This is a genomic window from Paracoccus benzoatiresistens, from assembly GCF_026913015.1.
In the GTDB taxonomy this organism is placed as follows: Bacteria; Pseudomonadota; Alphaproteobacteria; order Rhodobacterales; family Rhodobacteraceae; genus Paracoccus; species Paracoccus benzoatiresistens.
Genome location: NZ_JAPTYD010000001.1, coordinates 277,369 through 381,810, shown reverse-complemented (window position 1 = coordinate 381,810; position 104,442 = coordinate 277,369). Strand labels below are relative to the sequence as shown.

General features: G+C 67.8%; 119 protein-coding genes and 3 tRNA genes (1 of these 122 only partly in view). 52 read left to right on the top strand and 70 right to left on the bottom strand.

The window, feature by feature from the left end:
- Positions 1-13: 13 nt before the first annotated feature.
- From OU682_RS01985 to OU682_RS01960, 6 genes are all read right to left on the bottom strand, one after another.
- Positions 14-298 (bottom strand): hypothetical protein, encoded by a 285-nt coding sequence (locus tag OU682_RS01985; RefSeq protein WP_268940373.1) that lies wholly within the window; start codon positions 296-298, stop codon positions 14-16.
- Complete coding sequence (locus OU682_RS01980; RefSeq protein ID WP_329609766.1) at positions 291-1,568, bottom strand: tyrosine-type recombinase/integrase; 1,278 nt, start codon at positions 1,566-1,568, stop codon at positions 291-293. Before OU682_RS01980 ends, OU682_RS01985 begins: the two co-directional genes overlap by 8 nt.
- Positions 1,569-1,761: 193 nt before the next feature.
- Positions 1,762-1,837: transfer RNA gene (locus OU682_RS01975), tRNA-Thr, on the bottom strand.
- Between the two features lie 88 nt (positions 1,838-1,925).
- A complete protein-coding gene (locus tag OU682_RS01970) occupies positions 1,926-3,647 on the bottom strand; it encodes a heme biosynthesis HemY N-terminal domain-containing protein (protein WP_268940372.1) in 1,722 nt (573 codons plus the stop codon).
- 9 nt (positions 3,648-3,656) lie between these two features.
- Positions 3,657-5,021: a COG4223 family protein gene (locus OU682_RS01965; protein WP_268940371.1), complete on the bottom strand. Its 1,365-nt coding sequence runs from the start codon at positions 5,019-5,021 to the stop codon at positions 3,657-3,659.
- Positions 5,022-5,177: 156 nt separating this feature from the next.
- Positions 5,178-5,840 carry a uroporphyrinogen-III synthase gene (locus OU682_RS01960; RefSeq protein WP_268940370.1) on the bottom strand — a complete coding sequence of 221 codons (663 nt, stop codon included), beginning with the start codon at positions 5,838-5,840 and terminating at the stop codon, positions 5,178-5,180.
- 66 nt (positions 5,841-5,906) lie between these two features.
- Between OU682_RS01960 and tsaD the strand changes: the two genes are divergently transcribed.
- The 9 genes from tsaD (at position 5,907) to truA (ending at position 12,978) form a co-directional block, all read left to right on the top strand.
- On the top strand, positions 5,907-6,977 hold the full coding sequence (gene tsaD / locus OU682_RS01955) for a tRNA (adenosine(37)-N6)-threonylcarbamoyltransferase complex transferase subunit TsaD (protein WP_268940369.1): 1,071 nt from the start codon (positions 5,907-5,909) through the stop codon (positions 6,975-6,977).
- Positions 6,974-7,915 (top strand): NAD(P)H-dependent glycerol-3-phosphate dehydrogenase, encoded by a 942-nt coding sequence (locus OU682_RS01950; protein WP_268940368.1) that lies wholly within the window; start codon positions 6,974-6,976, stop codon positions 7,913-7,915. The genes tsaD and OU682_RS01950 overlap by 4 nt, the downstream gene beginning before the upstream one ends.
- 1 nt (position 7,916) lies before the next feature.
- On the top strand, positions 7,917-8,189 hold the full coding sequence (locus OU682_RS01945; protein WP_268940367.1) for a YciI family protein: 273 nt from the start codon (positions 7,917-7,919) through the stop codon (positions 8,187-8,189).
- Positions 8,189-8,602 carry an EVE domain-containing protein gene (locus OU682_RS01940; protein ID WP_268940366.1) on the top strand — a complete coding sequence of 138 codons (414 nt, stop codon included), beginning with the start codon at positions 8,189-8,191 and terminating at the stop codon, positions 8,600-8,602. Before OU682_RS01945 ends, OU682_RS01940 begins: the two co-directional genes overlap by 1 nt.
- Before the next feature lie 61 nt (positions 8,603-8,663).
- The gene (locus tag OU682_RS01935) at positions 8,664-8,915 is read left to right on the top strand and encodes a DUF4170 domain-containing protein (protein ID WP_268940365.1); all 252 of its coding nucleotides are present in this window, start codon (positions 8,664-8,666) and stop codon (positions 8,913-8,915) included.
- 23 nt (positions 8,916-8,938) lie between these two features.
- A complete protein-coding gene (locus OU682_RS01930; RefSeq protein ID WP_268940364.1) occupies positions 8,939-10,096 on the top strand; it encodes a 3-deoxy-D-manno-octulosonic acid transferase in 1,158 nt (385 codons plus the stop codon).
- Positions 10,093-11,076, top strand: coding sequence for a tetraacyldisaccharide 4'-kinase (gene lpxK, locus OU682_RS01925; protein ID WP_268940363.1), 984 nt, complete (start codon positions 10,093-10,095; stop codon positions 11,074-11,076). Before OU682_RS01930 ends, lpxK begins: the two co-directional genes overlap by 4 nt.
- Before the next feature lie 158 nt (positions 11,077-11,234).
- The gene (locus OU682_RS01920) at positions 11,235-12,191 is read left to right on the top strand and encodes a 5-bromo-4-chloroindolyl phosphate hydrolysis family protein (protein WP_268940362.1); all 957 of its coding nucleotides are present in this window, start codon (positions 11,235-11,237) and stop codon (positions 12,189-12,191) included.
- A gap of 7 nt (positions 12,192-12,198) precedes the next feature.
- On the top strand, positions 12,199-12,978 hold the full coding sequence (gene truA, locus OU682_RS01915) for a tRNA pseudouridine(38-40) synthase TruA (RefSeq protein ID WP_268940361.1): 780 nt from the start codon (positions 12,199-12,201) through the stop codon (positions 12,976-12,978).
- Here the strand turns inward: truA and OU682_RS01910 are convergent.
- Positions 12,975-13,718 (bottom strand): sugar transferase, encoded by a 744-nt coding sequence (locus OU682_RS01910; RefSeq protein ID WP_268940360.1) that lies wholly within the window; start codon positions 13,716-13,718, stop codon positions 12,975-12,977. The genes truA and OU682_RS01910 overlap by 4 nt on opposite strands.
- 149 nt (positions 13,719-13,867) lie before the next feature.
- Here OU682_RS01910 and OU682_RS01905 point away from each other — a divergent pair, with 149 nt between their 5' ends.
- From OU682_RS01905 to OU682_RS01860, 10 genes are all read left to right on the top strand, one after another.
- Positions 13,868-14,323: a universal stress protein gene (locus OU682_RS01905; RefSeq protein WP_268940359.1), complete on the top strand. Its 456-nt coding sequence runs from the start codon at positions 13,868-13,870 to the stop codon at positions 14,321-14,323.
- A gap of 64 nt (positions 14,324-14,387) precedes the next feature.
- Positions 14,388-14,945 carry a NifU family protein gene (locus OU682_RS01900; RefSeq protein WP_268940358.1) on the top strand — a complete coding sequence of 186 codons (558 nt, stop codon included), beginning with the start codon at positions 14,388-14,390 and terminating at the stop codon, positions 14,943-14,945.
- Positions 14,938-15,528, top strand: a complete 591-nt coding sequence (tsaB, locus tag OU682_RS01895; RefSeq protein WP_268940357.1) for a tRNA (adenosine(37)-N6)-threonylcarbamoyltransferase complex dimerization subunit type 1 TsaB — start codon at positions 14,938-14,940, stop codon at positions 15,526-15,528. Before OU682_RS01900 ends, tsaB begins: the two co-directional genes overlap by 8 nt.
- Entirely contained in the window at positions 15,525-15,944 is a 420-nt protein-coding gene (rimI, locus tag OU682_RS01890) for a ribosomal protein S18-alanine N-acetyltransferase (protein ID WP_268940356.1), read from the top strand. The genes tsaB and rimI overlap by 4 nt, the downstream gene beginning before the upstream one ends.
- Before the next feature lie 80 nt (positions 15,945-16,024).
- Entirely contained in the window at positions 16,025-17,008 is a 984-nt protein-coding gene (locus tag OU682_RS01885; protein ID WP_268940355.1) for a BMP family lipoprotein, read from the top strand.
- On the top strand, positions 17,009-18,649 hold the full coding sequence (locus OU682_RS01880; RefSeq protein WP_268940354.1) for an ABC transporter ATP-binding protein: 1,641 nt from the start codon (positions 17,009-17,011) through the stop codon (positions 18,647-18,649).
- An 84-nt stretch (positions 18,650-18,733) separates the two neighbouring features.
- The gene (locus OU682_RS01875) at positions 18,734-19,213 is read left to right on the top strand and encodes a hypothetical protein (RefSeq protein ID WP_268940353.1); all 480 of its coding nucleotides are present in this window, start codon (positions 18,734-18,736) and stop codon (positions 19,211-19,213) included.
- Between the two features lie 3 nt (positions 19,214-19,216).
- Positions 19,217-20,311 (top strand): ABC transporter permease, encoded by a 1,095-nt coding sequence (locus OU682_RS01870; protein WP_268940352.1) that lies wholly within the window; start codon positions 19,217-19,219, stop codon positions 20,309-20,311.
- A complete protein-coding gene (locus OU682_RS01865) occupies positions 20,311-21,363 on the top strand; it encodes an ABC transporter permease (protein WP_268940351.1) in 1,053 nt (350 codons plus the stop codon). Before OU682_RS01870 ends, OU682_RS01865 begins: the two co-directional genes overlap by 1 nt.
- Positions 21,347-22,147 (top strand): purine-nucleoside phosphorylase, encoded by an 801-nt coding sequence (locus OU682_RS01860; protein WP_268940350.1) that lies wholly within the window; start codon positions 21,347-21,349, stop codon positions 22,145-22,147. The genes OU682_RS01865 and OU682_RS01860 overlap by 17 nt, the downstream gene beginning before the upstream one ends.
- 63 nt (positions 22,148-22,210) lie before the next feature.
- Here OU682_RS01860 and mnmH read toward each other — a convergent pair whose 3' ends face one another.
- On the bottom strand, positions 22,211-23,260 hold the full coding sequence (gene mnmH / locus OU682_RS01855; RefSeq protein WP_268940349.1) for a tRNA 2-selenouridine(34) synthase MnmH: 1,050 nt from the start codon (positions 23,258-23,260) through the stop codon (positions 22,211-22,213).
- Position 23,261: 1 nt separating this feature from the next.
- Complete coding sequence (locus OU682_RS01850) at positions 23,262-23,834, bottom strand: L,D-transpeptidase (protein ID WP_268940348.1); 573 nt, start codon at positions 23,832-23,834, stop codon at positions 23,262-23,264.
- A 400-nt stretch (positions 23,835-24,234) separates the two neighbouring features.
- On the opposite strand from OU682_RS01850, the gene OU682_RS01845 reads away from it, so the two are divergent.
- Together OU682_RS01845 and OU682_RS01840 are read left to right on the top strand one after the other, a co-directional pair.
- Positions 24,235-26,487 (top strand): heavy metal translocating P-type ATPase, encoded by a 2,253-nt coding sequence (locus OU682_RS01845; RefSeq protein WP_268940347.1) that lies wholly within the window; start codon positions 24,235-24,237, stop codon positions 26,485-26,487.
- Positions 26,484-27,110 (top strand): arylesterase, encoded by a 627-nt coding sequence (locus tag OU682_RS01840; protein WP_268940346.1) that lies wholly within the window; start codon positions 26,484-26,486, stop codon positions 27,108-27,110. Before OU682_RS01845 ends, OU682_RS01840 begins: the two co-directional genes overlap by 4 nt.
- Here the strand turns inward: OU682_RS01840 and OU682_RS01835 are convergent.
- The 4 genes from OU682_RS01835 to meaB all read right to left on the bottom strand — a co-directional run bounded on the left by OU682_RS01835 (position 27,107) and on the right by meaB (position 30,229).
- Positions 27,107-27,580 (bottom strand): copper chaperone PCu(A)C, encoded by a 474-nt coding sequence (locus OU682_RS01835; protein ID WP_268940345.1) that lies wholly within the window; start codon positions 27,578-27,580, stop codon positions 27,107-27,109. The two genes, OU682_RS01840 and OU682_RS01835, sit on opposite strands and share 4 nt — an antisense overlap.
- A 135-nt stretch (positions 27,581-27,715) precedes the next feature.
- Positions 27,716-28,006: a 50S ribosomal protein L28 gene (gene rpmB / locus OU682_RS01830; RefSeq protein WP_268940344.1), complete on the bottom strand. Its 291-nt coding sequence runs from the start codon at positions 28,004-28,006 to the stop codon at positions 27,716-27,718.
- Positions 28,007-28,142: 136 nt separating this feature from the next.
- Complete coding sequence (locus OU682_RS01825; RefSeq protein ID WP_268940343.1) at positions 28,143-29,207, bottom strand: bifunctional transcriptional activator/DNA repair enzyme AdaA; 1,065 nt, start codon at positions 29,205-29,207, stop codon at positions 28,143-28,145.
- Between the two features lie 50 nt (positions 29,208-29,257).
- Positions 29,258-30,229, bottom strand: a complete 972-nt coding sequence (meaB, locus tag OU682_RS01820) for a methylmalonyl Co-A mutase-associated GTPase MeaB (protein ID WP_268940391.1) — start codon at positions 30,227-30,229, stop codon at positions 29,258-29,260.
- A gap of 65 nt (positions 30,230-30,294) precedes the next feature.
- On the opposite strand from meaB, the gene OU682_RS01815 reads away from it, so the two are divergent.
- The 3 genes from OU682_RS01815 to OU682_RS01805 all read left to right on the top strand — a co-directional run bounded on the left by OU682_RS01815 (position 30,295) and on the right by OU682_RS01805 (position 32,846).
- A complete protein-coding gene (locus tag OU682_RS01815) occupies positions 30,295-30,651 on the top strand; it encodes a thioredoxin domain-containing protein (protein ID WP_268940342.1) in 357 nt (118 codons plus the stop codon).
- Positions 30,652-30,735: 84 nt separating this feature from the next.
- The gene (serS, locus tag OU682_RS01810) at positions 30,736-32,028 is read left to right on the top strand and encodes a serine--tRNA ligase (RefSeq protein WP_268940341.1); all 1,293 of its coding nucleotides are present in this window, start codon (positions 30,736-30,738) and stop codon (positions 32,026-32,028) included.
- Between the two features lie 71 nt (positions 32,029-32,099).
- Positions 32,100-32,846: a hypothetical protein gene (locus OU682_RS01805; protein WP_268940340.1), complete on the top strand. Its 747-nt coding sequence runs from the start codon at positions 32,100-32,102 to the stop codon at positions 32,844-32,846.
- Between the two features lie 144 nt (positions 32,847-32,990).
- On the opposite strand, the gene der is transcribed toward OU682_RS01805, so the two are convergent.
- The 9 genes from der to OU682_RS01760 all read right to left on the bottom strand — a co-directional run bounded on the left by der (position 32,991) and on the right by OU682_RS01760 (position 42,873).
- The gene (gene der, locus OU682_RS01800) at positions 32,991-34,475 is read right to left on the bottom strand and encodes a ribosome biogenesis GTPase Der (protein WP_268940339.1); all 1,485 of its coding nucleotides are present in this window, start codon (positions 34,473-34,475) and stop codon (positions 32,991-32,993) included.
- Complete coding sequence (locus OU682_RS01795) at positions 34,472-35,797, bottom strand: outer membrane protein assembly factor BamB family protein (protein WP_268940338.1); 1,326 nt, start codon at positions 35,795-35,797, stop codon at positions 34,472-34,474. Before OU682_RS01795 ends, der begins: the two co-directional genes overlap by 4 nt.
- Before the next feature lie 40 nt (positions 35,798-35,837).
- Complete coding sequence (locus OU682_RS01790) at positions 35,838-36,536, bottom strand: tetratricopeptide repeat protein (protein ID WP_268940337.1); 699 nt, start codon at positions 36,534-36,536, stop codon at positions 35,838-35,840.
- A 99-nt stretch (positions 36,537-36,635) separates the two neighbouring features.
- On the bottom strand, positions 36,636-37,235 hold the full coding sequence (locus tag OU682_RS01785; protein ID WP_268940336.1) for a superoxide dismutase: 600 nt from the start codon (positions 37,233-37,235) through the stop codon (positions 36,636-36,638).
- 96 nt (positions 37,236-37,331) lie between these two features.
- Positions 37,332-37,853 carry a sarcosine oxidase subunit gamma gene (locus OU682_RS01780; RefSeq protein WP_268940335.1) on the bottom strand — a complete coding sequence of 174 codons (522 nt, stop codon included), beginning with the start codon at positions 37,851-37,853 and terminating at the stop codon, positions 37,332-37,334.
- Positions 37,846-40,776, bottom strand: a complete 2,931-nt coding sequence (locus OU682_RS01775) for a sarcosine oxidase subunit alpha family protein (RefSeq protein WP_268940334.1) — start codon at positions 40,774-40,776, stop codon at positions 37,846-37,848. The genes OU682_RS01780 and OU682_RS01775 overlap by 8 nt, the downstream gene beginning before the upstream one ends.
- A complete protein-coding gene (locus OU682_RS01770; RefSeq protein ID WP_268940333.1) occupies positions 40,773-41,123 on the bottom strand; it encodes a sarcosine oxidase subunit delta in 351 nt (116 codons plus the stop codon). Before OU682_RS01770 ends, OU682_RS01775 begins: the two co-directional genes overlap by 4 nt.
- A gap of 159 nt (positions 41,124-41,282) precedes the next feature.
- Positions 41,283-41,519, bottom strand: coding sequence for a hypothetical protein (locus tag OU682_RS01765; protein WP_268940332.1), 237 nt, complete (start codon positions 41,517-41,519; stop codon positions 41,283-41,285).
- A 91-nt stretch (positions 41,520-41,610) separates the two neighbouring features.
- On the bottom strand, positions 41,611-42,873 hold the full coding sequence (locus tag OU682_RS01760) for a sarcosine oxidase subunit beta family protein (RefSeq protein ID WP_268940331.1): 1,263 nt from the start codon (positions 42,871-42,873) through the stop codon (positions 41,611-41,613).
- Between the two features lie 149 nt (positions 42,874-43,022).
- On the opposite strand from OU682_RS01760, the gene ccmI reads away from it, so the two are divergent.
- From ccmI to plsY, 6 genes are all read left to right on the top strand, one after another.
- Positions 43,023-44,234: a c-type cytochrome biogenesis protein CcmI gene (gene ccmI / locus OU682_RS01755; RefSeq protein ID WP_268940330.1), complete on the top strand. Its 1,212-nt coding sequence runs from the start codon at positions 43,023-43,025 to the stop codon at positions 44,232-44,234.
- Positions 44,231-44,701 (top strand): Holliday junction resolvase RuvX, encoded by a 471-nt coding sequence (gene ruvX, locus OU682_RS01750; RefSeq protein WP_268940329.1) that lies wholly within the window; start codon positions 44,231-44,233, stop codon positions 44,699-44,701. Before ccmI ends, ruvX begins: the two co-directional genes overlap by 4 nt.
- A complete protein-coding gene (locus OU682_RS01745) occupies positions 44,698-44,865 on the top strand; it encodes a DUF1289 domain-containing protein (RefSeq protein ID WP_268940328.1) in 168 nt (55 codons plus the stop codon). The genes ruvX and OU682_RS01745 overlap by 4 nt, the downstream gene beginning before the upstream one ends.
- A 68-nt stretch (positions 44,866-44,933) precedes the next feature.
- Entirely contained in the window at positions 44,934-45,896 is a 963-nt protein-coding gene (locus tag OU682_RS01740) for an aspartate carbamoyltransferase catalytic subunit (protein WP_268940327.1), read from the top strand.
- Entirely contained in the window at positions 45,893-47,167 is a 1,275-nt protein-coding gene (gene pyrC / locus OU682_RS01735) for a dihydroorotase (RefSeq protein WP_268940326.1), read from the top strand. The genes OU682_RS01740 and pyrC overlap by 4 nt, the downstream gene beginning before the upstream one ends.
- Positions 47,164-47,748 carry a glycerol-3-phosphate 1-O-acyltransferase PlsY gene (gene plsY / locus OU682_RS01730; protein ID WP_268940325.1) on the top strand — a complete coding sequence of 195 codons (585 nt, stop codon included), beginning with the start codon at positions 47,164-47,166 and terminating at the stop codon, positions 47,746-47,748. Before pyrC ends, plsY begins: the two co-directional genes overlap by 4 nt.
- Here the strand turns inward: plsY and OU682_RS01725 are convergent.
- The 12 genes from OU682_RS01725 to OU682_RS01670 all read right to left on the bottom strand — a co-directional run bounded on the left by OU682_RS01725 (position 47,745) and on the right by OU682_RS01670 (position 56,916).
- Positions 47,745-48,143, bottom strand: a complete 399-nt coding sequence (locus tag OU682_RS01725) for a hypothetical protein (protein WP_268940324.1) — start codon at positions 48,141-48,143, stop codon at positions 47,745-47,747. The two genes, plsY and OU682_RS01725, sit on opposite strands and share 4 nt — an antisense overlap.
- A 234-nt stretch (positions 48,144-48,377) precedes the next feature.
- Positions 48,378-48,695, bottom strand: coding sequence for a hypothetical protein (locus OU682_RS01720; protein ID WP_268940323.1), 318 nt, complete (start codon positions 48,693-48,695; stop codon positions 48,378-48,380).
- A gap of 46 nt (positions 48,696-48,741) precedes the next feature.
- Positions 48,742-50,112, bottom strand: a complete 1,371-nt coding sequence (locus tag OU682_RS01715; RefSeq protein ID WP_268940322.1) for a glutamate--cysteine ligase — start codon at positions 50,110-50,112, stop codon at positions 48,742-48,744.
- Between the two features lie 69 nt (positions 50,113-50,181).
- Entirely contained in the window at positions 50,182-50,688 is a 507-nt protein-coding gene (locus tag OU682_RS01710) for a hypothetical protein (RefSeq protein ID WP_268940321.1), read from the bottom strand.
- A complete protein-coding gene (locus OU682_RS01705; protein WP_268940320.1) occupies positions 50,675-51,157 on the bottom strand; it encodes a molybdenum cofactor biosynthesis protein MoaE in 483 nt (160 codons plus the stop codon). Before OU682_RS01705 ends, OU682_RS01710 begins: the two co-directional genes overlap by 14 nt.
- A 5-nt stretch (positions 51,158-51,162) precedes the next feature.
- Positions 51,163-51,414 carry a molybdopterin converting factor subunit 1 gene (moaD, locus tag OU682_RS01700; protein ID WP_268940319.1) on the bottom strand — a complete coding sequence of 84 codons (252 nt, stop codon included), beginning with the start codon at positions 51,412-51,414 and terminating at the stop codon, positions 51,163-51,165.
- A complete protein-coding gene (gene pgsA / locus OU682_RS01695) occupies positions 51,404-52,039 on the bottom strand; it encodes a CDP-diacylglycerol--glycerol-3-phosphate 3-phosphatidyltransferase (RefSeq protein WP_268940318.1) in 636 nt (211 codons plus the stop codon). Before pgsA ends, moaD begins: the two co-directional genes overlap by 11 nt.
- 69 nt (positions 52,040-52,108) lie before the next feature.
- Positions 52,109-52,483 (bottom strand): hypothetical protein, encoded by a 375-nt coding sequence (locus OU682_RS01690; protein WP_268940317.1) that lies wholly within the window; start codon positions 52,481-52,483, stop codon positions 52,109-52,111.
- 263 nt (positions 52,484-52,746) lie between these two features.
- Positions 52,747-54,609: an excinuclease ABC subunit UvrC gene (uvrC, locus tag OU682_RS01685; RefSeq protein WP_268940316.1), complete on the bottom strand. Its 1,863-nt coding sequence runs from the start codon at positions 54,607-54,609 to the stop codon at positions 52,747-52,749.
- Positions 54,610-54,907: 298 nt separating this feature from the next.
- A complete protein-coding gene (locus tag OU682_RS01680) occupies positions 54,908-55,039 on the bottom strand; it encodes a hypothetical protein (RefSeq protein ID WP_268940315.1) in 132 nt (43 codons plus the stop codon).
- A 2-nt stretch (positions 55,040-55,041) separates the two neighbouring features.
- On the bottom strand, positions 55,042-55,854 hold the full coding sequence (locus tag OU682_RS01675; RefSeq protein ID WP_268940314.1) for a S49 family peptidase: 813 nt from the start codon (positions 55,852-55,854) through the stop codon (positions 55,042-55,044).
- Positions 55,855-55,896: 42 nt separating this feature from the next.
- Entirely contained in the window at positions 55,897-56,916 is a 1,020-nt protein-coding gene (locus OU682_RS01670; RefSeq protein WP_268940313.1) for a LacI family DNA-binding transcriptional regulator, read from the bottom strand.
- A gap of 98 nt (positions 56,917-57,014) precedes the next feature.
- On the opposite strand from OU682_RS01670, the gene OU682_RS01665 reads away from it, so the two are divergent.
- Positions 57,015-57,091: transfer RNA gene (locus tag OU682_RS01665), tRNA-Arg, on the top strand.
- Positions 57,092-57,177: 86 nt separating this feature from the next.
- Here OU682_RS01665 and OU682_RS01660 read toward each other — a convergent pair.
- A tRNA-Tyr gene (locus OU682_RS01660) sits at positions 57,178-57,261 on the bottom strand.
- Between the two features lie 124 nt (positions 57,262-57,385).
- On the opposite strand from OU682_RS01660, the gene rlmB reads away from it, so the two are divergent.
- From rlmB to OU682_RS01645, 3 genes are all read left to right on the top strand, one after another.
- Positions 57,386-58,189 carry a 23S rRNA (guanosine(2251)-2'-O)-methyltransferase RlmB gene (rlmB, locus tag OU682_RS01655; RefSeq protein WP_268940312.1) on the top strand — a complete coding sequence of 268 codons (804 nt, stop codon included), beginning with the start codon at positions 57,386-57,388 and terminating at the stop codon, positions 58,187-58,189.
- Positions 58,190-58,280: 91 nt separating this feature from the next.
- Positions 58,281-58,685: a YHS domain-containing (seleno)protein gene (locus OU682_RS01650; protein ID WP_268940311.1), complete on the top strand. Its 405-nt coding sequence runs from the start codon at positions 58,281-58,283 to the stop codon at positions 58,683-58,685.
- A gap of 212 nt (positions 58,686-58,897) precedes the next feature.
- Positions 58,898-59,329 (top strand): CoA-binding protein, encoded by a 432-nt coding sequence (locus OU682_RS01645; protein WP_268940310.1) that lies wholly within the window; start codon positions 58,898-58,900, stop codon positions 59,327-59,329.
- Positions 59,330-59,377: 48 nt separating this feature from the next.
- Here OU682_RS01645 and OU682_RS01640 read toward each other — a convergent pair whose 3' ends face one another.
- The 6 genes from OU682_RS01640 to OU682_RS01615 all read right to left on the bottom strand — a co-directional run bounded on the left by OU682_RS01640 (position 59,378) and on the right by OU682_RS01615 (position 65,712).
- Positions 59,378-61,552 carry an OmpA family protein gene (locus tag OU682_RS01640; RefSeq protein ID WP_268940309.1) on the bottom strand — a complete coding sequence of 725 codons (2,175 nt, stop codon included), beginning with the start codon at positions 61,550-61,552 and terminating at the stop codon, positions 59,378-59,380.
- A gap of 166 nt (positions 61,553-61,718) precedes the next feature.
- Positions 61,719-62,561 (bottom strand): ferredoxin--NADP reductase, encoded by an 843-nt coding sequence (locus OU682_RS01635; protein WP_268940308.1) that lies wholly within the window; start codon positions 62,559-62,561, stop codon positions 61,719-61,721.
- Positions 62,562-62,606: 45 nt separating this feature from the next.
- Complete coding sequence (locus OU682_RS01630) at positions 62,607-62,993, bottom strand: DUF934 domain-containing protein (RefSeq protein ID WP_268940307.1); 387 nt, start codon at positions 62,991-62,993, stop codon at positions 62,607-62,609.
- A complete protein-coding gene (locus OU682_RS01625) occupies positions 62,990-63,721 on the bottom strand; it encodes a phosphoadenylyl-sulfate reductase (RefSeq protein WP_268940306.1) in 732 nt (243 codons plus the stop codon). Before OU682_RS01625 ends, OU682_RS01630 begins: the two co-directional genes overlap by 4 nt.
- Positions 63,714-65,372 (bottom strand): nitrite/sulfite reductase, encoded by a 1,659-nt coding sequence (locus tag OU682_RS01620; protein ID WP_268940305.1) that lies wholly within the window; start codon positions 65,370-65,372, stop codon positions 63,714-63,716. The genes OU682_RS01625 and OU682_RS01620 overlap by 8 nt, the downstream gene beginning before the upstream one ends.
- Positions 65,365-65,712 carry a DUF2849 domain-containing protein gene (locus OU682_RS01615; RefSeq protein WP_268940304.1) on the bottom strand — a complete coding sequence of 116 codons (348 nt, stop codon included), beginning with the start codon at positions 65,710-65,712 and terminating at the stop codon, positions 65,365-65,367. The genes OU682_RS01620 and OU682_RS01615 overlap by 8 nt, the downstream gene beginning before the upstream one ends.
- A gap of 100 nt (positions 65,713-65,812) precedes the next feature.
- Here OU682_RS01615 and OU682_RS01610 point away from each other — a divergent pair, with 100 nt between their 5' ends.
- The 3 genes from OU682_RS01610 to OU682_RS01600 are packed head-to-tail and all read left to right on the top strand — an operon-like array spanning position 65,813 to position 67,692.
- The gene (locus OU682_RS01610) at positions 65,813-66,328 is read left to right on the top strand and encodes an Lrp/AsnC family transcriptional regulator (protein WP_268940303.1); all 516 of its coding nucleotides are present in this window, start codon (positions 65,813-65,815) and stop codon (positions 66,326-66,328) included.
- A 24-nt stretch (positions 66,329-66,352) separates the two neighbouring features.
- A complete protein-coding gene (arsC, locus tag OU682_RS01605; protein WP_268940302.1) occupies positions 66,353-66,709 on the top strand; it encodes an arsenate reductase (glutaredoxin) in 357 nt (118 codons plus the stop codon).
- A complete protein-coding gene (locus tag OU682_RS01600; RefSeq protein WP_268940301.1) occupies positions 66,709-67,692 on the top strand; it encodes a GT-B fold glycosyltransferase domain-containing protein in 984 nt (327 codons plus the stop codon). The genes arsC and OU682_RS01600 overlap by 1 nt, the downstream gene beginning before the upstream one ends.
- On the opposite strand, the gene OU682_RS01595 is transcribed toward OU682_RS01600, so the two are convergent.
- The 3 genes from OU682_RS01595 to ileS all read right to left on the bottom strand — a co-directional run bounded on the left by OU682_RS01595 (position 67,689) and on the right by ileS (position 72,211).
- Positions 67,689-68,102 (bottom strand): OsmC family protein, encoded by a 414-nt coding sequence (locus tag OU682_RS01595; RefSeq protein ID WP_268940300.1) that lies wholly within the window; start codon positions 68,100-68,102, stop codon positions 67,689-67,691. The two genes, OU682_RS01600 and OU682_RS01595, sit on opposite strands and share 4 nt — an antisense overlap.
- A 54-nt stretch (positions 68,103-68,156) precedes the next feature.
- Positions 68,157-69,197 (bottom strand): L-glyceraldehyde 3-phosphate reductase, encoded by a 1,041-nt coding sequence (mgrA, locus tag OU682_RS01590; RefSeq protein WP_268940299.1) that lies wholly within the window; start codon positions 69,195-69,197, stop codon positions 68,157-68,159.
- A 107-nt stretch (positions 69,198-69,304) separates the two neighbouring features.
- Complete coding sequence (gene ileS / locus OU682_RS01585; protein ID WP_268940298.1) at positions 69,305-72,211, bottom strand: isoleucine--tRNA ligase; 2,907 nt, start codon at positions 72,209-72,211, stop codon at positions 69,305-69,307.
- Between the two features lie 132 nt (positions 72,212-72,343).
- Between ileS and OU682_RS01580 the strand changes: the two genes are divergently transcribed.
- Positions 72,344-73,168, top strand: a complete 825-nt coding sequence (locus tag OU682_RS01580) for a DUF6635 family protein (protein WP_268940297.1) — start codon at positions 72,344-72,346, stop codon at positions 73,166-73,168.
- Here OU682_RS01580 and queF read toward each other — a convergent pair.
- Entirely contained in the window at positions 73,165-73,626 is a 462-nt protein-coding gene (queF, locus tag OU682_RS01575; RefSeq protein ID WP_268940296.1) for a preQ(1) synthase, read from the bottom strand. The genes OU682_RS01580 and queF overlap by 4 nt on opposite strands.
- Before the next feature lie 120 nt (positions 73,627-73,746).
- Between queF and OU682_RS01570 the strand changes: the two genes are divergently transcribed.
- The gene (locus OU682_RS01570) at positions 73,747-74,124 is read left to right on the top strand and encodes a group III truncated hemoglobin (protein WP_371832187.1); all 378 of its coding nucleotides are present in this window, start codon (positions 73,747-73,749) and stop codon (positions 74,122-74,124) included.
- Between the two features lie 18 nt (positions 74,125-74,142).
- On the opposite strand, the gene OU682_RS01565 is transcribed toward OU682_RS01570, so the two are convergent.
- The 4 genes from OU682_RS01565 to ispH are packed head-to-tail and all read right to left on the bottom strand — an operon-like array spanning position 74,143 to position 76,863.
- Positions 74,143-74,790 (bottom strand): trimeric intracellular cation channel family protein, encoded by a 648-nt coding sequence (locus tag OU682_RS01565; protein ID WP_268940295.1) that lies wholly within the window; start codon positions 74,788-74,790, stop codon positions 74,143-74,145.
- Entirely contained in the window at positions 74,787-75,254 is a 468-nt protein-coding gene (rnhA, locus tag OU682_RS01560) for a ribonuclease HI (protein WP_268940294.1), read from the bottom strand. The genes OU682_RS01565 and rnhA overlap by 4 nt, the downstream gene beginning before the upstream one ends.
- Complete coding sequence (locus OU682_RS01555) at positions 75,247-75,846, bottom strand: glutathione S-transferase family protein (RefSeq protein WP_268940293.1); 600 nt, start codon at positions 75,844-75,846, stop codon at positions 75,247-75,249. Before OU682_RS01555 ends, rnhA begins: the two co-directional genes overlap by 8 nt.
- Before the next feature lie 60 nt (positions 75,847-75,906).
- Complete coding sequence (ispH, locus tag OU682_RS01550) at positions 75,907-76,863, bottom strand: 4-hydroxy-3-methylbut-2-enyl diphosphate reductase (RefSeq protein ID WP_268940390.1); 957 nt, start codon at positions 76,861-76,863, stop codon at positions 75,907-75,909.
- Between the two features lie 202 nt (positions 76,864-77,065).
- On the opposite strand from ispH, the gene secG reads away from it, so the two are divergent.
- Positions 77,066-77,539, top strand: a complete 474-nt coding sequence (gene secG, locus OU682_RS01545; protein WP_268940292.1) for a preprotein translocase subunit SecG — start codon at positions 77,066-77,068, stop codon at positions 77,537-77,539.
- A 153-nt stretch (positions 77,540-77,692) separates the two neighbouring features.
- Entirely contained in the window at positions 77,693-79,336 is a 1,644-nt protein-coding gene (pyrG, locus tag OU682_RS01540) for a CTP synthase (RefSeq protein ID WP_268940291.1), read from the top strand.
- 218 nt (positions 79,337-79,554) lie between these two features.
- Here pyrG and OU682_RS01535 read toward each other — a convergent pair whose 3' ends face one another.
- Positions 79,555-80,127 (bottom strand): LabA-like NYN domain-containing protein, encoded by a 573-nt coding sequence (locus OU682_RS01535; protein ID WP_268940290.1) that lies wholly within the window; start codon positions 80,125-80,127, stop codon positions 79,555-79,557.
- A 104-nt stretch (positions 80,128-80,231) separates the two neighbouring features.
- On the opposite strand from OU682_RS01535, the gene folK reads away from it, so the two are divergent.
- The 5 genes from folK to OU682_RS01510 all read left to right on the top strand — a co-directional run bounded on the left by folK (position 80,232) and on the right by OU682_RS01510 (position 85,511).
- Entirely contained in the window at positions 80,232-80,831 is a 600-nt protein-coding gene (gene folK / locus OU682_RS01530; RefSeq protein ID WP_268940289.1) for a 2-amino-4-hydroxy-6-hydroxymethyldihydropteridine diphosphokinase, read from the top strand.
- A gap of 71 nt (positions 80,832-80,902) precedes the next feature.
- Entirely contained in the window at positions 80,903-81,256 is a 354-nt protein-coding gene (gene rpoZ / locus OU682_RS01525) for a DNA-directed RNA polymerase subunit omega (RefSeq protein ID WP_268940288.1), read from the top strand.
- 31 nt (positions 81,257-81,287) lie between these two features.
- Positions 81,288-83,402: a RelA/SpoT family protein gene (locus OU682_RS01520; RefSeq protein ID WP_268940287.1), complete on the top strand. Its 2,115-nt coding sequence runs from the start codon at positions 81,288-81,290 to the stop codon at positions 83,400-83,402.
- A gap of 40 nt (positions 83,403-83,442) precedes the next feature.
- Complete coding sequence (locus OU682_RS01515; RefSeq protein WP_268940286.1) at positions 83,443-84,078, top strand: DUF2062 domain-containing protein; 636 nt, start codon at positions 83,443-83,445, stop codon at positions 84,076-84,078.
- Positions 84,079-84,170: 92 nt separating this feature from the next.
- The gene (locus OU682_RS01510) at positions 84,171-85,511 is read left to right on the top strand and encodes an esterase-like activity of phytase family protein (RefSeq protein ID WP_268940285.1); all 1,341 of its coding nucleotides are present in this window, start codon (positions 84,171-84,173) and stop codon (positions 85,509-85,511) included.
- Between the two features lie 35 nt (positions 85,512-85,546).
- Here the strand turns inward: OU682_RS01510 and OU682_RS01505 are convergent, their stop codons facing one another.
- Together OU682_RS01505 and otsB are read right to left on the bottom strand one after the other, a co-directional pair.
- Entirely contained in the window at positions 85,547-86,902 is a 1,356-nt protein-coding gene (locus tag OU682_RS01505) for an alpha,alpha-trehalose-phosphate synthase (UDP-forming) (RefSeq protein ID WP_268940284.1), read from the bottom strand.
- Positions 86,902-87,648, bottom strand: a complete 747-nt coding sequence (gene otsB / locus OU682_RS01500; RefSeq protein ID WP_268940283.1) for a trehalose-phosphatase — start codon at positions 87,646-87,648, stop codon at positions 86,902-86,904. The genes OU682_RS01505 and otsB overlap by 1 nt, the downstream gene beginning before the upstream one ends.
- 146 nt (positions 87,649-87,794) lie before the next feature.
- Between otsB and OU682_RS01495 the strand changes: the two genes are divergently transcribed.
- The 3 genes from OU682_RS01495 to msrA all read left to right on the top strand — a co-directional run bounded on the left by OU682_RS01495 (position 87,795) and on the right by msrA (position 89,771).
- Complete coding sequence (locus tag OU682_RS01495) at positions 87,795-88,760, top strand: NAD(P)H-dependent flavin oxidoreductase (protein ID WP_268940282.1); 966 nt, start codon at positions 87,795-87,797, stop codon at positions 88,758-88,760.
- A 61-nt stretch (positions 88,761-88,821) separates the two neighbouring features.
- The gene (gene msrB, locus OU682_RS01490; RefSeq protein ID WP_268940281.1) at positions 88,822-89,268 is read left to right on the top strand and encodes a peptide-methionine (R)-S-oxide reductase MsrB; all 447 of its coding nucleotides are present in this window, start codon (positions 88,822-88,824) and stop codon (positions 89,266-89,268) included.
- Entirely contained in the window at positions 89,265-89,771 is a 507-nt protein-coding gene (gene msrA, locus OU682_RS01485) for a peptide-methionine (S)-S-oxide reductase MsrA (protein ID WP_268940280.1), read from the top strand. The genes msrB and msrA overlap by 4 nt, the downstream gene beginning before the upstream one ends.
- Before the next feature lie 10 nt (positions 89,772-89,781).
- Here the strand turns inward: msrA and OU682_RS01480 are convergent, their stop codons facing one another.
- Entirely contained in the window at positions 89,782-90,312 is a 531-nt protein-coding gene (locus OU682_RS01480) for a YqgE/AlgH family protein (RefSeq protein ID WP_268940389.1), read from the bottom strand.
- A 201-nt stretch (positions 90,313-90,513) separates the two neighbouring features.
- Here OU682_RS01480 and OU682_RS01475 point away from each other — a divergent pair, with 201 nt between their 5' ends.
- Positions 90,514-91,287 (top strand): protein-disulfide reductase DsbD domain-containing protein, encoded by a 774-nt coding sequence (locus OU682_RS01475; protein WP_268940279.1) that lies wholly within the window; start codon positions 90,514-90,516, stop codon positions 91,285-91,287.
- Positions 91,288-91,324: 37 nt separating this feature from the next.
- Here OU682_RS01475 and OU682_RS01470 read toward each other — a convergent pair whose 3' ends face one another.
- From OU682_RS01470 to OU682_RS01460, 3 genes are all read right to left on the bottom strand, one after another.
- Entirely contained in the window at positions 91,325-92,077 is a 753-nt protein-coding gene (locus OU682_RS01470; RefSeq protein WP_268940388.1) for a uracil-DNA glycosylase, read from the bottom strand.
- A 78-nt stretch (positions 92,078-92,155) separates the two neighbouring features.
- A complete protein-coding gene (locus OU682_RS01465; protein ID WP_268940278.1) occupies positions 92,156-92,863 on the bottom strand; it encodes a response regulator in 708 nt (235 codons plus the stop codon).
- A gap of 9 nt (positions 92,864-92,872) precedes the next feature.
- A complete protein-coding gene (locus tag OU682_RS01460; RefSeq protein ID WP_268940277.1) occupies positions 92,873-93,385 on the bottom strand; it encodes a MarR family winged helix-turn-helix transcriptional regulator in 513 nt (170 codons plus the stop codon).
- Between the two features lie 157 nt (positions 93,386-93,542).
- Between OU682_RS01460 and OU682_RS01455 the strand changes: the two genes are divergently transcribed.
- Both OU682_RS01455 and OU682_RS01450 read left to right on the top strand, forming a co-directional pair.
- Positions 93,543-94,412 carry a branched-chain amino acid aminotransferase gene (locus tag OU682_RS01455; RefSeq protein WP_268940276.1) on the top strand — a complete coding sequence of 290 codons (870 nt, stop codon included), beginning with the start codon at positions 93,543-93,545 and terminating at the stop codon, positions 94,410-94,412.
- 62 nt (positions 94,413-94,474) lie between these two features.
- Positions 94,475-94,804 (top strand): hypothetical protein, encoded by a 330-nt coding sequence (locus OU682_RS01450; protein ID WP_268940275.1) that lies wholly within the window; start codon positions 94,475-94,477, stop codon positions 94,802-94,804.
- 43 nt (positions 94,805-94,847) lie between these two features.
- Here OU682_RS01450 and OU682_RS01445 read toward each other — a convergent pair whose 3' ends face one another.
- From OU682_RS01445 to yjfF, 14 genes are all read right to left on the bottom strand, one after another.
- Positions 94,848-95,036, bottom strand: a complete 189-nt coding sequence (locus OU682_RS01445; protein ID WP_268940274.1) for a hypothetical protein — start codon at positions 95,034-95,036, stop codon at positions 94,848-94,850.
- Positions 95,037-95,098: 62 nt separating this feature from the next.
- A complete protein-coding gene (locus tag OU682_RS01440) occupies positions 95,099-95,563 on the bottom strand; it encodes a PTS sugar transporter subunit IIA (protein ID WP_268940273.1) in 465 nt (154 codons plus the stop codon).
- 87 nt (positions 95,564-95,650) lie between these two features.
- Positions 95,651-96,226: a ribosome hibernation-promoting factor, HPF/YfiA family gene (hpf, locus tag OU682_RS01435; protein ID WP_268940272.1), complete on the bottom strand. Its 576-nt coding sequence runs from the start codon at positions 96,224-96,226 to the stop codon at positions 95,651-95,653.
- A 194-nt stretch (positions 96,227-96,420) separates the two neighbouring features.
- Positions 96,421-97,170, bottom strand: a complete 750-nt coding sequence (lptB, locus tag OU682_RS01430; protein WP_268940271.1) for an LPS export ABC transporter ATP-binding protein — start codon at positions 97,168-97,170, stop codon at positions 96,421-96,423.
- Complete coding sequence (gene lptA / locus OU682_RS01425; RefSeq protein ID WP_268940270.1) at positions 97,170-97,646, bottom strand: lipopolysaccharide transport periplasmic protein LptA; 477 nt, start codon at positions 97,644-97,646, stop codon at positions 97,170-97,172. Before lptA ends, lptB begins: the two co-directional genes overlap by 1 nt.
- Before the next feature lie 19 nt (positions 97,647-97,665).
- Positions 97,666-98,235 (bottom strand): hypothetical protein, encoded by a 570-nt coding sequence (locus OU682_RS01420; protein ID WP_268940269.1) that lies wholly within the window; start codon positions 98,233-98,235, stop codon positions 97,666-97,668.
- Between the two features lie 20 nt (positions 98,236-98,255).
- A complete protein-coding gene (locus tag OU682_RS01415; RefSeq protein WP_371832186.1) occupies positions 98,256-99,215 on the bottom strand; it encodes a KpsF/GutQ family sugar-phosphate isomerase in 960 nt (319 codons plus the stop codon).
- Between the two features lie 92 nt (positions 99,216-99,307).
- Positions 99,308-99,922 carry a ribonuclease D gene (locus OU682_RS01410; RefSeq protein ID WP_268940267.1) on the bottom strand — a complete coding sequence of 205 codons (615 nt, stop codon included), beginning with the start codon at positions 99,920-99,922 and terminating at the stop codon, positions 99,308-99,310.
- A 137-nt stretch (positions 99,923-100,059) separates the two neighbouring features.
- Positions 100,060-100,560: a hypothetical protein gene (locus tag OU682_RS01405; protein ID WP_268940266.1), complete on the bottom strand. Its 501-nt coding sequence runs from the start codon at positions 100,558-100,560 to the stop codon at positions 100,060-100,062.
- A 144-nt stretch (positions 100,561-100,704) separates the two neighbouring features.
- Positions 100,705-101,334, bottom strand: a complete 630-nt coding sequence (locus OU682_RS01400; RefSeq protein WP_268940265.1) for a 2-dehydro-3-deoxy-6-phosphogalactonate aldolase — start codon at positions 101,332-101,334, stop codon at positions 100,705-100,707.
- The gene (locus OU682_RS01395; RefSeq protein ID WP_268940264.1) at positions 101,331-102,209 is read right to left on the bottom strand and encodes a 2-dehydro-3-deoxygalactonokinase; all 879 of its coding nucleotides are present in this window, start codon (positions 102,207-102,209) and stop codon (positions 101,331-101,333) included. Before OU682_RS01395 ends, OU682_RS01400 begins: the two co-directional genes overlap by 4 nt.
- Positions 102,206-103,177, bottom strand: coding sequence for an aldose epimerase family protein (locus OU682_RS01390; RefSeq protein WP_268940263.1), 972 nt, complete (start codon positions 103,175-103,177; stop codon positions 102,206-102,208). The genes OU682_RS01395 and OU682_RS01390 overlap by 4 nt, the downstream gene beginning before the upstream one ends.
- Positions 103,174-104,016, bottom strand: a complete 843-nt coding sequence (locus OU682_RS01385; RefSeq protein ID WP_268940262.1) for an SMP-30/gluconolactonase/LRE family protein — start codon at positions 104,014-104,016, stop codon at positions 103,174-103,176. The genes OU682_RS01390 and OU682_RS01385 overlap by 4 nt, the downstream gene beginning before the upstream one ends.
- Positions 104,016-104,442: the end of a galactofuranose ABC transporter, permease protein YjfF gene (gene yjfF / locus OU682_RS01380; RefSeq protein ID WP_268940261.1), read on the bottom strand. 545 nt of this gene lie beyond the right edge of the window; the window shows 427 of its 972 coding nt (coding positions 546-972); its start codon lies beyond the right edge, outside the window — the gene reads right to left on this strand; it ends in the stop codon at positions 104,016-104,018. The genes OU682_RS01385 and yjfF overlap by 1 nt, the downstream gene beginning before the upstream one ends.

The following is a 104,442-nucleotide window of genomic DNA, read 5'->3' as shown; positions in this document are numbered from 1 at the left end:
GGGTGGACGACTTTTACGCCGCCCGCAGCAGCTCCATGCCGCCGCTTCCGTGGACTAGTTTCTCACCGCCGTTCTCAGGAACGTGCAAGGCTTCGGTCATCATCAGGGAAAGCATACGCAGCACTTCCCTGCCGGGCTGATGGCCCAGCGTCTCAAAATAGACGAAGGCCGATGTTTCCCCACCTTCAAGGCATTGCATGATGATCCAGTCGCGGGCCTGTTCTATCGTCGCCCCGGCATCCACATAAACCAGTGCTGCGGCGTCAAATAGATTGTCCGGCAGGTCTATGTCACCCATGCGCCACCGCCTGCATCGGTATGACCTCGGCACCTGCTGGCGCCTCAACTGACGCTTCGTCCTTGCCCGTAACCACGAACCGCGCCCAGCGATCCAGCCAGCTGCGCCGGATGTCCAGCAGGTCGGATCGCTGATAGGAAGCCTCGACCTTGCCCATGACCGAGTGCGCCAAGATCATCTCGGCAATGTCACGCGGACAGCCCCTTTCTGCTAACCAGACGCGCAAGGAGGATCGGAACCCATGTGGCCGGGCTTCCATTTCGCGGCGCTCCATCAGGCGCGCCATGGTGGCGTCCGAAATGACGCCCTTCTTCACGCTAGGGAATAGGAAGCCGTCGCGGGCGTGGCGCTTGGCTTCCTCAATTACTGCCAGCATCTCGGGGGTCAGCGGAACACGGAACGGCATGGCCTTCCCTCGCTGGGCCTTCATCAACTCGGCAGGGACGGTCAGCACGTCGCCCTCGATATGATCTGCCCGCATGAACCGGATCGGTGCAGAACGCAGCCCTGTCAGGATCAGGAGGCGCAATGCAAGGTGTGTGACCGAACCGTCGCCAACAGAGGCATAGAACGCTGGCACATCGCGCCAGGGCAGGGACGGAATGTTCTGGACCTCATGACCCTGTGCGCCCAGCAGCGCCTTTGCCTTATCGACGGCCTGAAGGTCCACAGGATAGCCCAGCGCCGCCGCGTGCTTCATGACGATGCCTAACCGCTGCAACGCCTTTTCCGCCGTGGCCGACTTCGCTTTCCAAATCACCCGAAGGACATCGCGAATCGCTATCTGGTCAATCTCTGCAACCGGCGTCTTGCCCAGCTTGGGCAGGACATGAATTTCCAGAGGGCTGAACCAGCGGCCTGCCTTTCCGTCGCCCTTCAGCCCGGCCTGACGCGCCTCATACGCATCCCGTGCCACATCTGCCAGCAGGTGCAGGTTTCTTGCTGCATCACGCCGCTGGCGTTCACGTTCCTGGATCGGATCGCGACCTTCTCGCAACACGGCCCGCCACTTCTGCGCCGCTGCGCGGGCCTCGGCTAGCGACACTTCAGCGATTGACCCCAATCCCATATGGCGAAGCCGCCCATGCACGGACATCCGCAGCATCCAACTGCCGGTATCCTTGTCGCGCTTGACGAGCCACAGCCCGCCGCCGTCACCATACTTCCCAGCAGGCGACTGCCTGACCTTTACCGCGTTCAGCTTTTCCCGTGCCATCGCAAAATCCGTTACACACTTTGACCCACACCCGGAAGATATATGGGGCGACAACGCGTGACAACGAAATATAGCACAAGCTATTAAGATTGCTGAATTTCTGAAATTCAGAACTGCTAAATGTCATTGCGGATAACGGCTGATAATCGGGGCGTGTTCAAGTCGGTGCGCGCCGCCCGCACCAGCTTTCCCGACCCCTGAAATGCAGAAGGCCAGCCCCGAAGGACTGGCCTTGTCTGATCAACCCTGGTGCCGGTGAAGGGACTCGAACCCCCGACCCCATCATTACGAATGACGTGCTCTACCAGCTGAGCTACACCGGCATCAGGTTGTGCCGCGCCGGATAGCAGCTTCCGCGCCGGGGGAAAAGGGGGCGCGGCATTTTTTTACGCCCCCTCTTGCACCCCTTGCTTACGGCCGGGTCTTCCCCTCGGTCCATTCCGCTTCCTCGGGCGAGGCCAGGTCGGGGCGGATCAGCACGGGCTCATCGACCGGTCGGGTCGGCGGGGTGGACACGATCACCAACTCGGGCTGGGCCTCTGTCCGGACTGGCGCAGGTTCGGGCGTGGTGATGGTGCTGGCGGGCTCGACCGTGACATAGTCCCTTTCGCGCGGCACCATGCCCGGGGCAACATCCGCAACCTCGACCCGGCGGGGCTTTGGCCGCTCGGCGGGTTTTTCAGGCGCCATGTCCTGCACCGTCGGCTGGGCTGCGGGTTCCGTCGCAGGCTCCACCACGGGCTCGTGCTTCGGGGCGCCGACCAGCAGGGGCAGCATCTCGGCGCCCTTGGTGGCTGTCGCGACCTGACGGACGCTTTCGGGTTCCCGCCAGGTCAGCGTGTCGAAGCCACCGCAGCTGTCGCAGACCGGAGCCCAGTCGGACATCACGTTGTGGCACTTGTCGCAGACCCATTGCGGACCGCGCGACGCCGTCAGCGCACGCGCCAGATAGCCGCGCACGACGCTGTCGTCCGCACCCTCGCCCCGTTCCACGGCGGCCATGATCGACAGGGTGCGCACGGTCGGATGCTTCTCGGCCAGATCGCCAAGCGCGCGGCGGGCGCCCGGGAAATCTTCCGCCGCCAGCAGCAGTTCGGCCTTGAGCAGGCGCGATTCCTCGTTGTCGGCATTCTTGGCGATCAGCCGGTTGAAGCGTGCCAGGCGGGCGCCGGGCGTCTCGTCCGGCACGATCTCGGCGTAGGCCGCGGCGATATCGGGATGCGGGCGCACCGACCAGGTCTTTTCCAGAACGCGCGACGCGTTGCGGTAGTCCTTCTGCGCGATATAGCTGCGCGCCGCCAGCACCGCCGCCGGTATCAGGTCGGGAGAGGCCTTGTTGGCGGAAATCGCCGCCTCTCGGGCGCTGATCGAATTGCCCTCGGCCAGAACCTCGCTGGCTTCCTGAAGCGCCAGCACGGCATCGCGGCGGATATGAACGTCCTTGGGCAGATCCCCCTGGCGGCGCTTGTCCTTCAGCAGCTGACGCGCGCCCTTCCAGTCATGCTCGCGCATTTCCAGATCCAGAAGCGTGTCCTGCAACTCGCGGTGCCGGGGCTTCAGGGCATAGGCCTTTTGCGCCAAGAGCAGCGCGGTCGCGGTGTCGCCCTCGTCCATCTTCTGGCGCATCAGGCCGCGAATGCCGACGAAGCGGGTCCGATCGTCGTCAAGCAACGTGCGATAGACCTGACCCGCGCGCGCCTTGTCGCCCGCGACTTCCGCCGCCTGGGCGGACAGCAGGTTGGTGACATGGGGCATGTTCAGGTATTTCTCGGCCTTGGCGGCCTTGTCCTGCGCCAGCTTCCCCTCGCCCGAGGCGACCGCCAGCATCCCCTCGCCAAGCGCGGCATAGCCCTTGCGTTCACGGGACCGCGCGAAATAGCGGTCGATGGCGGTTTCATCCCCCGCGATGAAGCGGACGAAGGCCAGGAACAGGCCCAAGGCCTTGAAGACTAGCCAGGCCAGGACCATCAGGATCAGCAGGGCCACGACCGCCTTGACCGGGGTCAGGACATATTCGGTGCCGCCATACTCGATGCGCAGCATCTGCCCGGTTTCGGACAGCTGAACCGCCCCAAGCGAAATGACCAGGACAACGGCAAAGAAGAACAGGATTTTCAACAGGGACAGAAGCATTCCCGGACCTCAGTTTGAAGGGGTCGACAGGTCGGACAAGGCCGCCCGCGCGTCGCGATAGGCCGTGGCTCCAGCCAGCCATTCGGCCATGGCAGGGGCGGCCTTGGCATCATCCGGAAGCGCCTCGATCTCGGTCACGGCATCGGCGATGCGGCCTGCCTCGACCGCCTCGTTGGCCCGCGACAGGATCGCGTCGGGATCATCACCCTCGCGCGCCTCGACCGACCGGGCGCCTGTCTGGGCACGCAGGAAGTTCGTCAGCAGGTTGCCGTTGCCCGCGGCGCTTTCCTCGCGGAACGAAGCGCGCAGCGCGGCGCGCGCGGCCTCGGGGAAGCTGGTCTGCAGGCTGTCCAGGCTCGGCACCTCGCGCGCCAGCGCCTCGGGCGCCTCCAGGCCCGCGCCTTCCAGGGTCTGGCGCGCCTCGTCCGGGGTCACGCCGCGGTCCAGCGCGGTCTGCAGGGAAGCGACGGCGGCCACCGCCTCGGCCCGGCGGGTGGTTTCGGCGGCGGCTTCCTGCAACTGCTGCGCTTCGGCCTGGGCCGCGTTGATCTGCGCCTGCGCGGCTTGGGCAGCGGTCTGGATCTGCTGTTCCAGCGTGCCGGCCTGGTCGGCCAGGGTCTGGACTCGGGCGGCCAGGTCGGGGTCGATCTGCGGGCGGGCTGTCAGTTCCTGGATCTGCGCGGTCTGCTCTTCGATCTGCTGGCGCAGCGCCGCCAGGTCCTCGGCCGAGGGGCCGGGGGGCGTGTCCTGGGCAGGGGTGGCCTGGGGCTGGGCCGCCAGTTCGGCGCGCAGCGCGTCGATCCGCTCGGCCGCCGCGGCCTCGGCGGCGCTGACGGCCTCGGCGCGGATGGCGGCCACGTCGACCTGGGGGGCTTCGGCGGGTGCCTCGGCAGGCTGCGCGGCGGGCTGTGCGACGGGCTCTACGGGCAGCCAGCCTGCGGGCAGGTGCGGCAGCGCCCAGATGGTCGCCGCCGATCCCAAGCCTGCGGCAACGACGCCCCCCAGGAAGACGGGCCAGAAGCCGGTTTTCCGCACGGTGACCTTCTGCGCGGGCGCGGCCGTCGAGGCGGGGACCGGCGTGTCGGACAAGGCCGCCTGCGCCGGGACATCCTTCGGCGTCTCCTTTGGCACATCCTTCAGCACGTCCTTGGGCAGATCCTTCGGCGCCTCCTTAGGCGCCTCCTTCGGCTTCGCCTCGGACTTGCCGCGGGCGGCCTTGCGCTCGGCTGCGGGATTCTGCCCGGTGCCGTCGCCCAGCAGGCTCGATTCGATGGGCTTGATCTCTCCGCCGGTCGGCATGGCGGCCGTGCCGTCGCCGGGGCCGGTCTCGGCCTGGGCGATCACGCCCGGCTCGGCGGCTTCCTTTTTCAGCATCAGGGGCGTCTTGCCCCCCGAGGTTGCGGATTTGCCTGGGCTAGAGGTCTTGTCTGGCTTTTTCACGTCTTGTCCCCGTCCTCGCGGCAGCAATCCCGTCCGCGCTTGGCCCGCAGCCTAATCAGCGAGGGGCCATTTCTCAACCCGCCCTGCGCATCATGGTTCCGCAAGGGAAAGGCTCCGGATGGCGTCAACCATGGCGGCCGCATCGGGCGAATCGGCGACGCGGCGGCCTGCCGCGGGTGCGTCCCATGCGGCCATCGCGGCGGTGCTGATCGCAACCGGCCACAGCGGCGCCCGCGCGGCGCGCGCGGCATCGGCCACCAGCCGGGCGCTGCGGGGGGAAAACAGCGGCAGGACGACCGGCGCCCCACCCGCCAACAGCGCTTGCGCGTCATCGCTCAGCGGCAGCGGCTGCTGGTCATAGACGACCACCCCCGCCACCGGCAGTTCCCGCGCCAAATGGCGGCCATGGGGATGGATCAGCGGAACGCCCGCGGCCGCGATCAGCGGCAGCAGCCCTTCGGCAAAGCCGTTCCCCTCGCGCACGTCGAAGCCCGCGGCCTGCGCCACGCGCGCCGTATGCCCACCCACGCAAAGCGCCAGCCGTCCCCGCCCCGGCCCTGCGGACGCCACCGCATGGGCCGAGGTGAAGACCAGCCCCGGCGCGTCCTGCAGGGGGCGGCTGTCGTGATCCACCGGCACGATCCGCAGGATGGGCGAAATGACAGCCGGCCAGTCGGGCAGCATCGCGGCAAACCGCTGCGAATCCGCCAGCGGGCGGGTCAGCAGCAGGGCGGGCGGCTTGGCGCTGGACATTGGCAACCCCCGTGGCCGATGCTAGGGGCTACAGGCGTAAGCGCCATTTCCCCGCCCGGCAAGAGCATGGACGACAACCAGATTTTCCTTGGTATCGAAAGCAGTTGCGACGACACCGCCGCCGCGCTGGTCACGGGCGGGCGGCGGATCCTGGCCTCTGTCGTCAGCAGCCAGACGGCGTTGCATGCCGATTTCGGCGGCGTCGTGCCGGAAATCGCCGCCCGCGCCCATGCCGAGCGGCTGGATCTGGTCGTGGAGCAGGCCTTGGCGCAGGCAGGGGTCCGGCTGTCCGATATCACGGCGGTGGCGGTCACGGCGGGGCCGGGGCTGATCGGCGGGGTGATGGCGGGCGTGATGTGCGCCAAGGGCATCGCCGCCGGCGCGGGCCTGCCGCTGATCGGCGTGAACCATCTGGCGGGCCATGCCCTGACCCCGCGCCTGACCGACGGGATCGGCTTTCCCTACCTGATGCTGCTGGTTTCGGGCGGGCATTGCCAATTCCTGCGCGTGGACGGGCCCGAGGATTTCACCCGTCTTGGCGGCACCATCGACGATGCGCCGGGCGAGGCCTTTGACAAGCTGGCCAAGCTGCTGGCCCTGCCCCAGCCGGGCGGGCCTTCCGTCGAGGCCGAGGCCGTAAATGGCGATCCCGACCGTTTCGCCCTGCCCCGCCCGCTGCTTGACCGGCCGGGCTGCGACATGTCCTTTTCCGGTCTCAAGACCGCCGCGCTGCGGCTGCGCGACCAACTGATCGCGGAACAGGGCGGCTTGCGTCAGCAGGATCGTGCCGATCTCTGCGCCGCCTTTCAGCAGGCGGTAGCCGAGGTTCTGGCCGAGAAATCCCGCCGCGCCCTGGCGGCGCACCCCGTCCCGGTGCTGGCCGTCGCGGGCGGCGTCGCCGCCAACCGCACCATCCGCGCGGCTCTGGAACGGGTCGCACAGGACGCGGGCACCCGTTTCCTGGCCCCGCCGCTGGCCTTGTGCACCGACAATGGCGCGATGATTGCCTGGGCGGGGGCCGAACGGTTCCGCCTTGGGCACCGCGACGGCATGGACCTGGCCGCGCGCCCCCGCTGGCCGCTGGACCGCAGCGCCGCCCCCATGCTGGGCGGCGGCAAGAAAGGGGCCAAGGCATGAGCATCGCGATCCTGGGCGCCGGCGCCTTTGGCACGGCGCTGGCCGTGGCGCTGTCCGCCAACGGTCCGGTGACGCTCTGGGCACGCGACACAAGCTGGGACCGCGACAATCCGCGCCTGCCGGGCGTCACCTTGCCCGATGCCATTCGCGTCACCGACGACCTGCGCGCCGCGACGCAGGCCGACACGCTGCTGCTGGCCCTGCCCGCGCAGGCCCTGGCCGGGTTTCTGGCCGATCACGCGGCCCTGCTGAACGGCAGGCACCTGGTCAGCACCGCCAAGGGCATCGACCTGCACAAGCTGACCGGCCCATCGTCGCTTCTGACTGATGCCTGCCCGAAAGCCACCGTGGCCGTGCTGACCGGCCCCTCCTTCGCCGCCGACATCGCGCGGGGCCTTCCGACCGCGCTGACGCTGGCCTGCGCGAACCGCGATGCGGGCAAGGCGTTGCAACACGATCTGTCCACGCCGGTCCTGCGGCTTTACCGCACCACCGACGTGACCGGCGCCGAACTGGGCGGCGCGCTGAAGAACGTCATCGCCATCGCCGCGGGCGTGGTGATCGGCGCAGGCCTTGGCGACAGCGCCCGCGCCGCGATCATCACGCGGGGATTCGCCGAGATGACCCGCCTTTCCGCCCGGCTCGGCGCGCGTCCCGAGACGCTGACCGGGCTGTCCGGTCTGGGCGATCTGACACTGACCTGCACATCGGTCCAGTCCCGCAACTTCCGCTATGGCCAGGCGCTTGGCAGCGCGCAGCCCTTCGACGCCGGCACCACCGTCGAGGGGGCGGCCACCGCCCGCGCCGTTTCCGCCCTGGCCGCAAGGCTGGGCGAGGACATGCCCATCGCCGCCATGGTCGCCGCCCTTGCCGAAAGGAGGGTTTCGGTCGAAAACGCGGCGGAAATGCTGATGACCCGCCCCCTGAAAGAGGAATGACATGCCCCTGTTTGCCCTGATCTGCCGCGACAAGCCCGATGCCCTGGAAACCCGCATGGCCAACCGCGAGGCCCATCTGGCCTATGCCCGCGACAGCGGCGCCGTGCTGTTCGGCGGCCCGATGCTGGCCGACGGCCAGATGCGCGGCTCGCTTCTGGTCCTGGAGGCCGACAGCATGGATGCGGCCAGGGCCTGGGCCGCCAGCGACCCCTATGGCCTGGCCGGGCTGTTCGATTCGGTCGAGATCACCGAATGGAAGAAGGTGATCGGCTGATGGCGTTCTGGCTGTTCAAGTCCGAACCGGATGTCTTCAGCTGGGACGACCTCGTCGCCCGGGGTGACGCGGGCGAGGAATGGAACGGGGTGCGCAACTATCAGGCGCGCAACAACATGCGGGCGATGAAGGTGGGAGAGCTTGGGCTGTTCTACCACTCCAACATCGGCAAGGAGGCCGTGGGCATCGTCGAGGTCGTGGCCGAGGCCCATCCCGACAGCACGGCCGACGACCCGAAATGGGAATGCGTGGACCTGAAGGCCGTGAAGCCCCTGCCCCGGCCGATCTCGCTGGACCAGGCCAAGGGGGAACCGGCGTTGAAGGACATGGTGCTGGTCAACAACTCTCGCCTGTCGGTGCAGCCGGTCAGCGATGGCGAATGGGCCGCGATCATGAAGCTGGCAGGGTTGTGACCGCTTCATATTGCTGCACTGCCGCGTTAGGTTTGGCGCGGACAACATCAAGGATACAGCCATGAGCCAGCGCCTGCACCTCGTCTTCGGGGGCGAACTGACTGACCCGCAGGGCACGCAGTTCCGCGACACCGACAATATCCACATCGTCGGCATCTTCCCGAACTACCAGTCCGCCTATGACGCCTGGAAGGCCGAGGCGCAGCGGACCGTGGACAGCGCCCATACCCGCTATTTCATTGCCCATCTCCATCGCCTGCGGGACGAGGAAGCCGCCGCCAGCGCGACCGAGGAGCTGGAGGTGAAAGGCTGATCGTCCGCAGCCAGGGGCAGGCCATGGGCAAGGGCGGTTTCGGCATCGGGCGACTTGGGCTGTGGTGGCAGCTTCGCAAGGCCGCGGGACAGGACGCCGCGCCCGACGTTCCCCAGGGCACCGGCCCCCTGCTTCTGGTCCATGTGTCCCCTGATGCGCGCGTGGCCTTTTCCCAGGTCCAGCGCCGCCTGATGCGCGCGCGGCCGGACCTGCGCATCCTGGAACTGGCCGACCTGACCCCTGCGGCTGCCGAGGCGCTGATGCAGGCCCGGCCTGCCGCGCTGCTGCTGCTGGGTTCCGACCTGCCGGCCGCGCTGGTCACCGCCTCGGGCCGCCGTGATGTGCCGGTCATCCTGGCTGAGGCGCGCTTCCAGCCCGAGGATTCGGGCTGGACCTTGGGCGCGCTTCGCCGCCGCGAATTGCTGCGCTCAATGCGGGCCATCCTGGTCACCGACCCTGCCAGCCATGCCACCGCGCTGCGGATGCGGGCCGATCGCCGGCGCGTCACCATGACCGGGCCGGTGGCCGAGATCCGCGATCCCCTCCCCTGCTCCGAGGCCGAGCGCAGCATCATGGCCCAGCTTCTGCGCGGCCGCCACGCCTGGCTTGCGGCCTCGGTCCCGCCGGACGAGGAGCAGGCGGTGCTGACCGCTCATCACGCGGCCCTGGCCCAGTCCCACCGGGCGCTGCTGTTCCTGGCCCCCCGCGATCCGGCCCGCATCGACCCCCTGGCCGCCGAGATCGAGGCCAGCGGCCTGGTGGTCGCCCGCCGCTCGCTGGACGAGGATCCGACCGACGATGTCCATGTCATGCTGACCGATGGCCCGACCGAGATGGGGCTGTGGTATCGCCTGGCCCCCGTCACCTATCTGGGCGGCACGCTGGGGGGCGACGACGCCGCCGCCCGCCACCCGTTCGAGCCCGCGGCCCTGGGCTCGGCCATCGTCCACGGCCCACGCACCGAACGCTTCCCCACGGAATGGCAGCAGCTCGGCGGCGCGGGCGCAGCGCGGCAGGTCGCCGATGCCGAGGAACTGGCCGCCGCCATCGCCGAACTGTCCCAGCCCGAACTGATCGCGACGCTGGCCAGCAATGCCTGGACCGTCAGCACCGGCGGCGCGGACGTGACCATGCGGATCTGCGCACCGGTCCTTGACGCCATCGAAAAGGCCGGCCCGTGAAACGCGCGCCCGCCTTCTGGTATCAGCGCCCGCCCGCCCTGGCCGCGCGTCTGCTGGCGCCGCTGGGGGCCGCCTATGCGCGCGCCACCGCCCGGCGGCTGGCGGGCGGGGCGCGCGCGCGGGCCGGCGTGCCGGTGGTCTGCGTCGGCAACCTCAACGCCGGCGGCACCGGCAAGACGCCCACCGTCATTCACCTGCAACAGATCCTGCTGGCGCGGGGGATCGCGGCGCATGTCGTGTCGCGCGGTTATGGGGGCAGCGCCGAGGGCCCCCTGCGGGTCGAGGAATCGCGTCACGACGCTGCCCTGACCGGGGACGAGCCGCTGCTGATGGCGGCCTTCGGGCCGGTCTGGGTCGCCAAGGATCGGCTGGCTGGCGCGCGCGCGGCCGTGGCAGGCGGGGCGCAGGCGATCATCCTGGATGACGGCTTCCAGGACCCGGCGCTTGCACATGACCTGTCTTTGGTCGTGGTCGATGCGGCCAAGGGCTTTGGCAACGGGTTCTGCATCCCCGCAGGACCCTTGCGCGAACCCGTGGAGACCGGCCTTGCCCGCGCGGACCTGCTGCTGTCCATCGGCCCGCCTGATGCCCAGGCCCGCTTCGCCGCCCCCGAAGGCCCGCCACATCTGCGCGGCCATCTTGCGCCCCTGCAGATGGGCATGGACTGGCAGGGCCACCGCGTGCTGGCCTTCGCGGGCATCGGCCATCCGGAAAAGTTCTTTGCCACCCTGGCGGGGCTTGGCGCCGCCGTGGTCCGGGCCGAGGCGCTGGAGGATCACCAGCCCTTCACCCCCGCCCTGCTGACCCGGCTGGAAACCGAGGCGCGGTTGACCGGCGCGCAGCTTGTCACCACCGAAAAGGACGCCGCCCGCCTGCCCCGCTCCTTCCGGTCCCGGGTGATGACTTTGCCGGTGCGGCTTGCCATCGACGACCCCGCACCGCTGGAGCAGGCGCTTGACCGGCTGTTTCCGCGCCGCTGATCTTTGCAATCCGGCCCGCAATCCCGATATAGAAGCCCTACGGGCCGATCCGGCCCCCCAGGGAAGGACGGGAATGTCGCAGAACGCCATCCAAAGGCTCAGTTTCTATCTGCTGGTTCTTGTGACGCTCTATGCCTCGTTCGGGGCGGGGTAAGGGCATGGCGAAACGCTTTGGCGGGCGCTTCTCGCCCGGGATGCAGCAGGGCAACCTGAACCAGGCCGCCCCCGCGCCGATCCGGCACCGGCTGGCCGGACGCCCGAAATACGTGACGATCGCCGCGGTGCCCTTCCTGTTCGGGGCTTTTTTCCAGGATCCCGCCGGCATGGCCGCCAGCCTGGCCGCCTTTGGCACGATCGCCAGCGCCATGTGGATGACGGGTGAGGGTCTGGCCGCCGAGGCTGCCTATGAGGTCCGCCGTGTCGCCCGCCGACCGGCCATCCCGCGCAAGCTGTTCGGCAGCGTGCTGACGGGGCTGGGCCTGGGGCTTGGCGCGGCCGAACCCGGCAGCCTGGCAGGTGCCGGGCTGATCGGCGCGACGGGCATGGTGCTGCACTGGCTGGCCTTCGGCACCGACCCGATGCGCGACAAGGGCATGGCGGGCGTGGACGAGTTCCAGCAGGACCGCGCCCAGAAGATGATCGAGGAAGGCGAGGCGCACCTGGCCCAGATGCGCGACGCGATCCGCCGCATCGGCGACCGCTGGCTGGAGGCGCGCGTGGACCGCTTTGCCGGCACGGTCGAGGAACTGTTCGACCGCGTGCGCAGCAATCCCGGCGATCTGTCGGCGGCGCGGCGCTACATGGGCGTCTACCTGATGGGCGCGCGCGACGCGACGGTGAAGTTCGCGGACCTGTACCGCCGCACGCAGGATCCGGAGACGCGGGCCTCCTACGAGACATTCCTTAACGATCTGGAAAAGGATTTCAGCGCCAAGTCGCAGCATCTGCTGGAAGGCGACCGGGCGGATCTGGACATCGAAATCTCGGTCCTGCGGGACCGCCTGGCGCGCGAAGGCGTCCGGGCCAGCGAGCCTGCCGCGCTTGAGGCGCCCCGGACGGAAACCGCCCGCTTCCTGGATGGTCTGCTGAACCCTGACCGGGACAAGGCGCGCTGATCTTTCGATGCCGCGCTTTGCCCTGAAGATCGAATATGACGGCCGCCCCTTTGCCGGCTGGCAGGCGCAGGCCGACCAGCCCTCGGTCCAGGGCGCCGTCGAAGCTGCCCTGGCGCGGCTGGATAGCGGCTTTGCGGCCGGGGCGCGGATTGCGGCGGCGGGGCGGACCGATGCGGGCGTCCATGCCACCGCGCAGGTCGCCCATGCGGATCTGGCGCGCGATTGGGATCCGTTCCGGCTGGCCGAGGCGCTGAATTTCCATCTGAAGCCCGCGCCCGTGGCTGTTCTGGCCGCCGCCCGCGTTCCCGACGATTTCCACGCCCGCTTTTCCGCGACCGAGCGGCGCTATCTGTTCCGCCTGCAAGCCCGCCGCGCGCCCGCCACCCATGACCGCGGCCTTGTCTGGCAGGTGCTGAACCCGCTGGATCCCGACGCCATGCGCCAGGGGGCGGCCCATCTGATCGGGCTGCATGATTTCACGACCTTCCGATCCTCGATCTGCCAGTCGGCCAGTCCGGTCAAGACGCTGGACGAGATCACGATCGAGGAAACCCCCATCCCCCAGGGCCGCGAATACCGCTTTCACCTGAGGGCGCGGTCCTTCCTGCACAACCAGGTCCGGTCCATCGTCGGCACGTTGGAGCGGGTCGGGGCGCGCGCATGGCCGGCCGACCGCGTGGCCGAGGCACTGAAGGCCAGGGATCGTGCGGCCTGCGGGCCGGTCTGCCCACCGAATGGCCTTTACCTATGCGGTGTCGGCTATCCGCAGGATCCGTTCGGAAACTAGGGGCGGCCCCGCCGGCGCGGGCGTTCGTCCTTGGAGGTGAACACGATCTTCAGCGTGTTCCACATGATCCACAGGTCAAGCCGGATGTCGCGGTGGCGCTGATAGATCAGGTCGATCTTCAGCTTCGCGGGCAGGCAGCGGCGGTAATAGGCGCGCTCGGTCGCCTCGGCGCTCTTGCAGCGGGCGAGGATGCGGTCCTCGTGCCGGTGATAGATCAGGGTCGCAAGGCCCGTCACCCCGGGGCGGCTTTTCAGGACCTGGGAATAGACGGCGGGGAAGCGCTCCACATATTCGCGCAAGGGCGGGCGGGGGCCCACAAAGCTCATGTCGCCGGCCAAGATGTTGAACAACTGCGGCAATTCGTCGATTCGCGTGCGGCGCAGGAAATGGCCAAGCGGCGTGATGCGCCAATGCTTGTGCGCGCCGGTCGCGCCCGAATCCTCATCCTCGCCGATCATTGTGCGGAACTTCAACTGCGTGAAGGACCGCCCCGGCGCCCGCATCCGCTCGGCCGAATAGAAGATCGGCCGGCCTTGCTGGATCAGCAGAAGGATTGCAACGACACCCATGACGATGGACAAGGGAATCAGCAGGATAAGCGCAAGGATGATGTCGAAGAGCCGCTTGCCGCGCGGCGCGGGATTGGCCAGCGACGAATTCGCATCAACCACGAACCAGGCCATCTTCGGCGCGGCTAGGCGTGCCGAACTGGTCTTGTCCCAGTCATGGTGGATTGTCACGATGCCTGCCCTGCAACAACTCGTTCTTGCTGGGCGGTAGCATATTGCCGGAAACATGGAAACCGGCCTTGCTGCAATCCGCTGAATGACTTGCGCGACCATTGCAAAGCGGCCACTGTCTGGCCGGAAAGGCAATGCAAAGGCAGGGGATGCGAAAGTTTCTTGTGATGCTGGACGACAGCCGGGAATGCCTGAACGCGATGCGCTTTGCCGCCATGCGGGCATCGAATTCCGGCGGCGCGGTGACGGTGCTGGCGGTCATTCCTCCGAACGAGATCCAGCACGGCTTCGGCGTGGCCGAGGTGATGCGCGCCGAGGCCTATGAACGGATCGAGGCGCATTTCGAGGTCTTCGCCAAATGGATGCGGATGCGCCCGAAAGTCGAGCCGGAGCTGGTCATCCGCGAGGGGGATCCGGCCGAACAGCTGCTGGCCTATCTGACCGAGGACCCCGAGGTCGGCATCATCGCCATCGGCCTGAACCCCGACAAGTCGGTGCAGAACCCGCTGCTGGCGCGCTTGTTGCGAGAGGCCGCGACCCTGCCCTGCCCCATCACCATCGTGCCCGCCGACATCTCGAAGGAACGGCTGGAAGCGATCACCTGATCCGCCCGGAACGCTTGACCCGCGCGCCGCGCATCGCCATATCCGCCTTAAAGGAGTCCTGGCCATGTTCATCCAGACCGAAACCACACCGAACCCTGCGACGTTGAAGTTTCTTCCCGGCGAAACCGTGCTGGACAGCGGCACGGCGGATTTCCCTGCACCCGAGACTGCGGGGGGTTCGCCCCTGGCCAAGCGGATCTTTGCCGTGGGGGGCGTGACCGGCGTGTTCCTGGGGCGCGACTTCGTGACCGTGACGAAGGCCGACGACCAGCCTTGGGACCATCTCAAGCCCTCGATCCTGGGCGCCATCATGGAGCATTACCAGTCCGGCGCCCCGGCCATTGAAGGCAAGGCGGAAAAGGCGGGCCATGCCAGCCATGACGGCCCCGATTCAGAGATCGTGGTCCAGATCAAGGAACTGCTGGACACCCGCGTCCGCCCGGCGGTGGCGCAGGATGGCGGGGACATCACCTTCCACGGCTTCGACCGCGGCGTCGTCTACCTGCACATGCAGGGTGCCTGCGCGGGCTGCCCCTCCTCGACCCTGACGCTGAAGATGGGGATCGAGAACCTGCTGCGCCACTACATCCCCGAGGTGGTCGAGGTCCGGCCGGTTGCCTGATCCGTTAGCGCTTGGGCTTGACACATCGGCCGCGCATTGCGCGGCCGCTTTGCTGCGCGGGGATGCCGTCCTGGCGCATCGCCACGAGGACATGGCCAAGGGCCAGGCCGAACGGCTGTTTCCGCTGCTGGAGGATTTGCTGGCGGATGCGGGCCTTTCCTGGCACGACCTGGACGTGATCGGCGTCGGCGTCGGACCCGGCAATTTCACCGGCATCCGCATTGCGGTGGCCGCCGCGCGCGGGCTGGCGCTGTCCCTGGGAATTCCCGCCGTGGGCGTGACGGCCACCAAGGCCGCAGCCTGCGACCTGCCCCGGCCCTGCCGGGTGGTGCTGCCCTTGCGCGCCGATCAGGTCGCGTGGCAGGATTTCGGCGCCGGCGCGGGGGACCGTCCGCAGCAGGCTGCAGCCGGTTCGCTGCCGCCCGGCCCCGAGCCGTCAGAACCGCTGGTCCCGCCCGCCATCGCCATCGCACGGATCGCGCTGTCCCGCCGCGCGGATCCCGGCCCGCGGCCGGCACCGCTGTACCTGCGCCCTGCCGATGCAGCCCCTCCGCGGGATCCGGCGCCGCTGATCCTGCCGTGACGCCCGGCCAGCTTGCCGCGCTGCACGCGCGCTGCTTTACCCGTCCCCGCCCCTGGAGCGGCGCCGAATTTGCCGCCCTGCTGGACAGCCCGCATGTCTTCCTGCTGACCCGCCCCCAGGGCTTCCTGCTGGGCCGCACGGTCGCGGACGAGGCCGAGCTGCTGACCCTCGCCGTCAGCCCCGATGCCCGGCGCCAGGGCATCGCCCGCGCGTTGGTGGCCGAATTTGCCGCCACGTCACGCGCCCGGGGCGCGGCCCGCGCCTTTCTGGAGGTCGCATCGGACAACGCCGCCGCGCAGGCCCTTTATGCCGCCACCGGCTGGCGGGAAACGGGCCGCAGGCGGCGCTATTACGGCCCCGATCTGGACGCGATTGTCATGGAGCTGCCGCTGGATGGCCGCCAAGAAGGCGGTTGACCGCCAAGGGCCATTGCGCCCTAATCGAGCGATCGCGCGGGCGGCTTGAATCGCCCGGCACAACAGGATGAGGTTTCCTTATGGCCCTGATGAAAACGCTTCTGGCGGGGGTAGCGCTGACGGCGCTGACGGGCACTGCAGCCCTGGCGGAACCGGCGCTGATCTTCGACCTTGGCGGCAAGTTCGACAAGTCCTTCAACGAAGCCGCCTATATGGGCGCGCAACGCTGGGCGGATGAAACCGGGGGCACCTACAAGGAACTGGAAATGCAGTCCGAGGCGCAGCGCGAACAGGCGCTCCGCCGCCTGGCCGAAACCGGCGCCAACCCCATCGTGATGACCGGCTTCGCCTTTGGCGACGTGCTGAACCAGGTGGCCCCGGACTACCCGGACACCAAGTTCGCGATCATCGACATGGTCGTGGAACAGCCGAACGTGCAGTCGATCGTCTTCACCGAGGAACAGGGCAGCTACCTGGCGGGGATCATGGCGGCGATGGCCTCGAAATCGGGGACCGTGGGCTTCATCGGCGGCATGGACATCCCGCTGATCCACAAGTTCGAATGCGGCTTCGCGCAAGGCTTCAAGGCCGCCAAGCCCGACGGCAAGGTGCTGGTCAACTATACCGGCACCACGCCCGCCGCCTGGAACGACCCCGTCAAGGGCGGTGAGCTTGCAAAGGCCCAGATCAGCCAGGGCGCGGACGTCATCTATGCCGCGGCGGGCGGCACCGGCATCGGCATCCTGCAGGCGGCAGCCGACGAGGGCATCCTGTCGGTCGGCGTCGACAGCAACCAGAACCACCTGCATCCTGGCAAGGTCCTGACCTCGATGGTCAAGCGCGTGGACAATGCCGTCTATGACGCCTTCAAGAACGGCGTCGAGCCCGGCGTCAAGGTGATGGACCTGAAGGCCGAAGGCGTGGACGTGGCCATCGACGACAACAACAAGGCCCTGGTGACCCCCGAGATGCAGGCCGCCGTGGACGAGGCCCGGGCCAAGATCGCCTCGGGCGAAGTCACGGTCCACGACTACATGACCGACAACACCTGCCCGGTCCAGTAGATGGCCGTGGTGGCGCAAAACGGGGGGCGGCCGTCGCCGGCCGCCCCTGCGGCCATCGAACTGCGCGGCATTTCCAAGGCCTTCGGTTCGGTGCAGGCCAACCGCGACATCCACCTGCGGGTCGAGCGCGGCACGATCCACGGCATCATCGGCGAAAACGGCGCGGGCAAGTCCACGCTGATGTCGATCCTGTATGGCTTCTACAAGCCCGACAGCGGCGAGATCCTGGTCAACGGCCAGCCCTTGACCATCACCGACAGCCAGACCGCGATCCGCGCGGGCATCGGCATGGTCTTCCAGCATTTCAAGCTGGTCCAGAACTTCACCGTCCTGGAAAACATCATCCTGGGCGTCGAGGATGGCCGCCTGCTGCGCCCGTCCCTGTCCAAGGCCCGTGGCGTGCTGCGGCGGCTGGCGCAGGAATACGAACTGAACGTCGATCCCGACGAAACGATCGAGGAACTGTCGGTCGGCCACCAGCAGCGGGTGGAGATCCTCAAGGCGCTGTATCGCCAGGCCGACATCCTGATCCTGGACGAGCCGACCGGCGTGCTGACCCCCGCCGAGGCGGACCACCTGTTCCGCATCCTGGAAGGCCTGCGGGCCGAGGGCAAGACGATCATCCTGATCACCCACAAGCTGCGCGAGATCATGGAGATCACCGACACCGTCAGCGTCATGCGGCGCGGAGAGATGGTGGCCTCGGTCAAGACGGCGGAAACCTCGCCCGAGCAGCTGGCGGAGCTGATGGTCGGGCGCAAGGTGCTGCTGAACGTGCAGAAGGCGCCCGCCCAGCCCGGCAAGCCGATCCTGGAGATCCGCAACCTGCGCATGGTCGATGACAGCGGCGTCGAACGCCTGCGCGGCATCGACCTGGACATCCGCGCGGGCGAGATCCTGGGGATCGCGGGCGTGTCCGGCAACGGCCAGACGCAGCTTCTGGAAATCCTCGGCGGCTATCCCGAGAAGGGCAGCACCGTGTCGGGCGAGGTCCGGGTGAACGGCACCCCCCTGGCGCTGTCGGGGGCGGGGTGCAACGCCGCCGAACGCCGCCGGAACGGGCTTGGCCATATCCCCGAGGACCGGCAGGCCGAGGGACTCATCATGGACTTTGCCGCCTGGGAAAACGTGGCTTTCGGCTATCACGACGCGCCGGAATATGGCCGCGGCCCGCTGATGGACCGCGATGCGATCCGCCGCGATGCCGAGGGCAAGATCCGGCGCTTCGACGTGCGGCCGCCGACCTGCGATCTGGCCGCGCGCAACTTTTCCGGCGGCAACCAGCAGAAGATCGTCGTGGCCCGCGAAATCGAGCGCAACCCCGACCTGCTGCTGATCGGCCAGCCGACGCGCGGCGTGGACATCGGCGCCATCGAGTTCATCCACAAGCGCATCGTCGAGTTGCGCGATGCGGGCAAGGCGATCCTGCTGGTCTCGGTCGAGCTTGACGAGATCATGTCGCTGTCGGACCGCATCGCCGTCATGTTCGACGGCCGCATCATGGGCGAGCGCCTGCCGCAGAACGCTACGGTCGGCGATCTGGGCTTGCTCATGGCCGGCGTCGATCCTGCCACCGCCGCGCCGGGTGACGGCATTCCCCCTTCCCAGAAACACCTTGAAGACCTGCCCCGAGATCATTGAATGACGTCTGCCCGCACGACTCTCCTTCTTTCGCTTCTTCTCGCTGCAAGCTGCAGCGCCGTTCCCGCGCCCCGGATGCCCAAGATGAACATCTGGCCCGATGGCGAGGCTCCGGACCGCCTGGTCATGGCGGCCGAGGCCCGCGCCCAGACCCGCGCACGCAACCCCGACGGCAGCTGGGCCGTGGCGGATCCGATCAAGGGTTCGGATTATCACGCCGATTTCGCCCAGAACTGCCTGCAGGACGGGCGCGGCATGGCCTGTGCCGATCACGCCCCCATCGAAATGCCGGGCGATGCGGCCACCCCGCCCGAGGTCGCGGGCCGCGTCGCCATCGCCTTTGCGGCGCTGTCCGACGGCAGCCGCTGCACGGGCGAGGCGCGCGAAGGCCAGACGCGGGCCGAGCAGAACCTGCTGGTGGTGCGCGGCCATCCCGGCGCGAACGGGGCCGTCCCCCGCGCCCGCACACTGGGCCGCATGGCAGGCAATGGCGATGCGATCACCTGGAACCAGATCGCCGACGCGCGAACCTTCCTGGCGCTGTGTCACGGCATGAAAGGCTGAGCGATGGACAAGATGCCGAAATGGGCCGATGTGATCCTGACACCGCTGATCTCGCTGGTGCTGGCAATGGCGATTTCGGCGCTTGTGATCCTGGCCATCGGCGAAAGCCCGATGGTCGCGCTGACCACGATGATCGACGGCGCCTTGGGCTCCAGCTATGGCTGGGGCTTCACGCTGTATTATGCGACGAACTTCATCTTCACCGGGCTGGCGGTCATGGTCGCCTATCACGCCAGCCTGTTCAACATCGGCGGCGAGGGCCAGGCCGCCATGGGCGGGCTGGGGGTGGCGCTGGTTCTGCTGTCCCTCCCCCTGCCCCATTGGGCGCTGGCCCTGCCCGCCGCGATGATCGGCGCGGCGCTGTTCGGCGCGGCCTGGGCGCTGATCCCGGCCTGGCTGCAGGCCAGGCGCGGCAGCCATATCGTGATCACCACGATCATGTTCAACTTCATCGCCGCGGCCGCGCTGAACTACATCCTGGTGAACCTGCTGCGCCCGACCGGCAGCATGGACCCGGCCTCGGCCCGTTTCCCTGACGCCACGCATCTGCCCAAGCTGTCGGACATGGCGCTGGCCCTGGGCTTCGAATGGGGCAAGAACACGCCCGTCAACATCAGCTTCTTTGTCGCCGTCGCCGCCTGCGTCCTCGTGTGGCTGCTGATCTGGCGCACGCGCCTCGGCTTCGAGATCCGCGCCTTCGGCAAATCCGAACCCGCGGCGCTCTATGCGGGCATCAACCCGGTCCGCATCACCATGATCGCCATGCTGGTTTCGGGCGGGCTTGCCGGGATGATGGCCATCAACAATGTGATGGGCGAGGCCGAGCGCCTGGTCCTCAACGCGGTCGAGGGCGCGGGCTTCATCGGCATCGCCGTGGCCCTGATGGGCCGCAACCATCCCCTGGGCGTTTTTCTGGCCGCGCTGCTGTTCGGCTTCCTCTACCAGGGCGGGGGCGAACTCGCCCTGTGGACCACCATCCCCCGAGAGCTGATCATCGTCATCCAGGCGCTCGTGATCCTGTTCACGGGCGCGCTCGACAACATGGTGCGGATGCCGCTGGAACGGATGTTCCTCGCGATGCGGAAAAGGGGCGCGTGATGGATCTGAACACCGTCCTGCAGATTCTGGACAGCGCGGTGCGGCTGATGACGCCGCTGTTGCTGGCCTGCCTTGCCGGGCTTTATTCCGAGCGCGCCGGGGTCTTCGACATCGGGCTGGAAGGCAAGATGCTGATGTCGGCCTTCAGCGCCGCCACCGTGGCCGCGCTGACCGGCAACGTCTGGCTGGGCCTCTGCGCAGGGCTTTCGGGCGCGCTGCTTCTGTCGGCGATCCACGGCATCGCCTCGATCACCTTCCGGGGCAACCAGCTGATCTCGGGCGTGGCGATCAACTTCCTCGCCTCGGGGCTGACGGTGCTGCTGGGGCAGAAGATCTTCGGCCTGGGCGGACGCACCCCCAGCCTGACGCCGGGGGCCGAGCTTGAGGCGCAGGTCACGCCGTTCCGCGCCTGGCTCTCGGGGACGGCCGGGCCGGATACGGCGGGCTGGCTGACCGGCACGCCGCGCTTTGGCGAAATCGCCCTGCCCTTCGCGGAAAGCCTGCGTGGCGTGCCCCTTATCGGCCCGCTTTATGCCGAGGTGATCTCGGGCCATTCGATCCTGGTCTATGTGGCCTTCCTGATGGTTCCGCTGACCTGGTGGGTGCTGTATCGCACGCGTTTCGGGCTGCGGCTGCGGGCGGTCGGCGAAAACCCCGCCTCGGTCGATACGGCGGGCGTCTCGGTCACACGGCTGCGCTTCGCGGCGGTCGCCATCGCCGGGCTGCTGTGCGGGCTCGCGGGGGCCTATCTGGCGACCGGGCTGTCGGCGGGCTTTGTCAAGGAAATGACCGCCGGTCGCGGCTTTATCGCCCTTGCCGCGCTGATCTTCGCCAAGTGGCGGCCTTGGGGGGCGCTTGGCGCGACCTTCCTGTTCGGCCTGCTGGAGGCCATCGCCAACCGCTATCCGAACCTGGATCTGGGCATCGTCACCGTGCCGTCGATGTTCATGAACGCCCTGCCCTATATCCTGACCGTGATCATCCTGGCGGGCTTCGTCGGCCGCGCCATCCCGCCCCGCGCCGGAGGAGAGCCCTATGTCAAGGAGCGCTGAGCTTGCCAGCCTGATCCGCGACCGCGCGGGCGACCAGGCGCCGGAATACGGCCTGATCCTTGGCTCGGGCCTGGGACACCTGTCGGGCACGGTCGATGGCGTGGCGATCCCTTATGACGAACTGCCGGGCTTTCCCCATGCAGGCGTCTCGGGGCATGTCCCGCAACTGGTGGTCGGTCAGCTTGAAGGGCGCCGGGTCGCGGTCTTCGGGGGGCGGTCGCATTACTATGAATCGGGCCGCGCCGACGCCATGCGGCTGCCGCTGGAAACGCTGGCCGCGCTCGGCACCCGCAAGCTGATCCTGACCAATGCCGCGGGATCCCTGCGCCCGGATATCCCCCCGGGCGGGCTGATGCTGCTGAACGACCACATCGCCTTCGCAGGCACCAACCCCCTGATCGGAGAGAAAACCGAAGGCCGCTTCGTTCCCATGACGAACGCCCATGACGCGGCGATCTGCGCGTCCCTGTCCGCCGCCGCGCTGGCCGAAGGGATCGACTTGCCCCAGGGCGTCTATTGCTGGTTCTCGGGCCCCAGCTTCGAAACGCCCGCCGAAATCCGCGCCGCAAGAATCCTCGGTGCCGATGCGGTCGGCATGTCCACCGTGCCCGAGATCATCCTGGCCCGCTTCCTGGGGTTCCGTTGCGCCGCCATCTCGGTCATCACCAACATGGGCGCGGGTCTGTCGGACGAAGCGATCAGCCACGACCACACCAAGGCCATGGCCCCCTTTGGCGCGGCGAAACTTGAACGCATCCTCCGCCGCTTCCTGCGCGACGCCTGAGCTTCTTCTTCGTCCAAATATCCCCGCCGGAGGCACCTGACCTCGCCGCTCGCGCCCCAAGGCTCAGGTCAGGCGCGCCAGGGCCGCCTCGACGCGTCCCGCCGCCGCGTCCAGATCCCGCAGGTCATCCAGCGCCACGACCGCCTTCTCGCGCCCGGAATAGCGCAGCCGGTGCTTCAAGTAGCGCGGGTCGTAATGGTCGCGCAGCAACCCCTCGGCCAGCTTGCGCCAATCGCCCGCCGCCATGGCGGCCTGCCAGCCGGCGATCCGCTCGGCGGGGTGCAAGGGCGACAGCGCCGCCACGATCGCCTCGACCCGCGCGGGATCCTCCACCACGTCGTCATAGGTTGCGGCGGTATAGGCTGCCCGCGCCTCGACCGGCACATCAAGCCGCAGCCGGGGGGCGGCGCAGATTGCCTGCCACATGGCCTTGGGAACAGTGGCGCTGCCGATGCGGCTGCTTTCGGCCTCGACCAGAACCGGACGCGCGGGATCCAGCGCTTCCAGGGCCACAGCCAGCCGGCTTTCGAACAGCTTCTGGCTGGGCTGGCCTTCGGGGCGGCCACCGAACAGGCTGCCGCGATGGTTGGCCAGCCCCTCCAGGTCGATGACCTGCCAGCCCCGCCCGGCCAACCGCTTCAGGATCGCGGTCTTGGCACTGCCGGTATTGCCGTCCAGCACGATCACCGGCGCGGGCACCGGCTGGTTCTGCACCCGGTCCACGACAAGCGCGCGCCACGCCTTGTAGCCGCCCCCGATCCGGTCCACCCGCCAGCCGATCTGCGACAGGATCGTCGTGAAGCTGCCTGATCGCTGCCCGCCGCGCCAGCAATAGACCAGCCCCCGCCAGCTTCCGTCCCGGTCAGCCAAGGGCCCGGCGATATGGCGCGCGGCGTTGGCCGCCACCAGCGCGCCGCCGATCTTGCGGGCGTCAAAAGGGGAAACCTGCTTGTAGATGGTGCCGACGCGCGCCCGTTCGGCATCGTCCAGAACCGGCAGGTTAATCGCGCCGGGCAGGTGATCCTCGGTGTATTCCGACGGAGACCTGACGTCGATGATGTCGTCGAACCCCGCCAGCGCAGGGTCCGACACGCGTGTCAGCGTCAGGGCCACATCAGTAGACGTAGACGGGCGTGCCGATTGGCACCTGCTCATAAAGCGCCATCACCGCCTCGTTGCGCATCCGCAGGCAACCGTTCGACACGGCGCGGCCGATCGAATTCGGCTCGGTCGTGCCGTGGATGCGGATTGCGGTATCCTGGCCCTTGTCGTTGTAGAGATACAGCGCCCGCGCCCCCAGGGGGTTCTGCGGGCCGCCGGGCATCCCGTCGGCCCATTTGCCGTATTGCTGCGGCTTGCGCTTGATCATCTCGGGCGTCGGGGTCCAGGACGGCCATTCGACCTTGCGGCCGACGGTGGCGCGGCCCTTCCAGACCAGCTCGGCCGTGCCCACGGCCACGCCATAGCGGACCGCCCGGCCCGGCGCGGTCACGTGATACAGGAAGAAATCCTTGCTGACCACGACGATGCTGCCGACCTCGAAATCCTCGCGGATCGAAACCTCGGTCGGGGCATAGGGATCGCGCGCCACGGGTTGCGCAGCCTCTTGCGAGAAGGCAAGCGAGGGGGCGAAATAGGCGGCGGCCATCAGCGGCACGGCCAGCGACATCAGCTCACGGCGGTTCATGGTGATCCTGTCAATCTCGTGTTCTTCTGCTCTGTCCTGCCCATAACAAGGGACAGGCTCTTGTTGCAACTCACGACAGCGTTTCGCGTTCACTTCGCCCTTGACCCTGCGCCCCCCGGGGCACATCTGTAGGACATGGCACCCGTCCTGCGCCCTTGCTGCCAACGAAAGCGCCGCACCCTGCGTCGGCCGGCGCATCTGTGCCGGGGGCGCGGCGACCGCGCCTGCCGTTGCCACCAGGACGCGCGCCCGGCAGTGGCCCGTCCCCGCCATGTGCTTCGCCCGGACCCCCGCGCGCTGATTGCGGCACAGTTCCCGCAGCAAGCCCCCATGCGCCCGCAGGCGCCGCCCCGTTTCCTGAAACCGTCCTGCACCCTTCGCACGATTTCAGGAAACCGCCATGACCATTCACTCCGCTGACCTGCCCGTTGCGGCAAGTCCATCCGACCTGACCACCACCCGCCTGACCATCGAGGGCATGAGCTGCGCCGCCTGTTCCGGCCGGATCCAGCGCGCGCTGTCCGCCCGTCCCGACGTGACCGATGCGCAGGTGAACCTGCTTGCCGGCACGGCCAGCATCCGCCACGCCGCCGGCCTGTCGCCCGCCGACCTGGCCGCGGCTGTGACAAAGCTTGGATATCCTGCCAGCATGCCGCAGGACGCCGCGCCCAGGGCGAGGGACGACGAGGCCGCCAGCCTGAAGCGCGCCTTTCTGACCGCGCTGGCGCTGACCCTGCCGGTTTTCGTCGCAGAAATGGGGGGACACCTGTTCCCCGCCTTCCATCACTGGCTGCACGGGCTGGCCCTCACGGCGCCCCTGCTCTGGGCGCAGATGATCCTGACCGCCGCCGTTCTGGCCGGGCCGGGGCGGCGCTTCTTTGCGACCGGCGTCCCTGCCCTTCTGCGCGGCGGACCCGAGATGAACAGCCTTGTCGCGCTTGGCGCGGGCGCGGCGTTTCTCTATTCGGCGGTCGTGGTGCTGCTGCCCGGCCTGATCCCCCCGGCCTCGCGCCATGTCTATTTCGAGGCGGCGGCAGTCATCGTTACCCTGATCCTGATGGGGCGCTGGCTGGAAGCGCGGGCCAAGGGACAGGCAGGCGCCGCGATCCGCGCGCTGGTCGAGCTTGCGCCCGAGCGTGCCACCGTCCTGCGCGACGGCAAGCCCGCCAGCATTGCCGTGGCCGATCTGTGGCCGGGCGACCTGGTGCTGCTGGCCCCGGGCGAGCGGGTCGCCGTGGACGGGGTCATCACCGAAGGCCGGGGTCACATCGACGAATCCATGCTGACGGGCGAACCTATCCCGGCCGAGAAGTCGCCCGGCGATCCGGTCACCGGCGGCACGGTGAACGGGACCGCCGCCCTGACCTATCGAGTGACTGCCACTGGGGCAGACACGACGCTGTCCCGCATCGTCCGCATGATTGAAGGCGCGCAGAACGCCCGCCTGCCGGTCCAGGCCCTGGTGGACCGCATCACCCGCATCTTCGTGCCGGTGGTGATGGGGCTGGCGGTGCTGGCCTTCCTGCTGTGGCTGGCCTTCGGTCCCGACCTTGCCCATGCGGTGGTGGCGGGCGTGGCGGTGCTGATCATTGCCTGCCCCTGCGCCATGGGGCTGGCGGTCCCCGTCTCGATCATGGTCGGCACCGGACGCGGCGCGCAACTGGGCGTGCTGTTCCGCCGGGGCGAGGCCTTGCAGCGCTTGTCGAATGCCCGCCTGATCGGCTTCGATAAGACCGGCACGCTGACGCGCGGGCATCCCGAACTGCTGGCGATCCACGCGGATGGCATCGCCGACACCGAAGCCCTGCGCCTTGCCGCAGCGGCCGAGGCGCGGTCCGAACACCCGCTTGGCGCGGCCATCGTCGCCGGGGCCGGGGCGCGCGGCCTGGACCTGCCGCCCGCCAGCGAGGTGAAAGCCACCGCCGGGCGCGGCTTGTCGGCCTTGGTCGAGGGTCGGAACCTGCTGATCGGCAACCTTGCCGCGCTGACCGAGTCCGGGATCGATCCCGCCCCTGCCCTGCGCAACGCGGCAGAGGCCGCCGCCGCCCAAGGCGCAACCCCCGTGCATCTGGCCGTCGATGGCCGCCATGTCGCCAGCTTCGCCCTGGCGGATCCGATCCGGCCCGAGGCTGCGGACACCGTCGCCGCCCTGCACCGCATGGGCCTGCGGACCGCGATGCTGTCGGGCGACATTCCGGCAACCGCGCGGGCAGTCGGCCAGCGGCTGGGGATCGACGACGTGCAGGCCGGGCTGATGCCGGGCGACAAGCTGGCGGCCATCGACGGGATGGGCGCGGGATCGGTCTTCGTGGGCGACGGCATCAACGACGCCCCGGCGCTGGCCGCGGCGGAAACCGGCATCGCCATCGGCACCGGCACCGGCATCGCCATTGAATCGGCCGATCTGGTGCTGATGTCGGGCGACCTGTCGGGCGTGACGCGGGCCATCCGCCTGTCGCGCGCGGTGATGCGCAACATCCGCCAGAACCTGTTCTGGGCCTTCGCCTACAATACCGCGCTGATCCCGGTCGCCATGGGCGTGCTGGTGCCCTTTGGCGGGCCGCAACTGTCGCCCATGCTGGCGGCGGGGGCGATGGCGCTGTCCTCGGTCTGCGTGGTCGGCAACGCCTTGCGGCTGCGGACGGTGCGATGATCGGGCGGCGCGGCCTAATGGCCGCGGCGGGGGCGATGGCGCTGGCCGGCGCCTCGGCGCCGCGCCCCCGCGTTCTGGCCTTCGGGGACAGCCTGTTCGCGGGCTATGGCCTGGGGCGCGGCCAAGGGATGGTGCCGCAGCTGCAAGCCTGGCTTGACCACGACGGCACCCCCGCGACGGTGATCCCTGCGGCGCTGTCGGGCGATACCACTTATGGCGGGCGGGCGCGCATCGGGTTCTCGTTGCGCCGTCACCGCCCGGATGCCGTGATCGTCGAGCTTGGCGGCAACGACATGCTGCTGAGATGGAGCGCGTCACGCGCCGAGGCCAACCTGGACGCGATCCTGACGCAGGCAGGGGCAGGCGGACGTCCGCTGCTGCTGGTCGGCCTGAACCCCATTCCGGGCAAGGCCGCCTGGCGGCAATCCTGGAAGGCGATCTGGCCCCGCCTGGCCGGACGCCACCGCGCGGTGCTGCTGCCCGACCTTTATGCGCCGATCGCCGCGCTGCCCCGGTCCCGGCGTCGCGGCTATCTGCTGGACGACGGCATCCATCCAAATGCGGCGGGCATCAGGCTGATGGCCGCCGCGCTTGGACCGAAGGTCAGGCAGATGCTGGGCTAGTGGCCCTGGTGGTCCCCGTCACCGCCGTGACCTTCGGCGGCCTCCTCCGTGCGGTCATTATCCAGCGCGGCTTGGACCTGCTGCGTTCCGCAGTCCCCGAAATCCAGTGTCAGCATCATGCCGTCGCCATCCGCCAGGGGCTTGGTCAGCCCCATCAGCATCACGTGGTCGCCGCCCCGCGCCAGCGCATGTTCGCCGCCGGCCGGAATGGCGATGCCGCCCTCGATCTTCTGCATCTTCATCATGCCGTCCTGTTCGGCATGGGTGTGCAGTTCGACCCGCTCGGCCGCATCGGAGGAAACCCCGGTCAGGCGGCAGTCGGTTCCGCCATGATTCTCGACCACCATGAAGGCGGCGGCCGTCTTGGGATTGGCGCTGCGGACATAGGCGTCGCGGATCTCCAGCCCGTCCTGCGCCATGGCCATGGCGGGCGTCACGACCGCCAGCGCGGCCAGGATCATGCGGATCATTGTCTTGTGGTCCTTCCTTTGCAAGAGGCGTCACCTCGTGGCGCGACCATCACCGAAGGTCGCCCGGAAGGCAACGGACATGCAAAAGCCCCGCCGCGCGAACGACGGGGCATATTGCCGCAGTCGAAGACTGGATCAGGCCTGCTGAGCGTCAGCCTTGGCGATCTCGCGCTTGATCTTCAGCGCGCGGTCCGACAGCTCGGTGTCCTTGGCCTTGGCCAGGAAGGCGTCCAGCCCGCCACGGTGATCGACCGAGCGCAGCGCCGCGGCCGAGATGCGCAGCGAATAGCCGCGGTTCAGTTTTTCCGACAGCAGCGTGACCTCGTTCAGGTTCGGCAGGAACCGGCGACGGGTCTTGTTGTTGGCGTGGCTGACATTGTTACCGGTCATCGGGCCTTTGCCGGTCAGTTCGCAGACGCGCGACATGGTGTTGATCCTTCGTCTTTGCTATGCGGGCGGCCCCGGCAAGGGTTCCGGCCCAATGTGAAAGGGCGCCGCGAGGCAGCGCCCGGAATTCCGTTTGCGCGTCCCTAATGGAAGCCGCGCAGGCCGTCAAGCCCAATCAGGCATAGCCGCGTTCGATCGCGATCAGCTTTTCCTTGCGCCACAGCCCGCCGGCATAGCCCGTCAGCGTGCCGTCGGCGCCGATCACCCGGTGGCAGGGCACGACCAGCGCGATGCGGTTCGTGGCATTGGCGCGGGCCACGGCGCGGATGGCCGTGGGCCGGTCGATGGTTGCCGCAAGCTGGGCATAGCTGCGCGTCTCGCCCGCCGGAATCGCCTGCAGGGCACGCCACACCTGCTGCTGGAAGGGCGTGCCGTGCAGGGTGACGGGAACGTCCAGGCGCCGCGCCCGCCCGGCGAAATAGGCGGCAAGCTGCGCCTCTGTCAGGTCATGGACGGGCGTTCGGCCCAAGCCCACGCGGCCGCCCACATGCGCGGACAGGCGGCGCAGGCCATCAGGCAAGGCCTTGCGGTCGATGAACTCCAGCAGGTGCAGCGCCCGGTCGTCGGCAATGGCGATCATGCCGCCCAAGGGCGTGTCGATCCAGTCGGCCAGCAGGTCCGAACCCTGCCGCATCTGGTGCGGGGCATGGCCGAACAGCCGGCCAAAGGCCGTCCGGAAGCCCGAGGCCGAATCGAATGCGGCCTCCAGTTGCGCTTCGATCATGGTCGATCCTTTCGTCAGGCTGGCCATGCCGCCCCGCAGGCGGGCGGCTCGGGCCATCTCCAGGAAGCTTTGCCCGAAATGCCGCTTGAAGGCGCGGCGCACGGTCGAGGGATCATGTCCAAGCGCCAGCAGGTCGGATTCGGACCAGCGGTGGTCGGGGCGTTCCTGCAACCGTGCCATCAGGTCCCGGACCAGGGGATCGCCTTCCGCACTGGGGCCAAGCGGATGGCAGCGGCGGCAGGGACGGAAACCCGCCGCCTGCGCGGCCTCGGCCGAGGCGAACCAGCGGCAATTCTGCGGCAGCGGCTTGCGGGCCGGGCAGGTCAGGCGGCAGAAGATGCCGGTCGTGGTGACACCGACCAGGGCGCGGCCCTCGAATGCCGGATCGCGGGCCAGCAACGCGTCATAAAGCGTGTCGTGATCGGGCAGATCCAGCATGGCATTCCCCTTCTCCATGACCTGACCCTAGCCGATTCGGCGCCGCCATGGGGCGCGAAATCGGGCGTCTAATCCGCGTGGCGGGACAGCCAGTCCAGCATGTCGCGTGCGGCCTCGGCAGGGGCCTTGCCGCCAGCGGCCACGGCGTCGCCCAGCCGGGCCAGCCGGTCGCGCGCGGCGGGCGTGTCCAGCCGCGCCAGCAAGCCCGCGCGCACATCGGCCAGGAACCATTGCCGCACCTGTTCCGCGCGGTTGGCCGCGAAATGCCCGTGGTCCTGCCGCCATTGCGCCAGCGCCTGCATCTCGTCCCAAGCCTTTGCCAGACCGCCCCCGGTTGCCGCCGACACGGGCAGCGCCTTCGGAAAACCCTGGGGGTCCTGCGGACGCTTTCTCAGCAGCCGCAGGGCGCCGGCGTAATCGGCCACCGTGCGGCGCGCCGTGGCCAGCAGATCGCCATCGGCCTTGTTGACCAGGATCAGGTCGGCCATTTCCATGATGCCGCGCTTGACGCCCTGCAACTCGTCGCCCCCCGCAGGGGCCAGCAGCAGGACGAACAGGTCGCACATCTCGGCCACCAGCGTTTCGGACTGGCCGACGCCGACGGTCTCGATCAGCACCACGTCGAAGCCCGCGGCCTCGCACAGGCGGATCGCCTCGCGCGTCCGCCGCGCCACGCCGCCAAGCTGCGCGCTGGAGGGCGTGGGACGGATGAAGGCCATCGGATTGCGCGACAGCGTTTCCATCCGCGTCTTGTCGCCCAGGATGGACCCGCCCGATCGCGCGGACGAGGGATCGACCGCCAGGACGGCGACACGCAGCCCCTGGTCGGTCAGCATTGTCCCGAAGGCCTCGATGAAGGTGGACTTGCCGACCCCCGGCGTCCCGGAAAGCCCGATCCGCAACGCCTGCCGGTCGGGCAGGTCCGCCAGCAGGGCGACGGCGCGGGCGCGATGATCCGGGCGCGTCGATTCGATCAGCGTGATCGCCCGCGACAGGGCGCGGCGATCCTTGGCGATCAGCGGTTCCAGAAGCTCGTCCATGAGTGAAGGGATATGGGGCCGGGGGATGATTGCCAAGCCGTCGCATGGACCCGATAATGCCGCCCATGACCCGTTTCCTTGCCGCCCTCGCCCTGGCCGTGATTGCCGCCCTCCCCGTTGCTGCCGGCCCCCTGCGCCTGCTGATGGTGGAAAAGGAGGGCTGCGTTTATTGCGCGGCATGGGACCGCGCCATCGGGCCGGGCTATGCGGCATCCGACCCGGGCCGGGCGGCGCCGCTGGAGCGGGTGGACATCCACGGCCCCTATCCCGACGGCCTTGCCTTGGCGCGGCGGCCCTTCGTCACCCCGACCTTCATCCTGCTGGATGGCGGATCCGAGGTCGGGCGGCTGGAGGGCCACATGACGGCCCAGCAGTTCTATCCGGCGCTGGCTGATCTGCTGGCGCAGGCGGGCCGCAGCTGACGCGCAAAATTCCGCGCCGGGCTTCCGCCGGCCAGCGGCATCGGCTAGTCACCGGCCAGCATTCTTTCAGCGACGGTGACGATCATGCATGACATCCGTGCCATCCGGGAAAATCCCGCAGCCTTTGACGCCGCCCTGGCGCGGCGCGGGCTGTCGCCCATGTCGGACCGCGTCCTGTCGCTGGATGCCGACAGGCGGGCCCGGATCGTCGCGGCGGAAACCGCGCAGGCCGACCAGAACCGCGCCAGCAAGGAAGTCGGGGCTGCCAAGGCGCGCGGTGACGATGCGGAATTCGAACGCCTGCGCGCGCTTGTCGCGGAAAAGAAGGCGGACGTGACAAAGCTGCAGGCCGAGGCCTCGCTTCTGGACGGGCGCCTGCGCGACCTGCTGATGGAGATCCCGAACCTGCCCCTGGACAGCGTCCCCGACGGAAAGGACGAAGCCGACAACGTGGAACTGCGCCGTTGGGGCAGCCCGCGCGCCTTCGACTTTGCCCCGGTCGAGCATTTCGAGATCGCGGGCGTCAAGACTGGCATGGATTTCGAGACGGCTGCGAAACTGTCGGGCAGCCGCTTCGTGGTCCTGAAGGGCGGCGTGGCGCGCATCCACCGGGCCTTGGCGCAGTTCATGCTGGACCTGCACGTCACCCGGCACGACCTTCAGGAAACCTGGACCCCTGTCCTTGTGCTGGAAAACATGATGGTCGGCACCGGCCAGCTGCCGAAGTTCGGCGAGGACAGTTATCTGACGCGGGAAGGCTACTGGCTGATCCCGACCTCCGAGGTGACGCTGACCAACACCGTCAACGGCGATCTGGTGGACCATGCCACCCTGCCCCGCCGCATGGTCGCCCACAGCCAGTGCTTCCGGTCCGAGGCCGGCAGTGCGGGCCGCGACACCACCGGGATGCTGCGCCAGCACCAGTTCGAGAAGGTCGAGATGGTCTCGATCACCGACGCCGACACCGGCGTGGCCGAACACGACCGCATGACCCGCTGCGCCGAGGCGGTGCTGGAGGCGCTGGAGCTGCCCTATCGCACCATCGTCCTTTGCACCGGCGACATGGGCTTTGGCGCCCGCATCACCCATGACCTCGAGGTCTGGCTGCCCGGCCAGGACAAGTATCGCGAAATCAGCAGCGTCAGCTATTGCGGCGATTTCCAGGCGCGGCGGATGAACGCGCGCTATCGGTCCGAGAAGACCGGCAAGCCGGAGTTCGTCCATACGCTGAACGGATCGGGTCTGGCCGTGGGCCGCACGCTGATCGCGGTGCTGGAGAACGGCCAGCAGGCCGACGGCTCGGTCCTGCTGCCTGCCGCGCTGCACCCCTATCTGGGCGGCGCGACGAAGCTGCGGGCAGATGGCGGGCTGGCCTGACCACGGACCATTGAATCTGCCTTTGCGGCCGTTTTCCCGAAACTGCGCAAGCGATCCGGGCGTTGGCCCGCATGGCACGAGTGGCAGAGATCCTGTATCTGGGTTCAGCGGTGATCTTTGTCGCCAGCGGCGCTGTGCTGGCGACCCTGGGGCACCCTGCAGCCCAGATCGCAGCCCCGATCCTGCCCATGTCCTATCCTTACAGCTCGCTGGAACTGACTCCGGCCCTGCCCGTGGCAACCTTGCCGCAGCTTTATGTCCAGCCGCAGAACCCGCTGATGTGGGCGCTGCTGATCGCGCTGTGGCTGCTGCTGCTGGGGGATGCGATCGGGCAATATCTGGATCCCTCGGACGGGGGCGATGATCCCGCCTGGCTTCCGCTGAGCCTGGCGCTGCTCTGGGGGGCGCTGTGGCCCTGGCTGGCGGGGGTCAACAAGCCCCTGGCGACGCTTGGCGCGCTGCTGATGCTGACCGCCGCGCTGTCCGGCGCCATCCGCGCGCGCGGCCAACTGCGTCCCGCGCCCGGCTTCCTGGCGGGATGGAGCCTGGCGCTTGGCACGGCGACGCTGGCCAGCCTGATCGGCGCGCCGCTGGACCTGACCACGCCGCAGACGGCGATCCTGGCGATCCTGCCCGGTGCGGTCATCGGGATGATCGCGCAGGGACGGCTGGCGGGAAAGGTCGGCTTTTCGCTGGCGATGATCTGGGCCTTCTGCGCGGTGGCGGTGACGACCATGGCCAGCAGCCCCGGCGTGGCCCTGGCCGCGATCATCGGCATATCGGCCATGGGTGTCGCCCTGGTGCGCGCGGCGACCTGAGGGCAGATCAAGGCTGATCTGGTGCCATCCGCCGATCCGGCGAAGGTCAAGCCATAAATGCGGGGTGACAAGGTTTCCGATGGCACCGTCGCACGCAGGCGGGGAAACGGGCCGCCGTTCCTTGTCCCGCCCCAGCCGGTGGTTTCACCCTTCCTTGGGCTTCTGCCGGTTCTTGTGCTTGGACAGCGCGCCCGACTGGTTGATCTTCTTCGCCTTGTCCCTGTAGGGATTCTCGCCCCCCTGGTCGCGGAAGAACAGCCGGATCGGCGTGCCCGGCATGTCGAAGTCCTGCCGCAGCCCGTTGACCAGGTAACGCTGATAGCTGTCGGGCAGCTTGTCGGTATGGGTTGCCTTGACAATGAAGGCCGGCGGCCGGGTCTTCACCTGCGTCATGTAGCGCAGCCGGATGCGGCGCCCGCCCGGCGCGGGGGGCGGATGGCTTTCGGTCATCGCCTCCAGCCAGCGGTTCAGCCGCGCGGTCGAGATGCGGCGGTTCCAGACCTCGTGCGCCTTCAGGATTGCCGCATGCAGCCGGTCCAGCCCCTTTCCGGTGCGGGCCGATACCGTGACAAGGGGCGCGCCCTTCAATTGCGGCAGCAGCTTCTCGAAGCTGGCGCGCAGCTCGTTGAGCTTGTGGGGCTTGTCGTCCTCCAGATCCCACTTGTTCGCGGCGACGACGACCGCGCGGCCCTCGGTTTCCGCGAAATCGGCGATGCGCAGATCCTGCTGCTCGAAGGGGATGGCCACGTCCAGAAGGACCACCACGACCTCGGCAAAGCGGACCGCGCGAAGGCCGTCCGCCACCGACAGCTTTTCGACCTTGTCGGTGACCTTGGCGCGCTTGCGCATCCCCGCCGTGTCGAAGATCCGCATGGGCGTGCCCATGAATTCCGTGCTGACACTGATCGAATCGCGGGTGATCCCGGCCTCGGGGCCGGTCAGCAAGCGGTCCTCGCCGATGATCTTGTTGATCAGCGTGGACTTGCCCGCATTCGGACGCCCGATCACCGCCAGTTGCAGCGGGCGCGCGGCCGAGGGACGCCAATCCTCGGCACCCTCGCCGGTTTCGGCATCCTCGTCAGACAGATCCACATCCGTTTCAGCCGCCACGGGGGCGGGACGTTCGGCCTCGATCTGGTCGGCCAAGGGGGCCAGGACCGCATAAAGGTCGTCCATCCCCTCGCCATGCTCGGCCGAGATGCGCAGCGGCTCGCCCAGGCCAAGGCCATAGGCCTCCATCGCGCCGGATTCGCCCGCCCGCCCCTCGGCCTTGTTCGCGGCGACGATCACGTGCTTCGCACGGCGGCGCAGGATGTCGGCGAAATATTCGTCGGCAGCCGTCACCCCCACGCGGGCGTCGATCACGAACAGGCAGATGTCCGCCTCGTCCACGGCGCGCTCGGTCAGGCGGCGCATCCTGCCCTGCAGGCTGTCATCGTCGGCCATTTCCAGCCCGGCGCTGTCGATCACGACAAAGCGCAGGTCGCCCAGCCGGGCCGCGCCTTCGCGCAGGTCGCGGGTCACGCCGGGCTGGTCATCGACCAGGGCCAGCTTCTTGCCGACAAGGCGGTTGAACAGGGTCGATTTGCCGACATTGGGCCGACCGACGATCGCAAGGGTGAAGCTCATCGGAATGCATGCAGTTGGCCGCCACGCGAGACGACATAGATCGTCTGCCCTGCGACGGCGGGGGCGGCGGCGGCACCGCCGGGAATTTCAGCCTGACCGACCAGGCTGCCGGAGTTCGGATCGAACACCCGCATCACCCCGTCGGACGAGACCACGAACAACCGCCCCCCGGCCAGCACCGGGCCGAAATGGGCATGGATGCGGTCCTGCCTGCGGATCCGCTCGGTCGTGTAATAGGGCAATTGGACGCGCCAGATCACGCCGCCGGTCGCGGCGTCCAGCCGGATCAGCTCGGCCTGGTCGTTGACCGCGAAGACCGACCCGCCCGCCACGACGACCGGGCTGTTGGCGCCGTCCTTCGCGGACCAGGCCTCGATCCCGCTTTCCAGCTCGACCGCGTTGATGCGCCCCGAGGACGTGCCGCCATAGACCATCCCGCCCGAGATGACCGGATCGCCGGTCACGTCGCGGATATTGGCGACGGCACGGCCGATCCGCATCCCGGCGATCTGCGCCGTCCACAGCGTCGCGCCCGTTTCCCGGTCCGCCGCCAGCAGTTGCCCGGACGCAAAGGGGAAGATCACCGTATTGCCCTGGATCGCCGGGACCGAGACACCCATCACCCCCGCGGACGAAGGCGTGCCCGAGGTCTGCCACAGCACCTTGCCGTCCGCGGCGCGGACCGCCCAGCCGACATCGTTGCGGCCCAGCACATAGACGACGCCGTTCTGCACCGCAGGCCCGCCGCCGATCGGCGCATCGACGCGCTGGCGCCACAGGATGCCACCCGAGGCCGCGTCCAGCGCGACCAGTTCGCCAAAGCCGCTGGTGACATAGACGCGCCCGGCCTCATAGGCGATGCCGCCGCCCGAAACGCTGTCGCGGGTTTCCAGGGCGGGGGCGATGTCGCTGGTCCAGGCGACGGCGCCGCCGGTGGTGGTCGCGGTCACGCGCGTGCGGCTGTCCAGCGTGAAGACCAGCCCGCCCCCGACCACGGGATCGGCGCTGATGCGGTGCCGCTTGCCGCTGCCCTGGCCGATATCGGCCGTCCAGATCCGGGTCGTGCCCGCGCCAACCGCCAGGTGGCCCGGCTGGTGCGCCGCATTGCCGGCGCGATGCGTCCATTCGGCATTGGTCACGGGCCCGGCAAGCCGCAGCGCGGTCGATGCGACGGGCGCCGGGCCTTCCACGGCCGGCCCGTCCGGCGATGTCACGGCCAGCGGGTCCAGTCTCTGCCCCGGCAGGATCGTGTCCCTTTCACCGCAGGCCCCAACGCCAAGCGCGGCCGCCAGGGCCAGGGTCAATCGCAGCGTGGCGGTCATCCTCGCCTCTCCCTCGTGTCTTTCATTGGCCGGCGGGCGATCAGCCGGCGGGCATGCTTTCGGTGGCGTCGGGCTCGACGCCCAGGGCGATCATCATCTCGGACAGGCGCAGGCGCAAGGCTTCGCTGAGACCGTCCTTCTGCTGGATCTGGCGAATCAGGGTGATCGCATCCTCGGTCCGGCCGGCGCCGACCAGGGCGATGGCCTTCTGTTCCAGCGCCAGCAGCTCGAAGGGCGCGCCGGCGCGCGACAGGCCCGACAGGATCCTGTCCCGCTCGGCCGGGTCCATGCCGTCGCCCTGCAGCATCACCAGCTTCAGCTGCGCCAGATCATGCAGAACCGTGCCGGAGGCCGCGTCGCCCGCGACATTGCGCAGCGCGCCGACGGCGGCATCGGTGCCGGCCTTGTCCGACCAGGCCCCCGCCGCCAGCAGCGCGGCCAGCATGCGGCGCCCGTCGGCGCCCTGCGGATCGACCTGCATGATCGCCGCCGGATCGCCCGAGGCCTCGGCCGCCAGGATCGCATCGCCCCAGGCCTGCGCCTGCGCCTCGGCCCGCGACTGGCTGTATTCGCGCCAGATCACGCCCGCGACGATGCCCAGGATCACCAGACCGGCCACCCATCCCCACCGGCGGAACAGCCGGAACAGGCGTTCGCGCCGCAGGTCGTCGAAGACCTCGTCGATGAAATTGTCGTTCTGGTTGGCCATGCCCGCCTTCCGCAGCTTTTCTTGCGCCATGTCTTATACCGGCGCGGCGGGGAAAGCCAATGCCACGCTTGGCGCAAAGGAAAAGGCCCGGTCGCATATGCGCCGGGCCTTTCGATGATGTGAACAGGATCACATGCGCGAGGCGACGTTTTCCCAGTTCACCAGGTTGTTGAGGAAGTTTTCCAGGTATTTCGGACGCGCGTTGCGGAAGTCGATGTAATAGCTGTGTTCCCACACGTCGCAGCCCAAGAGCGCGGTCTGGCCGTGGCAGAGCGGGTTCACGCCGTTCTCGGTCTTGGTGACTTCCAGCCCGCCATCGGCGTTCTTGACCAGCCAGACCCAGCCCGAGCCGAACTGGCCCACGCCGCCTTCGGTGAACTTCTTCTTGAAGTCATCGACCGAGCCGAAGGATTCGGTGATCGCACGCTCCAGTTCCGACGGCATGGCGCCCGGCTTCGGTGCCATCATTTCCCAGAACTGCGCATGGTTCCAATGCTGGCTGGCATTGTTGAAGATGCCGTTCTGCGCGACAGCGCCCTTCTGGTAGGTGCCCTTGACGATGTCCTCCAGCGACTTGCCGTCCCATTCGGTGCCCGCGACCAGCTCGTTCAGCTTGTCGACATAGGCCTTGTGGTGCTTGTCGTGGTGGTATTCCAGCGTTTCCCTGGACATGCCGCCTTCGGCCAGTGCGTCGTGCGCATAGGGAAGATCGGGAAGCGTGAAAGCCATTTTCTGTCCTTTCGTAAGGGGTTGGACCTTGGGTCGGGGGCACAGTCCCGCATTAGCTGGAACAACGCAAGGGGTTCCGGCCTCGTTGCGGAGACGCTAGCGCGCGGCCAGCTGGCTGCGGGGAAATGCCGCGTTTTCAAGGATCATGCGCAGGTAATCCGCCGTCGAGCGGAAGCCGATCAGCCGGAAGCCGCCGGGGATGCGCCACAAGGCCGCCGCGGTCTGAGCCGCCCGGCTGCGGCGCAGGCCGTCGGGCGGCAGCTCGTCCAGATCGACCGGCATCAGCTTGCGGATAACATCATCCGCATGGCGGCCGGTCACGTCAAAGACCGCGCGCGCGTCCGAGACATCGACGACCAACGCATGCTCGCCCGCAAGGGCATCCGTCAGCGTGGCAAGCGCTTCTGCCCGTTCCGCGGCGGGCAGCACCAGCAGCAGTTCGTCGGGCGACATCCAGCCCAGGGCGCGGCGGCTGCCATCCGTCACGATCCGGGTCATGCCGGGAACGGCCAGGCCCGCGGCCTCGGCAATCGCGTCGCCCGCGCGCTGCAGGTCGGCGCGGATCGAGACCATGCCCAGGCCCGTGACGCGGGCGATATGTGCCAAGGCTTCAGCCATTCAGACGGGTTCCTTCCTTGTCGTAGAAGACCGGATCCACGATCCGCGCCTTCATCACCTCGCCCGAGGGCATGGGGAATTCCAGTTCCTGCCCCATGCGCGCGGGGCCGTGGCGCACCAGCCCCATGGCGATCGGGCGGTTCAGCGTGGGCGAATGATAGCTGGACGTGACGCGCCCCTGCGTCTTGCGCTGGCCGTTCGCGTTCACGCCCGGCTCGACCGCATAGGCCCCGTCGGGCAGGACGCGGCCGTCGAGGCTTTCCAGCCCCACCAGTTGCCAGCGGCTGCCATCCTTCATGAAGCTGCGCGCCTGCGCGCGCTTGCCGATATAGTCCGGCTTCTTCTTCGAGATCGCCCAGTGCAGCCCCAGATCCTGCGGGATCACCGTGCCGTCGGTTTCATCCCCGATCATGATGAAGCCCTTTTCGGCACGCATGACATGCATCGCCTCGGTCCCGTAGGGGGTGATGTCCAGGTCGCGGCCCAGGTCGTGCAGCTGCTCCCAGAGCGCCAGCCCGCGACCCGCAGGCACGGCGATCTCGTAGGACAGCTCGCCCGAGAAGCTAATGCGATAGACGCGCGCGGGAATGCCCGCCAGCTCGCCCTCGGCCCAGGTCATGAAGGGCAGCGCCTCCTGGCCAAGATCGATGGTGCCCGGCAGGCGCTGCAACAGCTCGCGCGCCTTGGGCCCGGCGACCGCGATCTGGGCGTATTGCTCGGTCAGGTTGGCGGTATAGACCTGCCAGTCCCACCATTCGCATTGCAGCCAATCCTCCATGTGCCCGTGGATGCGGTCGGCCCCGCCGGTCGTGGTGTGGCAGAGCCATGTGTCGGCGGACAGCCGCGCCACGACCCCGTCATCCATCAGGAAGCCGTTCTCGTTGCACATCAGCCCATAGCGGCATTTGCCGACCGGCAGCGTAGACATCATGTTGGTATACATCATGTCCAGGAACCGCCCGGAGTCCGGCCCCTTGACGATGATCTTGCCCAGGGTCGAGGCGTCCAGCGTTCCCACCGACTTGCGCACCGCGAGGATCTCGCGGGTGACGGCGGAATGCCGGTCCTCGCCCGCGCGGGGATAGCTGTAGGGGCGGCGCCAGTGGCCCACGGGCTCGAAGGAGGCGCCGTTCCGGACGTGCCAGACGTGGATCGGCGTCTTGCGCAACGGCTGGAAGGTATCGCCCTTGGCCTCGGCCGCGATGGTGCCAAGGGTCAGGGGCGTATAGGGTGGGCGGAAGGTGGTGGTGCCCGTGGCCTCCAGCGGCTGGTTCAGGGCGTTCGACAGCACCGCCAGGCCGTTGATGTTGCTGACCTTGCCCTGGTCGGTCGCCATGCCCAGCGTGGTATAGCGCTTGGCATGTTCGACGGAGGCATAGCCTTCGCGCGCCGCCAGTTCCACGTCGCTGACCTTTACGTCGTTCTGGAAATCCAGCCACATCTTGGCGCGCAGCCTGTAGGCCGCGTTTTGCGGCATCACCCAGACAGGCATGGTCGCGCCCTCGGACCGTTCCAGATCCCCCGCGCAGCGCAGGTCGCCATTGGCGGCGCCCAGGACCGTGACCATGCTCTTGCCGTCCGTGCCCAGGGGCGGGCGGGTGGGGTCGGGGCGGAACATGGCTTCGGGCTCGTCCCAGGTCAGCCTGCCGCCGCAATGGCTGTAAAGGTGGACGACCGGAGACCAGCCCCCCGACATGGCGACCACGTCGCAATCGAGGGTGGCGGTGACGCGGCCATTGCCCGCCTGATCGCAGATCGCCACGCCTTCGACATGGGTGCCGCCCTTGACCTTGGCGATGGCCTTGCCGGTCATGACCGGGATGCCCGCCGCGCGCACCGCCTGCGGCAAGTCGCCCTTGACCTGCGACCGGGCGTCGATCACGGCCACGACCTCCAGCCCCGCCGCTTGCGCGGTCAGCGCGGTGCGATAGGCGTCGTCGTTGTTCGTGACCACCACGATCCGTTGGCCCGGCGCCACGCCGTAATCGACGATGAAATCGCGCACGGCAGAGGCCAGCATCACCCCCGGCACGTCGTTGCAGGCAAAGGACAGCGGACGCTCCAGCGCGCCGGTCGCGCTGATCACGTGGCCCGCGCGGATGCGCCACAACCGCTGGCGCGGGATGCCCTGGTTGGGGTCGTGATCGGCGAGCGCCTCGCGCGCCAGCAGATAGCCGTGGTCGTAAAGCCCCGTCGCCATGGTGTTGCGGCGCAGGGTGACGTTGTCGCGGCCGCGCAGGTCGGCCAGCAGGGCATCGATGGCGGCCTGGCCGCCGTCGTGGTCGATGGGCGTGCGCCCGCCCCAGACCGGGTTCTGTTCCAGCACGATCACCCGGCCGCCCTTGTCCGCCGCATCCCGCGCCGCCGTCAGCCCGGCAATGCCGCCGCCGACGACGACCACCTCGGCAAAGGCATAGGCCTGTTCATAGCGGTCGGGATCGGGATCGACCGGCGCCCGGCCAAGCCCCGCGCTGCGGCGGATGATCGGCTCGAACACATGCTTCCAGAAGGGGCGCGGATGGATGAAGGTCTTGTAGTAGAAACCGGCGGGAAACAGCGGCGACAGCCAGTTGTTGATCGCGCCGACATCCGCGTCCAGCGAGGGCCAGCAATTCTGGCTGCGCAGCACCATGCCCGCGACAAGCGCCGTGGTGCTGGCGCGCTGGTTCGGCTCGAACCGGCCGCCCTGGCCCAGGCCGAAAAGCGCGTTCGGCTCCTCGGCGCCCGAGGCGAGGGGTCCGCGCGGGCGGTGATACTTGAAGGACCGGCCCATCAGCATCTGGCCGCTGGCCAGCAGGGCGGATGCCAGCGTGTCGCCCTGCACGCCGCGCAGGTGGCGGCCGTCGAAGCGGAAGGCAAGCTGGAAGGCGCGGTTGATCAGGCGACCGCCGCGGGCCAGGCGGAAGGGGGGCGTATGGCTCATGCGACCACCGCCTCGGATGCCTGGGGCCAGTCGGGCACCCATTCGGCGCGCGCCTGCCGGGCATTCGCGACGATCTCGTCCGTGGCATGCGCCGTCTGCGCCTTGTAGGTGCCATAGACCTGCATCGTGTGGGTATCGCGGGCGGCAAGGAACCACTTGTTGCAGCCATAGGCATGGCGCCAGCGTTCGAAATGCACGCCCTTGATGTTCTTGCGCGCGAACAGATAAGCCTCGAATTCCTCGGCCGTGCCCTTGGGGCCGATCCGTTTCAGATGCGCCTCTCCTCCGGGGGACAGTTCGGTTTCCTCGGCTTTGACGCCGCAATAGGGGCAGGTCAGGATCAGCATCGCGCTCTCGACGGACAAGGGACGGGAAATGGCGAAAGCCACCCGTGCGCGATGGCGACGGGTGGCCTGGCGGCGAAGGCCGGGGGCTTGCTGCCCCCGGACCCCCGCGGATATTTGCCTGAAGAAGAAGCCCGCCGGTCGGTGCCGGCGAGGCGTGGATCAGTTGGCCGGCGCCGGGGTTGCAGGTGCGGGGGCGGGCTCGGCAGGCTCGACCTCGACGGCTTCGTCGGTCGTTTCGGTCGTCGTTGTTGCAGGGGCGGTCGTGGTCGCGTCGCCCGTTGCGGTCGCGTCGGTCGCGGCATCGTCGCCGCCCGACATGAAGAAGAACAACAGCGCCACGACAACGACGATGGCACCGATGATAATATACATGCGATTGCTGTTGGGTTCGGCCATTCTCGTCCCTTTCGATTCAATCTCTGGCAACCGGACAATGAGGCCGGCGCCCCTTGGGTTCCCCGAAATTTCCGTGCGGTTTCAATCATGGCTAATGTGCCACACCTGCCGCGACGGATTCGTCGATGAATCGCCCCTCGCGGAAGCGGTTCATGCCGAAGGCGGCGGCCAGCGGGCCGGGCCGGCCCTGCGCGATCAGTTCCGCCATGGCCCAGCCCGAGCCGGGGATGGCCTTGAAGCCCCCCGTGCCCCAGCCGCAGTTCACGAAGATGTTGCCGACCGGGGTGGCGGACAGGATCGGCGACCGGTCGCCCGTCATGTCCACGATCCCGCCCCATTGCCGCAGCATCTTCAGGCGCGAGATCATCGGGAAGGTCTCGATCAGGGCGCGCACGGTTTCCTCGATATGGTGCCAGGAACCGCGCTGCGTGAAGGCGTTGTAGCTGTCGGTGCCACCGCCGATCACCATCTCGCCCTTGTCGGACTGGGACATGTATCCGTGGACGGTGTTGGCCATCACCACCACGTCCATGCAGGGCTTGATCGGTTCGCTGACCATCGCCTGCAAGGGCACGCTTTCGATGGGCAGGCGGAAACCCGCCATTTCCGCCAGCTGGCTGGAGTGGCCGGCCACGACCAGGGCCAGCTTCTCGCAGCCGATGCGGCCCTTGGTGGTGCTGACCGCCTGGACCTGGCCGTTCGCGGTCTCGATCCCGGTGACCTCGCAGGTCTGGATGATGTGCATGCCCATGTCGCTGCACGCCCGCGCATAGCCCCAGGCCACCGCGTCGTGCCGCGCCGTGCCGCCCCGCGCCTGGTACAGCCCGCCCAGCACCGGATAGCGCGGCCCGTCGATATTGATGATCGGCACGATCTCCTTCAGGCGCTTCGGCTCGATCCATTCGGTCGAGACGCCTTGCAGGTTGTTGGCATAGACCGTCCGCTTGTAGCCCCGGACCTCGTGTTCGGTCTGGGCCAGCATGATCAGCCCGCGCGGGCTGAACATCACGTTGTAGTTCAGGTCCTGCGACAGGTTCTCGTAAAGCTTCAGCGCCTTGTCATAGATCGCCGCCGAAGGGTCCTGCAGATAGTTCGACCGGATGATCGTGGTGTTGCGGCCCGTGTTGCCGCCCCCCAGCCAGCCCTTCTCGATCACCGCGACATCGGTGATGCCGAAGTTTTTGCCCAGGTAATAGGCCGTCGCCAGCCCATGCCCGCCCGCGCCGACGATCACCACCTTGTAGCGCTCGCGCGGTTCCGGGCTGGCCCAGGCACGGTTCCAGCCCTGGTGCTGGCGCAGCGCTTCGCGCGCGATGGCAAAGACCGAATAGCGGCCGGAACGCGGTGACGGCATCAGAACCCCCGTTGACTCGGGCCTCAAGATGCCGGGATGACGCCTCGGGCTCAAGACATCTTGCGGCGCGATCACGTCGAAATGCGACAGGCTGCCGCTTTCCGCGCCGGTCAAAGCGCCCTAAAGATGGGGCCAACCGGAGGGCTGGAATGTTCTGGATCATCTGCGCCGCCACCACGATCATCGTCGGGCTGGCGATCATGGCGCCCTTGCTGCGGCGCGGGCAGGCGGCGGCCGAGCCGGCGGCCGCCTTTGACCTGCGCGTTTACCGCGACCAGTTGCGAGAGGTCGAGCGCGACCTGGAGCGCGGCGTGATCGCCCCCGAGGATGCCGAGCGCCTGCGGACCGAGATCGGCCGCAAGGTGCTGGACGCCGACCGCCGCATGGCGCAGGCGGCAACGGGCGGCGCGGGCGGGCGGGGGCTTCTGGCGGTTGCGCTGCTTGCGATGCTGTTCGCGGGGGCGGCGGCGCTTTACCTGCGCGAAGGCCAGCCGGGACGGGACGACCTGCCGATCGCCCGGCGCATCGCCCTGGCGGAAGCGGCCTATGACAGCCGCCCCAGCCAGGCCGAGGCCGAGGCCGAGGCCCCCCGCCCCCAGGCGCCCGAGGTGCCCGCCGACTACGCCTCGCTGATCCAGCAGCTGCGCGAGGCGGTTGCGAAGAACCCTGACGATCCTCAGGGCCTAGCCCTGCTTGCCACGAACGAGATGCGGCTTGGCAACATGGCGGCGGCGCGCGAGGCGCAGCAGCGGCTGATCGATCTGCGCGGCGACGATGCCACCGCCGGCGAGCTGGTGCGCCTGTCGGCCCTGATGATCGAGGCCGCGGGCGGCGTCATCACCCCCGACGCCGAGGGGGTGCTGGCCCGCGCCCTGCGCAAGGATCCCGCCCATCCGCAGGCCCGCTATCTGCTGGGCATGTTGCAGCTGCAGAACGACCGCCCCGACCGTGCCTTTCCGGTCTGGCGCCGCTTGCTGGAGGAAGGTCCCGAGGATGCGCCCTGGATCGCCCCGATCCGCGCAGCCATCACTGATCTGGCCTGGCTGGCGGGGCAGCCGGACTATGTCCCGCCCGCCCCCTTGCCCGGCCCGGATGCCCAGGCCATGGCTGCGGCCGAGGACATGTCGCCCGAGGACCGCCAGCAGATGATCGCGGGCATGGTATCGCAACTGGAAGCCCGTCTTGCCCAGCAGGGCGGCACCCCGGAGGAATGGGCGCGGCTGATTTCCTCGCTGGTGGTGATCGGCAATGCAGACCACGCGCGCGAAATCTGGACCGAGGCGCAGACCCGCTTTGCCGCCCAACCCGAGGCGCTGGACATCGTCCGGCAAGCCGCCACTCAAGCGGGGTTGACCCAATGATTCACGCGGACATCACCGATTTCGCGGCCAGCCTGCCCCCGGTCGGCGCCATCGCCGGGCTGGATTTGGGCACCAAGACCATCGGCGTCGCGGTCAGCGACGGGCTGCGGCAGGTCGCCTCTCCGCTGACGGTGATCCGGCGGCAGAAGTTCACGCTGGATGCGGCCGAACTGCTGGCGATCGCGAAGGACCGCGGGCTGGTGGGCCTAATCCTGGGCCTGCCGCGCAACATGGACGGCAGCGAAGGCCCGCGTGCGCAATCGACCCGCGCCTTTGCCCGCAACATGGAACGGCTGACCGACCTGTCCATCGGCTTCTGGGACGAACGCTTGTCCACCGTTGCCGCCGAACGCGCGCTGCTCGAGGCCGATACCTCGCGCAAGCGCCGGGCCGAGGTCATCGACCAGGTGGCCGCCGGCTATATCCTGCAAGGTGCGCTGGACCGGCTGCGGTATCTGCGGGGATGATCGAAAGCCCCTGCATCAAGGTCTGCGTGATCGACCCCGCGTCCGGGCTTTGCACCGGCTGCCTGCGCAGCCTGGACGAAATCGCCGCCTGGTCCAGGCTGTCGCCGGACGCCCGGCGCCTGATCATGGCCGAACTGCCCGCCCGCAAGTCCCAGACGGACTGACCCCTGCCCGCTTGCCGCATGGCAGGGCATCTGCGATAGAGCGACCGACCCCGACCACGAGGCCCGTCATGACCTTTCGCGCCCGCCATCTTCTGGGCATCGACCACCTGTCCCCGCCCGAGATCGTCACCCTTCTGGATCTGGCCGAGGATTACGTGGCCCTGAACCGCCGCACGGTGAAGCACGCCGACGCGCTGGAGGGGATGACCCAGATCAACATGTTCTTCGAGAACTCGACCCGCACCCAGGCCAGCTTCGAACTGGCGGGCAAGCGGTTGGGGGCGGATGTGATGAACATGTCGGTGGCCCAGTCGTCCGTGAAGAAGGGCGAGACGCTGATCGACACGGCGCTGACCCTGAACGCGATGCAGCCCGACCTGCTGGTGGTCCGCCATCCCAACAGCGGCGCAGTCAACCTGCTGGCCGAAAAGGTGAACTGCGCCGTCATCAACGCGGGCGACGGGCGGCACGAACACCCGACCCAGGCGCTGCTGGACGCGCTGACCATCCGCCGCGCCAAGGGGCGCCTGCACCGCCTGACCATCGCGATCTGCGGCGACATCGCCAACAGCCGCGTGGCCCGGTCGAACCTGCTCTTGCTGGGCAAGATGGAAAACCGCCTGCGCCTGATCGGCCCCGCCACCCTGATGCCCGCGGGCGCCGGAGAGATGGGCGTGGAACTGTTCGAGGACATGCGCGAAGGGTTGAAGGGCGCCGATGTGGTGATGATGCTGCGGCTTCAGAAGGAACGCATGGACGGCGGCTTCATCCCGTCGGAACGCGAATACTTCCACCGCTTCGGGCTGGACGCCGAAAAGCTGGCCTGCGCCGCGCCGGACGCCATCGTCATGCATCCGGGCCCGATGAACCGGGGCGTTGAAATCGACGGCACCATCGCCGACGACATCAACCGATCCGTGATCCAGGACCAGGTGGAAATGGGCGTGGCCGTCCGCATGGCCGCGCTGGACCTGCTGGCCCGGAACCTGCGCGCCGAACGGGGCCGCGCGGCGGCGGCGGTGATGGTATGACCGCGACGCTGTTCACCAACGCCCGCCTGATCGACCCCGAGGCGCAGACGGATGCCCCGGGCAGCCTGCTGGTCCGCGACGGCGTGATCGAGGGCATCGATGCGGAGGCCCCCGAAGACGCCACCGTCATCGACTGCAACGGCCGCGCGCTTGCCCCCGGCATCATCGACTGGGGCGTCAAGATCGGCGAGCCGGGCGAGCGTCACAAGGAAAGCTTCCGCAGCGCGGGCCTTGCCGCCGCCGCAGGGGGCGTGACCACCATCGTGGCGCGCCCCGACACCCTGCCGCCCATCGACACGCCCGAATCGCTGGAATTCGTGACCCGCCGCGCAGGCGATGCCGCCGTGAACATCCGCCACATGGCCAGCCTCACCAAGGCCCGCGGGGGCCGCGAGATGGTCGAGATCGGCTTTTTGACCGATGCGGGCGCCGTGGCCTTCACCGATGGCGTGCGGCAGGTGGCGGACACGCGGCTGCTGTCGCGCTGCATGACCTATGCGCGCGGCTTGGGCGCGCTGATCGTGGGCCACCCGCAGGACGCGGGCCTGTCGCGCGGGGCTGCGGCGACCAGCGGCAAGTTCGCCTCGATCTATGGCATTCCGGCGGTCAGCCCGATGGCCGAGGTGATCGGCCTGGACCGCGACCTGTCGCTGGTGGCGATGACCGGCTGCCGCTGGCACGCCGACCAGATCACCACGGCGCAGTCCCTGCCCGCCCTGCGCCGCGCGCGGGATGCGGGGCTGGACGTGACGGCGGGGATTTCCATCCATCACCTGACGCTGAACGAATACGACGTGGGCGACTATCGCACCTTCTTCCGCTTCACCCCGCCCCTGCGGTCCGAGGACGACCGGCTGGCCATGGTCGAAGCCGTGGCCGACGGGGTTATCGACGTGATCGCCAGCTTCCACACCCCGCAGGACGAGGAATCGAAGCGCCTGCCCTTCGAGGCCGCCGCCCCCGGTGCGGTCGGGCTGCAGACGCTGCTGCCCGCGGCGATGCGGCTTTACCACGGAGGTGGCCTCAGCCTGCCGCAACTGTGGCGGGCGATGTCGCTGAACCCGGCGAAGCGGCTGGGCCTGCCGGGCGGGCGGCTGTCGGCAGGCGCCCCTGCCGATCTGGTGCTGTTCGATCCGGACGCCCCCTTCGTGCTGGACCGCTTCACGCTGTTGTCCAAGTCGAAGAACACCCCCTTCGACGGCGCGCGGATGGAGGGCCGGGTGATCGGCACCTGGGTCGCGGGCCGCCGCGTGTTCGGAGGCGTGGCATGACCCTGACGCTTTGGACCGTCTTCGGTTATCTTCTGGGCTCGATCCCCTTCGGGCTGGTCATCGCGCGGGCTCTGGGCCTGGGCGACCTGCGCAAGATCGGGTCGGGCAATATCGGCGCGACCAACGTGCTGCGCACCGGCAACAAGCCCGCCGCCCTGGCGACGCTGCTGCTGGATTCCGGCAAGGGTGCCATCGCCGTGCTGATCGCGCGCCATTTCGGCGGCGAGACTGCGGCGATGCTGGCGGGGGGCGCGGCCTTCCTGGGGCATTGCTTCCCCGTCTGGCTGGGTTTCAAGGGCGGCAAGGGGGTCGCGACTTTCCTGGGCACGCTGATCGCGCTGCACTGGCCGCTGGGCCTGATCGCCTGCGCCATCTGGCTTCTGTCCGCGCTTGTCAGCCGGATCAGCAGCCTGTCGGCGCTGCTGGCGGCGGCCCTGTCGCCGGTCTTTGCCTGGGCTCTGGGCCGGACCGACCTGATCGCCGTCAGCCTGTTCATGGCGGTGCTGATCTTTGTCCGCCACCGCCCGAACATCGCCCGCCTTCTGGACGGGACCGAGCCCCGGATCGGCAAGAAGGGTTAGCGTTCGGCCACCAGGGTCCGGCCTACAGGACGCGCGGGCCGGATGGGCGCCGGTTCCGGCTGCGGTTCGCTTGCCACTTCGCGCAGGGGCGTCTGGCTGAAGACGCGCACCGGCGAGGCCTTGGTTGGCACGGGCGCGGCAGACGCCTGGCCCGCGATCCGGCGCAGCGCCTCAGCCCCCTTCCGGGCCGAGATCGCGACCGAGACCAGCGCCAGGCAGGCCCCCGCCATCAGGATCAGCGTCACGATCCCAAGGATCCCCAGGAAGATCGGCAGCGGCGGCAGCCCTTCGGCCTGGCCGACCTGCACCACGATTGCCCCGATCAGGGCAACAACGCCGACGGCGAAGACCGCCCCGACGATCCGCTGCACCCATGTCATCACATCCGCCTTCATCCGTGCTGTCCCTTCCGGCCGTTTTCCCCTGCCCTGCCACCGGCGCAGCGTTGTTTCAAGACGGGGCAGCGGGGCAAGCGGTCATATTGTCGTGCGCTGTCCGGGGTCCGGCTTTCTGCGGATTTAATCACCCCGCAACAAAACCCTCGCAGAACCGACAATCTTTCCTGCCGGGATGCGCAGGCTGCGCGCGGTTCGGCAGCGCAGGCAGACGATGCAAGGATCAGGAACGCTTCATGAAGATGCAGCTTGCCGCCCTTGCGACGGCATGAGGCCGAGGTCGCGCAACTGGTTTCCGTCCGCCCGCAGGACGACATCCATGGCGTCAGCCGCAGCGACGATGCCGCTGCCGTCAGCCATGCCGGCATCTCCGAGGCCTTCATCAAGGCCGCCCATGGCTTCGGGCTCAAGATCCATGCCCATGCCTTCCGCCCGCCGAGCAAGACGGAAGCCTTTGCCATGATCCAGCCGATGCTGGACTGGGGCCTTGACGGCTTCTTGACCAGCCATGCCGACTTCGGCCGCATGGTCGTCGATGCGCCGCCGTCGCAAGGCCGCCTGATCCCGTCGGAATGGCGCCGGGAAATCCGGCGCCCTCTCAGTAGGAATATTCCTTGTAGATGGGCGTCAGGTCGCCCCCCCATTCGCCCTGGTATTTCTCCAGCAGCTCGTCGGCCAGGACCTTGCCGCTGTCCACGCTTTCCTTCAGCGCGTTCAGGAAATGCGTCTCGTCCGGAACCAGCCCGCCCGCGCCCGTCCTGGCACGGTTCTTCAGGCCCGCTTCGGCAATCTCCAGCACCTGCCGCGCCAGATCGCGCATCCGGGTGCCGTTCACCTCGGCCTGCAGGGCATGGATTCCGGCCTCGCGCCGCCATCCCTCGCGCGTCTCGTCGTCCCAGTCCTTGACCAGATCCCAGGCGGCATCCAGCGCCGTCTGGTCATAGATCAGCCCGACCCACAGAGCGGGCAGCGCGCAAAGCCTGCGCCAGGGGCCGCCATCGGCGCCGCGCATCTCGATGTATTTCTTGACGCGGGCCTCGGGGAAGACGGTGGTCATGTGGTCGGCCCAGTCCGACAGCGTCGGCACCTCGCCCGGCAGGGCCGGGAGGCGGCCGTCCAGGAAGTCGCGGAAGCTCTGGCCCAGGGCGTCGATGTACTTGCCGTCGCGATACACGAAATACATCGGCACGTTCAGGACATAGTCCACCCAAGCCTCGTAGCCGAAGCCGTCCTTGAACACGAAGGGCAGCATCCCGGTGCGCGCGGCATCCAGGTTCTGCCAGATATGCGCCCGCCAGCTTTTCCAGCCGTTGGGCTTGCCGTCCAGGAAAGGCGAATTGGCGAACAGCGCGTTGGCGACGGGTTGCAGGGACAGGGCCACGCGCATCTTCCGGACCATGTCGGCTTCGCTGCCGAAGTCCAGGTTCACCTGCACGGTGCAGGTCCGGTACATCATCTGCTTGCCCAGGGTCCCCACCCGGTCCATGTAGTCGGTCATCAGACGATAACGGCCTTTCGGCATCATCGGCATCTGGTCCTGCCCCCAGATCGGTGCGGCACCCAGGCCAATGAAGCCGGCGCCGATGCGGTCGGCGATCTCCTTCACCTCGGCCAGGTGCTGGTTCACCTCGTCGCAGGTCTGGTGGATGGTTTCCAGCGGCGCGCCCGACAGCTCCAGCTGCCCCCCGGGCTCAAGGCTGATATTGGCGCCGTTGCGCTCCAGGCCGATCAGCTTGTCCTGCTCCATGATGGGGGTCCAGCCGAAGCGTTCCTGCAGGCCCGTCAGCATGGCATGGATGGAACAGGCCCCGTCATAGGGCAGCGGCAGCAGGTTCGCCTTGTCATAGCCGAACTTCTCGTGCTCGGTCCCGATGCGCCAAGCCTCGCGGGGCTTTTCACCGCTGGCGATATAGGCCGCAAGCTGGTCACGGTTTTCGATCGGGCCTCCGCCCTGTTGTGGAATAGACATGAACAGAGGCCTTTCTGGGTTTTTTGCCGGGCCACAGGTGACAAGGGGATCGGGGCAAGTCAACCCGCCTCAACCCGGCCTCCGCCAAACGGTGCGCACGGTATCGGGCTGGTCGGCGACATGCGCCAGGGCGGCGGACACGATGCCCATGTCCAGGCCCGGCAGCGCGGTGAAGGCATGGGCCAGGGCCTCGGCACCGGCGGCATCGACGGGAACCAGCAAGGCCTCTCCGCTGGCGCTGCGCAACCGCCAGTGCCCCCTGCCCTTCAGCCGCAGCAGGCGGATCTCGACCAGGTCGCGCAGGGCGATCTCTCCGCCCAGCACGGCCGCGCCGTAATAGCGGATGGCGCCCTCATCGACCTCGACCATGCCGGGGGCGTTGATGCCGCGACGAAAGGGCAGCCTGCGGATCGCCCCGATCAACAGCGACAGGCCCACCAGCAGGACCAGCCCGCCAAGCGCGGCGAAGAACCAGCCGCCGCGAAAGGCCAGCCACAGCCCGGCCAGCAGGATCGCGGTTGCGACCAGGGATTCGGACCGGCGGGAAAGCCAGGCCCGCAGTTCAGGCCGGATCATCGGTGGCGGCAGAGGATGGATACTCGGAAGAAGCCTGCCATCGCGACAGGGCGTCCTCGTCGCTGGCCTTGGCATCGACCCAACGGGCGGCGCCGTCCTGGCCGAGTTCGCGCTTCCAGAAGGGGGCGCGGGATTTCAGCCAGTCCATCAGGTAATCGGCCGCCTGGAACGCCGCGTGGCGGTGGCGGGCGGCGGTGGCGACCATCATGATGGGCTCGCCCACGGCCAGGCGTCCGTGGCGGTGGACGATGCGCCAGTCGGACAGGCCGAAGCGGTCAGCGGCCCGGGTGCCATAGTCGGACAGCGCGCGCTCGGTCATGCCGGGGTAATGCTCGATCTCAAGCGCGGCCATGCGGCCGGTGTCGTCGCGCACCACGCCGGTGAAGGTCACGATGGCCCCCGCGCCCGCGCCGAAGCCCGCCAGTTCGGCGGCCAGGTCGAAAGGCGCGGTCTGGACGCGGGCCGACATGGGTATCAGCCCCCCGTCATCGGCGGAAAGAAGGCGACCTCGCGCGCGCCGGCCAGAGGGGCGTCCAGGTCGGCAAGCTGCTGGTCCACGGCGCAGCGGATGGCGGCAAGGTCCGCGAATGCCGCCGCGTGCCAGTCGTCGCGGGCGGCAAGGTCGGCGATCAGGTCGCGCACGGTCGCGGCGCTTGTCTCGATCCGCTCGCGCGGCTGGCCTATGCGTTCGCGCAGCCAGGCGAAATACAGCACATCAAGCGTCATGGCCCGGTTCCCGCAGATAAGGGCGCGCCTTGGCGAAATAATCCCAGCCGGTCCAGGCTGTCAGGATCGCCGCGATCCAGACCAGGAGCAGCCCGACCTGCGTGGCCAGGTCCGCCCAGGAGGACGAGAACCACGGCAGCCCCGGTTCGCCCACGCGCGGCGGGCGGCCATGTTCGACATAGGCAAGCCCCGTGCCCAGGAACAGGACCGAGATGGCGACCATCTGCGTGGTGGTCTTCCACTTGGCCAGCTTGGTGACCTTCAGAAGCCGGGCGTTCGACCCCAGGAATTCACGCAATCCCGACACGAAGACCTCGCGGAACAGGATCAGGGTGGCGGGCAGGATCAGCCAGGGGTTCATGCCGGAATAGCCGGTGATGACCACGATGGCGATCACCACCATGGCCTTGTCCGCGATCGGGTCCATGGCCGCGCCGAAGCGGCTTTCCTGCTGCCAGCTGCGCGCCAGATAACCGTCGATCCAGTCGGTCACGGCTGCGATCATGAACAGCGCGAGCGCCGCCCAATCGGCCCAGGGCCGGGTGAAATACAGGAACATCAGCGGCACGGCGGGGGCCGCGACCAGCCGGAGAAGGGTCAGGATATTGGGGACTGTCCAGCGCATGAGGGCAAGCTAGTCCGTGCCGCCCGACTTGGAAAGGGGCGGCGAACCGAAATGCGCCGCCCCCTCCGGTCAGCCAAGGGCGCCGGGATAAAGCTCGAAGGGGCGACCGGCGATGGTCAGGTGGACAGCCTTGATGCGCTGTTCGCCGAAATGGCGCGTGCGGCGGCCGATGACGCGCACGGGATCGCCCGGCAGGACGGCGCTTCCCTTCAGGCCGATTTCGGCATTGCGAGCATGGCTGGCCAGTTCGATCGTCCAGTTGCGGCCATCCTCGTCGCTGGCGCAGAGGACAGGGTCGCTTCCGTCGATATAGTTGTCGGTGACCACCGCCTCCAGTTGGGTCAGGTGGGGTTTGAACTCGCTCCAGGTGGTGTCGAGGGCGTTCGGCAGGTCGAAGGCGGGGGTCCGTACGTCAGCGATGCCGGTTTCAGGCAAACGGGGCATGAGGGCCTCCTCGGGTTGAGCAAGTCACAACCTTAGCGCGACACCGCAGCCAGAATGCGGTATCATTACACCGTCGTTTTCTGCTGCATTGCCGCAACAGTTATAAAGGAAAATCGAAGGGGAAAGCCAAGTACGCGATTTGAAACGCCTTCTTGCTTACCCCCATGTCAACTCGCCTCGAAGATGTTCTGTCGAAATCCCCAATTTTGGGAAAGCATTCTCAACAAAACTGGTCGATTTTTAGGCAGCGCTGCACTGCGGCGTCAGCCACGGGCGTTGAAATGGTCGTAAACCTTCTGCGCCATGGCCGCCGAGATGCCCTCGACCGCCTGCAGATCGGTCAGGCCGGCCCGGCTGACGGCCTTGGCGCTGCCGAAATGCGCCAGCAGCGCGCGCTTGCGGGCGGCGCCGATGCCTGCGATCTCGTCCAAGGGGTTCGCCATGACGGACTTGGCGCGCTTGGCGCGATGGGTGCCGATCGCCCAGCGATGCGCCTCGTCCCGCAAGCGCTGGATGAAGTAAAGCACCGGGTCGTTCATGCGCAGCGCAAAGGACGGACGGCCCGGACGGTGGAATTCCTCCTTGCCCTGGTCGCGGTCGATGCCCTTGGCGACGCCGACGATGGGGATATCCTCAACGCCCAGTTCCGCCAGGATCCCGTCCACCGCGGACACCTGCCCGGCGCCCCCGTCGATCAGCAGAAGGTCGGGCCAGGCCTCGGTCTGGCGGTCGGGATCTTCCTTCAGCAGGCGGGTGAAGCGGCGCGACAGCACCTCCTTCATCATGCCGAAGTCGTCGCCCGGCGTGATCTCGGTCCCCTTGATGTTGAACTTGCGGTATTGGCTCTTGATGAAGCCCTCGGGTCCCGCGACGACCATGCCGCCCACGGCGTTGGTGCCCATGATGTGGCTGTTGTCGTAAACCTCGATCCGGCGGGGCGGGGCCGGCAGGTCGAAGGCCTCGCCCACGCCTTCCAGCAGGCGCAACTGCGTGGCGCTTTCCGACATGCGACGGGCCAAGCTTTCGCGGGCGTTGCGCAGGGCGTTTTCCACAAGCTCGAACTTCTCGCCCCGTTGCGGCACGCCGATGACGACGCGGCGGGTGGCGCGTTCGGACAGGACCTGCCGGGTCAGGTCGGGCTCATCCGGCGCATGGGACAGCAGGATCATCCGGGGCGGCGGCTTGTCGTCGTAGAATTGCAGCAGAAAGGCCTGCATCACCTCGGCCGGGGATTCGACCCCACCCAGACGGGGATAGAAGTCGCGGTTGCCCCAGCTCTGGTTGCCGCGGATGAAGAAGACCTGCACGCAGGCTTGCCCGCCTTCCATGTGGAGCGCCACGATGTCGGCCTCGGCCACGCGCTTGGGGTTGATGGCCTGGACCGACTGCACGGCGGTCAGCGCCTTGATCCGGTCGCGCAGGGCTGCGGCGCGTTCGTATTCCATGTTCTCGGCTGCCTCGGCCATGTCGCGGGCAAGGCTGGCCTGGATGGCGGTCGTCTTGCCCTGCAGGAAGCGTTCGGCATCGGACACAAGCGCGCCGTAATCCTGTTCCGAGATGCGCCCCACGCAGGGCGCGCTGCAGCGCTTGATCTGGAACAGCAGGCAAGGGCGGGTGCGCGATTCGAAGGTGGCGTCCGTGCAGTTCCGCAGCAGGAACACCCGCTGCAACTGCGTCAGCGTGCGGTTCACCGCCCCCGCGCTGGCGAAGGGGCCATAGTAGTCACCCTTTTCGGACTTTGCCCCGCGATGCTTCTTGATCTGGGGATAGCCGTGGGACTTGGCCACCAGGATGTTCGGGAAGGACTTGTCGTCGCGCAGCAGCACGTTATAGCGCGGCTTCAGCTGCTTGATGAGGTTCTGTTCCAGCAGCAGCGCCTCGGTTTCCGTGCGCGTGGTCAGGAACATCATCGAGGCCGTTTCGCGGATCATCCGCGCGATCCGCGCCGAATGGCCCGAGGGCCGGGCATAGTTCGACACCCGCGCCTTCAGGTCGCGGGCCTTGCCGACATACAGAACCGCCCCCTGCGCATCCAGCATCCGATAGACGCCGGGGCTGCGGTCAAGCTGACGAAGATAGTCCTGGATCAGCGCATGGCCGGTCTTGGGTGCAGTTGCTTGGGTCATGTCAGACAAGAAAGTGATTCCCATGCCGGGCTGCAAGTTCCGAGGAAGGAATGCAAGGCGGAAGCTGTCCACCGGCGTTGTGGATAAGTCTGTGGGTGTCCTGTGAGCCTGAGGGGTCCTGTCCAGCAATCGTTACATGACCGTGACTTTGCCGCATTTTTGGGCAGAATATTAGACCCTTGAATTCATTAACAAACTTTCGGTGCCACCGGTCGTTGACGAAACTTGCGCAGTTTCAGGCCCTTGCTTGACGGATCTTACCTAAACAGGGGACAACTGCCGCAGGGTCAAACGCCGGTCAGTCGCGGCGGCGGGTCGGGCGATCCGACAGGCGAAGCCCCAGCATCCGCCCGAGGCCCCGCCGGAAGGCCGGGCCTCGCACCAGCGCAAGCGCCACCATCACCAACAGGAACAGGATGACGATGCGCACGCTCATCCCCCGGCACCGAAGCGGGCAAAGGCGGCGCGCTCCTCGGCGGCGTCCAGCACGGTGCCTGCAGAGAGGCCCAGCCTGCGGAACAGCGACTGGCGCGGGGCGTGAACGACGAAGCGGGTCTTGTCGCCGTAAAGCGCCTTCATCTTGGGCACCAGATGGGCGACGCCGTCGGCCAGCCCCAGATCGACCGATTGCCGCCCGGCCCAGAATTCGCCCGTGAACAGGTCGCGCCCGCCCGCCAGCCGCGCGCCACGACGGGCGGCGACGTGGTCCTTGAAGGCCTGGTGGATCGGCTCCAGCACGTTGTGCAAGCGCGCCACGTCCTCGGGGCGTTCGGGGCGGAACGGATCCAGCGTCGATTTCGACCGGCCCGCGGTATGGACGCGACGCTCGATCCCCCAGCGGGCGATCAGGTCCTGGAAGCCGAAGCCCGCCGAGATCACGCCGATCGACCCCAGGATCGAGCTTTCGTCGGCCCAGATCTGGTCGCCCGCGCAGGCCAGCCAATATCCGCCCGAGGCCGCGACATCCTCGACAAAGGCGTGGACCGGGGTTTTCGTCTCGTCGGCCAGCCGCCGGATCCGCGCGGCGATCAGGGACGACTGCACGGGCGATCCGCCCGGCGAGTTGATGGACAGGGCCACGGCCACGGGCTTGCCCTTGCGGAAGGCTCGCTCGATCACGGGGGCAAGCGCCGCATCGGTCAGCGCCCCGCCGCGCCCGGCCATGCCGATGGCGCCGTGCAGGCGGACCACCGACACGCGGGGGCCCTTTTTCGTCAAACGGTCAAGAAAGGGAATACTACGCATGGCGGCAGAGTTAATCACCCCCCTGCCCTGCCGCAAGCGGCGTCATGCCGCACGAATCGTGTCTCCCGGCAGGAAGGTCGGGGTCAGCGCGACGATGCGATCTTCCGGGATGGCGTCCTTGCCCGCGACCAGCCGGGCCGCGCGCCGCCCGATATCCACGCGGCGCGCATCGGTGGTGGCCAGCCGCACCGGCAGCCCATCCAGAAGATCGACGCCGTTGAAGCCCGCAAGGCCGATCCGGTTCGGAATGTCATAGCCCTTGTCGAGGCAATGCAGCAGCCCGCCCGCCCCGATCATGTCGTTCGAGAAGTAAAGGAAATCCAGGTCCGGGGCGCGCGTCAGAATCCGCTCGGTCAGTTCCCGCCCCTTCAGCAGCGAGGACCCGCCCTGGTAGTATTCGCGCGCCTCCAGCGTGACGCCGGCCTCGGCCAGGCCCTCCTCGAAGCCGGCCAGGCGCTTGCGGGCACGGTGATCCTCGGGCATGTGGGTGCCCACGAAACCGATCCGGCGATAGCCCGCGGCCAGGATGCGCGCGGCCATCTCGCGCCCCGCGCGCCGGTGCGAGATGCCCACGACCGTGTCGATCACCTCGCCGTCCACGTCCATGATCTCGACCACCGGGATGCCGGAATTGGCCAGCATGGCGCGCGAGGCCTTGCTGTGTTCCAGCCCGGCCAGGATTACGCCGGACGGTCGCCAGGACAGCATGTCGTAAAGCACCATCTCCTCCCTTGCGGGGGAATAGTTGGTGACGCCGATCACCGGCTGCAGCCCGGTGTCGTCCAGTTCGGCCGAAATCCCGCCCAGCACGTCGGGAAAGACCAGGTTGGACAGCGACGGAATCACCACCGCCACCAGGTTCACCCGTTGGCTGGCCAGCCCGCCTGCGATCTTGTTGGGGACATAGCCCAGCATCTTCGCCGCCGTCAGCACCTTTTCCCGCGTCGCCGCCGAGACATCGCCCCGGTTGCGCAAGACCCGGCTGACGGTCATCTCCGACACACCCGAGGCTTCGGACACATCCCGCAGGGTCAGCGGGCGGCGGGGTCGAGGAGCGTTCATCAGGCACCGATCAATCACGTCTTTGCGCGATGTTAGCGGACGGCAACAACCGCGACAACCTTGCCAAACCACGCATCACCGGTCAAAAGGGGCGTGGCGGCCCCGTGGCTCAACTGGATAGAGCAGCCCCCTCCTAAGGGGCAGGTTACAGGTTCAAGTCCTGTCGGGGTCACCAGACAATCCCGCATGCAAGAATGACCGCCGCAGATCGCAAGATCGCGACTGCGCACCATGCTGCAATGCAGGGGATAAGGGGGGAAATGGTGGGCGACCCTGGAATCGAACCAGGCATGGGTCTCCCCGGCGGAGTTACAGTCCGCTGCCGCACCTTGCAGCACGTCGCCCGCCGAACGCTTTCGGCGTGGGGGCGTCATTAGCGGGCGGGAAACGGGGCGTCAAGCGGATTTCCGGGCCTTGCGCCCCCTGCGCGTCGCGCGCATTGAAGAGCCAAGCCGAAAGGATCATGCGCATGACCGAAAGACCGGGGAAGCCCAAGAAGCCCACATGGGTGATCGACAAGGAACGGGCGCGCCGCGCGGCCGCGGCGGAAACGGTGTGGCTGTTCGGCCTGCATGCCGTGCGCGATGCCCTGGCCAATCCCCGGCGGGAGAAGCTGCGGCTGGTGGTCACGCAGAACGCGCTGGACCGCCTGGGCGACCTTCATGGCATGGAGCCCGAGATCACCGATCCCCGCATCTTCGGCAAGGCCGTGCCGCTGGCGCCCGACAGCGTCCACCAAGGCGCCGCGCTGGAGGTGAAGCCGCTGAAATGGGGCGGGCTCAGCGATGTCGTCCTGCGCGAGGCCGCGGGCGAGAGGCGGCCGCTGCTGGTGGCGCTGGACCGTGTCACCGACCCCCACAACATCGGCGCCGTCCTGCGCTCGGCCGAGGTCTTCGGGGCACGCGCGGTGATCGCCCCTGCCCGTCATTCCGCACCCGAGACAGGCGCGCTGGCCAAGACCGCCTCCGGCGCCCTGGAGCGCCAGCCCTATCTGCGCGTGCCGAACCTGGCCGAGGCGCTGTCGCAACTGAAGGGCATGGGCTTCACCCTGATCGGGCTGGACGGGACCGGCGACAAGACGCTGCCCGACCTGCTGGGCAGCCTGCCGGGCCGCGCCGTCTGCCTGGTCCTGGGGGCGGAGGGGCCGGGAATGCGCGAACTGACGGTGAAAAGCTGCGACCATGTCGCGCGCATTCCCTTCGCCGCGGACTTCGGGTCGCTGAACGTGTCGAACGCCGCGGCGGTGGCGCTTTACGCCGCCAGCATGGCATAAGGGTCACATCACCGCGACAATACGCGCCGCGCGGTTGAGATTTGGGGCATGCGCTGCCAATTAGGCGTCCTGCTGCCATGATCGCCCGCCCATGAAAACACTGTTTTTGTCGCTGTTCCTGTTGTCAGTCCCCGCCCTGCCGGTCCTTGCCGAGAACTGGGCCATTGACGGATTCGATGCCGTGGGTTTCGTGCAAAGCGGCCGGCCCGTTCCTGGCCGGGGCGACATCACGACCATGTGGAAGGGCCAGGTCTGGCATTTCGCCAGCGAGGAAAACCGCGACCGCTTCGAATCCGATCCGCGCAGCTTCGCGCCCGCCTTTGGCGGACTCTGTCCCCTGGCCCTGTCCAAGGGGCGGCGCGTACCGGGCGATCCGCGGCATTTCGTGGTGATAGGGAATCGGCTTTACCTGGTCGGTTCGGACCGTTCCGCCCGGGAACTGCGCCGTGCGCCGCAGGAAATCCTAGCCCGGGCCCGCCAGATCTGGGATCAGTGACGGCGACTTTCGTCGAATCCTATCACTAATCAGTGATCGCACTGGAACTTTCGGGTCTGTTGCACATTTACCCTTTGGAACATGACCTCGGAACCGTCATGTTCAGATCACTGTCCCTCGTTCCGCGACTTGCGCCCGGCCAGCCTTCTGGACCGGGCGCCTTTTCTATGTAATGGTGCATACGACTTTTGGACGAGGAGGGGAGGCCCGTCATGGAAGTGGCTTTCGAGGACGACGAGGATATTGCCCGCATTGCGCGCACCGTGAAGGTGATTGCGGTCGTGGGAATGTCGCCCAAGGAATGGCGGCCCAGTTGGGGCGTAGCGCGCTATTTGCAAGCCAACGGCTTCCGCATCATTCCCGTCAATCCTGGCCATGCCGGCGAGAAGATCCTGGGTGAGACGGTTTATGCCAGCCTGTCGGACATTCCCAGGTCGGCGGGCGTGCAGATGGTGGACATCTTCCGTCGTTCCGAAGCCGTGGGGCCTGTCGTGGAGGAGGCCTTGCAGCACCTTCCCGACCTGCAGTCGATCTGGTTGCAACTGGGGGTCCGCAACGATGCGGCGGCGGCGCGGGCAAGGGCCAAGGGCATCACCGTGATCCAGGATCGCTGCCCCAAAATCGAATTCGCCCGCTTTTTGTGATTGACACCAAAAGAAAAAGCCCCGGCGCTTTGCCGGGGCTTTTTTTTGTCACTGCGCGTTCGCGGTTTGCAGCAGATCGGTGATCCGTCGCACCGCCGCGCGGCGGTTTTCACGGACATCGCCCTCCTGGCGCACCTGCGGGAACTGCTCGCCATAGCCCTGCACGACCAGGTTTTCCGGCGGAACCTGGAAATACTCGGACAAGGCCAGAGCCACCGATTCGGCGCGGCGGTCGGACAGCGCCAGGTTGGCCGTATCCGCTCCGACAAGGTCCGTATGGCCTTCGATCAGGAACACCTCTTGCGGATTTTCGGCAATGGCTTCCTGGATGACGTTGCCCAGGGCCGAAAGCTGGCGCGCCTGATCGGGACTGATCGCGGCCGAGCCGCTGTCGAAGGTGATCGCGTCGATATTGACCGGCGCCACCAGAGAGCGCACCTCGGGAATGCTGCGGACCTGGCCCAGGGTAAAGCGGCGGTCGATATCGACCTCGCTGCGCAGGGCCTCGCGCAGGGCGCTTTCGTCGCCATAGGTGCCGGGGTCGTACACCGGCGCCGGGGCGGGCAGCGTGGCGATATCGACGGGCTCCACCTCGGCGGTGTCGTCGATCAGCCGGGTCTGGGTGCCATCGGGCGAGACCAGCGTGCGGCGCAGGACGCGCAGGTCGGCGTCGCGGATGGTGACGACCCGGCTGCCATCGGCCCGCGTCACCACGGTCCGCGACGAGCCATCGTCGAAGTTCTCGGTCGAGACGGTTGAACCCGGCTGGCGCAGCAGAGCCACCTCGTCCTTGATGACCTCCTGGCTGCCATCGGCGCGGGTGACGACAACCCGGTCGGGGGCAGACAGGGCAACCTGCCGGTTGTTGTTCAGGTAGGTGCCCACGGCAACCGCGCCCAAGCCCAGAAGCAGCGCCTTGGCCAAGTCGTTGTCGTCATCATCGTCGTCATTATTCTGCGCCTGCGCCTGCGCCTGCTGCTGCGCCCGCGCCTGCTGCTGCCGTGGCGCCCGTTGCCCGGCCTGGGGCTCCAGGGCCTCGCGGAGGCTGGTCGAGAAGTCCTCGTCCGAGGAGCGGCTGTTTTCCTTGGTGATCCGCTGCTCGACGACCTCGCCCTGCTGGTCGTCGTTCAGCGCGGCAGCGGGGGCGGCGCGGGTTTCCTGCGCGGCCTGACGCGCGACTTCGCCGCGGGGGGCGCGCGCTTCGGGGGCGCGGGCCTGCTGCGGGGCGGCCTGGCCGGCCCGTTGCGGCTGGCCCCCGCCCTCGGTCGTTATGTTGCGCTGCTGCTGTTGGTCGCGCTGCAGCCTTTCACGCACGGCCTGCTCGTCCGGAGCCTCGGCTGCGGGCGCGGCTGGCTGGCCCGCCTGCCGGCGCGCAGGATTGCCGGGCTGGGCAGCCGGGGGCTGCGCGGCCTGCTGTTCCCTTTGCAGGGCCTGTCCCAAGGCATCGTCGCTGCCCGCGCGCTGCGGGCGCCGTTCGTCCACAGCGTCCCGGGCGGGCGCCGCCTGCTGCTGGCGCTGCGCGGGGCGTTCGGACTGCTGCTCGCGGGCCGCCTGCTGCGGGCGCTCCTGGTTCTGCCGGCGGGCGGGTTCCTCGGGGCGTTCGGCCTGCCCGCGCCGAGTGGCTTCTTCCTCGGCGGACTGGCGGGCGGCACGCTCCTGGGCGCGCTGCGGCTTTTCCTGCTGCTGGGCGGCGCGGCCTTCGGCGCCGGAGGCAGGACGCTGTTGCTGCTGTTCCCTTGCTGCCTGGGCCGGGCGCTCTGCCTTGGGCTTGGGCTCGGGTTTGGGCTTGGCTTGGGCAGCCTCGGGTTGCTGGCGTTCAGCAGGCTGGCGCTGGCGTTCGGTCCGCTGCGGCGCGGGCTCGGCCGCCGGCGCGGGCTGCTGCTGTGCCCGCCGCTGTGCAGGTGCGGCGGGTTCGGCAGGCTGCGCAGGCTCGGCGCGCTGGCGCTGCGGCTCGGCGGCGGGGGGTTTCTGGCCTGCCCGCTGCTGCTTTTGCTGGGCCTGGGCCGGGTCGGCCTCCTGCTTGGGTGCGGCAGGCTGCGCCTGTCCCGCGCGGACCGGCGGCTGATCCCCTTCGACCTCGGCCAGGATCAGCGGCGCGGCCCCTTGGTTGCCATCGGCCGCCCGATTCGCCGGAGCGGCGGCGATCTGCGCCTGCGCAAGCTGCGGCACCAGCAGCGACAGGCAGGCCGCGATCGCGGTGGTGTTGTGGATGATCCGACGCATGGGACTCCTCTCCGTCGAACGATTGATCAGTGGATGATCTAACAGGTGGACAGAGGCCGTAGTTCCAAACACTTGCGTGACCCGCCCGTGATCGGCGGAAAGTCCCGTAATGCAAAAGGGCGCGGCTCAGGCCGCGCCCTGTCATGCCTTGATGGCAAAGAAGATTTCAGACGCCGTCGCCGACAAAGGCCTTTTCGACGACGAATTCCCGGGGCTCGGAATTCGCCCCTTCGCGCAGGCCGAACCCTTCCAGCACCGCCTTCACGTCCACGTTGAACGCCAGGCTGCCGCAGACCATGGCGCGGTCGGTTTCGGGGCTGATCGGCGGCAGGCCAAGGTCGGCAAACACCTTGCCCGAGGTCATGTTGTCGGTGATCCGGCCCATCAAGGGCGAATCCTCGCGCGTGGTGGTCGGGTAATAGACCAGGCGGTTGGCGAAATCCTCGCCGTAAAGCTCTCCCAGCAGGGGATCGTGGCGCAGGTTCTCGACCAGTTCGCGGCCATAGGCCAGCTCATCCGCCGTGCGGCAGGTGTGCATCATGATGACCTGCTCATAGCGCTCATAGGTCTCGGGGTCGCGCATCAGGCTGGCAAAGGGCGCGATGCCTGTGCCGGTCGCCAGGAACCACAGCCGCTTGCCGGGCAGCAGCGCGTCCAGCACCAACGTGCCCACGGGCTTGGGCCGCAGGATGATCTCGTCCCCCGGCTGGATGTGCTGCAGCTTCGAGGTCAGCGGACCGTCCGGCACCTTGATCGAGTAGAATTCCAGCTCCTCGTCCCAGTTGGGCGAGGCGATGGAATAGGCGCGCAGCAACGGCTTGCCGTTGTCGCCCAGCAATCCGATCATCACGAATTCGCCCGACCGGAAGCGCAGGCTGGCGGGGCGCGTCACACGGAAGGAAAACAGGCTGTCCGTCCAGTGCTTGACCGCCGTCACGGTCTGCGCATCGGGAAGGGTCTTGGCGGCGGTCTTGGGGGCGGCGTCGGCCACGGGGATGTCCAGGGTCATGTGAAGTCCTGCATATTCTAGTCAAAGAGGCGGCGGGGCGAAACCCTAGCCGGCCAGCTTGGCGCGATGATCGAAGGCTTTCCAATCGGCGCGAGCGATCCATTGCTCGGCCGGCTGGCGCGCGGCGATGTCGGGGGCGACCTCGACCTCGTCAAAGCCCACGCGGCGGGCCATGGCGTATTGGTCCGCGATCAGCCGGCCCGAGGCGCGAAGCCGGCCCTTGAAGCCCAGCTCCCGCAGCCGCCGAGCCAGCGAAAAGCCGCGCCCGTCGGAAAACGACGGAAAGTCGATGGCGATCAGCTCGCGATGCAGATGCTGGGCCAGATCGGCCAGCGGCGTGTCGGGGGCCAGGGTTTCCTCGGCCTCCTCCACCAGCGGGTGGAAGCCATCGTCGCGCGCGATGACGCGTTCGCTGTTCAACTGCTCGGTCATGCCGGAACCTTTCCGCGGACCATCTTGCCGCCAATGAAGTGGATGCCGCATTCGGTCTTGTCCTGCCCGCGCCAGCGCCCGGCGCGCGGATCCTCGCCCGGGCGCACCGGCGAGGTGCAGGGCGCGCAACCGATGGACGGATAGCCCCTGGCCACCAGCGGATGGCGCGGCAGGTTGTTCTCGATCATGTATTCCTGCACGTCCTCGGCCCGCCAATGGGCCAGCGGATTGATGCGCAGGCGCGACGGAGGCTCGGGCTCGAAGAAGTCGAGCGCCGCGCGGTCGCTGTTCTGGAACCGTTTGCGGCCCGTGATCCAGGCGTCATAGCTGGACAGGGCACGTTCCAGCGGCACCGTCTTGCGCAGGTCGCAGCAGGCATTGGCGTCGAACCGGTGCAGCGTCCCGTCGGGATCCTGGCGGGCGACTTCGGCGTCGCTGGCGCGGATCACCTGCACATTGGTCAGCCCCAGCCTGGCCGAGACATCGCGCTGATAGTCCAGCGTTTCCGGGAACAGCATCTGCGTGTCGATGAACAGCACCGGCAATCCCGGCGCCACGCGGCTGACCATGTGCAGCAGCACCACCGATTCCGCCCCGAAGGACGACACCAGCGCCACCCGGCCCAGGTCGGGATCAGACACGGCGCGGCGCAGGACCTCGGTCGCGGCATGATGCCGATAGCGGTCGTTCAGCCGCGCGGCCCGTCCGTCCAACGTGTCGTCAAGCATGGGCAGGCTCGGGATAGAGTGCTGCCTTGAAGGGCGCGGGACCAAGCCGGCGATAGGCGTCGATAAAGCGTTCCGAGGCGTCCGCGCGGACCTCCAGATAGGCGCGCAGCAGCCGGTCGATGGCGGGCACGACCTGATCATAAGGGAAGCCCGCGCCGGCGCGTTCGCCGATGGCCGGGATGTCATAGCCGTCGCCGCCCAGCGTGATCTGATAGTTCTCGACCCCTGCCCGGTCCAGGCCCAGGATGCCGATATGGCCCAGGTGGTGATGCCCGCAGGCGTTGATGCAGCCCGAGATGCGGATGTTCAGCTTGCCGATCTCGTCCTCAAGCCCCACATCCTTGAAATGCGTGGCGATCTCCTGCGCGATCGGGATCGAGCGCGCGGTGGCCAGCGTGCAGTAGTCCATGCCCGGGCAGGCGATGATGTCGCTGGTCAGCCCGGCATTGGCGGTTGCCAGCCCCGCCTTCTGCAACGCTGCATAGACGGCGGGCAGGTCCGACTTGTGGACATGGGGCAGCACGACGTTCTGGTCGTGGCTGATGCGCAGGTCGGCATGGCCGTATTGCTCGGCCAGGTCAGCCAGCAGGCGCATCTGGTCCGCGCTGGCGTCGCCCGGGGTCTCGCCATGCGTCTTGAAGGTCACGATGACGCTGGCATAGCCATCGATCTTGTGGGCGTGCAGGTTGGTGTCGGTCCAGCTGCGGAAGGCGCCGTTCCGCGCCCGCTCGGCCTCGTAAGCCTCGGTCGCGGCGTTGCGGAAGGCGGGGGCGGCGAAGCGGTCCTTGAAGATCGCCAGCGCCTCGCGGTCGGCGCCGTGGAAATCGCGGCGGCGGTTGGCGAATTCCTCCTCGACCTCGGCCTTGAAGACATCCAGCCCGCGTTCGTGGACGGTGATCTTGATGCGGGCCTTGTACTTGTTGTCGCGGCGGCCCGACAGGTTATAGGTCGAGATGATCGCCTCGATATAGGCCAGCAGGTCGGATTCGGGCAGGAAGTCGCGGATCACCTTGCCCAGCATGGGCGTGCGGCCCAGACCGCCGCCGACCCAGACCTCGAACCCGGTCCGGCCGTCCTTCTGGATCAGGCGCAGACCGATGTCGTGGGCGGCCACAAGCGCGCGGTCGCGTTGCGCGCCGGTGATCGCGATCTTGAACTTGCGCGGCAGGAACTGGAATTCGGCATGGTCCGTGGACCAGCTGCGCAGCAGCTCCGCATAGGGGCGCGGGTCCATCCATTCGTCGGCGGCAGCGCCCGCGAAGGCGTCGGTCGTCACGTTGCGGATCGTGTTCCCCGAGGTCTGGATCGCGTGCATCCCGACCGAGGCCAGGTTGTCCAGCATGTCGGGAATGTCCACCAGCCGCGGCCAGTTGAACTGGATGTTCTGGCGCGTGGTCCAGTGGCCGTAGCCCTTGTCATAGGTTTCGGCCAGATGGGCCAGCATCCGCATCTGGTCGGGGCTGATGGTGCCATAGGGAATGGCGACCCGCAGCATATAGGCATGCAGTTGCAGATAAACGCCGTTCATCAGGCGCAGGGGCCGGAATTCGTCCTCCGTCAGGCTGCCGTCCAGACGGCGTTCCACCTGGGTCCGGAACTGGGCCGCACGGTGGCGCACATAGTCGGTATCGACGGGACGGACGTCAAACATTGCTGGCCTCGGTCTGCTTTGCGGTGGCTTGCTTTGCGGCTTGGATGCCGTGGAAGTAATTGGATGGCCCGCGCTGGCGGAAGGCCTCGCGGAAATGGGTCGGCTCGGGGCCGCGGGGGCCGCGCCGCGCCTCGACCAGATAGGGGCCGACGACGATGTTCGACTGGCCGACGGCCTTCAGCAGCGCCAGATCCGCGATGGCCTCGTCCTCGAACAGGGTCGCGCGCGCGGGATCGGCGGTCCAGCCATCCTCGCACATCCAGACGTTATGGCCTTCGCGCAGGTCGTTTGCGGTAATGACGCCGGGTTTGGCGGCCGTCGGGACGAAGGCTTTGCTCATGGTCGGACCCTTTCGGATTGATGCTGACAATATAGAATTTTGTTCTGGAATTTTGCGATAGGCTAAGGGAAATAAGGACATTCAGCCACGATGGTCGGTCATGTCGGAACAGCTTCCACAGAATGCAGGCGCAGCAAAAACAAATTTCCGGCTGGACGAGGTGGATCGCAAAATCCTGTCCTTGCTGCAAGAGGATGCGAGCCTGTCGCTGGACCAGATTGCCGACCGCGTGGGGGCATCCAAGACCCCGGTCTGGAACCGGATCCGCAAGTTGCGCGAGGCCGGCGTGATCCGCCGCCAGGTGGCGATTCTGGACCCCGAGGCGCTTGGGCTGGAGGCCTGCTTCTTCGTGCTGATCCGCACCAGCGAACACGACAAGAACTGGGCCGCCCGCTTTCTCAAGGCGCTGCGCGAACGCCCCGAGGTGATCGAGGCGCACCGCCTTGCGGGCGACATCGACTACATCCTGAAGGTGCAGGTCCGGAACGCGCGGGCCTATGACCGCTTCTACCAGTCGCTGATCGGCGAGGTGAAGATTCACAACGTCACCGCCCTGCTGTCGATGGAGGAGATCAAGGCAACCAGCGCGCTTCCCATCCCGGATGTTACGCGCTAGGGTTGTGCCGACCCGGGGGGCCGCATGTCCGACTATACCATCTGGCACAATCCGAAATGCTCGACATCGCGCTTCGTGCTGCAGGCCCTGCAGGATGCCGGAGCAGAGGTGGAGGTGCGCGACTATCAGGCGCAGCCGCCCACGGTCGGGGAACTGCGCGCGGCGCTGGACCGGCTGGGGCTTGCCCCGCGCGGGCTGCTGCGGCGCAGGAACACGCCTCATGACGAACTTGGCCTGGGCGATCCGGCGCTGTCGGACGATGCGCTGATCGCCGCCATGGCCGAACATCCCGCCCTCATCGAACGCCCCGTGGTCTTCGGGCCCAAGGGCGCCCGCCTGTGCCGGCCCAAGGAAGCCGTCTTCGATCTGCTGGCCCCCTGATGGCCGCGCCGAACCTGCTGATCCTGGCCCAGGGCGGACGGCTGGAATTCGAGGCGATCATCTTCGCCGCCAGCCTGCGCCATTCCGCCCCCGGCTTCGCCGGCCGCCTGATCGTCGCCGAACCGCAGCCCGACGGCGCGTGGGCAGGGCACGGCACGCGGATCGGCGATGACACGCGGGGCCTGCTGGCCGACCTGGGGGCCGAGATCCTGCCCTTCACCGCCCGCCATTTCGGCGCAGCCTATCCTTATGGCAACAAGATCGAGGCGCTGTCGGTCCTGCCCGCAGGCCAGCCCTTTGCCTTCTTCGACACCGACACGCTGATCACCGGCCCGCTGGAGCAGGTGCCCCTTGCCACCGCTCGCCCCGCCGCGTCAATGCGGCGCGAGGGAACATGGCCCGAGCCCCCGCTCTATGGCCCCGGCTATGGCGGGATCTGGAAATCGCTCTACGACCGCTTCGGGCTGGACTTCGCGTCCTCGCTGGATCTCTCGCAGCCGGACGAGCATTGGGAACGCTATCTGTACTTCAACGCGGGCTGGTTTCTTGGCGCGGATCCGGCAGTCTTCGGGCAGCGATTCCTCGACTGGGCGCTGTCGATCCGCGACAACCCGCCCGACGAACTGGCCTGCCAGAGCCTCGACCCCTGGCTGGACCAGGTGACCCTGCCCCTGGTGATCCACAGCTTGGGCGGGGGGCGTCCCGGCCCCGACCTGGCAGGCCTGGATGGGGGCGCGACCTGCCATTACCGCAACCTGCCGCTGCTTTACGCGCGCGAACCCGACGCGGTGCTGGCGGTGTTGGAGGCCGCAACCGCGCCCAACCGCATCAAGAAGCGGCTGAAGGAATGGGAACCGGCCAGGCGGCTGGTCTATCAGGGCAAGGGCCGGGACAAGGTGCGCCCGCTGTTCGCCGGTGGCCTGCCGCCCAGGGAAAAGCCGATCCGGCAGGTGCTGAGGAAGAATGGCTGGTGGTGGGACTAGGCGCCCTGCCCCGCTGAAACCCGGACCGGGATCCCGCGCGGCAGGGAGCAGCCGACCATCGAGCTTTCCTTCGCCTCGTCGATCAAGGGCTGCGGGTCGGAGCCGTCCTCCAAGGCGCATTGCACCACCATCTCGGCCCCTGTCGCGATCAGCGGCTCGCCCTCCATCGCCAGATGCACCTTCACCGCGAGCGAGGAGATGGCAAGTCCGCGCCGATGCGCGATATAGCGCAGGTCGTTGCAGAAACAGCCGCCGATGGCCAGCGCCAGCAGTTGCGCCCCGTTGAAGCCAAGGCCCATGCCGCCGGCCTTGCCCTCGGGGCGGTCGGCGATAATGCAATGGCCGCCCGCCCAGCCCACGGCCGCCTCGGTTCCCGGCACATTCATCAGGCTGACGCTGACAACAGGCATGGCGCCCCCCGCTGGCCTGCCATCAGCCTAGCATGGACATGCCGTCCTGTGGCGTCACCCCTCGCCCGCCTCCTCGGTCGAGCCGCGCCAGATGTTCACGTCTCCGCCCGCCGACAAGTCGTCGATGCGGGCCAGTTCGTCCGTCGTGAAGTCCAGCCGCTCCAGCGCGCCGACGCAATCCACGACCTGAGAGGCCCGCGACGCCCCGATCAGCGCGCTGGTCACGCGGCTGTCGCGCAGGGTCCAGGCCACCGCCATCTGCGCCAGCGTCTGCCTGCGGGCTGCCGCCAGATCGTTCAGCCCGTTCAGGCGCGCGACCATGTCGTCCGTCAGCCAGTCCTGCGCCAGCGACTTGCCCTGTGCGGCGCGGCTGTCGGCCGGAATACCCTTCAGGTATTTGCCCGTCAGCATCCCCTGCGCCAGGGGCGTGAAGACAATGCTGCCGATCCCCTCGTCCTCCAGCGTGTCCAGCAGGCGGTCGCGTTCGATCCAGCGGTTCAGCATGTTGTAGCTGGGCTGGTGGATCACGCAGGGCGTGCCGAGATCCTTCAGGATCGCCGCGGCCTCGCGCGTGCGCGCGCTGTTATAGCTGCTGATGCCCACATAAAGCGCCCGGCCCGAGCGGACGATGTGATCCAGCGCGCCCATCGTTTCCTCCAGCGGCGTGTCGGGATCGAAGCGGTGGGAATAGAAGATATCGACGTGATCGAGGCCCATCCGCTTCAGCGACTGGTCGCAGGACTGGATCAGGTATTTGCGGCTGCCGTATTCCCCATAGGGGCCGGGCCACATGCGCCAGCCCGCCTTGGAGCTGATCACCAGCTCCTCGCGGCGGCCGGCGAAATCGGTGCGCAGGATTTCCCCGAAGGCTTCCTCGGCGCTTCCGGGCGGCGGGCCATAGTTGTTGGCCAGGTCGAAATGGGTGATGCCCAGGTCGAAGGCCGTGCGGCAGATGTCGCGCTTGGTGTCGTGCGGGGTGTCATGGCCGAAATTGTGCCACAGCCCCAGGCTGATCGCAGGCAGCAGCAGGCCGGATCGGCCGCAGCGGCGGTATTTCATCCGGTCGTAACGGTCAGGGTTGGGGCTGTGCATCACGATCCTGCCTTGCTGTTCACGCGCGGCGCAGGATGGTGCGGGACCCTGCCCGCGTCAAGCGGGCGGCCGGCCCGCGCAAGGTTGGCCCTTGCGCGAGCCGGGACCCGTCAGGCGAGCACGTCGTCGCAGCGGCCGCAGACGCCGGGATGCTTGTGCGTGCCCACATCGGGCAGGATCTTCCAGCAGCGCTGGCATTTCTCGCCTTCGGCCAGTTCGAACACCACGCCGATGCCCGGGCTTTCGGCCATGCGGAAGGCCTCGGCCGGGGCCGGGTCGGCGGTCAGCGACAGATCCGAGGTGATGCAGACATCCGCGAAGGCCACCGATTTCAGCGCGGCCAGCATGTCGCGATCCTCGACATGGATGACCGGGGCAGCTTCCAGGCTGGCGCCGATGGTCTTGTCGGACCGCTTGACCTCCAGCGCGGCGGTGACCACGCGGCGGGCGCGGCGGACATGGTCCCACTTGACCGCCAGCGGCTCGTTCAGCCAGTCGGCGGGGGTCACGGGGAAATCCTGCAGGTGGACGCTGTCGTCCCAGGACGGGAAGCGCGACAGCCACACATCCTCGGTCGTGAAGGGCAGGATCGGGGCCAGCCAGGTCACTAGGCGGTGGAACAGGATGTCCAGCACCGTCCGCGCCGCCCGCCTGCGCGGGTCGGTGGCCGCGTCGCAATAAAGCGCGTCCTTGCGGATGTCGAAATAGAAGGCCGACAGGTCCACGGTGCAGAACTGGAACAGCGTCTGGAACACGCCCTGGAAGTCGAACTGGTCGTAGCCCTTGCGGACCGCGTGATCCAGTTGCGCCAGACGGTGCAGGACCCACTGCTCAAGCTCGGGCATCTGGGCGGGGTCGATCTTCTCGGCATCCGTGAACCCGTCCAGCGCCCCCAGCAGGAAGCGCAGCGTGTTGCGCAACCGGCGATAGCTGTCGGCGGTGCCCTTCAGGATCTCGGGCCCGATCCGCTGGTCGGCGGTATAGTCCGCCTGCGCCACCCACAGCCGCAGAATGTCGGCGCCGTATTGCTCGATCACCTTTGCGGGGACGATGGTGTTGCCCAGCGACTTGGACATCTTCATGCCCTTTTCGTCCAGGGTAAAGCCATGCGTCACCACGTTGCGATAAGGCGCGCGGCCCTTGGTCGCGCAGCCTTGCAGCAGGGACGACTGGAACCAGCCGCGATGCTGGTCGGTGCCTTCCAGATAGACATCGGCGATGCCGTCCGGCGCACCATCCGCCCGGTCGCGCAGCACGAAGGCATGGGTCGAGCCACTATCGAACCACACGTCCAGCACGTCCGTCACCTGATCATAGTCGTCAGGGTTCGCGATGCCGTCCAGAACCTGCGCCTTGAAACCCTCGCGATACCAGACATCCGCGCCTTCGGATTCAAAAGCCGCGATGATGCGGTCGTTCACGCGGATGTCGCGCAGCAGGAAGTCGTCATCGGTGGGTTTGGCGCCCTTCCTGACGAAGCAGGTCAGCGGCACGCCCCATGCCCGCTGGCGCGACAGCACCCAGTCGGGGCGGTTCTCCACCATGGAATGGATGCGGTTTCGCCCGGTCTGCGGCCACCATTTCACCAGCTTGTCGATCGAGGTCAGCGCGCGGGTGCGGATCGTCTCGCCATGGTCGTTCATGCCGTCGGTCAGCGGCTTGTCGATGGCGGCGAACCATTGCGGGGTGTTGCGATAGATCAGCGGCGCCTTGGACCGCCAGCTGTGGGGATAGCTGTGCTTGATCTTGCCCTTGGCCAGCAGCGCGCCCGCGTAGGCAAGCTGCTTGATGACGCTGACATTGGCCGGGCCGTCCTTGCCGTCCGCGTCGATGATCGCCTGCCCGCCGAACAGCGGCAGATCGGTGCGATAGGACCCGTCGGGTTCGACGTTATAGGTCATCGGCAGCTTGAAGCGCAGCCCAAGCTGATAGTCGTCGTCGCCGTGGCTGGGCGCGGTGTGGACAAAGCCCGTGCCCGCGTCATCGGTGACGTGATCGCCGGGGAGGAGGGGGACGTCATAATCCCATTCGCCGTTGCCGCCTTCGACCCCGCGCAGGGGGTGGGCAAGGGTAAGGCCGGAAAGCTCGTCTGCCGGAACGTCGCACAGGCGTGCGAAATCCTCGACCTTCGCGGACTTCATCACGCTGTGGGCCAAGGCATTAGCCAGAACCAGCTTCTCGCCCGGCTGCGCCGTCGCGTTCTCGGCCACGGCCCTGACCTCATAAAGACCATAGGCAATGGCAGGGTTGTAGGCCACGGCCCGGTTCTGCGGGATGGTCCAGGGCGTCGTCGTCCAGATGACAATCGACGCGCCATCCAGACCTGCGACGGGCTTGAACCGCACCCAGATCGTGTGGCTGGTGTGGTCCTTGTATTCGACCTCTGCCTCGGCCAGCGCCGTCTTTTCCACCGGGGACCACATCACGGGCTTGGACCCCTGATACAGCGCGCCGTTCATCACCAGCTTCATGAACTCGGCCGCGATCACCGCCTCGGCATGGAAGTCCATCGTCAGGTAGGGATCGTCCCACTTGCCAGTGATGCCGAGGCGCTTGAATTCCTGCCGCTGGATGTCGATCCATTCATCGGCGAAGCGGCGGCATTCCTGACGGAACTCGACCACGTCAACGGCGTCCTTGTCGCGGCCCTCGGCGCGGTACTTTTCCTCGATCTTCCATTCGATCGGCAGCCCGTGACAATCCCAGCCAGGGACATAGCGCGCGTCGCGGCCCATCATCTGATGGCTGCGCACGATGATGTCCTTGATGGTCTTGTTCAGCGCATGACCGATATGCAGGTGCCCATTGGCATAGGGGGGACCGTCATGCAGGATGAAAGGCGCGCGACCTTCAGCCCTTTCGCGCAGGCGGTCATAGATGCCGATGCGCTCCCATCGGGCCAGCCATTCGGGTTCGCGTTGCGGCAGGCCCGCGCGCATGGGGAATTCGGTCTGCGGCAGGAACACGGTGTCGCGGTAGTCGGGGGCGTCGGTCGTAACGGTGGTATCGGCGGCCATCGGGGCATCCTTCGAGGGCGAGGGGTTCGGACATGCGGCGACCCGGCGGCGCGAAACCTCACGCCGCCGGGTTGCTAATTCGGGGTCCGAACGCCAGAAATTCCATGCCGACCTCTATAGAAAGCCGACCGCGTGCCCGCAACCCTGACCGATGATGCCCTGAGCCGCCGCCAAGCCGCCGTCTCGCGCTTTGTCCGCAAGCGATACGGGCTTCGCGGCACCCTGCGCCTGCACCGCGCGGCGCTTGGGCTGGATCTGCTGCGCGCGCCGGTCAACGTGATGCTGTCGCCGGTCTTCCTGCTGACGCGGCTGCTGGCCTGGCTGCTGTCGCGGCTCGGGGCAAAACGCGCGGGCGCGTGGCTGGGCGCCCGGCGGGTCTTCCTGCCCTCGGACATGGGCCGGGTGATCGAACGCGACCTGCTGGCCCTGATCGCCGACCTGGACGCCCAGGGCATCGGCCCCGACGCCCCGCCTGATGCCGTGCGCCATCAGGCCGCCGCCCTGGCCGAAACGCGCAACGCCGTGTCCGAGATCACCACATCGCTGATCGTGCTGGCTTCGGGCTGGCTGCTCTTCAATCGCGCGACGCCGGGCGTCATCTCGCTGGCCGGCCCCCTTGCCGAGATTCGCGCCCATGCGACGGCGGTCGATGACTTCCTGCTGGGGAACACCCTGGGCCGCGCCTGGTACTGGGCCTTTCCGGTCCAGCTTTCCTCATGGGAGGTGGTCCTGACCGGCGTTGCCCTGGCGGTGATGGGATCGCTGGTCACGACCTTCGCCGGGCTGATCGCCGATCCGGTGCAGCTTTGGGCGGGCACGCACCGCCGCCGCATCATGCGCCTGCTGGAGCGTCTGGACCGGGCCGAACCCGCATCGGGGATCGAGCGTGAACACCTGCTGGCCCGCGCAGGCGACCTGTCGGATGCGCTGCTGATGCTGTGGCGCAACCTGCGCTAACCCCGCCCGCGATAGGGCGCAACGCCCTGATCCGGCAGCCACAGCCCGGCGGGCGCTGCGCCGGTCTGCCAGAACACGTCGATGGGCATGCCGCCGCGCGGATACCAGTATCCGCCGATCCGCAGCCATTGCGGCGCGATCGCATCCACCAGCCGCTTGCCGATGCCCACGGTGCAATCCTCGTGAAAGGCGCCGTGATTGCGGAAGCTGCCCAGGAACAGCTTCAGCGACTTGGATTCAACCAGCCAGTCGCCGGGAACATAGTCGATGACCAGATGCGCGAAATCCGGCTGGCCCGTGATCGGGCAGAGGCTGGTGAATTCGGGCTGCGTGAAGCGGACGACGTAAAGCTCGCCCGCCTGCGGGTTCGGCACGCGTTCCAGCACCGCCTGTTCGGGGCTGGCGGGCAGGTCGGTTGTGGCGCCAAGCTGGGTCAGCGCATCGGTGTAATGGGACATGGGGCCTTCCTCGTGCAGGGGCGCGGGGCAATAGCAGCGGGCGGCGCCTGCGTCAAACCGCGCCTTGCGCCCGGGCCTTGCCCGCGCCACATGAGTCCTGCCCACCCGGAGGCTCTTGGCATGATCCCGCCCCGCTTCGATGTCACCGCCGATCAGATCGACCGGGTCGTCGCCGTCTTCTATGCCGCCGTCCGCCGGCACGAGGTGCTGGGCCCGGTCTTTGCGGGTCACATCGCCGACTGGCCCGCGCACGAGGCGAAGATCGCCGCCTTCTGGCGCAACGCGATCCTTCATGAAGGCAGCTATGACGGCAGCCCGATGCGCGCCCATATGCGGGCAGGCGACGTGCGCGCGGATCATTTCCCGGCCTGGCTGGCGCTATTCGACGAAACGCTGCGCCGCACCCTGCCCCCGGCCTCCCCGCGCCTGGTCGGCCCTGGTGCAACGCATCGGCCAGGGCCTGCGCATGGGGGTCGAGAACATCCGCCCCTCCCATGACGGCCCGCCGGTCCTGCGCTAACGGTTGTTCCCGTCAGTCCTGGGCGGACGGGCGCGATAGGTCGGCAGCCTCCACCCCAGAAGCAGGCTGCCCGCGCGCAGGGCGATGACCACAAGCGCGCAGAAGATCAGCGCCACCGGGCGGGGCATCCCCAGGCCGATCAGGGCCACGCCGATCACCGCGCCGCCAAAGGTCGCGGTGACGTAGAGTTCGCCCTGCTTCAGCACCAGGGGCAGTTCGTTGCCCACCACGTCGCGGATCAGCCCGCCGAAAGTGCCGGTGACGACGCCCATGGCCACCACGACGATCGGGCTGACCCCGGCCTCCAGCGCAATGCCGACACCGGCGGGGACGGCCACGGCCAGGGCAAAGGCGTCCAGCCAGACGATCAGGCGATAGCGGCTTTCGAACAGGTGCGCGGTGAAGAACACCACCACCGCCGCCCCGGCCGTCAGCAGGATCAACTCGGGCCGCTGCACCCAGAACACCGGATCGCGGTTCAGGATCACGTCGCGCACCGTGCCGCCGCCGATGCCGGTCAGCGTGGCGAAGAAGATGAAACCCACCAGATCCAGCTGCGCCCGGCTGGCGACAAGGGCGCCGGTCAGCGCAAAGACCAGGACGCTCGCGTAGTCCAGCCACGGGACCAGCGCCGCCGGGGTCACCCCGCGACCTTCGCGGGCTTGAAGGGCGCCATGCCGCCTCGGGCCAGTTCGTCCGCGCGTTCGTTCTCGGGGTGGCCTGCATGGCCCTTGATCCAGGCCCAGGTGACGGTGTGGCGGCGCTGCGCTTCGTCCAGCCGCTGCCACAGCTCGGCATTCTTGACCGGCTTCCTGTCAGCGGTGCGCCAGCCATTGCGCTTCCAACCGTGGATCCACTGGGTCACGCCGTTCTTCACATAGGCGCTGTCGGTGGTGATGGTGATCGTGCTTGGCCGGGACAGAACCTCCAGCGCCGAGATCGCGGCCATCAGTTCCATCCGGTTGTTGGTGGTCAGCGCCTCGCCGCCGGCAAGTTCGCGTTCCTTGACCACGGTGTCGCCGTCCATGGCGCGCATCAGCACGCCCCAGCCGCCGGGGCCGGGATTGCCGCTGCAGGCGCCGTCGGTCCAGGCAAAGAGATCAGTCATCAAGCCCCACATATCCCGGCAGCGCCGCCACCCGATCCAGCCAGCGCCCGATAGCGGGATATCGCGCCATGTCGAAGCCGCCGCGTTCGCCCGCCGTGTGGGTATAGGCATAAAGGCAGATGTCGGCCAGCGTGGCCCGATCGCCCACCAGCCAGTCGCGCCCGGCCAGCCGATCCTCCATCACCTGCAGCACGGCATGGCCCCGGTCCAGCAGCTCCGCCAGCCGTTCGGGCGTCGCCTGCGCCGCGCGGTCGGGATAGGTCAGCAGGGCGGCACGGACGGCGACGACGGGCTCGTGGTTGTATTGTTCCCAGAACATCCAGCCCAGCATCTGCGCGCGGTCCACCGGGTCCGCAGGAACGAAGTCGCTCCCCTCGCCCAGATACCACAGGATCGCATCGGATTCGGCCAGCACCCGCCCGTCGTCCAGAGCCAGAACCGGCACCTTGCCATAGGGCAGGACCGGCTTGGCCTCGGCCAGGTTGGCCGATCCGTATTCGCAATCCACCACCTCGGCCACCTGCCCCAGCAGCGCCAAAAGCAGCCGCACCTTGTAGCTGTTGCCCGACGAGGGCATGGAATAAAGCCGCATCATCTCACTTTGGTCCAAATATCCCGGGGGTCCGGGGGCTGGCCCCCGGTGTGGCGTCTCTCAGGCGGTTTCCCGCAAGACGCGCGGCACCTTGAATTCGACATTCTCCTGCGCCGTCTCGACGATCTCGACCGTGACGTCATGGCGGGTGCGGAAGGCGTCGATCACCTCGTTGACCAGCACCTCGGGGGCGCTGGCGCCGGCGGTGATGCCCACGGCGCGCGCGCCCTCGATGGCGCGCCAGTCGATCTGGTCGGCGCGCATCACCAGCTGCGAATAAGCACAGCCCGCAGCCCGCCCGACCTCGACCAGGCGCTTCGAATTCGACGAATTCGGCGCCCCGATCACCAGAAGCGCGTCGATCTTGGGCGCCAACGCCTTGACCGCCGCCTGGCGGTTGGTGGTGGCATAGCAGATGTCTTCCCGGGCCGGGCCGACGATCCCCGGAAAGCGCGTCCTCAAGGCCGCCACGATATCGGCCGTGTCATCGACCGACAGGGTGGTCTGGGTGATGAAGGCCAGCCGGTCGGGATCGCGGGGCGTGATGCGGGCCACATCCTCGACCGTCTCGACCAGGATCACCTCGCCATCCGGCAGCTGTCCCATGGTGCCCAGCACCTCGGGGTGGCCGGCATGGCCGATCATCACCATCTGCAAGCCCTCGGCATGATGGCGCGCGGCCTCGTTATGGACCTTGGTGACCAGCGGGCAGGTCGCATCGACATGGATCATGTTGCGCCGACGCGCCTCGGCCGGCACGGCCTTGGGCACGCCATGGGCGGAAAAGATCACCGGCCGGTCGTCGGGGCAATCGTCCAACTCCTCGACAAAGACCGCGCCCTGCGCGCGCAGTGAGTCCACGACGAACTTGTTGTGGACGATCTCGTGGCGGACATAGACCGGCGCGCCCCATTTCTGCAGCGCCATTTCCACGATCTTGATGGCGCGGTCCACGCCCGCGCAGAACCCGCGCGGCGCGGCCAGATAGAGCGTCAGGGGGGGCTTGCTGTGTTCCATGCCCCCGAGGTAGCGCGAAGCCCCCGCTTCGTCCAGCATGAAGCCCGTCACAATGCGGCCATCGCCCCGTCGGCCCCGCCCCGCCGCCGCAAGCAGCGCCCGGCATCCTGGCCACGGATCGTCGCGGCCATGGACACACTTGCTTGCCATCATCGGCCCGGATGACTAGATAGGCGCGTCCGAAAGTGAAAGGCCGAAAGCCGTGGAAAACGTCGTCCTGACCATCCATCTGATCCTCGCGGTTCTGCTGACCGGGGTCGTGCTTCTGCAACGGTCCGAGGGTGGCGGGCTTGGCATGGGCGGCGGCGGTGGCGGCGTGATGACCGGCCGCCAGGCGGCCAATGCGCTGACCCGGCTGACCTGGATCTTCGGCATCGCGCTGTTCGTGACCTCGATCGCGCTGACCATCATCGCCGCGCGGCAGGTGTCGAGCAGCTCGATCATGGACCAGCTGGGCGTACCCGCAGGCCAGCAGCAGCAGGATTCAACCTTGCCCCAGGTTCCGGCCTATGTTCCGCCGCCCTCGACCGGAGCGGCCGGCGATCCGCTGACCCCGCCCGCGCCGGAAGCGGCGACGGATGCACCCGCGGCCCAGCCCGCACCGGCTGCGGAACCGGCGACCCCGCCCGCGGCCGAAGCACCGGCAGCACCCTCGACGCCGGCACCGGCGAACTGAGTCACACCACAGCTAGGGGCGGCTGAAGCTGCCCCCACATCAACTTGCGGTCCATTGCGGCCACGGGGCGAATCGGCTATATCTTGGCTCCCGTGATGCTGGTCGCAGCGCGACCCGCAACCATTCAGAATTTGCGAAATCACGGGGGCCTTCATGGCGCGTTACATCTTCATCACCGGCGGCGTCGTGTCCTCGCTTGGCAAGGGCCTGGCCTCGGCGGCACTGGGCGCGCTGCTGCAGGCCCGCGGCTTTACCGTGCGCCTGCGCAAGCTGGACCCTTACCTGAACGTCGATCCCGGCACGATGAGCCCCTTCGAGCATGGCGAGGTCTTCGTCACCGACGACGGCGCCGAGACCGACCTGGACCTGGGCCATTACGAACGCTTCACCGGCGTTGCCGCGCGCCGCACCGACAGCGTCTCTTCGGGCCGCATCTATTCCAACGTGCTGGAAAAGGAACGCCGGGGCGAATACCTGGGCAAGACAATCCAGGTCATCCCGCACGTCACCAACGAGATCAAGGACTTCCTGGCCGTGGGCGAGGACGAGGTCGATTTCATGCTGTGCGAGATCGGCGGCACGGTGGGCGACATCGAGGGCCTGCCCTTCTTCGAGGCGATCCGCCAGTTCATCCACGAACGCCCCCGCGGCCAGTGCATCCTGATGCACCTGACGCTGCTGCCCTATCTGGCCGCAAGCGGAGAGCTGAAGACCAAGCCGACCCAGCACAGCGTCAAGGAACTGCAGTCGATCGGCCTTGCCCCCGACGTGCTGGTCTGCCGCAGCGAACATCCGATCCCCGAAAAGGAACGCGCCAAGATCGCGCTGTTCTGCAACGTCCGCCCCGACGCCGTGATCCCCGCCTATGACCTGAAGACGATCTACGAGGCGCCCTTGGCCTATCACCGCGCGGGACTGGACCGCGCCGTGCTGGACGCCTTCGCCATCAGCCCCGCCCCGCGTCCCGACCTGTCGAAATGGGAAGACGTGATGGACCGGCTGGAGAACGCCGAAGGCCAGGTGAACATCGCCGTGGTGGGCAAGTACACCCAGCTTGAGGACGCCTACAAATCCATCGCCGAGGCGCTGACCCATGGCGGCATGGCCAACCGCGTCCGCGTCAAGGCCGACTGGGTGGACAGCGAGAAGCTGGAAGGCGAAGGCGCGCATCTGCTGGACGGATACCACGGCATCATCGTGCCCGGCGGCTTCGGCGAACGCGGGACCGAGGGGATGCTGGCCGCCGCCCGCTATGCCCGCGAAAAGAAGGTGCCCTACCTGGGCATCTGCCTGGGGATGCAGATGGCCGTGATCGAGGCCGCGCGCAACCTGGCCGGAATGCCCGACGCGGGGTCCGAGGAATTCGACCACGAGGCCGGCAAGACCCGCTTCACGCCGGTTGTCTATCACCTGAAGGAATGGGTGCAGGGCAATTATACGGTGCAGCGCAAGGTCACCGACGACAAGGGGGGCACCATGCGGCTGGGCGCCTATACCGCCATCCTGACGCCCGATTCGAAGATCAGCGAAGTTTATGGCGGCGCGACCGAGATCGAGGATCGCCACCGCCACCGCTACGAGGTGGACGCCACCTATCGCGAGCAGCTGGAACAGGCGGGCCTGTGCTTTTCGGGCATGTCGCCCGACGGCAAGCTGCCCGAGGTGATCGAATACCGCGACCACCCCTGGTTCATCGGCGTGCAGTCCCATCCCGAACTGAAGTCGAAGCCCTTCGAGCCTGCGCCGCTGTTCGCGGGCTTCGTCAGGGCGGCGATGGAGGAAGGGCGCCTGGTCTAGGCCAGGTTCTTCTTGCTTTTCCTGTGGTGGCGACGCCGGGTGCCCCGGATCATCACCACAGGGGACCGCAAGTGGGGTAAAATACGACGACTTGGGTCTGGCATGACCCGCACCCGGCGAAGGCGCTGCCCAGCGTGACCAAGGCGCGCCATCCGCGGAATGACCGGCCCTTCTGGCAGGTGCCGGCATGCTGACCGCTCTGTGGTGCCGTCCGGCTTCTATCCCTCGCTGGAGGCGCTGCCGCCGCCGCCGCCGACGCTTTCACGCGGGGGGCGCCCGACGATGTCCCGCAGCGCATCCAGTTCGATGAAATTGTCGGCCTGCCTGCGCAGGTCGTCCGCGATCATTGGCGGCTGGCTGCGGATGGTCGAGACGACCGAGACGCGCACCCCCTGGCGCTGCAGGGCCTCGATCAGCGGGCGGAAGTCCCCGTCCCCGGAAAACAGCACGGCATGGTCCAGCCGGGGGGCAAGCTGCATGGCGTCGATGGTCAGCTCGATATCCATGTTGCCCTTGACCTTCCGGCGGCCCAACGTGTCGGTGTATTCCTTGGCGGGCTTCGTCACCACGCAATAGCCGTTGTAGTGCAGCCAGTCGACCAGCGGGCGAATCGGGGAGTAATCCTCTCCCTCCATCAAGGCGGTATAGTAGTAGGCCCGCATCAGCTTGCCGCGACGATCGAATTCCTGCCGCAGCAGCTTGTAGTCGATGTCGAATCCCAATGCCTTGGCCGAGGCATAGAGATTGGCTCCGTCGATGAAGATCGCTAGGCGATCATCCTTGTAGAACATTATGGTTGCCTTCAATGGGACTGCTCGTTCAAGACACGGACCTGCCCGACGAAGTCGGCGCCATCGGTCAAGCTACAAAGCCTTCATAGAACGAACAGAAGCCTATGGAAAACTTGTCTTTCTGTATTGTTGCCCTAGGCGCGAATCTGCCGTCCGGCGCGGGCAACGCAGTCCAGGCGCTATGCGATGCGCTGGTGATTCTGCATGAACAGCCGGATATTTCAATAGAATCGACCAGCCGCATCTGGCGTACGCCGGCCTTTCCGCCGGGATCTGGGCCGGACTACGCCAATGCGGCCGCGACAGCCCGCACAAATCTGCCGGCGCCTGCCCTGCTGGACCGCCTGCACGGGATCGAGGCGCGCTTCGGCCGCGACCGCGGCACCGGCCGCTGGTCGGCGCGGGTGCTGGATCTGGACCTGATCGCGATGGACGACCTGATCCTGCCCGACCCGCAAACGCTGCGCCGCTGGATCGGCCTGCCGCTGGCGCGCCAGCGGGTCGAGGCGCCCGATCGCCTGATCCTGCCCCATCCCCGGCTGCAGGACCGGGGCTTCGTGCTGGCCCCCTTGGCCGAGATCGCGCCCGGCTGGCGCCACCCCTTGACCGGCAAGCCCGTGTCGCGGATGCTGGCGGAACTTGGCCCCGAGGCCCTTTCGGGGATGACACCGCTTGCGTCCGGCAGCGGCATGACCCATGCTTGACAATTCCGCATCTGGCGTCCAGAACCTCGGTTTCGCCCCGGATATCCGATTCGCAACTGCACAGGTGAGACATGGCCCGCGTAACGGTTGAAGACTGCGTCGACAAGGTCCCGAACCGCTTTGATCTGGTGATGCTGGCCTCGCATCGCGCGCGTGAGATCACGGCAGGCAGCCCGCCCACGGTTGACCGCGACAACGACAAGAACCCGGTGGTCGCCCTTCGCGAGATCGCCGAGGAAACGCAGCCCGTGGACGAGCTGCGCGAACGCATGATCGAATCGACCCAGACCCAGATCGAGGTCGATGAGCCCGAGGAAGACGCGATGGCCCTGCTGCTGGGCGCCGAGATCGACCGGCCCAAGCCCGCCGACGAGGAATCCGAGGAGCGGATGCTGCGCATGATGCTGGAAGCCAACCAGCGTTGAGGCATTGAGACACGAGGTCTTCGGCTAGGACATGATCGACGTCGAAGACCTTATCGCGCTTGTCCGCAACTATAACCCGCGCAGCAACGCCACCCTGATCCGCGATGCCTATGAATACGGGATGCGGATGCACGAGGGGCAGTTCCGCCACTCGGGCGAGCCCTATTTCACCCACCCCATCGCCGTCGCCGCCATCCTGACGGAAATGCGGCTGGACGACTCGACCATCGTCACCGCGCTTCTGCACGACACCGTCGAGGATACCCGCTCCACCAAGGAAGATCTGACCACTGCCTTCGGGGCAGAGATTGCCGATCTGGTCGATGGCGTCACCAAGCTGACCAACCTGGAACTGTCCTCGGCCCAGTCGAAGCAGGCCGAGAACTTCCGCAAGCTGTTCATGGCCATGTCGCGCGACCTGCGCGTGATCCTGGTCAAGCTGGCCGACCGGCTGCACAACATGCGCACCATCCGGTCCATGCGCCCCGAAAAGCAGGTCAAGAAGGCGCGCGAGACGATGGACATCTATGCGCCCCTGGCCGGGCGCATGGGGATGCAGTGGATGCGCGAGGAGCTGGAGGATCTGGCCTTCAAGGTCATCAATCCCGAGGCGCGCAATTCCATCATCCGCCGCTTCGTCAGCCTGCAGCGCGACAGCGGCGACATCATCGGCCAGATCACCGCCGACATCCGCGCCGAAATGGACAAGGCAGGCGTCGAGGCCGATGTCTTCGGCCGCGCCAAGAAGCCCTTTTCCGTCTGGCGCAAGATGCAGGAAAAGCAGCTCGCCTTTTCCCGCCTGTCCGACATCTACGGCTTCCGCATCATCACCCGGTCCGAAATGGACTGCTACCGTGCGCTTGGCGTGATCCATCACCGCTGGCGCGCCGTGCCGGGGCGGTTCAAGGACTATATCAGCCAGCCCAAGTCGAACGGCTACCGCTCGATCCACACCACCGTGTCGGGCCGCGACGGCAAGCGGGTCGAGGTGCAGATCCGCACCCGGCAGATGCACGAGGTGGCGGAGGCCGGCGTGGCCGCCCACTGGGCCTATCGCGACGGGGTGCGCACCAAGAACCCCTTTGCCGTCGATCCGGCCGAATGGATCGACAACTTGACCGACCGCTTCGAGGGCGAGGACCACAACGAGTTCCTGGAAGCCGTCAAGCTGGAGATGTACCAGGACCAGGTCTTCTGCTTCACGCCCAAGGGCGACGTGATCCAGCTTCCCAAGGGCGCGACGCCCATCGATTTCGCCTATGCGATCCACACGCGCCTGGGCAATTCCTGCGTCGGCGCCAAGGTGGACGGGATCCGCGTGCCCCTGTGGACGCGGCTGAAGAACGGACAGTCGGTGGACATCATCGCGGCATCCGGCCAGCGTCCGCAATCGACCTGGCTGGACATCGTCGTCACCGGCCGCGCCAAGGCCGCCATCCGCCGGTCCCTGCGCGAGGAAGACCGCGACCGCTTCATCCGTCTGGGCCGCGAACTGGTGCGCGTCAGCTTCGAGCATGTCGGCCGCAAGGTTACCGACAAGGCCCTGCGCACCGCTGCCAGGCAGATGGGCCTGGCCGACGGGGACGAGCTTCTGGCCCGCATCGGCAGCGCCGAGAATTCCGCCAAGGAGGTGCTGCAGGTCCTTTACCCCGACCTTGCCGCGCACCAGGAGGAAATCGACGGATCGCGCCCCTTCGCGGGGGTCGAGGCGGATGCCGACTTCAAGCGCGCGCCCTGCTGCAAACCCCTGCCGGGCGAACGCATCGTCGGCATTACCTATCGCGGCAAGGGCGTCGTCATCCATGCCATCGACTGCCCCGTCCTGGCCGAGTTCGAGGACAGCCCCGACCGTTGGGTCGATGTCCAGTGGCGATCCGGGCGCCACCCCGCCGTCTATTCCACCCTGCTGAGCCTGACGATCCGCCATGACGCGGGGGTCCTGGGCCGCATCTGCAGCCTGATCGGGGCGCAGGGGGCCAATATCTCGAACCTTGAATTCAGCGACCGCAAGCCCGACTTCTACCGCATCGAGATCGAGGTCGAATTGCGTGATCAGGAACATCTGCACAACCTGCTGACCGCGCTGGAAGCGGAAAGCGATGTGGCGCAGGTCGCGCGCGTCCGCGACGTTGCGATGAAACCCTGACGCGGGCTTTCGCATTCGACAGGCGGGGGGGATTGCAGGGGTGTTCAAGCGCAGCAAACCGCGCAGCTACGGACAGATGGCCAGCGAACTGGTCTATCCGCCGGGGGGCTTTCGCCGCTCCACCGCCTATCTGTGGCACAGGCTTCGCCGCCTGCCCGACCAGCCGCACCGCATCGCGCGCGGCATGGCGGCGGGGGTGTTCCTGTCCTTCACGCCGCTGCACGGCTTCCACTTTATCGTCGCGGCCCTTGTGTCGCTGGCGATCCGCGGCAATGTGCTGGCGGCCTTTGTCGGCACCTTCGCGGGAAACCCGCTGACAACGCCCTTCATCGCCCTGGCCGCGGTCGGCCTGGGGCGGACGCTTCTGGGGCTGCCGGGCGACATGTCGCCGCAGATGATCTTTCGCGAATTCGCCCATGCCACCTCCGAGACATGGCAGAATATCGTTTCCGCGATCGGTCCCGGCCCCACCAGCTGGAGCGGGCTTGCCGAGTTCTGGCACGAGATCTTCCTGCCCTATGCCGTGGGCGGCGCGGTGCTGGGCGCATTCGCGGCGGTTGGCGCCTATTACCTGACGATCCCCCTTGTGCGGCGCTATCACCGGCGCAAGGCGCTGGCGATGGCCAAGCGGATCGCGCGGGTCCAAGGCGCGCCGGATCAGGACCGGCGCAGGTAGCGTCGTCATCGGCCTGCCACAGTCCTGCCGCGTGGTTGTCACCTTCGCGCCTTAACGGGTCGGCTTCGTGTCGGAACGAAGGACCACGACCCATGCGCCTTATCCTTGCCCTGCTGGCCTGCTCTGCCGCCGCCCCTGCCCTGTCCGAGGAGGTGTTTCCCGCAACCTTGGCAGGCCACGCGATCCTGCCCGCATTCACGATGGTGACGCCGCCCGCCGACGCGCCGCGCGACCTGTGGGTGTCGGGCAAGTTCACCGGCAAGCAGCGGAACGAGGAGCCGATGACGGTCGAAGGCGACGTGGGCAAGGCCTATGGCGGCCACGGGACGGGCATTTCGCTGCCCTTCATCGGCCAGCCGGTGCAGGGCATGTCGGGGCTGGCCATGAACCGGGACGCCGATGGCAGCTGGTTCGCGCTGACGGACAACGGCTTTGGCAGCAGGATCAACAGCCCCGATGCGATGCTGTTCTTCCACCGGATGCAGCCGGATTTCGCCGGCGGCCGCGTGACGCGGCGGGAAACCGTTTTCCTGCGCGACCCTGACCGCAAGGTGCCCTTCCGCATCGCCAACGAGGCGACGGACGGCCGCTATCTGACGGGCGCCGATTTCGACCCCGAAAGCATCCAGAATCTGGACGGCGAATTGTGGATCGGGGATGAATTCGGTCCCTATGTCCTGCGCGTGGCCCGCGACGGGCGGGTCCTGTCGGTCCACCGGACGACGCTGGATGGCGAGGCCCTGGCGGGACCCGACACGCCGGGCGTCACCGTGCCGGCGCAACCCGGCGCGGATTACCGCGTCCAGCGGTCCGGCGGCTACGAAGGCATGGCGCTGCAACCCGGCACCGGGCTGCTGTGGGCGATGCTGGAAAAGCCGCTGCTGGGTCCCGACGGCCAGCCCGAGGGCGATTTCCTGCGCGTGATGACCTTTGACACGGCGGCGGGCGACTGGACGGGCGAAAGCTTCCGCTTCCGCCTGTCCGAGGGCGCGACAGCCATTGGCGATTTCAACTTCATCGACGACAACCGCGCCCTGGTGATCGAGCGCGACAACGGCGAAGGCGATGCCGCCCGCGCCTGCGCCGAGGGGGCGGCGGATCAGTCCGCCTGCTATCCGCAGCCCGCGCGCGTCAAGAACGTGGTGCTGGTCGATACCGCCAGCCGCGATGCCCAAGGCTTCATCCGCCGCATCGGCCATGTCGACCTGCTGGCCATCGCCGACCCGGATGGCAAGGCGTCAGGGGGCACGGCGACCGGCGGCACCTTCACCTTCCCGTTCTTCACCATCGAGGACGTGGCCCGCGTGGACGACACCCACATCCTTGTCGCCAATGACAACAACCTGCCCTTCTCGGGCGGGCGTGAGATCGGCAAGGCGGCGGACAACGAATTCATCCTGCTGTCGGTGCCGGAACTGCTGGCGGCGCGCTAGCCTTGGCGGGGGCGCCATGCCCCCACCTCCGCCGATCAGTCCCTCGCGTGCGCCAGGGCGTCCAGATAGGCCCTCGACCACCAGCCGACATCGTGTTCCATGACGCAGCGCAGCAGGGCGGCATGGCGCGCCTGGCGTTCCTCCAGACCCATGTCGATGGCCTGGTGCATGGCCTGCGCCATCTCGGTGGGATCATGGGGGTTTATGATCAGCGCCTCGGTCAGCTGCTCGGCGGCCCCCGCAAAGCGCGACAGGATCAGCACGCCCGGGTCCGCCGGGTCCTGGGCGGCGACATATTCCTTGGCCACCAGGTTCATCCCGTCGGCCAGGGGCGTGACCAGCCCGATCCGCGCCTGGCGATACAGGCCCGCAAGCTCGTTCCGGGGGATCGGGCGGTGGATGAAGCGGATCGGCGTCCAGTTGACGGTCGCGAACTGGCCGTTGATGCGGCCCGCCAGATGCTCCGTTTCCTCGCGGATCTGCTGATAGGCATCGACGGCTTCGCGCGTGGGCGGCGCGATCTGCAGCAGCATCACCCGTTCGGTCAGCGAGGGATCGCCATCCAGAAGCGCCTGGAAGGCCCGGAACCGCTGCGGGATGCCCTTGGAATAGTCCAGCCGGTCCACCCCGATCATGATCTGGGCACCGGTCAGACTGCGCATCCGGTCTTCCTCACGCGCGGCCTGCGCCTCGGCGATGAAGGCCTCGGTGTCGATGCCGATGGGAAAGACCCCCGTGTGCATGTCGCGCCCGGCGATGCGGAAGTGATTGTCGGACAGCCGCGCAAAATCCGAAAGGCTGCGCGCGCTGGCGGCGAAGTTGTCCAGGTCGCGTTGCGTCTGGAAGCCTGCCAAGTCGTAATACGACAGCCAGGTGAACAGTTCGTCAGGGTTGGGCAGGGTGCCGCAATCAGTGGGACCGGGAAAAGGAATGTGCAGGAAATGCCCGATCGGGGCCGTCACCCCCAGCTTGCGCAGTTCCTGAGCCAGGGGGAACAACTGGTAGTCCTGCACCCAGATATGGTCATCCTCGCGCAGATGCGGGACCAAAAGCCGGGCGATGCGTTCGTTCACGCGGCGATAGCCTTCCAGGTATTCCGGCAGGATCCGCATCAGGTCGGCGCGGCCATGGCAGACCGGCCACAGGACCGAGTTCGAGAAGCCCAGGTAATAGCTGTCGTGATCCTCGGCCGTCAGGTCGAACGAGGCCCGCCCGAAGGCCGCGCCTTCATGAAAGGTCAGGTCGTCCGCGGGCGTCTCGGTCGTTTCGCCGGAAAAGCCGACCCACAGCCCTCCGGATGTGCGCAGCGCATCCTCCAGCGCGACGACAAGCCCGCCCGACGGGCTGTCCCCCAGCGGAATGCGGTTCGAAACAGCTACCAGGCGCGCCATCACAGCACCTCCGCCAGGGTATCGTCCAGCCAGCGGGCCAGGGCGGCGGGATCTGACAGGCGGTAATGCGCGACCGTCTCGCCCTCGCCGATCTTGATGCCGTGGCCGCCGCGGGCCTGGGCATGGGCCATCGCCACCTCGTCGGTCAGGTCGTCGCCAGCATAAACGGGCACCCGGCCCGCAAAGGGCGGGATGGCCATCAGCCGGTCCAGCGCGCCGTCCTTGCCGGTGCCCGCCGGGCGCAACTCCACCGCCATCTTGGCGGGCTGCAGCACCATGTCGGGATGGGCATCGGCCAGGTGCTGCATCACCTCCTCGACCACCGTGCGCAAGGACGGGTCCGCGCGGTAATGCAGGGCGACGCCGTGGGGCTTGCGTTCGACCAGGATCGCCGGGCTGTCTGCCACGGCCCGGGCGGCGGCGCGGTGCAGGCTGGCCACGTCCAGATCGACCCCATGCGTCGTCTCGATCAGCCGGCCGTCCAGCGACAGTTCCGCCCCGTGGCTGCCCGCCATGGCGCCCGGGAAATCCGGCAGCCAGGACCGCAGGTCGGCGATGTCGCGGCCGGACACCAGGGCCACCGCCCCGCCCAGCCGCTCGTGCAGCCGCGCCAGCCGCTGCGGCAGTCCGGGCGGGACCACCACGGCATCGGGGCGGGGCGCGATCTCGACCAGGCAGCCGTCGAAATCCAGAAACAAGGCTGCATTTGCGGACAAGGGAGGGAGGTTTTGGGCAAGCGGCTGCATCGGCGCGCATTCTCCTTTGCAACGGATGGAATAGTTCCAACCCCCCTGCCCCCCAGAGGTTTCACAAGAACGCGAGTTTTTCCGCCGCGTCAGGGTTGCCCGTCGCCACCCCCCGCGCCATCGTCGCGCCAGATCCGGAGGAACCCATGCTGCCAACCATCCTGCAAGACTTGCGCCTTCCCGTCGTCGCCTCGCCCATGTTCATCGTCTCGGGGCTGGAACTGGTCATCGCGCAGTGCAAGGCAGGCATCGTCGGCAGCTTTCCGGCGCTGAACGCCCGCGAACAGCAGGGCGAGCCGCCCCTGCTGGACATCTGGCTGACCCGCATCCGCGAGGAACTGGACCGCCACAATCAGGCCAACCCGGACCGGCCCGCCGCGCCCTTTGCCGTCAACCAGATCGTGCATCGCAGCAATGCCCGGCTGGAACGCGACATCGAGATCTGCCACCGCCACAAGGTGCCGATCTGGATCACCAGCCTGGGCGCGCGGGTCGAGGTCAACCAGGCTGCCCATGATTGCGGCGGCATCGCGCTGCATGACGTGATCAACAACGTCTTTGCCAGAAAGGCCATCGAGAAGGGCGCGGACGGATTGATCGCGGTTGCCGCAGGCGCGGGCGGCCATGCCGGGCCGCTGTCGCCCTTTGCCCTGGTGCAGGAGATCCGCGACTGGTTCGATGGCCCCCTGCTGCTGTCGGGCGCCATCGCCACGGGCCGGGCGGTGCTGGCGGCGCAGGCCATGGGCGCAGATCTGGCCTATATCGGCAGCCCCTTCATCGCCACGACCGAGGCGAACGCGCCGGAAGACTACAAGCGGATGATCGTGGACAGCGCCGCGGGCGACATCGTCACCTCGTCCCTGTTCACGGGGGTTTCGGGAAATTATCTCGCGCCCTCGATCCGGGCGGCGGGGATGGATCCGGACAATCTGGACAGCGCCGATCCGTCATCCATGAATTTCGGCAGCGGGACATCCAAGGCCAAGGCCTGGAGCCAGATCTGGGGATCGGGCCAGGGCATCGGCGCGGTGCGCGACATCGTGCCGGCGGGCACGCGGATTGACCGGCTGGCCGCCGAATATGCCGCAGCAAGGGCCGCGATCTGCGCCTGACCTTTGCGATCCCGCCCGCCCTTCCCATATTGGGACGACAAAGGACCAGCGGAGGACAAGCATGGCCTATGAAAAGACCGCCGACGCCCTGGCGCGGCTGACGCCCGAGCAGTATCGCGTCACCCAGGAAAACGGCACCGAACGCGCCTTTACCGGCGAATACGACCACCATTTCGAACCCGGCATCTATGTGGACGTGGTTTCGGGCGAGCCGCTGTTCGCGTCGTCCGCCAAATACAACTCCGGCTGCGGCTGGCCGGCCTTCACCAAGCCCATCGACGGGAACGTGACCGAACACCGCGACGTGTCCTATGGCATGGTCCGCACCGAGGTCCGCTCGAAGCACGGCGACAGCCATCTGGGCCATGTCTTCCCCGACGGCCCGCGAGAAGCCGGGGGCCTGCGCTACTGCATCAACTCGGCCTCGCTGCGTTTCGTGCCGCGCGACCAGATGGACGCCGAAGGCTACGGCCAGTACCTGTCCCAGGTCGAGGAGGCAGCACGATGAGCGAACGTGCGGTTCTTGCGGGCGGCTGCTTCTGGGGAGTGCAGGATCTGATCCGCCGCCTGCCCGGCGTCATCTCGACCCGCGTGGGTTACACCGGGGGCGAGGTCGCGAACGCCACCTATCGCAACCACGGCAACCATGCCGAAGGACTCGAGGTGATCTTCGATCCGACCATCCTCAGCTATCGCAAGCTGCTGGAGGTGTTCTTCCAGATCCACGACCCCACCACGCCGAACCGGCAGGGCAACGACATCGGCCCCAGCTACCGCTCGGCAATCTATTACGCGGATGACGAACAGAAGCGCGTGGCCAAGGAAACCATCGCCGATGTGAATGCATCGGGCCTGTGGCCGGGGCCCGTCGTGACCGAGGTGGAACCCGTGGGCGATTTCTGGGAGGCCGAGCCGGAACACCAGGATTACCTGGAGCGCTTCCCGAACGGCTATACCTGCCACTTCCCGCGCGCGAACTGGGTGCTTCCGAAGAAGCGCGTGACTCTCTAGGCGGTTCGGGTCAGGCCCGGCCCGACGCGGCGGACAGCAGCGACGGGTCGATGCCCTGGGCGCGCAAGGCGCTTTGCCACTTGTCGTGATGATCGGCGCCGAAGATCAGCTCCTCGGCCCCGTCCCCGGTCAGCCAGCCGTTCTGCAGCATCTCGGCCTCAAGCTGGCCCGGCCCCCAGCCCGCATAGCCAAGTGCCAGGACGGCGGATGCCGGGCCATGGCCGTGGGCCAGATCCTCAAGGATGTCGCGGGTGGTGGTCATCGCCAGCGTCCGGCCGATGCGCAACCGCCCTTCCGGGTCGTCGCCATGTTCCGGGACGTTGTGCAGCACGAAGCCCCGCCCCGGTTCCACCGGGCCGCCAAAGCGCACCTCGATCCGCCGGGCCGAGGCATCGGTGGCGATGCCAAGCTGTTCCAGCAGGTCGCCGAAGTCGATCTCGGGCATGGGGCGGTTCAGGACCAGGCCCATGGCACCTTCATCCGTATGGGCGCAGACCAGCACGACCGAGCGCTCAAAGCGCGGGTCGGCCATCCCCGGCATGGCGATCAGGACCTTTCCGGTCAGGTTGGTCTGCCCGCCGCCATCGGAAAGGCGGCGGCGTTCGGGACTGCGGCCATGGCTTTCGGGGGTGATGCTCATCTGGTCTCCTTTCCGTATTAGATCGAACTTCGGTTGCCTTGTTGCAAGTGCCGCGCGGCTTTGTGACTTCATCCCCGGGCGGCCAGCCGCTACCTATGGGTCATGATCCGCATTGCCCTTTCCCTCGCCTGCCTTGGCCTGACGGCGCTGCCGCTTTCGGCCGAAGGCCTGCCGCCCGGCCTGACCGGCGCGCGCATCCTGCCCGGCTGGACCCAGCCTGACGGAAGCCGCATTGCCGCCATCGAGTTCCAGTTGCAGCCCGGATGGAAGACCTATTGGCGCAGTCCGGGCGACAGCGGGCTGCCGCCGGTCCTCGACTGGTCGGGGTCCGGCAACCTGGACGGGATCACGCTGCACTGGCCCGCGCCGCAGGCGATCGCCTCGGGCGACGGCCTAGCGCTTGGCTATCACGACCGGCTGGTGCTGCCCTTCACGGCCAGGCCCGCCGATCCTGGCCAGCCGCTGGACCTGGCGGTGGCGGTGGATTTCGGGCTTTGCAAGAACATCTGCGTCCCGGCCAGTGTCGCCCTGCAGGCCGAGGCGCCCGGCGCCGCCCCCGATCCGGCGATCCTGGCCGCGATGGACCAGGTGCCCGATCCCGTCCCAGACCGCCCCCGCTGCAAGTTGCAGCCGATCGAGGACGGGGTGCGCGTCACAGCCACCTTGCCCCGCTCGGTCGCGGTGGCCGCCATCGAACTGGCCGGCAGCGATGCCTGGGTCTCGGGCACCAGCCTGGAGGCGGAAGACCGCGGAACGGTCCTGACCGCGGATGTCGTGCCGACTGGCGCCGCGCCCTTCGACCTGCCCAAGGAACGGCTGGTCTTCACGGTGATCGGCGACAACGGCGCGGTCGAGATGCGGGGCTGCGCGGGATAGGTGCGTGTTCACACGCACCTTGCCAACCCGCGGGTTGTCAGCGCCCGCCCGCCCCCTCCAGACGCGCCGAAAGCGACAGCAAATCCGCCCAGGCCTCGCGCTTCGCGGGAGGGTTGCGTAGAAGATAGGCGGGATGGGTCATGGGCAGGGCCGGCCGGCCAAAGGCCTCGACCCAGTTCCCCCGCAGCCGCAGGATGCCGCGCCGGCCGATCGCCGCATCGCAGGCGATATTGCCCATCAGAACGATCAGGTCGGGCGCGGCCAGTTCGATGTGACGGCGCACGAAGGGCAGGCTGACGGCGATCTCGTCGGGCTGCGGGTCGCGGTTGCCGGGCGGGCGCCAGGTCAGGACATTGGTGATGTAGAGCGACTTTTCGGCATCGACCGCCTGCCGCGACAGTCCGATGGCATTGAACATCCGGTCCAGAAGCTGCCCCGCGCGACCCACGAAAGGGCGGCCCTGGCGGTCTTCCTCGTCCCCCGGCGCCTCGCCCAAGATCAGGACGCGTGCCGCCGGATTGCCGTCCGCAAAGCAGAAATTGCGCGCGCCCTTCTTCAGCTCGATCCCGTCAAAGGACTCTTGCGCGGCGGCCAGCGCGTCCAGCGTCCCGGCCTGCGCCGCCAGCGCCTCGGCCTGGGCCACGCGGACAGCAAGGTCGTCTCCGTCAGGCTCCGGTCGCAGAACCGCGGGCGTGGCAACAGGCACAGGCGGTGGCGCGGGAGCATCGGGCCTTGCCGCCAGTTCGAAACGGTCCACGGGCGCATCCAGCACCGCCTCGTCCACGCCCATCTCGGCCTGCCACTCCAGCAGCGCCAGGGCGGTTTCCGCGTCAAGCTCGATCCCGTGCCAGGTCAGCCGCTCCACGCCTCAGTCCACCACCAGCATGTAGCCCGTGCCGCGCACGGTCTGCAGGAATCGCGGCTCGCGCGGGTCGGGCTCGATCTTGCGGCGCAGCCGGGTGATCTGCACGTCGATGGCCCGTTCGGAGTTCTCGGCCTCCTCGCCCGCCCCGCCGCGTCCCAGATCCTCGATCAGGTCGGCGCGGCTGACGGGTTCGCCCTTGCTGGCGGCAAGGCGGCGCAGCAGCGCCTGTTCGGTGCCGGTCAGGCGCAGGTGATTCTCGCCCTGCCACAACTCGCCCTTGTCGAGGTCGTACCGTAACGCGCCAAGCGTCAGGAACTTGGGGTGGTGAACCTCGGGGGCGGGCACGCGGCGCAGGATCGCATTGATGCGCAACAGCAATTCGCGCGGCTCGAAAGGCTTGGGCAGGTAATCGTCCGCGCCCACTTCCAGCCCGGTGATGCGGTCCTCGGTATCGCCCCGCGCGGTCAGCAGCAAGATGGGCGTCGCCAGCGTCTCGCGCAGGCTGCGGGTCAGGGCAAAGCCATCCTCGCCCGGCATCATCACGTCCAGCACGATCAGGTCGAATTCCAGCCCCGCCAGCAAACGCCGCGCCTGCGCCGCATCGCGGGCCGGGGTGACAAGAAAGCCGTTCTTGCGCAGGAATCGTCCCAGCAGCGCACGGATGCGTTCATCGTCATCGACGATCAGCAGATGGGCATCGTTCTGGCTCATGGCGGGCCTTCATTCGGGCATATCCTTCATGGACTGATACTGCGCCCGCGTCTCGGGGTCCATCATCGCCTCCAGCACCTGACGAAAGCCCGCCACCGCCTGCGGCCCCGCGGCGCGATAGGCCTGCCGCATCCGCGCCCGCTGCGCCTCGGACAACCGGCGTTCCAGGGCCGTCCCCTTCTCCGTCAGGAACAGCAGCCGCTCGCGCCGGTCGCGGCGGCCGACGCGGCTTTCGACCAGCCCGTCCTCGATCAGCGTGCGCAGCACCCGGTTCAGCGACTGCTTGGTCACGCCCAGCACCGCCAGCAGCGCGGTCACCGTCAGCCCCGGATCGCGATGGATGAAATGCAGCGCCCGGTGGTGGGCGCGGCCATAATCCATGTCGGCCAGGATCAGGTCGGGGTCGGCCGTGAAGGCGCGATAGGCGAAGAACATCGCCTCGATACCGCGACGCAGCTTTTCGTCGGTCAGGAACAGCAGATCCTCACCCATCATGCTATGAACGCGGAGCGTCTCGGCCATGTGCCATCCCTTTCGCAATTGCTTCCCTGATAGGGCAGCGATGTTGACTTTCCAAGATTCGATTGCTAGCCGTCAAGGGCTTCGCGCAACAAAAGGGCCGATCCTCGGCGGACCTGCGCAAGAATCGAAAAAGCCGGGATAGTGATTGGAGAAAATGATGACGGCGGCATATGACGATCGCGACGGCAAGATCTGGATGCATGGCAAGCTGGTCGAATGGCGCGACGCGAACGTGCATATCCTGACCCATGCCCTGCATTACGCCAGTTCGGTCTTCGAGGGCGAGCGCTGCTATGACGGCAAGATCTTCAAGGGCCACGAGCATTCCCTGCGGCTGATCGAATCGGCCCGGCTTCTGGACATGGAATCGCCCTATACCGCCGAAGAGATCGATGCCGCCAAGGAGGCCGTGCTGCAGGCCAACGGCTTCACCAACGCCTATGTCCGCGCGGTGATGTGGCGGGGTTCGGGGCCGGACATGGGCGTGTCGGCGGCGCGCAACCCGGTGCGCATGGCCGTCGCCGCCTGGGAATGGGGCAGCTATTACGGCGACGCCAAGTGGCAGGGCGCAAAGCTGGACGTGGCCAAGTGGAAGCGCCCCTCGCCCGACACGATCCCGACCGCCGCCAAGGCCGCCGGTCTCTACATGATCTGCACCATGTCCAAGCACGCGGCCGAGGCGAAGGGCTGTTCGGATGCGCTGTTCATGGACTGGGAAGGCTATGTGGCCGAGGCGACCGGCGCCAACATCTTCTTCATCAAGGACGGCGAGGTCCACACGCCCCTCGCCGACCGCTTCCTGAACGGCATCACCCGCCAGACGATCATCCAGATGCTGAAGGACAACGGCACGGCGGTCCACGAACGCCGCATCCGCCCCGAGGAGCTGGAGGACTTCCAGGAATGCTTCCTGACCGGCACCGCGGCCGAGGTCACCCCGGTCGGGCAGATCGGCGACTGGCACTTCCAGGTGGGCCAGATGACCCGGAAGGTGGCCGAGGATTACGAGCGGCTGGTGCGAGCCTGATCACTGCCAGGGGCCGCCGCAAGACGGCCCCTCCCCGGCATTGTCCCCGGCAGGCATCGGCATTGCCCTGCCGGCTTGCAATCCGGCCTGCCGATTGCATCAAGCCGCAATTCCGTGCCGATCCTGATCCCCATGCCCATCTGGGTGGCGGCGGCCTTGCGCCAGCCGCCGCGGCTGCCGTCCTTCCTGACCTTGCCGGAATGGCCCTGCGCTTTTTTGCGGCCGGGGCCTTGCTGCGCAGCCATCCGGCAAGGGCCTATGGAGTGGACGCCAACATGTGCTTTCTGCCTGCGGCCGCGGCGGAAACCGCCGCGCACGGCATTCACACACCTCCTCTGAAGGGCATGGCGATGATCTTTGCCGCCGCAGTCCGGCGGATTGCGCTGGCATGAAAAGGCCGCCCTTTCAGGACGGCCACCCTTTGCCCGGTCCTTCCTAGCTCGTGTGCCCGCGCTCGATCCGTGCGTATTCCACGGCCTTGCGGTTCTCCTCGCTGCGCGTCTGCGGGCGGGTGCGCAGCGCCTCGATTGCCGGATGGGTGCCCGCTTCCCGCTCCTGGCGGGTGAATTCGCGCAGCCGGCTTGCGCCCTTCTCCTCGGGCTTGTCGCTGATCGGCTTGGTCATCTTGGCCTCCTGACAAAGGTAGGAAGCCCTGTATAGGGCCGAATCGGCCCGGATCAAAACCTTCAGGCGGCCTTGATGCCTTGGGCGGCGGACAGGACGGCGTGCAGCGCCACCGGGTCGTCATTGGCGCGCAGCTTGGTGCGCAGGTCGGTGTCCCGCAGGGTCCGGGACACGAGCGCCAGCGCCTTCAGGTGATCGACGCCGCTCGATTCAGGCGCCAGCAAGCCAAAGACCAGATCGACGGGCTGGCGGTCCACGGCGTCGAAGTCGAGCGGCTTGTCCAGCCGCACGAAAAGGCCCACCACGCGGTCCAGCCCATGCAGCCGCGCATGCGGCAGGGCGACGCCCTGGCCCACGCCGGTCGGCCCCAGGCTTTCGCGTTCCTGCAGCGCATCCAGAACCTCGGTGGCGGTCAGGCCGTATTCGGCATGGGCCAGATCGGCCAGTTCCTGAAACAGGCGCTTTTTCGAGGTAACCTGCCCCAGGGAACGCACGGCGCCCGGTTTGAGGATTTCGGTCAACTGCATGGCTCGCGTCTTTCCAATGCTCAAGCGCCCCCGCGCAGGATGCCGGGGGCGGTTCGGTTCGTCGGTCAGGCGTCCTGCCGGGCGGCGTCAGCCGTTCCCGCGCGGGTCGATCCATCCCACATTGCCGTCTTCGCGGCGATGGACGACATTGACGCCCCCGTGCTTTTCGTTCCGAAACACAAGCAGCGGCGTTCCGGCAAGTTCCATCTGCATGACCGCGTCGCCAACCGACAGGGTGGGCACGCGGGTCTCCATCTCGGCGATGATGATGGGTTGCAGGCCGCTGTCCTGCGCTTCCCATTCATCCTCGTCAGCGGCCAGCACATACATGCCGGCCTGACCGAATTCAACCGGCTCGGACCTGTCCTTGTGGTGATCCTTCAGGCGGCGCTTGTAGCGGCGAAGCTGCTTGTCCATCTTTTCGCGGCAGGCTTCGAAGGCCGCATAGATCTCGGTGGCGTTGCCACGGGCGGTGACGTTCAGCCCGGTGGACAGATGAACCACCGCATCGCACAAGAACTGATGGGCATCCTTCGAGAAGGTGACCGTGGCATCTGTCGGGCGCTGCGAATACTTGCTGATCGTTTCGCCCAATGCCGTTTCGACATGCGTGCTGAGCGCATCGCCGATGTCGATCTGTTTCCCGCTGATGGTATAGTGCATCGTCTTTCCTCTCGCTTGCCCGGTCTTGGTCCTGCATGCGCCAGCCCTTCCGAGGCAGCCGACGCACGGCGGTAACCGGAAACGTCAGGGTGCCACATTGCTGAACACACAAAAATCAATTTGGTGACAGCCCTTCAGTTCTGTCAACCGGTGCACACGTTCGCGTGAGGTGATTTCCGGGTGGGCGGCCCGCGTCAGGTCAGGCGGAAGCCTTCGCCCAGATAGACTTCCCGGACCTTGGGATCGGCGACGATCTCGGCGGTGCTGCCCGACATCAGGACATGGCCGTCGTGCAGGATATAGGCGCGGTCCACGATGCCCAGGGTTTCGCGCACGTTGTGGTCGGTGATCAGCACGCCGATGCCGCGCGACTTCAGGTCATGGACCAGCCCGCGGATCTCGCCCACCGCGATCGGATCGACACCCGCAAAGGGTTCGTCCAGAAGCAGGAAGCTGGGGTCCGAGGCCAGGCAGCGCGCGATCTCGGTCCGGCGGCGCTCGCCCCCAGACAAGGCCAGGGCGGGCGCGCCGCGCAGATGGCCGATGGAAAAGTCGCCCAGAAGCTCCTCCAACCGGTCGCGACGGTGGCGGGGGTCCTCGTGGACGACCTCAAGGACCGCCATGATGTTCTGTTCGACGGTCAGGCCGCGAAAGATCGACATTTCCTGCGGCAGATAGCCGATGCCCATCCGGGCGCGGCGGAACATCGGCAAGCAGGTGGCGTCCTGGCCGTCGATCAGCACCTGCCCCGCATCGGGCGGCACAAGGCCCGCGATGCAGTAGAAGCAGGTGGTCTTGCCCGACCCGTTCGGACCCAGCAGCGCCACGACCTCTCCGCGCGCCAGATCGACCGAGACGTCCCGGATCACCGGACGGTTGCGATAGGATTTGCGCAAGCCCCGGACCTTCAGCCCGTCGCCTGTCCGCGCCGCCGCACCCCGCATCAGTTGTTGCCCGGCTGCAGGACGGACCGGACCCGGCCCTCGACCTGCGCGGTGCCCGATTCCAGGTTCACCAGCATCTTGTCGCCGGTCAGCACGTTCTGCCCCTGGGTCAGCACCACGTCGCCGGTCAGCGTGACATTGCCGGATTCGACGTCATAGGTGGCCGCCCGCGCCTCGGCCGCGTCGGGACCCGAGACCAGCGTCACGTTGCCCTTGGCATCCAGCGACTTGATGCGGCTCTGCCCGCCCTCGGCATAGATCACCGTCACCGTGTCGGCGGACAGGCGCATCTCGCCCTGGCCGATCACCACGTTGCCGGTAAAGACCGCGCTGCCATCGGCCTGGTTGACGGACAGGTTGTCCGCCGCGACCTCGACGGGGGCGGATACATCCGCGCGCATCCCCCCGAAGGTCGTGGTCTGCGCGACAGCCGGCGGGGCGGCAAGTATCAGGGCTGTCAGCAAGGGGCGCAGCATCGTGTTGTCCTCTGGTGGGTCAGGGCTGGTATATCAGACGGACATCGCCCGAGAAATTCAAGATCGAAGCACCCTCGCCCTTGCCGGGCGCAAGCTCCATCCGCCGCGCCGAAAGCGTGCCGAAGGGCGCCTCGGCCTCCACGCCCTCATGGGCCGCGATGCGGGACCGGTCGGTCGCGGCCTCGACGCTTTGGGCATCCAGCGTCCATCCGGTCGAGGTCGTCATCCGCACCCCGCCATCCAGCCAGATCGCGCCCCCCGCAAGCCCGCCCTGCGGCGCGGTCACATCCGCGCGCAAGCCGTCGGGGCGCTGCCAGTCCAGCCGCAGATCCTGCGCGCGGCCGCTGTCCTCATCCGGGGCGGCCTCGGTCGCCCGCAGGGTCAGCCGGGCGCCGTCGTCGGTGACGCCCGCATATTCGGGCGCCACGATGCGCGGGTCCCGGGCCATCGCCTCGGCATCCACATCGGCATAGGGGATCCGCGATTCGGTGTCGCCCCCGCGTGAGAACAGGAACAGCGTGGACAGCATCATCAGGGCCAGAAGCGGCAGCAGCACGCGCAGCCAGCGAACAACGCGAGTGCGGTTCATGGGCGGGTCCGCTTCATCGGTCAGGCAATCCCGGCGCGAAGGCAGTCGTGGATATGCAGGATACCCTGCGGCATCCCGTCCGCCACGGCGAACAGGCAGGTGATCTTGCGGTCCTGCATCTGCGCCAGCGCCGACTCGGCCAGGGCCTCGGGCGCAATCACGCGCGGGCCGGGCGTCATCACCTCGGACGCGCGGCGGTCCAGAAGCCCGTCCATGTGCCGCCGCAAATCGCCGTCGGTGATGATGCCCGTCAGATGTCCCAAGGCGTCAATGACGCCGGTGACGCCGTAACCCTTCTGGCTGATCACCAGCAGCGCGTCGGTCATCGGCGTGTCCTCGGATACCAGGGGCATGTCGCGGTGCATCAGATCGCCCACCTTCGCCAGCCGCGCGCCCAGCTTGCCGCCGGGGTGGAAGGTGCGGAAATGTTCGGGCGTGAACTGCCGGTGTTCCATCAGCGCGACGGCCAGCGCATCGCCAAGCGCCAGCGTCATGGTGGTGGATGTCGTGGGCACGATGCCGTTGCCGCAAGCCTCGGGCGCGGCGGGCAGGACCAGCGCGACATCCGCCTGCCGCAGCAGCGTGGAGTCGGGCCGAGAGGCGACGCCCACCAGCGGAATCCCGAAGCGCCTTGTATGGGCGATCAGGTCGGCCAGTTCGGGCGTCTCGCCGCTGTTGGAGAGCACCAGCGCCACGTCGGCCCGCGTCACCATGCCCAGGTCGCCATGGCTTGCCTCGGCAGGATGGACGAACTGCGCGGGCGTCCCGGTCGAGGCGAGCGTAGCCGCGATCTTGCGCCCGACATGGCCCGACTTGCCCATGCCCGACACGATCACCCGGCCCCGGGCCTGCAGGATCAGATCGACCGCCCTGCCGAAATCGCCGTTCAGCCCCTCGGCCAGCACGGCAAGCCCCTGCGCCTCGGTCAGGATCACGCGCCGCGCCGTCTCAAGATAATCCGTCAAACCGCCTGCCTTCATCTTGGTGCGAATATCCCCCGGGGCCGTCGATCGTGCCGCCGCCGGTCCGGGGACCGGCGGGCAACGGGGCAGACGGCCCCGGCCCTGCCCATCTAGTGCCGGAAGATGTCGTTTTCATCCCCCCAGCCCAGCAGATCCAGATGGGCGCGGGCGGGCAGGAAGTCGAAGCAGGCCTGCGCCAGCCCCATGCGGTTTTCGCGCCGCAGCCGGTCCTCCAGCGCTTCCTTGAGCTTGTGCAGGTGCAGCACGTCGGATGCGGCATATTCCAGTTGCGCGTCCGTCAGGTCCGCCGCGCCCCAGTCGCTGGTCTGCTGCTGCTTGCTGACATCGACGCCGACCAACTCGTTCAGCAGGTATTTCAGCCCGTGCCGGTCGGTATAGGTCCTGACCAGCTTCGAGGCGATCTTGGTGCACCAGACCGGCGCGGTCACCACGCCAAAGGCGTTTTCCAGCGCGGCGATGTCGAAGCGGCCGAAATGGAACAGCTTCAGCACCTTGGGGTCGGTCAGCAACCGCGACAGGTTCGGCGCCTCGGTCTGGCCGCGCGCGATCTGGACCAGATGCGCATCGCCATCGCCGCTGGAAAGCTGCACCAGGCACAGCCGGTCCCGGCGCGGGTCAAGGCCCATCGTCTCGGTGTCAATGGCCACGACCGGGCCAAGGACCAGGTCGTCGGGCAGGTCGTTGGGGTAAAGATGTATGCTCATCGCGTCGTCCGTCCGGGCAAGGCTGTAATGGCGTCCCTCTCACCAGAAAGCGGCGCGGCATTCCAGTCTTATTCGCCTGAACGGCGCAGAACCGGCAAGACGGCCGGGGACGCAGGCCCCCGGCCAAGGGCGCGGTGTCAGGATGATTCCGCGGCTTGCAGCGCCTTCATGCAGGCGTCCTCGTCCCCTGCGGCAAGCGCGTCGCGCGCGGCCTTCATATGCGCGTCGCGGGCGGAATGACCCGCGGCGGCCCCGGTCGCCTGCTCTGCCGCGGTTGGCTGGCCTTCCTGCTGGGCCTGGGCATCGGCACCCGACATGGCGACGCCAGGCTGCTGGCCGCCCGCGCTTTCCATCGGCGTGTGAGACCCGTCCTTGGCGATGCCCTCGCCGCCTTCCGCCGCAGCGGTCCCGCTTGCGGCCATGTCCGTGCCCGAGGCGCCTGCCCCGGAGGCGTCAGTGCCCGAGGCGCTGTCGCCCCCTTCCAGCGGCGCCAGGGATCCGTCCTTGGAAATCCCTCCGCCCGCAGCGGCGCCGCCTTCGGTCATGCGCGCCAGTTCGGCGGCGCAGTCGGCCTGTGCGGAAACGGTCGTCAGGGCCAGCAACGCGGCCGCAATGGCCCCTGTGCAAATGGGCTTCATCTGTGATCCTCCCGGAACATAGGGTGCGCCCTCCCCTGGGACGCATTGCCTAAAACGCGCGCACTTTGCGCAATGTTCCCTTGCCGGGGCGGCCTTCAGCCAAAGTCCCGGGAAAGCCGTCCCCGGGCCTGGCGCAGGTTGCGGTTAACGGTCCACCAGCCCCCGCCAGGCCGCCATGAAGCCGCGCGCCTGCTGGCCGGTCGTCGCCGCCTCCTGGCCCGGCCTGTAAAGCGCCGATCCCAGCCCGAAGCCGTCGGCCCCCGCGCGCAGATAGGGCTCCATCGTGTCGGGGCTGATCCCGCCCACCGGCAGCAGCCGGGTTTCGCGGGGCAGCACCGCGCGCATCGCCTTCACGGCAGCCGGGGGGATCATCTCGGCCGGGAACAGCTTCAGGGCGCTCGCGCCTGCCTCTAGGGCGGCAAAGGCCTCGGTGACGGTGCCCACGCCGGGGCAATAGGAAAGGCCCCGGCGCCGCGCCTCGGCGGCGACGCGGGGGTCGAAGTTCGGGGCGATGATGATCCGGCCCCCGGCATCCGCCACCGCGCCGACCTGATCCGGGGTCAGGACGGTGCCCGCGCCGATGATGGCGTCGGGGGCTGCGGCGACCATCCGGGCGATGCTGTCCAGCGGCTCGGGCGAATTCAGCGGCACCTCGATGATCGTGAAGCCCGCGCCGGTCAGGGCCTTGGCGGTGTCTGCAGCCTCCTCAGGGCGCAAGCCGCGCAGGATCGCAATCAGCGGATTGGCGGAAAAGGCGGTGTCGAAGTCGGTCATGCAAGTCCCCTCATCCGGGCGATTTCCCAAAGCCCCCGCTGCGCCATGCCCGGTGGCGCGATCTGCGCGGCCATGCCCAGCACCTCGAAGGCCGACTGATAGCGCGCGGCCAGATCGCCGCGCCCGATGATCGTGACGGAACCGCCCGCGTTGCGCGCGCCTTGCGCGACCTCGTCCCCGATCAGCAGGCCCGAGAGGTAGTCCGCGATCTGGTCGGGGGCCAGCCGGTCCATCAGGGCCAGCGTCCGGGCCGAGAAGATGCGCCCCAGCAGCGCGCCCCCCTGCCGTCCGGACTCGACACCCCGGCGGAAGGCGTCCTCGCTGCCCGGCCCCGGCTGCATCAGGCGGCCCAGGATGGTGTGGTCCCGCAGCGCCCCGAAGACCTCGCCCGTCATCACGGTGCGGAAGGCCACCAGTTTGCCGCCTTGGGCCCTTGCCCATTTGCTGTGGGTGCCGGGCAGGACGAACAACCCGCCTGTGCCCCCGCCCGCCAGATGGCCGATGATCTCGGTTTCCTCGCCGCGCATCACGTCGGGGGCAGGGCCGTCGGGGTCGCTGACCGCGCCAGTGACGAAATGCACGCCCTCGTGCAGGGTCAGGCTGCCGGCCAGGGCGGCTGCGTCCAGCGGCAGGGGCAGGTAGGGCGTCTCGACCCAGCCATTGCGGCTGGTGATCATGCCCGAGGCGATGACCGGGGCGGTGCCAAGGTAGCCGCCGATGGTATCGGTCAACGCCTGCCGGAACCCGCCCGCCAAGGCACCAGCGGCCAGGATGCCGGGGCCATCGCTGACGGTTTCCAGAACCTCGCCGCCCTGCCCCATGCGCCAGGCCCGGAACGAGGTCGTGCCCCAGTCAATGCCGATCAGCGCCGTCATCGGGAAAACCTGTAGGCGGCGTGGTGGCGATAGGTCTGGCCGGGGCGCAGGATCGCATCCGGGAAATCGGGCCGGTTCGGCGCGTCGGGCCAGCCCTGCGTTTCCAGCGCCACCCCGGCAAAGCGGTCATAGCGGCGGCCATCCAGCCCCGCCAACCCGTCGAAATGCACGCCGTCATAGACCTGCAATCCCGGTTGGTCTGTTTCGATTTCCATGCGGATGCCGGACCGGCCGGTCAGTTCGGCCACCACGCGCGGGGCGACGGGGCCGTCCGACAGGCAGAAGTTGTGGTCGTATTCCCCCGGCGCGATCGCGCGCGCCTGCCGGAAATCGAAGCGCGTGCCAGTCACCGGCGCGGTGCCCGGCAGCGGGATCAGGTCGTCATCGACCGGCAGGTATCGGTCGGCGGCGATCCGCAGGCGGTGGCCGCGCACATCCCCCCCGCCATCAAGGTTGAAGTAACCGTGATGCGCCAGATTGCAGGGCGTCGGCGCGTCGGTTTCGGCCTGGATGTCAAAGACCAGGGCACCATCGCGCAGGGCAATGTCGGCGCGGATGGTCATGGCGCCGGGAAAGCCCATCTCGCCATCCGGAAGCACCAGCGTCAGGGTGGCGCTGTTCTCGCGGGCCTCCTCTACCTGCCAGAGATGCCAGTTCGTCCCGCGCGATCCGCCATGCAGCGTGTGACGGCCGCGAAAGTTCGGGTCGGTGCGGTATTCCCGTCCGTCCAGGGTGAACCGCGCCCCCCCGATGCGGTTGGCGAACCGCCCCACGATGGCGCCCATGTAGAGCCCGTCGCCCCCGTAATCCGCCGGATCGGGACAGCCGAGGACCAGCGGATGATCCACCCCTTCCATCCGCAGGTCCTGCACGGTCGCGCCCAGCGTCAGGACCTGGGCCGTCAGCCCGCCCCCTTGCAGCGTCAGCCGGTCCACGCGCCGCCCGTCCGGCAGGGTCCAGTCCCTCACAGGATCACCCGGGGTTCGGGCAGGCCGGTCAGGCCGGTTTCCAGCCGGTAGGTCTTGCCTTGGGCGTCATCGGGATCCTCGATCCCGTCCAGCGCGGTCGTCACCAGCAGATCCGACAGGCCAGGCCCGCCAAAGGCAGGGCAGGAGGAATGCCGGCCGCCGACCATCCAATCGTGGGTCCGGTTGCCGTCCGCATCAAAGCGCATCACCGCCCCCTGTCCCCAGATAGCGCAGCAGAACCCGCCCTCCGCGTCGATCACCGCCCCATCGGGCGACCAGTCCTGCCCGGACAGATCCAGATAAACCTGCCGCTCGCCCACTGGCCAGCCGTCGCCGTCCAGCCCCTGCCGCCAGACGATGCTGCGGTCCGTGTCCGAATAATGCACCACCCGCCCATCCGGCGAAAAACAGATTGAGTTGGGGATGCTGATGGGGTCCACCAGCTTGCGGATCTCTCCACGATAAAAGCGATAAAGCGCGCCCAGGCCGGGCTCGCCCTGTCTGCCCATGGTGCCGAACCAGAAGCCGCCCTGCCGGTCCGCGCGGCCGTCGTTGGATCGCGTGGCGGGGTTGTCGGCCTCGACCCTTGCCACTTCGGACAGCGAGCCATCAACCAGCGACAGGATCGCCAGCCCCGTCTCGGTCGCGACCAGCAGCCGGTCGCGGTCGATCCAGCCCGCGGCCGAGACGATGCGGTCGAAACCCCATTCCAGCGGCCGGCCATCCCCGTCCTGCGACAGAAGCCGCTGTCCCAGGATGTCGAACCAGAAGAACTGCTGGCGCTCGGGGTGCCAGAAGGCGCCCTCGCCCAGTTGGCATTGGCGGTTGTCGTGGATCATCATGCCTCTCTTGCAAGTCGCATCTGCGACAATTTCAGCAACCCTTTTTGCAGAAGGATGAAAACCAGCAAAAGGATCCCGATGACGATCTTGGTCCACCAGGAGGACAGGCTGCCGTCAAAGACGATGTAGGTCTGGATCAGCCCCATGGTCAGCACGCCCACGAAGGTGCCGAACATGTAGCCTGCGCCCCCGGTCAGCAGCGTGCCGCCGATCACCACGGCGGCGATGGCGGTCAGTTCCGTGCCGACGGTCGCCAGCGAATAGCCAGACCCGGTGTAGATCGAGAACACGATCCCCGCCAAACCGGCCATGGCGCCGGAAAAGCCATAAACCAGCACCGTCGTGCGCCCCTGCCGGGCGCCCATCAGCCGGGCCGTCGCCTCGCCCCCGCCAAGGGCATAGACGGATGCGCCGAAGCGGGTC

Excerpts from the sequence above, each read along its gene's own strand:
- OU682_RS01985 (WP_268940373.1), bottom strand. The coding sequence starts at position 298 with ATGGGTGACATAGACCTGCCGGACAATCTATTTGACGCCGCAGCACTG.
- OU682_RS01970 (WP_268940372.1), bottom strand. The coding sequence starts at position 3,647 with ATGCTTCTGTCCCTGTTGAAAATCCTGTTCTTCTTTGCCGTTGTCCTG.
- OU682_RS01965 (WP_268940371.1), bottom strand. The coding sequence starts at position 5,021 with ATGCTGAAAAAGGAAGCCGCCGAGCCGGGCGTGATCGCCCAGGCCGAG.
- OU682_RS01960 (WP_268940370.1), bottom strand. The coding sequence starts at position 5,840 with ATGTCCAGCGCCAAGCCGCCCGCCCTGCTGCTGACCCGCCCGCTGGCG.
- tsaD (WP_268940369.1), top strand. The coding sequence starts at position 5,907 with ATGGACGACAACCAGATTTTCCTTGGTATCGAAAGCAGTTGCGACGAC.
- OU682_RS01950 (WP_268940368.1), top strand. The coding sequence starts at position 6,974 with ATGAGCATCGCGATCCTGGGCGCCGGCGCCTTTGGCACGGCGCTGGCC.
- OU682_RS01945 (WP_268940367.1), top strand. The coding sequence starts at position 7,917 with ATGCCCCTGTTTGCCCTGATCTGCCGCGACAAGCCCGATGCCCTGGAA.
- OU682_RS01940 (WP_268940366.1), top strand. The coding sequence starts at position 8,189 with ATGGCGTTCTGGCTGTTCAAGTCCGAACCGGATGTCTTCAGCTGGGAC.
- OU682_RS01935 (WP_268940365.1), top strand. The coding sequence starts at position 8,664 with ATGAGCCAGCGCCTGCACCTCGTCTTCGGGGGCGAACTGACTGACCCG.
- OU682_RS01930 (WP_268940364.1), top strand. The coding sequence starts at position 8,939 with ATGGGCAAGGGCGGTTTCGGCATCGGGCGACTTGGGCTGTGGTGGCAG.
- OU682_RS01920 (WP_268940362.1), top strand. The coding sequence starts at position 11,235 with ATGGCGAAACGCTTTGGCGGGCGCTTCTCGCCCGGGATGCAGCAGGGC.
- truA (WP_268940361.1), top strand. The coding sequence starts at position 12,199 with ATGCCGCGCTTTGCCCTGAAGATCGAATATGACGGCCGCCCCTTTGCC.
- OU682_RS01905 (WP_268940359.1), top strand. The coding sequence starts at position 13,868 with ATGCGAAAGTTTCTTGTGATGCTGGACGACAGCCGGGAATGCCTGAAC.
- OU682_RS01900 (WP_268940358.1), top strand. The coding sequence starts at position 14,388 with ATGTTCATCCAGACCGAAACCACACCGAACCCTGCGACGTTGAAGTTT.
- OU682_RS01885 (WP_268940355.1), top strand. The coding sequence starts at position 16,025 with ATGGCCCTGATGAAAACGCTTCTGGCGGGGGTAGCGCTGACGGCGCTG.
- OU682_RS01880 (WP_268940354.1), top strand. The coding sequence starts at position 17,009 with ATGGCCGTGGTGGCGCAAAACGGGGGGCGGCCGTCGCCGGCCGCCCCT.
- OU682_RS01875 (WP_268940353.1), top strand. The coding sequence starts at position 18,734 with ATGAACATCTGGCCCGATGGCGAGGCTCCGGACCGCCTGGTCATGGCG.
- OU682_RS01870 (WP_268940352.1), top strand. The coding sequence starts at position 19,217 with ATGGACAAGATGCCGAAATGGGCCGATGTGATCCTGACACCGCTGATC.
- OU682_RS01865 (WP_268940351.1), top strand. The coding sequence starts at position 20,311 with ATGGATCTGAACACCGTCCTGCAGATTCTGGACAGCGCGGTGCGGCTG.
- OU682_RS01860 (WP_268940350.1), top strand. The coding sequence starts at position 21,347 with ATGTCAAGGAGCGCTGAGCTTGCCAGCCTGATCCGCGACCGCGCGGGC.
- OU682_RS01850 (WP_268940348.1), bottom strand. The coding sequence starts at position 23,834 with ATGAACCGCCGTGAGCTGATGTCGCTGGCCGTGCCGCTGATGGCCGCC.
- OU682_RS01845 (WP_268940347.1), top strand. The coding sequence starts at position 24,235 with ATGACCATTCACTCCGCTGACCTGCCCGTTGCGGCAAGTCCATCCGAC.
- OU682_RS01840 (WP_268940346.1), top strand. The coding sequence starts at position 26,484 with ATGATCGGGCGGCGCGGCCTAATGGCCGCGGCGGGGGCGATGGCGCTG.
- OU682_RS01835 (WP_268940345.1), bottom strand. The coding sequence starts at position 27,580 with ATGATCCGCATGATCCTGGCCGCGCTGGCGGTCGTGACGCCCGCCATG.
- rpmB (WP_268940344.1), bottom strand. The coding sequence starts at position 28,006 with ATGTCGCGCGTCTGCGAACTGACCGGCAAAGGCCCGATGACCGGTAAC.
- OU682_RS01825 (WP_268940343.1), bottom strand. The coding sequence starts at position 29,207 with ATGGAGAAGGGGAATGCCATGCTGGATCTGCCCGATCACGACACGCTT.
- meaB (WP_268940391.1), bottom strand. The coding sequence starts at position 30,229 with ATGGACGAGCTTCTGGAACCGCTGATCGCCAAGGATCGCCGCGCCCTG.
- OU682_RS01815 (WP_268940342.1), top strand. The coding sequence starts at position 30,295 with ATGACCCGTTTCCTTGCCGCCCTCGCCCTGGCCGTGATTGCCGCCCTC.
- serS (WP_268940341.1), top strand. The coding sequence starts at position 30,736 with ATGCATGACATCCGTGCCATCCGGGAAAATCCCGCAGCCTTTGACGCC.
- OU682_RS01805 (WP_268940340.1), top strand. The coding sequence starts at position 32,100 with ATGGCACGAGTGGCAGAGATCCTGTATCTGGGTTCAGCGGTGATCTTT.
- der (WP_268940339.1), bottom strand. The coding sequence starts at position 34,475 with ATGAGCTTCACCCTTGCGATCGTCGGTCGGCCCAATGTCGGCAAATCG.
- OU682_RS01795 (WP_268940338.1), bottom strand. The coding sequence starts at position 35,797 with ATGACCGCCACGCTGCGATTGACCCTGGCCCTGGCGGCCGCGCTTGGC.
- OU682_RS01790 (WP_268940337.1), bottom strand. The coding sequence starts at position 36,536 with ATGGCGCAAGAAAAGCTGCGGAAGGCGGGCATGGCCAACCAGAACGAC.
- OU682_RS01785 (WP_268940336.1), bottom strand. The coding sequence starts at position 37,235 with ATGGCTTTCACGCTTCCCGATCTTCCCTATGCGCACGACGCACTGGCC.
- OU682_RS01780 (WP_268940335.1), bottom strand. The coding sequence starts at position 37,853 with ATGGCTGAAGCCTTGGCACATATCGCCCGCGTCACGGGCCTGGGCATG.
- OU682_RS01775 (WP_268940334.1), bottom strand. The coding sequence starts at position 40,776 with ATGAGCCATACGCCCCCCTTCCGCCTGGCCCGCGGCGGTCGCCTGATC.
- OU682_RS01770 (WP_268940333.1), bottom strand. The coding sequence starts at position 41,123 with ATGCTGATCCTGACCTGCCCCTATTGCGGCGTCAAAGCCGAGGAAACC.
- OU682_RS01765 (WP_268940332.1), bottom strand. The coding sequence starts at position 41,519 with ATGGCCGAACCCAACAGCAATCGCATGTATATTATCATCGGTGCCATC.
- OU682_RS01760 (WP_268940331.1), bottom strand. The coding sequence starts at position 42,873 with ATGCCGTCACCGCGTTCCGGCCGCTATTCGGTCTTTGCCATCGCGCGC.
- ccmI (WP_268940330.1), top strand. The coding sequence starts at position 43,023 with ATGTTCTGGATCATCTGCGCCGCCACCACGATCATCGTCGGGCTGGCG.
- ruvX (WP_268940329.1), top strand. The coding sequence starts at position 44,231 with ATGATTCACGCGGACATCACCGATTTCGCGGCCAGCCTGCCCCCGGTC.
- OU682_RS01745 (WP_268940328.1), top strand. The coding sequence starts at position 44,698 with ATGATCGAAAGCCCCTGCATCAAGGTCTGCGTGATCGACCCCGCGTCC.
- OU682_RS01740 (WP_268940327.1), top strand. The coding sequence starts at position 44,934 with ATGACCTTTCGCGCCCGCCATCTTCTGGGCATCGACCACCTGTCCCCG.
- pyrC (WP_268940326.1), top strand. The coding sequence starts at position 45,893 with ATGACCGCGACGCTGTTCACCAACGCCCGCCTGATCGACCCCGAGGCG.
- plsY (WP_268940325.1), top strand. The coding sequence starts at position 47,164 with ATGACCCTGACGCTTTGGACCGTCTTCGGTTATCTTCTGGGCTCGATC.
- OU682_RS01725 (WP_268940324.1), bottom strand. The coding sequence starts at position 48,143 with ATGAAGGCGGATGTGATGACATGGGTGCAGCGGATCGTCGGGGCGGTC.
- OU682_RS01715 (WP_268940322.1), bottom strand. The coding sequence starts at position 50,112 with ATGTCTATTCCACAACAGGGCGGAGGCCCGATCGAAAACCGTGACCAG.
- OU682_RS01710 (WP_268940321.1), bottom strand. The coding sequence starts at position 50,688 with ATGATCCGGCCTGAACTGCGGGCCTGGCTTTCCCGCCGGTCCGAATCC.
- OU682_RS01705 (WP_268940320.1), bottom strand. The coding sequence starts at position 51,157 with ATGTCGGCCCGCGTCCAGACCGCGCCTTTCGACCTGGCCGCCGAACTG.
- moaD (WP_268940319.1), bottom strand. The coding sequence starts at position 51,414 with ATGACGCTTGATGTGCTGTATTTCGCCTGGCTGCGCGAACGCATAGGC.
- pgsA (WP_268940318.1), bottom strand. The coding sequence starts at position 52,039 with ATGCGCTGGACAGTCCCCAATATCCTGACCCTTCTCCGGCTGGTCGCG.
- OU682_RS01690 (WP_268940317.1), bottom strand. The coding sequence starts at position 52,483 with ATGCCCCGTTTGCCTGAAACCGGCATCGCTGACGTACGGACCCCCGCC.
- uvrC (WP_268940316.1), bottom strand. The coding sequence starts at position 54,609 with ATGACCCAAGCAACTGCACCCAAGACCGGCCATGCGCTGATCCAGGAC.
- OU682_RS01675 (WP_268940314.1), bottom strand. The coding sequence starts at position 55,854 with ATGCGTAGTATTCCCTTTCTTGACCGTTTGACGAAAAAGGGCCCCCGC.
- OU682_RS01670 (WP_268940313.1), bottom strand. The coding sequence starts at position 56,916 with ATGAACGCTCCTCGACCCCGCCGCCCGCTGACCCTGCGGGATGTGTCC.
- rlmB (WP_268940312.1), top strand. The coding sequence starts at position 57,386 with ATGACCGAAAGACCGGGGAAGCCCAAGAAGCCCACATGGGTGATCGAC.
- OU682_RS01650 (WP_268940311.1), top strand. The coding sequence starts at position 58,281 with ATGAAAACACTGTTTTTGTCGCTGTTCCTGTTGTCAGTCCCCGCCCTG.
- OU682_RS01645 (WP_268940310.1), top strand. The coding sequence starts at position 58,898 with ATGGAAGTGGCTTTCGAGGACGACGAGGATATTGCCCGCATTGCGCGC.
- OU682_RS01640 (WP_268940309.1), bottom strand. The coding sequence starts at position 61,552 with ATGCGTCGGATCATCCACAACACCACCGCGATCGCGGCCTGCCTGTCG.
- OU682_RS01635 (WP_268940308.1), bottom strand. The coding sequence starts at position 62,561 with ATGACCCTGGACATCCCCGTGGCCGACGCCGCCCCCAAGACCGCCGCC.
- OU682_RS01630 (WP_268940307.1), bottom strand. The coding sequence starts at position 62,993 with ATGACCGAGCAGTTGAACAGCGAACGCGTCATCGCGCGCGACGATGGC.
- OU682_RS01625 (WP_268940306.1), bottom strand. The coding sequence starts at position 63,721 with ATGCTTGACGACACGTTGGACGGACGGGCCGCGCGGCTGAACGACCGC.
- OU682_RS01620 (WP_268940305.1), bottom strand. The coding sequence starts at position 65,372 with ATGTTTGACGTCCGTCCCGTCGATACCGACTATGTGCGCCACCGTGCG.
- OU682_RS01615 (WP_268940304.1), bottom strand. The coding sequence starts at position 65,712 with ATGAGCAAAGCCTTCGTCCCGACGGCCGCCAAACCCGGCGTCATTACC.
- OU682_RS01610 (WP_268940303.1), top strand. The coding sequence starts at position 65,813 with ATGTCGGAACAGCTTCCACAGAATGCAGGCGCAGCAAAAACAAATTTC.
- arsC (WP_268940302.1), top strand. The coding sequence starts at position 66,353 with ATGTCCGACTATACCATCTGGCACAATCCGAAATGCTCGACATCGCGC.
- OU682_RS01600 (WP_268940301.1), top strand. The coding sequence starts at position 66,709 with ATGGCCGCGCCGAACCTGCTGATCCTGGCCCAGGGCGGACGGCTGGAA.
- OU682_RS01595 (WP_268940300.1), bottom strand. The coding sequence starts at position 68,102 with ATGCCTGTTGTCAGCGTCAGCCTGATGAATGTGCCGGGAACCGAGGCG.
- ileS (WP_268940298.1), bottom strand. The coding sequence starts at position 72,211 with ATGGCCGCCGATACCACCGTTACGACCGACGCCCCCGACTACCGCGAC.
- queF (WP_268940296.1), bottom strand. The coding sequence starts at position 73,626 with ATGTCCCATTACACCGATGCGCTGACCCAGCTTGGCGCCACAACCGAC.
- OU682_RS01570 (WP_371832187.1), top strand. The coding sequence starts at position 73,747 with ATGATCCCGCCCCGCTTCGATGTCACCGCCGATCAGATCGACCGGGTC.
- rnhA (WP_268940294.1), bottom strand. The coding sequence starts at position 75,254 with ATGACTGATCTCTTTGCCTGGACCGACGGCGCCTGCAGCGGCAATCCC.
- OU682_RS01555 (WP_268940293.1), bottom strand. The coding sequence starts at position 75,846 with ATGCGGCTTTATTCCATGCCCTCGTCGGGCAACAGCTACAAGGTGCGG.
- ispH (WP_268940390.1), bottom strand. The coding sequence starts at position 76,863 with ATGGAACACAGCAAGCCCCCCCTGACGCTCTATCTGGCCGCGCCGCGC.
- pyrG (WP_268940291.1), top strand. The coding sequence starts at position 77,693 with ATGGCGCGTTACATCTTCATCACCGGCGGCGTCGTGTCCTCGCTTGGC.
- OU682_RS01535 (WP_268940290.1), bottom strand. The coding sequence starts at position 80,127 with ATGTTCTACAAGGATGATCGCCTAGCGATCTTCATCGACGGAGCCAAT.
- folK (WP_268940289.1), top strand. The coding sequence starts at position 80,232 with ATGGAAAACTTGTCTTTCTGTATTGTTGCCCTAGGCGCGAATCTGCCG.
- rpoZ (WP_268940288.1), top strand. The coding sequence starts at position 80,903 with ATGGCCCGCGTAACGGTTGAAGACTGCGTCGACAAGGTCCCGAACCGC.
- OU682_RS01520 (WP_268940287.1), top strand. The coding sequence starts at position 81,288 with ATGATCGACGTCGAAGACCTTATCGCGCTTGTCCGCAACTATAACCCG.
- OU682_RS01510 (WP_268940285.1), top strand. The coding sequence starts at position 84,171 with ATGCGCCTTATCCTTGCCCTGCTGGCCTGCTCTGCCGCCGCCCCTGCC.
- OU682_RS01505 (WP_268940284.1), bottom strand. The coding sequence starts at position 86,902 with ATGGCGCGCCTGGTAGCTGTTTCGAACCGCATTCCGCTGGGGGACAGC.
- otsB (WP_268940283.1), bottom strand. The coding sequence starts at position 87,648 with ATGCAGCCGCTTGCCCAAAACCTCCCTCCCTTGTCCGCAAATGCAGCC.
- OU682_RS01495 (WP_268940282.1), top strand. The coding sequence starts at position 87,795 with ATGCTGCCAACCATCCTGCAAGACTTGCGCCTTCCCGTCGTCGCCTCG.
- msrB (WP_268940281.1), top strand. The coding sequence starts at position 88,822 with ATGGCCTATGAAAAGACCGCCGACGCCCTGGCGCGGCTGACGCCCGAG.
- msrA (WP_268940280.1), top strand. The coding sequence starts at position 89,265 with ATGAGCGAACGTGCGGTTCTTGCGGGCGGCTGCTTCTGGGGAGTGCAG.
- OU682_RS01480 (WP_268940389.1), bottom strand. The coding sequence starts at position 90,312 with ATGCCGGGGATGGCCGACCCGCGCTTTGAGCGCTCGGTCGTGCTGGTC.
- OU682_RS01475 (WP_268940279.1), top strand. The coding sequence starts at position 90,514 with ATGATCCGCATTGCCCTTTCCCTCGCCTGCCTTGGCCTGACGGCGCTG.
- OU682_RS01470 (WP_268940388.1), bottom strand. The coding sequence starts at position 92,077 with ATGGGCGTGGACGAGGCGGTGCTGGATGCGCCCGTGGACCGTTTCGAA.
- OU682_RS01465 (WP_268940278.1), bottom strand. The coding sequence starts at position 92,863 with ATGAGCCAGAACGATGCCCATCTGCTGATCGTCGATGACGATGAACGC.
- OU682_RS01460 (WP_268940277.1), bottom strand. The coding sequence starts at position 93,385 with ATGGCCGAGACGCTCCGCGTTCATAGCATGATGGGTGAGGATCTGCTG.
- OU682_RS01455 (WP_268940276.1), top strand. The coding sequence starts at position 93,543 with ATGACGGCGGCATATGACGATCGCGACGGCAAGATCTGGATGCATGGC.
- OU682_RS01445 (WP_268940274.1), bottom strand. The coding sequence starts at position 95,036 with ATGACCAAGCCGATCAGCGACAAGCCCGAGGAGAAGGGCGCAAGCCGG.
- OU682_RS01440 (WP_268940273.1), bottom strand. The coding sequence starts at position 95,563 with ATGCAGTTGACCGAAATCCTCAAACCGGGCGCCGTGCGTTCCCTGGGG.
- hpf (WP_268940272.1), bottom strand. The coding sequence starts at position 96,226 with ATGCACTATACCATCAGCGGGAAACAGATCGACATCGGCGATGCGCTC.
- lptB (WP_268940271.1), bottom strand. The coding sequence starts at position 97,170 with ATGCGGGGTGCGGCGGCGCGGACAGGCGACGGGCTGAAGGTCCGGGGC.
- lptA (WP_268940270.1), bottom strand. The coding sequence starts at position 97,646 with ATGCTGCGCCCCTTGCTGACAGCCCTGATACTTGCCGCCCCGCCGGCT.
- OU682_RS01420 (WP_268940269.1), bottom strand. The coding sequence starts at position 98,235 with ATGAACCGCACTCGCGTTGTTCGCTGGCTGCGCGTGCTGCTGCCGCTT.
- OU682_RS01415 (WP_371832186.1), bottom strand. The coding sequence starts at position 99,215 with ATGAAGGCAGGCGGTTTGACGGATTATCTTGAGACGGCGCGGCGCGTG.
- OU682_RS01410 (WP_268940267.1), bottom strand. The coding sequence starts at position 99,922 with ATGAGCATACATCTTTACCCCAACGACCTGCCCGACGACCTGGTCCTT.
- OU682_RS01405 (WP_268940266.1), bottom strand. The coding sequence starts at position 100,560 with ATGAAGCCCATTTGCACAGGGGCCATTGCGGCCGCGTTGCTGGCCCTG.
- OU682_RS01400 (WP_268940265.1), bottom strand. The coding sequence starts at position 101,334 with ATGACCGACTTCGACACCGCCTTTTCCGCCAATCCGCTGATTGCGATC.
- OU682_RS01395 (WP_268940264.1), bottom strand. The coding sequence starts at position 102,209 with ATGACGGCGCTGATCGGCATTGACTGGGGCACGACCTCGTTCCGGGCC.
- OU682_RS01385 (WP_268940262.1), bottom strand. The coding sequence starts at position 104,016 with ATGATCCACGACAACCGCCAATGCCAACTGGGCGAGGGCGCCTTCTGG.